Raw genomic sequence first — 112329 nt, 5'->3', positions numbered from 1 at the left:
TCGCATCATATCGTAACTCGCCGGTTCATTCTACAAAAGGCACGCTCTCACCCATTAACGGGCTCGAACTTGTTGTAGGCACACGGTTTCAGGTTCTATTTCACTCCCCTCCCGGGGTGCTTTTCACCTTTCCCTCACGGTACTGGTTCACTATCGGTCACTAGAGAGTATTTAGGGTTGGGAGATGGTCCTCCCAGATTCCGACGAGATTTCGCGTGTCTCGCCGTACTCAGGATACTGCTAAGGTTAATCTATCATTTTAAATACGAGGCTGTTACTCTCTTTGGCTTACCTTCCCAGGTAATTCTTCTATAATGATTAATCCTATATCGCAGTCCTACAACCCCGAAGTGTAAACACTTCGGTTTGCCCTCCTGCCGTTTCGCTCGCCGCTACTAAGGCAATCGCTTTTGCTTTCTCTTCCTGCAGCTACTTAGATGTTTCAGTTCACTGCGTCTTCCTTCTCATATCCTTAACAGATATGGATACTAGTCATTAACTAGTGGGTTCCCCATTCGGACATCTCTGGATCAGCGCTTACTTACAGCTCCCCAAAGCATTTCGTCGTTAGTCACGTCCTTCTTCGGCTTCTAGTGCCAAGGCATCCACCGTGCGCCCTTATTAACTTAACCTTATTAACCTAGTTTCTTTAAAACTAGAAAACTCATTAAATATTCACAGCGTTTTCGGTTTATTTTCTTGTTACTTTCTACAATCTATTTCTAGATCGTGGAATTTGATATAGATATTCAATTTTCAATGAACAATTTGAACCTTTCGATTCAATGGAGCCTAGCGGGATCGAACCGCTGACCTCCTGCGTGCAAAGCAGGCGCTCTCCCAGCTGAGCTAAGGCCCCACAAGACCTCTCAAAACTAAACAAGACGCAAATGGCAGGTTTCCTTATCCTTAGAAAGGAGGTGATCCAGCCGCACCTTCCGATACGGCTACCTTGTTACGACTTCACCCCAATCATCTATCCCACCTTAGGCGGCTGGCTCCTAAAAGGTTACCTCACCGACTTCGGGTGTTACAAACTCTCGTGGTGTGACGGGCGGTGTGTACAAGGCCCGGGAACGTATTCACCGCGGCGTGCTGATCCGCGATTACTAGCGATTCCGACTTCATGTAGGCGAGTTGCAGCCTACAATCCGAACTGAGATTGGCTTTAAGAGATTAGCTTGCCGTCACCGGCTTGCGACTCGTTGTACCAACCATTGTAGCACGTGTGTAGCCCAGGTCATAAGGGGCATGATGATTTGACGTCATCCCCACCTTCCTCCGGTTTATTACCGGCAGTCTCGCTAGAGTGCCCAACTTAATGATGGCAACTAACAATAGGGGTTGCGCTCGTTGCGGGACTTAACCCAACATCTCACGACACGAGCTGACGACAACCATGCACCACCTGTCACTTCTGCTCCGAAGAGAAAGCCTATCTCTAGGCCGGTCAGAAGGATGTCAAGACCTGGTAAGGTTCTTCGCGTTGCTTCGAATTAAACCACATGCTCCACCGCTTGTGCGGGCCCCCGTCAATTCCTTTGAGTTTCAACCTTGCGGTCGTACTCCCCAGGCGGAGTGCTTAATGCGTTAGCTGCGGCACTAAGCCCCGGAAAGGGCCTAACACCTAGCACTCATCGTTTACGGCGTGGACTACCAGGGTATCTAATCCTGTTTGCTCCCCACGCTTTCGAGCCTCAGCGTCAGTTACAGACCAGAGAGCCGCTTTCGCCACCGGTGTTCCTCCATATATCTACGCATTTCACCGCTACACATGGAATTCCACTCTCCCCTTCTGCACTCAAGTCCTCCAGTTTCCAAAGCGTACAATGGTTAAGCCACTGCCTTTAACTTCAGACTTAAAGAACCGCCTGCGCTCGCTTTACGCCCAATAAATCCGGACAACGCTCGGGACCTACGTATTACCGCGGCTGCTGGCACGTAGTTAGCCGTCCCTTTCTGGTTAGTTACCGTCACTTGGTAGATTTTCCACTCCTACCAACGTTCTTCTCTAACAACAGAGCTTTACGATCCGAAAACCTTCTTCACTCACGCGGCGTTGCTCGGTCAGACTTCCGTCCATTGCCGAAGATTCCCTACTGCTGCCTCCCGTAGGAGTCTGGGCCGTGTCTCAGTCCCAGTGTGGCCGATCACCCTCTCAGGTCGGCTATGTATCGTCGCCTTGGTGAGCCTTTACCTCACCAACTAGCTAATACAACGCAGGTCCATCTCACAGTGAAGCAATTGCTCCTTTTAAATAACTAACATGTGTTAATTACTCTTATGCGGTATTAGCTATCGTTTCCAATAGTTATCCCCCGCTATGAGGCAGGTTACCTACGCGTTACTCACCCGTTCGCAACTCATCAGTCTAGTGTAAACACCAAACCTCAGCGTTCTACTTGCATGTATTAGGCACGCCGCCAGCGTTCGTCCTGAGCCAGGATCAAACTCTCATTAAAAGTTTGAGCTTTGCTCTTTTCTGTCTCGCTGACAGATTTATTGTTTTTTTGTCATTGACGGATTTACAATGTAAATCCACCCTGCACATTCGTTCGTCTTGTTCAGTTTTCAAAGGTCTTTGCCTCTCTTGAGACAACTTCTATATTCTAGCAAACTTATTCTGCTTTGTCAACTACTTTTTTTTAAGTTGTTAACTACGCGTTACTAGAAGCTGCTCTCTCGAGACAACTTATTTAGTTTACTACATCATCTCTTACTTTGTCAACTCTTTTTTCATACTTTTTCTACATTTTCTGAAAATGTAGATCAGACTCAAGCTTAACGATTCTTTTTAAAATCATTAAATTTTAAAACAAATTTCAGACATGTTGCCAAAGTTTTGATATTATTACTATAATATAGTTTGTAGAGGAGAATAATATGGGCCAAGAACCTATCATCGAATATCAAAATATCAATAAAGTGTATGGGGAAAATGTTGCGGTTGAAGACATTAACCTTAAAATTTACCCTGGTGATTTTGTTTGTTTCATCGGTACGAGTGGATCAGGTAAAACAACATTAATGCGTATGGTTAACCATATGTTAAAACCAACAAATGGTACTCTATTATTTAAGGGAAAAGATATTTCTACTATTAACCCCATTGAATTAAGACGCAGAATTGGATATGTTATCCAAAACATTGGTTTAATGCCTCATATGACCATTTACGAAAATATAGTTCTTGTACCAAAATTATTGAAATGGTCAGAAGAAGCTAAAAGAGCTAAAGCAAGGGAACTTATTAAATTAGTTGAATTACCCGAAGAATATTTGGATCGCTACCCTAGTGAGTTGTCTGGCGGTCAGCAACAACGTATCGGTGTCATTCGCGCTCTTGCAGCAGACCAAGATATTATTTTAATGGATGAGCCTTTTGGAGCTCTGGATCCTATTACTAGAGAAGGTATTCAAGACTTAGTCAAGTCTCTTCAGGAAGAAATGGGGAAAACTATCATCTTAGTTACTCATGATATGGATGAAGCCCTCAAGTTAGCAACAAAAATTATTGTTATGGACAATGGTAAAATGGTCCAAGAAGGGACACCCAATGATCTCTTACATCATCCTGCTACTAGTTTCGTTGAACAAATGATTGGAGAAGAGCGTCTCCTTCATGCGCAGGCTGATATTACTCCTGTTAAACAGATAATGTTAAATAATCCTGTTTCAATAACTGCTGAAAAAACACTAACTGAAGCTATTACACTAATGCGCCAAAAACGCGTTGACTCACTTCTAGTAACCGATAACGGTAAATTAATTGGTTTTATTGACTTAGAATCTCTAAGCAGTAAATATAAGAAAGATCGACTTGTTTCTGATATCTTAAAACATACTGATTTTTATGTTATGGAAGACGACTTACTTAGAAATACTGCTGAGCGTATTTTAAAACTTGGTTTAAAATACGCTCCAGTTGTTGACCATGAGAATAACTTAAAGGGCATTGTTACTCGTGCATCCCTAGTTGATATGTTATACGATATTATTTGGGGCGATACTGAAACGGAGGATCAATAATGGTCAATTTCTTATCACAGTATGGCATGCAAATATTAGTAAAAACATGGGAACAAGTCTATATCTCATTCTTTGCTATAGCACTTGGGATTGCAATTGCTGTTCCATTGGGTGTGGTCTTAACACGTTTTCCCAAAGTAGCCAAAATTATCATTGCTATAGCTAGCATGTTACAAACTATACCAAGTTTAGCCTTATTAGCTTTAATGATTCCATTGTTTGGAATTGGAAAAATCCCAGCTATCGTTGCTTTATTTATTTATTCCTTGCTTCCTATACTAAGGAATACTTATATAGGTATGAATAATGTCAATCCAACACTTAAAGATTGTGCTAAAGGGATGGGAATGAAACCTATTCAATCTATATTTCAAGTTGAGTTACCTTTAGCTACTCCAATTATTATGGCTGGTATTCGCTTGTCTACTATTTATGTTATTGCTTGGGCTACATTGGCTTCTTATATAGGTGCAGGTGGACTTGGTGATCTCATTTTTAGCGGGTTAAATCTTTTTCAGTCCAAATTAATTCTAGGGGGCACAATTCCTGTTATTATCCTGTCACTTATTATAGATTATCTTTTAGGATTACTGGAAACAGCTCTAACGCCCAGAACAACAAGAAGGGAGGCTTAGATATGCTTAAAAAATCGCACTTTTTACAGATATTTACACTTTGCTTAGCCCTCTTAACGATTTCTGGTTGTCAATTAACCGATACTAAAAAGTCTGGTCATACCACAATTAAGGTTGCTGCCCAAAGTTCTACAGAGTCTAGTATTATGGCAAATATTATCACCGAATTAATTCATCACGAATTAGGATACAACACAACTTTAATAAGCAATCTTGGTTCCTCTACGGTTACTCACCAAGCTTTGCTCCGTGGTGATGCTGACATTGCTGCCACACGTTATACAGGAACAGACATCACAGGGACTCTTGGTTTAAAAGCTGTTAAAGACCCTAAAGAAGCTTCTAAGATTGTAAAAACTGAATTCCAAAAACGCTACAATCAAACTTGGTATCCTACTTATGGTTTTTCTGATACTTATGCATTCATGGTTACTAAAGAGTTTGCCAGACAGAATAAAATCACTAAGATCTCTGATCTTAAAAAATTATCAACAACTATGAAGGCAGGGGTTGATAGTTCATGGATGAATCGCGAGGGAGATGGATACACTGATTTCGCTAAAACATACGGTTTTGAATTTTCACATATTTACCCTATGCAAATTGGCTTAGTCTATGATGCGGTTGAAAGTAACAAAATGCAATCTGTATTAGGCTACTCCACTGACGGTCGTATTTCGAGCTATGATTTAGAAATTTTAAGGGATGATAAAAAATTCTTTCCTCCTTATGAAGCCTCTATGGTTGTCAACAATTCTATCATCAAAAAAGATCCTAAACTAAAAAAATTACTCCATCGACTCGATGGTAAAATCAATTTAAAAACGATGCAAAACCTTAATTATATGGTAGATGATAAACTTTTAGAACCTTCAGTTGTTGCCAAACAATTTTTAGAAAAAAACCATTATTTTAGAGGAGATAAATAAATGAAACAAATGAATACTTTCCAACAATTTATCTACTACTTCCAACATAATGGTAGTTATATCTTAGAACAATTTATCCACCACTTTTTAATTTCAGTTTACGGCGTTATTTTAGCTGCAATTGTTGGTATCCCTCTAGGTATCTTCATCGCTAGACGTGGTAAAATTAAAACCTTTGTTATGGGAATCGCAAATGTCATCCAAACCATTCCTTCTTTAGCTATGATCTCTATCATTATGTTAGGTCTAGGGCTAGGTATTAAAACAGTAGTTGCAACTGTCTTTCTTTATTCTCTTCTGCCAATCATCACAAATACTTACACTGGTATTAGAAATGTTGACTCCGACTTACTAGATGCTGCTAAAGGAATGGGCATGACTAAGCGTCAACGTTTATTTATGGTTGAGTTACCACTATCTATTTCCGTTATCATGGCTGGACTTAGAAATGCCCTTGTTGTAGCAATTGGTATTACAGCCATTGGTGCTTTCGTCGGGGGAGGCGGACTTGGAGATATCATCATAAGAGGAACTAATGCAACAAATGGTGGTGCTATTATCTTAGCAGGATCTCTTCCAACAGCCCTTATGGCAATTTTCTCTGATTTAATCCTAGGCGGTATCCAACGCATGCTTGAACCAAGAAAATAACTATTAAAAACTTGTCAGTAGAGACAAGTTTTTTTGATGTTTCAGAATAATTTCTTAAGTTCTAAAATTGTTTTTTACTATAGCTAAATCCTAATCCTCCCAATATAGCAATGGCACATCCTATAACAATAAAGCTAACATTTGATAAGGCAAATGAAAAGATAGTCATAAATAGTGTTCCTATAGGCATAAACATAATAGCAATAGTAAATATAGTCGACATCACACGCCCCATATACGCTTCATCGACCCTGATTTGTACCTGACTGAAAAAATGAATATTAAACATTGTCAGAAGACTATTAAAAAGAAAACTACCACTGTAAGGTATCCATATCGGTAATTCAAATAGAGATGGGAATCCCATAACTATGACTCCCAAACTACTGAATACTAGCATAGATAGCATAGAATTAATACTAGATTTAATTTTTCTAGCAATAAGCGCTCCAATAATTGATCCGATAGCTGATATACTAAGTATTGTTGCATAAGCACCTGAAGTTTTTAATAGGGAGTTAGTAAAAGGTAAAAGATAATTGAACATTGCTAGGAAAGTGTTTAATAAAGCAGCAATAATTAGAAAAAACATAATTTCTTTTTCTTTTTTGATGTAAGTAAATCCATCTGCAATATCAGCTAAAATATTTTTTATCGCTACCTTTTCTTGTTTTGAAAGCTGTACCCTTTCCACTTTAATAGCATAAAGAAACAGGAAAGAGATCAAAAAAGTAATCGCATCAACAATTAAAGTAATCCTAATACCAAAATTATTAAAAATAAGGAAACCTAAAACAGGGGAACTTACACTAATAATTTGCACAATGGTTTCCAGATTAGCATTATAGGTAATGATATCAGCTTTATCTACTATTTCAGGAATATAAGATTTATAAGCCGGAGAAGAAAAAGCATTGGAAACCGCTAAGATAGCATTAGCAACTATTAGACCATACACCATTACTTTATCATCTCCAATAAAAGAAAGTAAGAAACACATGATAGCACAGATAGCATCTGTTATTAGTAAAATTTTTCTTCGTTGAAAGCGATCAGCTAAGGCGCCTCCAAAAGGGTTGAGGACAATAGAAACCAACAACTCTACTATCTGATAAATACCTAAAATCTTTTGTCCTAGACCACCCATCGAAGCAATCCAAGTACTATTTCCATAATCATAAAACACATCACCAAGTTTACTGACTGCTCGACTAGATAGTAATTTTATACCATTAATATTCATAATTCCCTCCTTAGTTCGACATTATAGCAAACCAAAAGGAGAAATATTAAAAAATCCCATAAATGGGATTTTTTATAATCTTGTTACCCTATTAAAGTGTTCCTGAAAATTTTCAACATGATGTTTAGAACCAATTGCTTGGAAGCAAAAAATAGCTTGCTTCATGCTTTGTATTCCTCGACTATCCCCTTTAGCATAGGCAAGAAATCCTTTTTCATAGAGTAAAATAATACGGTGATAAGCATTCCGCTCATTATTTAAAAGTGCTTCAACTTTCTCTAGAAAAAACGTTGCTTCTTCTAGAGCGCGCCGTTCTATTAGTGTCTCTACCACATTTAGGAGGGTTGCTTCGACAACATTGCGGTTTGTATAAATATCTCGATAATATTCCTTTTGATTGATAACCTCTTTAACAAGTTGGCAAATATGCCTTGTGTTGTAATACCGGTAAAGATTTCCAATCAAAATATAGTCACTAATTTCCCAACTATCCTTTTGAAAGAGGTAATCCGACAAAAAGCAAAGGTCTTCTTCCGACATTTTTCTTGAGGAGTCACATTCACATATCATTCCTCTAAAAAGAACTATGTTTAAACGACAACGTATATCTGAACTATCCTTTTTTAGTTTACCTTCTTCCACAGAAATCATCTTTTCTAACCCAGCTACGTCTCTTTGATAATGATATTGAGCCATCTGAGACATTAAAGATATCTGATCAGATTTTTGATATTTATTTACTCTATCCATAAATTCGCTAATTGATAAATCAATTGCCTCTAAAGCCCCTAAAAATTTTGTTAATGATAAATCTGATTCACCCCTCTCAAATCGTGATAACTGAGAAACAGAAAGTTCATTTGAAGCAACCTGTTTAAGAGAAAACTGTCGATTAAGTCGAAATTCCCTAAAAATAGGGACATATTTAAACATTAGTATTCCTTTCTAACCGTAATCTCATTGGTAAACTTATGAGGTAATTTCAATAATTTATATTTACCAACTTTAACCAATATATGAGCTGATATATAGTCATTTTCTTTTATTTGTAATATCATATCACAAGTTCTTCTAAATCAACATATGTTAATTTATCTGGGAATTTTTCTCGTAAGGTTACTTTCATATATTGAGTACTTACCATACAAAATTCCTCCATCATATACTCTTTTTTTCAATTATAAATTAAAATAGAATCATCTCATCTAACTTTGTCATTGCCTTTGTGCTATTTAAAGTAGTTATTTAAATTTACAATGGTTTCTCAAGTATTTAGAAGTTTTAAAAATGACTTTAGGACAATTTTTGAATATTACACAAAAAACACCCCATGGTGTGAACCATGAAGTGCTTCCAATCGCTGATATATAGGTATATATTAACGTTTTGAGGATTGTGATGCTTTACGGGCTTTTTTTAAACCTGGTTTTCTCTGACAACTGTAATATATGGTGTTATATGGTATAAACTAGCTAAAAATCAACAATTTATATCCCAAAAGTGCACTATGTATTACAATATGTTCGCGGAGGGGTTATCAAAAAATTTGTTTTCGGGGCTTATAAAATAAAGAAATTAATTATTTATAATTTGATTGAGATACTTATCATTTTTAGCTTCATTTTTATCTATTGCTTTACCAAAATGTAAATAATAAACTTTGTTATCCTTCATGTAAAATGTTATGTCTTCTAATCCAACTTGATTATTTTCATATCTATAATAACTATCAGGATAGTAAGCTTCCTCAACATTTTCACTCGATTATAAATCATCATAACTACCTTTATTTAAATCTACCTGTGCCTTTACTTTTTCCCCAAATTGTCCTACAAGTCCTGAATCTATTTGATTTGCTATCGTTTTAATTGATGATTTGGCCGTCTCAGAAACATTATCAATCTTGTCACTATAAGTCATCTTAATAGAATCAGCTTCTTCTACTATTTCAGGGGCATAGACAATCCTTACTAAAGCTCTTTGAATTTGCTTTTTGAATTCTTTGTCTTCTTTGGTTCCTTTCAATACAGCGCCTATTAAACTCATTTATTGCCTCTTTCACTTTATAGTCCATCTGAATTAGTAGTATTTTCTTCCTTCTAAACTAGAAATGTCATTTTCTAATTTTACTCGGTCTTTTAGAAACTGTGTCCGACTATTTTCCTCTTGGACAATGATAGTCTGTTTATAGTTTTCATATTCATCAATTAATTCCATTTGATAACTTTCAATTATTCGATTTAAACTCATAAAAGTCGAACCATCTGAATCATTTTGTCTCAAAAGGTGACTTGTCTCTTCATAGACTTCTTGTAAATAAGTCTCTAACTCGTTCTTTTTATCCTCAAGGCTATATAATTTATCTTCTATCTCCATATTTTCGCGATGATAATTATCTTCCAATTTCCCTAGGTTTATTTTTAGACTATTAATTTTGTTTTCATTTTGATCTAGTACTGTGACCATTCCTTAAATTCTCCTGCTAATTTGGAGTCCTCTTCTAGCAATTTTTGGACACCAGATTCAATTTGTTTTTGAAGATTAATATATGAAGTTGTAATCTCTTGTGCATTAGTAACTTTTTCATCAAAGAAAGTTTCAATTGGTGTTACTATGGTGTCCTCTCTAACTCCGCCCTCACTATATGTATCAGCTAATTCTTCCGGACTTAAATCTGTTATACCAGGAGGCATCACTTTAGTTTTTGCAAATAGTTCTGATGCTTTTTCTTTAACTAATTCAGCATTCTTCTTGATATCATCAGAAGCTGTTTGAGATGCCGTGGTTAAACCGTTAGCAATAAATATAGCCTGTTCAGAATCTAAATATACTTTTTCACTATGACTAAGTTTGCCTCCAGATTTTTTTAATTTAGCTTTAGCTTTTTGAAAATGAACTTCTTCATAAAGAACAGACTGAACAGCTGGTGACTTAGGATTTACGATGTTACCTTTTTCATCTTTTAACTTACCATCATCAGTAAATTTCCAACTCTCTATTTTATGACTTTTACCATTTACCCATTTCACGGTACCATAATCTTTATCATCTAGTTTATTAAAATCGTTCCACCAAGTTACATTATCCTCTTTATGTCGAAAATTCACAAAATATTCAGGATGCTTAGCCATGAATTTTTTTCATCTTCATTTAAAGTGCTATACCTAAACCATCCATTAAATACTGTAGTCGGGATATGATATTGAGCACCTAATTTTAACATATATGCAGATTGAGAATAGCCTGAAAGCTGAGTCACAGTCCATTTGTCATGTGACTGTACGTCTTTTAAAAATTTATCAGCTGATTTTAACTGAGTCGAACTTTGATGTGGTTGAGCAGATGAAACTGCGCCAATTAAATCTTTATAATTACTTGAATCCGTTGCGGCGGATATAACTGCAACACTGTTATAATCTACTTTACCCTTGATAATTGGTGCAACTGCCATACCCTGATAGCCAGACATATCGTCAGGAGAAGTTTTTAATACCTTAAATTTTTTTCTATCTTCTGTTGTAATAATATTTGTTTCGTTATCTTTCTGGGGTAAATCCGTTATGACAGTTGAATGATTTTTTTCTGCATAATCGGGGTTAACTGAATATACATTATCTCCAATATTGAATTCACGAAGTTCTTTCTCGGTATATGTAAATACCATTATTGTATCTTCTCCTGACCATCTGAAAAAATAATTTTTATAGTTTTTTTGTTTTACCAATTCTTGAATCAAAAAAATTCATATTTTTTTCATTAAATTTTCCGCTATAATTTTTTTTCGATTCCAAATTATGTGTAATATTATAAACAATAGATTTTTTATCATTAAATGAAATCTTTACAGTACAATGCCAATCTCCAGGAATTTCAGTTGAAACAGGATGTGTGATTTTTATTTCTTCTATATTCTCATAGGAATTTTTCAATGCTTTGACTAGACTAACTTCATATTCTCGATTCCGTTTTAGTTCTTCTTTTCTTTGTTGTTCTTTCATATAAAATCCTCCGCTAAAAACAAGTATGAATAATGCAACTATTAGTAGTATTATTTGGGTACTCTTTTTCATTTTTACTCCTTTATGAAACAATTACATCATCTAGCTATAATATATCAACTTAGGAGAGCTTATGCCTTCCTAAGTTAAACTTATGAATTTGAATAAGCCAATTATTTATTAATTTGTGAGGCAATATCTGAGTCTGTTTGTTCGACAACATCCGCAACTTTCAATAATTGTTGATTTATATCTTCTAATAATTGTGCAAATTGTGTGATTTTTGGAGATAATTCATTGAATTGGGCTTCAAAGCTATCAAATGCTGTACCATCCCAATTTTCATCAATAACAGCTTGTTCTTGAGTCAAAACTGTTAACACATCTGTAATTGATTGTGATCCTGTTGTATATTTTTGTGCTGAAATACGGAGTTCTTCAGGTGTTAGTTTAATTTGTGACATCATTTGCTCCCTATTTTTTTAACTGCAGTATAGCATATTTAGATGTTCCTTACACAGATAAAACTCATAATAGGTTAATCTATTAAAAATACAAACAGCGATTTATATTACATTTACCTTACTTTCAAAACAGAAAGGGTTATCAAAAGGTTTTAAAAAACACCTTGCAAGACTTGCAAAGTGCTTTGAAACGTTGATATAATCGTACTGATTAACATTTTGAGAATTGTGAAGCTTTACGAGCTTTCTTAAGACCTGGTTGGTGGCACCTACATCTCTTTAAATACTAAAAGTCTTTATTACCGCACTTTTGTCACTATGTACTTTTCACTTTATGTTATATAATTTCAAATAATTTCTTTTAAATAAGGTAAATTTCTCAACACTTCCAAAAAAATAGAATACTGAGCTAGAGGTTATCTTATTAGACAAGGAGCCTTTTTTATCTCAATTAAATGAAAAAATATAAAATTGCTCAAAACAAGGAAAAAGGTCTTCAAATCAATGTTTGAAGGCCTTGAACTATACCGGTACCGGCGGCCGAGATTTTAATACTTTAGTTAAAATTACTTTATTGATTTTAAAGCATTTGGGCAATCTAGACTACTTAAAAAGTAGCTTATTTTTTAATTTTTTGGGAGAAAAATTGAGAAACTTTTATAAGCTCTGATTTAATCAATCTAAATATGTACCAAAGATTTACAATAAATCTTTGATACAAGATATTCTATAAAATTTCAACTAATTTGATTTAAATAAAGTAATTCTTTTATTATTATGACTTTATAATTTCTTTAGAAAGTCTGTCATAGTATTCACTTTTCAACAGTGGACTTTCTATATTTACTTGACTAACTCTTGAATCAATATACTTCAAATTATCTTTGATAACTGAAAAGAATGTTTGACTTTTTAAATTTAAAAATTTTGTATTTATCGCAGAAAACATCTTTTCCAAAACCTTTTCATCAGTCTCATTTTTTACAAATGAATCAATAGCAAAAGGCAGACTGATGTTAGATTTACTATCTATTAAGTTCATATAAACAAGGAAAAATGTCAATAAATCCTTATTTAAATTTGTTCCACTTCCCTTTAATTTATCAAAATTACGAAATTTTTTATCAGTAATTCCTGCAGAACCGATTTGAACAGAGAGCTCATTTTTAAGTTCTTCATACTCTCCTTCAATTTCTTTAGCCCTCTGGTTAAGTTCTTTTTTTAGTTTGATGACTTCTTTTTTGAGTTCACTAATATTTGAATCAAGTTTTGTTTTTTCTAGATTTTCTTGAATTTCTAACTTTTTCAGTTCCGATAAAACATTTTGATTTACATATTCTTCAATATTAGATAGTTGTTTTAACTCTGCTAAACGTTCATGATACTGATAAAATTGTTCTTCCAGTCGTTCGATTGCCCCTTCTTTTTCCTGAACTTTTCTTTCAGATTTGTCAATTTGTTGGGAAATTTCATCCATTCTAACGTTGGTAGCAAGTTCATTATCTGCTAACTCCAATCGCGTTAAGGATTGTTCCCTTGTTAAAATCGAATGACAATAAACGCATTCGTGTTTAATATTAGAAAATCTTTTCTTAGTCTTACTTGATAATTTCTTGAGTTCCTCTAAATCTTGTTGTAAGATATCAAGTTTTATTCTTTCTTTGGATAGTTCACCTATTTTTTCAGTAATCTCTTTTGAAAACTTATCTGTTTCCCGAATATAAAAGTTCAATTCTTTTTTCAGTTCTTCAAAATTTTTAGGGACTGTTTCTGTAACATTCTTTTGAGAACGATATGTTTCATATACAGATTGAATTTGAGTAATTTTTCCATTGACTAAATCCAACTGTTTTGAATACTCATTCTTTTCACTTTCTTTGTCAAGAATCTTACTATCAGAAATGTTTAAATAATAATCAATAACATTTTTTGGAAAGTCACTTGGTTTATATCGTCCTAAACCTTCAAATGAGTCTTTAAATAATTTCCCGTCCCATGATTTATCTTGGTCAATATACATTGGGCTCAGAAGAGCCTCAACAGATGCTAAACTAGGGGTGTCGCTATTTTTACTAACCAACTCCAGATTCATGCCCAACTTTTTTTGAAACCATGAAGAATATTCTTTGAAATTTTCAAACACCTGAACTCTTCCATTGTCTGAAATTGAAATAACTTTATTGTGTCTTTTTATCAAAAAATCCTTATCATCAATAGAGACTTCCAGCTGAAAGATATAATCGCTATTGTTCCAACCTTTTGGGAAAGACTTAAGATTGGCTCCCAAAGCATAATAAATTGATTTAACTAGACTAGACTTTCCCTCGCCGTTTGTACTACTGACTATTAGATTTGCTGAATCAGAAAATCTAAATTTATTAGCTTTTTTGTTTTCATAGTCTACTATCAAAAGACTTTTTATTACTAGTTTATTCATTAGCAATCCCCTCCAAAATATCGCAGTACGCTGATATCCCAATAGCATACTTACTATTCTCCGATAATGTATGCATTTCAGATAAATCAAACGATTTGGGTATCAAAATAGTCATTTCTTCGTTTTCTAATCTGTCTTCATCGCTTTTAAAAAAACTAATAACAGCTTTTTTAGCAGTCATATATTCTAAGATAATCTTTTTTTCTTCTCGTTTAATCTTTTCGTTTTTTATAGATGTAAATCCAAATTTTTTTAACTCTTTATCAAACCTTGCTTTTGCAGTTATTTTTTGTAAAATTAGATTTAATTCTTCTGATGTAATCTTTTTAAGTTCTTTATCAGCATCTGAGTGTATTTCTTTTTCTGATTTTTGGATAATTTGCTGTAATAATTCATCAAGGATTACATCATCTCTATTATCAATAGAAATTTTCTGATTCGCTAGTTCCCCTTTTAAAAATGTCCTAGCAGCGCTGATATTGTTATCAAAATCAGTTTTCACTAACGAAAAGTTTTTTGTTTTAGGATTGCTAACTTTATTTTTCTGACTATCAGATAATAGCCATGAGCTATAGAAAAGTTCCTCTGTATCTATTTGCTCCTGCATTTCCTTCAAGTCTTTTTCATTAAAATTATACACCACAATCTTATACTTAGAGTCATCTGTACCAGACGATAGATTTTTTTCAAAGATTGACGGTTTATTATTAGTGGTACTCAATAATTTTTTAATACTCATGCCTTTTTGTCCTTTAACCTGAATATAGGCATGATAATCATCATCGTACATAACTTCAAAATCTTCGTCTGCCTCTACATATATTGAAAAATTAGGTTTTTTGTAATTTCTAATTGCAACTAAGGACACAACACAATTTTGATAATTGAATCCCTTTTGTGCAATTGCCCCACCATTATCTTTTGCCATAAAATTTCTCCAAATACTAAAAACTTAAATCAATTACTTCTGTACTACCAAATAACAAACCTCTTTGCTTATTTTTTATCCGCCAAGCGTTACCGTGATTCTTACCTACATACTTTCCTGCTGGTGTAGTATAGCCTCGCCAATCATAAGTAATTGCTCCTGATTTTATCAGAGAAAGAAAAGTCATAAATTGTGGTGAACGAGTTAATTCTGCTTCAACGTACTTGAATTGACCTACTTCGCCGTCCATTTTAGATTCAACTTTCACCCATAAGGTGGCTGGGTGTTTTTTATGTAATTCTTCCTCTAGAGCTTCAAATGTCCAAAAGGCAGTTAAAATACTCTTTTTGTTTTCCTGTTTCCGTAGCTCAACAATATTATCGCTATCATTAACTTCCAGATAGAAACCTTGATTGTTTTGAGGATTTTCTTCTGAACCTATTGTAATGTATAAGCTCTTATATCCCAAATGCTTATCTGAGTCATAGCCATACAGACGAGCAAACGCCGACACTCTACTCCTATCATTCGGTTCAAATTCTGCTACGGGCGTTCCTTCGAAATTTGGACGTAAAGTAAATAGGGTATCTAGGGTTTTAGAGGATTTTGATTTTAGCTCAATGATTCCTTCAAAATCAGCTTCTTGGCTATTATTGGTTTGAATTCCCAAAAGTGATTCTAGGGTATCTCCAGCGTCTTTCGGTGCAATCTTACCTGCCCCCTTAGAATTATTATGAAAGCCTTGTCTTGCTATGGCTTTAATCTGTGGAATTAATCTATTTAGTGAATCTTCAACTTTATCTTGTCCAAATAGTTCTATAATAGTACTATTTTGTGGAATGCTATGTGTAACATTAAATAATGTAAGTTCTTTTTGATTATTTACGGTTATATAAATCAAGTCGTTTACATTGATTTGAGATGACTTAATGAACTTCCCTAATCCATATATCCAAAATCTTTCATCTCCTCTTTTGTTAGCTTTATAGAAACTTATTTTTACCCTATGCTTTTGGTTGTCCAGTACAAGATTAGCTGTCAAATAAACTTTATCAGTCAAGTTCCTAAAATCTAACAAGTCATTATCTAATAGCAAAGTTCTTAGAAATCCATTTGCATCAATAATACTTTTATTTAGCATAGTTTGTGTCAATCTGATAACAGTGTAGTCATTAGAATTATACTTATGTAGATTATTGATAACCTCTAACTCATCATCATATGGAATAAATTGCATTAGCTTTCTCCCCTCTTAAATAAATCAGCAAGCGGAACTTCCATTTCCTTAGCAAGGCTTTCTATTGTTGAAAAATATACGTCTGAGTATTTACCATTTACAAGATTACTTATCGTAGATTCTCTTACTCCACTGGAATTACTTAGTGAAAATTGTTTCCAACTTCTCAAATATAATTTCACATTCTGTATAAGTGTATTTTGATATTCTTCTACAGAATTTAGAGTAAAGTTTATAGAAGCACTTAATTTATTGCTTCTAATAAGGAGCTCTGGAAAATTTATTAATAAGACATTAGAAATTGCTATTAAAGTTGAAAGTTTAGGACTATACTTTTCATTAGAAGATAATAGTTTATTAACAGTTTGCCTGCTAAGATTCGCCTTATCAGCTAACTCATTTTGCGTTAATCCGCTTGTGTAAAGTAACCGTTCAATATTTTCTTTAACATAGCGTTCCATATCTATTTTCTCCAACTATTGTTTTTATTTATATTAAAGCTTTTAATTATAATAAAATTCATTTTACTTTACATTTTGACTGGTTTTAGAAAAAATTTACTCATGTATAAAGTAGAAAAGTAGTAACACCTGGACTTTTCAATGAAATTCTGATATACTACTAAAGTAATAAATACATAATTCGAGGTAAATTATGCCCTATGCAATAGACTTATTCTGTGGTGCTGGCGGATTCAGTGAAGGAATTCTACAAGCTGGATTTGATATTATCTTCTCTAGCGATAAAAGCCCAATGGTAGAAGAAACTTATACAAACCGACATAAACAACTAGGTTTAGTAGAAGGTGTTGATACACACTTTGAACTCGCAGATATAAAAGAATTAACTTCTGATAAAATTTTTCAATCTATTAACTCATTAAAATACGGAAATATTTTTGAAAGAGGGACTATTGATGTCATTTTTGGTGGTCCTCCTTGTCAAGGATTCAGTCGTTTAGGAAAAAGAGATTCCAAAGACCCTAGAAATATGCTCTTTCATGAATATTTGCGTATTATAAAAGATGTTATGCCACGTTATGTTGTTATGGAAAATGTAACTGGTATTTTAGATATGCAGATGTTAGACTTCCCTAGCGTACTCAATGATAGAATCTACGGGGGACAACATTTGGTTCAGTCCATTCTTAGAAATGAGCTGGAAGAATTAGGATATACTTTACTTGATGTGCAGGTTCTTAATGCTGCAAACTTTGGTGTCCCACAACAAAGAAATCGTGTTGTATTTCTAGCATACCGTAATGACGTAGCACCCATTCAATATCCAGAAAGTGATAATGATATTCCAAACGCTACTGTCTATGACGCTTTAGGAGACCTTTATGGTGGGGAATTTAGCTATGAAACAAATTATTCCCTACAAAGTCGACTGGGTAGGACTCCTAATACTGATGGTCACCCCATTACAAATGATAATCCGTTGAATATGGAAATCTCAAGACACGATGATATTGTCACACAGCGATTCTCACTATATCAACAAGGAGAAAATAGAGCTAAAGCCGTTAATAGAATCCAATTAGAAGGACTAGAATTAAAAAGGGACTATCCAAACCTATTTATTGAAAGTCTATTTCAAATCAATGGTAAAGCTAACCAGCTTCACATTATCAAGCAACTAAAAAAACAGGATTTGCTTCAAGAAAGTTTTAAATCCGAGAGATGGTTACAATTTACCAATCGTCAGCTTGGGTTATTATCAATGAACGATACGGATAACTCTGCTAAACAACATATTTTAAAATCATTAGCGCTTAGATTAAAAACTTCATTTGAGGAGGCTGAACTATTTTGGAATGAAATCAAGAACCAGTTGAATTCAGATATTACGGAAGATAAGTTTTCAAAAATGCTAAGAGATGGAGATTTAACTCCTGAAGCAATCGAAGCCATCTTTACTAAAAAGAGTATTCGAGTTCGTCTTGACCAAAATAGTGTCTCACCAACTATGGTAACATTACCAGATGACTATATCCACCCATTCTTTAACCGTGTTTTAACTGTTAGGGAAATGGCTCGGCTGCAATCTTTTGATGATAGTTTTGAATTTCTTGGGAAGCGTACCACTGGTGGAGATAAACGGGCAAAAGAGACACCACAATTTACTCAAGTAGGTAATGCTGTCCCACCATTACTGGCTAAGGCAATTGCTGAACAGGTGATGATTGCTCTAAACAATGATTAAAAAGCTTTTTATATACTCCAAATATTTCATTTTGAATTATGTCTGTAACATTTTTCTAGTATAATACTATAAAAGGAGGTTTGGAAAATGAAAAAAATACTTAGTCTATTACTTTTAGGAATTACTGCTATATTTCTAATATCTTGTTCCAAACAAAATAGCCTTTATGGAAAATATTATGATATCTATGACGGTAAAGCTAAACTTATTTTAGAGTTTAATGAAAATGGTGGGAGATTTTACGAGAATGAAACCCGTGCTATAACGAATATTGATACTAAAAATAAGACTTTTACATTTTCTGTTAACGGTCGTGACGTTGTTGTTACCTACGATTTAAAAGAAAATGGCACTTTAAAGTATGATACAGGTAGTTATTTTACTTCAGGTAATGAAAATATTGCATACAAAAAGGATAGTGAAGCCTATAAAAAGGCACTGAAAAAATGACTTAGAGATTTTCTCTAGGTCATTTTCTTGTTATTAAAAGAAGTTTTGCATGTCGTTTAGCTTCTACTTCTGTCACTTGTTTGGGATTCCAAGCATAGCTAATAGATTGCCCCTTATCATACAATCCCCAGATTTTGAACTTTGGATAACATTGTTTTATCAAAGAGGTGAATTGAGTATCTGCTAACTCTGGTAAGTCAATATCTGAAATGAAGTTTGATTGATTTATTAAATAGTTGAACTTATCTAATGCGCTAGGTTCAAATTCATTGTAATCAGAGATGATATAGTCTTTCACTTGGTCAAAGTAGCCGACAATGTGTTTGTTTTTTCTAGTTAGGTAATCCTCTACAATCTGTTTTGCGGATAGTCTATTGATGTCTAATTCAAAATTTAAGAAGTCTGTCAAACGAGTTTTGAGAGCTTGACCAGAAACTTGTAGTGTTGCTTCTACCTCTTGAAAAGCCATTTGCTGGTAAAAAATCTTAGTTAGAAGCACAATATCAGGCATTAAGAGAAAAGCTGAGTAAAAATTAGCCTCTCTTTCTTGTAGAGAATCATCATGAAAATCAGTGAATACTCGCCCACTGTGATGTAATAAGATGTGCCCTAATTCATGACATTTTGTAAAATTTTGACGAGTAATAGAATCACTATCTTGATAGGAAATCGTTAAAACATCATCATTGATATTAAAACCTGCTATATCTATCCGGATATGGTGAGGAATAACAAGTATATTTTTCTTGTCAACTTCATAATTAAAGTAATCCTGAAAAGTATAATAAAGAGGATGTACTTTATTTAATTTCATGAATGGATAAAGTGTTTGTTTGACACGATTCCAAACATTAAAGTAAATTCTTTGCACGAAACATCAGTCTTTCTTTTCTTTATTCATAGCCCTAATGGCTTTTTCTCTCTCTAACAGAAATTCTCTCAAATCTTCTTCTAGTATTTTTTTCTCTTCATCAGATAAATTTTTAGAAGTTTTCCGATATAGAACTTCAAATGTTGATAAATCAATCTCATCTGAATTTTTGTAGTCAGATTTACCCATTAAATAATCAATGGATACATTGTAAAAATTCGCTAATTTAGTAATAACTGATTGTGTTGGGTTAGCTTTAGCATTTTCCCATTTAGCATAGGCTTGCTGAGAAATCCCAAATTCTTTTGCTACATCGCTTTGTGTTAGATTGGCTTCTAAACGCAGAGCTTTTAAGCGTTCAGGAAACATTTTTGTACCTCTTTAAAAAAAATTAATTTTTTTACAAAAAACCCTTGACAATACAACCTATAAGTTGTATTATATATTTACAACCTGAAGGTTGTGTAAGTCTTGTTAATACTAAACCTAAAATTATGAAATAGATAAATTTAATAAAGTATGAAAAAGGTCGATATTAACAAAAAGATTTAAATTTGTCCTTTGAAAATTGAATAAAAAAGTGCGTCAGACAACCTCACTCAAGCTTAGCTGACCAACACACAATAATCATTTAGCAATTATTATTGTACAGGTTTTATCGCAAAAAGTCAAGGAGGTTGGAGTAGATGAACAAAAAAATCCTTTGGAGTTATCTCACGCACTCGGCTTTTTGCCCCTCTTGACCGGATAACAAAGGGGAACTGCTGGCGCTGGTGGCGTCGGAAATGCTGACAGGTAAGATACGTTCTGCTGGGGTAAGCATAGGCGGTTAATCGTGGCTATAGTGAAGTGAGATGACTATAATAACAGAGATTAGTCAAGTACAGCTATATAGAGCGGTGATAACAACACTGAGTGTGCGACGATACGAGCACGCCCTAAACAGAGGATTCATCTGTTTAGACGAGTAGAAAACACTTAAAAAAATACAAATGATTGACAATGTAAACTATATGGATTACAATAAATAATGAAAGGTGGTGGCATTTATGGCAACTGTACCAACTCAAATTCGGATTGATGAAACTGTAAAAGCCCAAGCAACTTCATTATTTAATGACTTGGGAATGGATATGTCTAGTGCGGTCAATATTTTTCTTCGTCAATGTCTATTGCGTGGTGGACTTCCTTTCACAGTTGAAGTTCCTAATTATAGTCAAAAAACCTTAGAAGCTCTGGCAGAAGCTAAACGAATCTCTCGTGATAAAACGATCGCTTCTTATGACAATCTAGCAGATTTAAAGAAGGCTCTGGACGCTTAGATGTATCAAGTCAAGTTCACCTCTACTTTTAAAAAGAGCTATAAAAGGATTAAAAAGCGAGGCTTAGAGATGACACTCTTAGATGAAGTGATTGAAAAACTCCGTCTAGGTCAGACACTCGAAGAAAAATACCGTGACCATGAACTCAAAGGAAACTTTGTTGGCTTTAGGGAATGTCATATTAAACCAGATTGGCTCTTGATTTATCTGATTGAAGACGATATTTTGACTTTAACCTTAGCCGACACAGGCAGTCATGCGGATTTGTTTAAGATGTGAAGACAGTTCTTTGTGAGCTGTCTTTTTTGTTTTCTACTCCTTTAAGCTGATGAATCATTAGCCTATCCATGTCCTTTCAAACGGACAGTTCAAAAAATTGCCATTCTAAAGGAAAGCGAGGAAAAAAGATGAATGATTATGAACAAAGTTTTCGCCGTATTTATGAGAACTTTGTTTTTTCTTTGAAAATCTATCCGGATAAGCATTATCAAAAGGTCTTATGTTATCAAGTGCTAGAAAAAATGGATAAGTTGTTTCACGACTACCAAAAACTAGGCTTGCCAACAGTTCAATTAGTCCAATGGAAAAATCACTACAAATTTAAAGTTCAACATGATTACATTATGAAAGGAGGTACAACATGAATTATTTTGAACAACGATTCCAACAAATCTATGAGAAGTTTCTTTTCTCCCTTAAAATTTATCATGCTAATCCTACACATTGTGAAACATGCTACCGAGACTGTCTGAATGAAATGGATAGTCTTTTTTTACGCCATGATACTCATGACCAGTTTGCTAAACAGCTTTTGAATTGTAAAAAGACTTTTCAATTTAAAGTTAAAAAAGCCTATTTTGGAATGTAAGGAGGACGGTATGACCAGAGTAAGAGCACCTGCCGATTAAAAAGATGAGTTGATTTTTTGACCTAGACAAGTCATAAAACGGTCTAAACAAAATAGAAATTGAGGTAAACATAATGGAAATTACAAAAGTATTCGTTGACCAAAACCAAGTATTAGGAAATGAAGTCTTTGTATCAGGTATGGAAGAAGTCCGTGCCAATGATTACAACCCTGTCTCTTATCGTATCTTTGAAATTTCAAGTCGAAAAGAGCCCTCTGCCTTCCTCATTGTAGAAGGTTTTAAAATGTCTGATGTCCCAGAAGGTCGTCAAAAAGTCGTCTTCCCTCGTGGAATTGCCATTGAACGCCGTAACTTCCGCTTTGGAGGCAAACGTAAACATGAAAATGTCATTGTTGCTGAAGAAATGCGTACAGTAAAGTCTAAATAAGAAATAGAATAGGAGAAACACTATGACTGTAAAATTTGCTGCTGATGTGATTGAAACTTTTGATACTGTAAAAACTCTTGGAACTCTAAATTTCCTTGAAGCTATTCCCTTTATGCACTGGGAAGACTATGTGGAAGAAGGAACTGGTGAAGAAAAGCGTCGTGAAACAGATAAGGTTGATTATGTAGATGTGAAACTCTACTCCTCTGCGGTCAATGGGGATATTACCGTAACCGTTCCACCTGAAGCAAAAGTGGCTCAAATGACCGCTGAAAAGAACTACAATGATGAAGTAACGCTTGTAGCTCCTACTGCTCGTTTTTGGTCAAATGCAGAAACCATTAACAATCGCCGTATCACCACAAGCGGGGTTAAACTACGGGCTAAAGACGTTGTATTAGTGGGGAAACCTGAACCTAAAAAGGAAGGATAGTAGCCTATGAAACTGTTCACCTATCGGGGAATCCGTGTTCGGAAGTTTCATGAGAAAATCAAACAACTAACTTTTGCTCTTTTTCTTCTGCCCTTTCTCCTTGGAGGGGGTATTTTAGCTTACCTGCACCAAAACCAGCTTCAAAACCAGTTTCAACGTGACCCGCTAACCTACGGGATTCTTTTTGGTGGAAGTGTATTAGGATTATTGCTACTAGACGGCTTAGTACAGGTGATTTGTTACCGAAATTTTCTTTTCTTTAGCCGTCTAGATAGTTTACGGATTCTTTCCCACTTTTTACTTGATAATAACTTGTATAAGGTCAATAAAATCAAATCGAATCATCACACGAGAGAACGGATTCTATTACCCAAAGTGTATTTGAAGCGTGACCATTTTAGTATTACCGTTTCACTCCACCTTCAAGGCAGCCGATTCCAAGACCGCTTTATTGCCCTTGAAAAGCCTCTTGAAATTATGTTTGACGGAGACTTCATGAACAAGCAATTTACCAAAGGCTACGTTTCTTATACCATTGCCATTGACCAATTTTCTGGTCGCTTATCTATCTTTGATGTTAAGATGACAGATAAGGGAATCCGCCTAATGAAAGATGTCTATTGGGATTTCAATAAACACCCACACTTGCTGATTGGTGGTGGAACGGGTGGCGGTAAAACGGTTCTCTTGATGATTTTGATTTGGGTCTTAGCTCAAATTGGTTATGTGGAAATTCTTGACCCTAAACGCTCTGACTTTGTCGGATTGAAAAATATTCCTGTCTTTAAAGGTCGGGTTTACTGGGATAAAAAAGAAATGCTAGCCTGTTTAAAACGTGCTGAGCAAGAAATGGATAAACGCTATGATTACATGACCAGCCACCCTGATTATCAAGCAGGGAAAAAGTATTATGCTTACGGGTTAAAACCTCGTTTTATCGTCATTGATGAGTTGGCAGCCTTAGCGGCTAAACTAGAGCGAGATTACCAATCATCTGGAGACTTTATCGAATACCTAACAGAATTGATTTTAAAAGGGCGCCAATCCGGAGTCATCATGATTGTTGCTATGCAACGTCCTGACGGGGAATACCTCAAAACGTCTTTACGTGACCAATTTATGAAACGGATTTCTGTTGGTCACTTAGAAGATACTGGTAATAAAATGATGTTTGGGGACGCTAACGCAAATAAAGTTTTCAAAAAGATTGATGAAATTGACGGAGAGGAGATTTTCGGTCGTGGTTATATTGCAAACGGTGGGGAGGTGGCTAGAGAATTTTATTCACCTACAGTTCCCTTTGAGGAAGGCTTTTCTTTCTTTGAGGAATACAAGAAACTACCCGTCTTAGATGACCCACTATTAGAAACAACAGAAACTACTCAAACGTCATCATCTGACTTGTCCGTTGAACAAGCAGAATCTCCCCTCCTTCCTCTGAATGACTTTGCCAAAGAATTTGATGTGCCCATTTCAACCTTACGAAACCTTGTGAAATACATAGAAGAACAGGACTATACATTCAGAAGAGAGGATAACCGTATTCTGCTAGATGAAGCAGATAGGGCTTTGTTGGAGGAAATTGTAACAGAGAAAGAACAGGCTGACTTGCCCTATAAGCAAGTTGTCCTTCAACACTTTGAAACACCTCCTGAGCCAGCGTAGGCACGAAGGTCAAGGTCAGGGCTACGCCCGTCCGACCTGCCCGACCGAGCTGACAAGCGGGCGTTTTGGGGTGTGCCCTAGGCACGCCCCAAAAGGGCTTAACCTCCCGATACTAATAGGGGGGTTAAAACTAACACAAGTCCTTAAAAGGCTGTTAGATTCCCTATTCTTCCCGTCACTAGAACAAACACAAAAAGGAGGTGGAAAAAGAGTGATAAGCAATACCGATTTAAAGCGTATCAGGCTTGAGTTAGGATTTACTCAACGCAAAATGGCAACTATGATTGGTTATAGTTACTACAACTACCGAAACATTGAACAAGGTCAACGAAAAATGACCAAAGAGTTTGAAGAAGCACTCTTTCACTTTCTGAATCGCAAATCAGAAACCAAGCTAGAAAGCACGGTGGATTGGTTAAAAATTCGCTTCAAAACACTTGATTTTAAAGCTGTCATCACACACGTTCTAAAATTAAAACTAGCTGACTTTTTTTATGAAGAAAAAAGTCTATACAGCTATTCAGATATGATAACCTATGGTTCAATTCGGGTACTTTACTCCCATTCTGAAAAGAAGGCAGAAGCTGGAACGCTGATTGACTTAACAGGAGGGGGTTGTCGTGAGCTTGAATTGTTATTAAAACAACAAGGTCGGAATTGGTTTTCTTTTCTTCACGATGTCTTTCTCTTTGCGGAACAAGAACGAAAAGATAGACCTTTGGAAGTTTTTTTAGCCTTTCCACGCTTTGATATTGCCCTTGATGAATTATACAAAAAATCAGGGAATCTTGACTTATTTGATATTAAAAATCGGATTTTTGACAATAAAATCATCATGCGCAAACTCCGCACCTTTACCGCTATTGAAGGCTTGAAAAAAGTTGAAAATCGCTTTGTCAATCAAGGTTTGACCTTAAACTTTGGCAGTCGTCAATCCAATCTCATGATTCGCTTTTATCAAAAGGATTATGAACAAGCCCTCTTAAAAGACGTTTCTGTTGACTATATCCATGAAGCTTATAATTATAAAAACCGTTATGAGATTGAACTACATGATACCAAGGCGTTTGATATTTTAAAAGAATGGTATACGTTGGAAACTGACTTGACTAAAATAGGCGCTCGGATTTTAAATAACTATTTTGAAGTGAAAGATTGGAATGGCAACTATGATAGTGAATGGGATAACCTGCTTGGCACACAAGCGGGTTTTAAATTTGTCACACGTCCTCGTCAAATTAACTATGCAAGGACAAAACATTGGGTTACAAAACAAGTCTCTAGTGCTTTGAAATTGCTGAAAATCGTTGATATGGTTTATCAGACAGATGAGCTTTCAGAAATCATTTCTGAAGCCTATTTGAGTAACAATCATACGAAATTAGCAGAAGAAATTTGTGAACGAAATGGAGTTGATTTTAATGTCATTGTCGGACAGATATAAACCATTCAATGTTCCCGATAAATTCAATCGCCCTCTTCAAACAAAGACCTTCCCAGTCGGTTATGAAGAACTCTACCTATCGTTTTACGATTTTGAATTGGTCAAAGATTTGATTGATTATTGGGGACTCTTATATTATCAACCTAAAAAAGATTCTGAATTGAAATATGCAGAACAATTTAGAAAGCAAGCCTTTAAAGATGAAAACCACCAACAAAATGCGATTAAAAAGGCGACTAGGCAAGAAGCTAGACAACCTTTTTTTGAAGAGTTAAAAACAAAACCACTAAAAAAGATGAGTCAAAACGCTCGTTGGGTGGCAGAAATGCTCGTACAGACGGGCTATGCTCAATTGGTACTATAAAAATGAAAGGAAAAATGAAATGGAATATAAAGTTGAATTGAATAGTCTGGACAATTTCAGGGCTTGGTCAGGTGCACGCAATACACTAGCAACTGTCCGTGAACGGGGAGATATGGACAGACTAACCTCACTTGGTGAAGATATTTTTTCAGGAAGTATCCCTACAGAAACAGAAATCAATGATTGGCTTTGGTTTGATTCTGATGACATCTATCGATTCCTTGGCTATCATGATTTGGTAGAAGATGACGTATGAAGCTTGTAAAAAAAATTTACGAGGGAATCTCCTGTTTCCTTGATAAAAACGAATTCTGGAATCTCTACATTGTCCTAATGAAAGAAAAAGAGTTTTTCTTAGACGCTTTTGCACGGAAAACCATTGACCTTGAATACCCCGCCCACTACCAACATGCTTATTTCACACTGGATGGTCAAGTGTTAGACTTCAATCAACACATGACGACACAACTTGTCACTCTTTTTAGACAGGTTATCTTAGAAAATCAAATAACATTTATGGAGGAACTGATAATGGCAACACAAAACACACTTGAAAAGAAAGTCAGAGCGGTCTCATTGGAGCTAGGAGAATTGATGAAAGCCCATGATGATAAAGAAGCTTGGAAAAAAGCAGGTGAATTGCACGGACTTCTCAAAAAAGAAGAGGTGAAACAACTCCCTGAAGCACTGGTTGAAAGTCTTCACGCTGAATTGCGAGGTTACTATTATGTCAATAGTGAACTTAATAAACTTCATAAACAACTTTATGCGAAAGGAAATAAATTGATTGAACTAGCCAATCAGTAAGGGGTACCTATGAATACAGTAAAACTTATCTATCATCAATTAAAAACTTATCTTGGAAATTTTACCAAACGTCCTAAAAAGAAAGGAAAACCAACATTAACCCTTGCCAACAAAAAAACAGTCAATCTTGCCGTTCTATCAGGATTGGCTTTTATTTTGCTTGTAGGGCTACTAGGAGGCATTCGTGCGATGACAATGTCTAGTAAAGTCACCAATCTTGAAAAACTGATAGTTGCTAAAAAAGCTACTTCTTCTCCCTCTTCTGCTTACCAAACAATAGATAATCGCCTGCAATATTATCTGAATGATTTTGTAGAGTGCTATTTCACGATTCCTGCAGATTCAGACGGTCAAACCAAACAAGCTAAGCAATTAACGAGCTTTTACGGTTCAGAGCCTGATATTCAAGCACAAGGTCAAGTCAAAAATCCTAGTCAATTGAGTTGGTCACGCCTGCTAACCGTTACAGATAATGTGGCAACGTATGAGGTGCATTACAATCAAACGGTAAAAAATGGGGATAAGACAGAAGAAAAAGAATTGGTAACGGGTTTTAATATCCCTTATGCCAAAACAAAAACGGGTTACTATGTTACGGGCTTACCTTGGTTTTCTAGTTTATCGACCAATCAGGCAGATAAGAAAAGTACCGATACAGAAGTCAAGCTCAATCAGTCAGATAGGGTTTCAGAGAAAACAAAAAAGAAATTGGATAAGTTTCTCAACGTTTTCTTCACTAACTATACGACTGACCAAGATAATTTGGACTTAGTGGCTCACAATGTAACAGTTGTAAAAAATGCCACTTTTAAAACCTTAGATTTTAGTTACTACAAAGCAACCGATAAAGCAGTTATGGCTTATGTTCAAGTAACATTTGAAGTCGCAGGCTCGACACATGCTGAAAACTTCACCTTGACCTTATCAGAAAAAGGGAAGTCCTATTATGTGGAGAAAGTCAGCCATACAATCCCTGCTAATTACGCAGATACAAAAGAATAAAAGGAGAGTTTAATCAATGAGTTCATCTAATTTACAAACATGGTTACAAGGAGACGGTTTCTGGTTCATTACCTTTGGAGCGATTATCCTGATTATTTTAGCTTGGAGAAACAGCTCTTGGGGGCGACTATTTACCACGCTTGTTTTCTACGCAGTGATTGCCTCTTTAACAGGAGGCGGACGACAATTACTTCACGTTATCGGTTGGTTCCTCCGTCTCTTTGGAATTGAAACGGGGTTGTGACATGGAAAAAGAACGATTGTATGATTACGCTAGAGGGATAAACGCTCCCTACTGGATTCAAGAAGTAAAAACACAAAAAGGAAAACGTATTTGGTATTTTGCAACACCCATGCAACTTTCCTTTTTTGTGGTTTTTGCACTGGTCTTGATTTTAATGTTGACAGTGTTTAGCTCACTTCTTCTTCCGTTGAACAAATTAACGCATTCCATTTCATGTTATCTTTATTGGTATATCCCTTATAAACTCGCTAAATTTTATACAGAGTATGAACCACAAGGAAAGAAAATGCACGTTTTCTTATGGGATTATATCTGCTATCTTATGGATTTTCGCCTCAATCGTAAAGCGATTTATCATGAAGATAGAATGAAAATGGTGGATGAAGAAGAAATTGTTTTTGAAAAAACAGATTTATAAAGGAGGTCTAATGGTTCTAAAACTTGTCTATCCGATTCTTAAAACACAGGATAATATAGCTTTAACAACAGATAAAATGGTGATGAGTTTTTATCGTATTCCCAATACTCCCATCACCATTACAGATAAAGCAAAGAAACAAAAACACAAGCTGACAACTGCTCAGCTGATAAAAAAACTGGTTAAAAACAAGTCCTTTGAAGTCTCCTTGATTCCAAAGGACTATTTGTTAGAAGAAAAGATGAAAGACTTTTCTCATGCCTTGTCTCCCGATAGTCAAGCATTGGGGGAAGAACTGTTGCAGTATTCGACAGACAAATTGACACAAGAAATGGAAATTCCCTATCAATTTGACTGGTTGATTGGTGTCAATCTTTTAAAAGATGACCAAAACACCACCGTTCAGGATATGGCGGTTGAGCGCTTCTCTGAAGTCTCTGAAATGATTGCCAATAGCGTGGGCTTTCAATATGAGATTCCTGAAGATTGGGCGCAAGAGTATCTGGTTAGTGAAGCGACCGTCTATCAAATCCTTTCCGCTCTTCGGGCACAACGTTTGACCAATGAAGAGCTCTTTTACTATCAACGCATGCAGTACTTGCGCTATATTCCTCATCTAAAGCAAGAAGTCACAGCCAATCGGGCACTCTTTAATGTGACTGATACGGTCTTAAGACCAATGGCTGGGGGCTTTATGAAGTTAGACAGCCCCTATGGTTCTTCTTTTCTCACCATTCTTCCGATTGCTAAAACACCCATTATTTTTAATGGCTTTCATCTAGGGGAATTTACCCAACGCTTTAATTTCCCTGTAGAACTACGGATAAAGGCAGAATTTATCGAAAAGAACTCTTTAAAAGGGCGAATGGCACGTTCTAACATTCGTTATCGAAATATTATGAATGAAGCTGAAAGTACAGATACTGTCCAACAAGATGAAATTATTCTGGGGGCAATGTCTCTCAAAGACTTGATGAAAAAGGTTGGTGGGAAAGAAGAAGTCATTGAATATGGAGCTTATCTCATTGTTTCTGCTTCTAGCCTATCCCAATTACGACGTCGCCGTCAGGTAGTCTTAAGTTACTTTGAGGATATGCACGTAGAAGTGAGTGAAGCTAGTCATGATACGCCTTATCTCTTCCAGTCTCTCCTCTATGGTCAACCACTTGAAAATAAGACCAGAACGTGGACACACTATGTCACTCCAAGAGGTTTTGCAGAACTAATGCCATTTACCAACACAGCTTCAGGAAACCATATTGGCTGGCATATCGGACGGGTGGATAATTGGACAGGACGGTGGGAAAGTATTGAAAAGGCACAAGAAGCGTCTAAAAATATGGTGCTCTTTAATGCGACCGTTGGAAATAAAGAAGGGATTGCAGGAAAACTTACAAAGAATCCGCATATCCTAATTACTGGCGCAACGGGTGAAGGAAAATCTTTTTTGGCAGAACTTATCTTTCTCCTAACCTCTCTTCAAGATGTGAAATCTTTGTATGTTGACCCGAAACGCTCTATCCGAAAACACTTTGAAGCAATTGCTCACCACCCAGACTTTGAAAAACGGTTCCCGCTTCTGGCTGAACATATCAAACAGATAAACTTTGTCACTTTGGATAGTAGGGTGAAATCCAATCATGGGGCTCTTGACCCAATTGTCATGTTGGATAAAGATGACGCTGTTTCAGTTTCAAAAAACATGCTCAATTATCTTATTTTCTCCAACAAGCGAATGAAGGTCACAATGAAGCAAATGACCGCTATTTCGAGAGCAATTAACAAAGTGGTGGCTCAAAGACAAACGGGAGAAATCGTGGGGTTAAAACATGTTCTCAAAGAGCTCACCAATAATCCAGATAGCACTATCTTTGAAGTAGGAGATTATTTGACGTCCATTGTCGAAAATTCCATTTTGGAATTGGCTTTTTCAGACGGTAATGTAGAAGGATTGTCTTATGATAAACGGGTGACTGTTTTAGAGGTAGCGGACTTATCCTTACCAGATAGTAAAGATAATCAACAAGATGTCACCCCAGACGATAAAGAAATCAATTCTACGGCGCTGATGTTTGCTTTGGGAGCTTTCTGTACACGCTTTGGAGAACTCAATCGTTATGAAGATACCATTGAATTTTTCGACGAAGCGTGGGTACTGATGAAGTCGGCAGAAGGACGAGCCGTTATCCAATCCATGCGTCGTGTTGGACGTTTCTTTAATAATGTCCTCTGCCTCATTACTCAATCCGTTCATGACGCTGAAGGAGATGATGATACCACAGGCTTTGGGACACTCTTTGCCTTTAGAGAAGACAATGAACTTCCCGATATTTTAGAACACGTTGGACTAACGGATAATGAAGAAAATCTGGAATGGATTAAAAATATGATTTCAGGGCAATGCCTCTATAAAGATGTTTACGGCAATCTCAATATGATTTCCATTTATAACATTTTTGATAGTATCGACCCGCTTCTAAAACCAATGAAAGCTACTGTTTCTTCTAATCTTGAAAATAAATACGCATCTTAAGGAGGTGAGCTTGTGCAAGAAGCATTTGAAAAATTAAAAGGCATGGATATTTTTTCTTTAAAATCCTACATGATAAAAACTGGCTTTGGAGATTTCAGCGGTGTTTGGGTGATGTTCAACGAAATCTTTGTCAACTTCCCTTTTTTCCTCCTCAACCTCATTGTTGGTTTCTTCTCTTTGATGATTCGGATTTTAGAAAACGTCCGACTTTATGACACTTACAAGCAATATGTCTTCAGTGGAGCTCAATCCATTTGGCGAGGCTTTACAGGAGCTACTTCTGGTGTGGCTCAATCATCATTAGTCTTTCTGATTCTCCTTTGCTTGGCTTTTTATCTCTTTTATCAGCTCCTCATGTCTAAAGGCAATTTCTCTCAAAGATTGCTTCATGTCCTTCTGGTTCTCTTTTTAGGCTTTGGTTGGTTTGGGACAGTTGCTGGAACTTCTGGTGGATTGTATCTGCTCAATACAGTAGACAATGTCGCTAGTACTACGATTCATCACATTTCTAATGTCTCCGTCTCCTACGGAAAAAATCAGTCTTTAAAAATAGGGTCTTCCGTAGCTGATTCTTATATCGCAGAAACCTCTTATAAAGCCTATCTCTTTGTCAATACAGGACAAGAAAACGGAAAATACAAAGACCGTCAAACAGGAAAAGAAGAACCGTTTGAGGATTCAAAAGTTCTAGGAAGCTTGGATAAATCAGGCAAGTTTAAAGCCGTTTCTACCGCTGATAGGAATAAATATTTAGAAATAGGAAATGGAGCAAGTGATGATAATGAACATAACCGTTGGGTATCGGCTATTCCTGATTATATCCCTGTTAAGTTCTTCTATATCCTTTTTAAAATGGTTGAAGCGATTGTCATTGCCATTCCTATTGTCTTAATTCAGTTGCTCAATGTCCTTGCACAAGCCCTTGTCCTTATCATGATTCTTCTTTTTCCTATTGCCCTTTTGGTTTCCTTTATTCCCAAAATGCAAGATATTCTTTTTGGAGTTTTTAAGGTCATGTTTGGTGGTCTTGCTTTCCCAGCCATTACAAGCCTGTTAACTTTGGCTTTACTTTACCTTGAAAAAATCAGTGAAAACTTAGTAAGTAGTGGCTTTGATAAGGTTATTGGAGATTTTTCTTCCTTGTCTACTTTTAGCGCTCTCTTTGAACTAATCGTCTCTGTTTGTGCTAAAGGAGTGATTTATTGGTTGCTTTGGAAATACAAAGGAGAATTGATTGAATTGTTACTCGGTTCACGAGCAAAGATTACGTTTGATGAGATAGATACCAAAGTCAAAGAAACCGTTACAAATGGGCAGGAACCCCTGAAGCAGCTGCCTACAAAAGCTACTAACGCCTTTGAAATGGCTCAAACATCCGGAAACTTTTTCCTTGCTGGAGCGGGATTGGGAGCGGGGCTCTTCATGAATGCTGGTAAACAGATGAAAACTCTTTTTTCAAATCCCCATCCGACTTCAGAAGGAACGGAAGATTCAACGCCTCCAGAAAATGACGAGGAGGAAACACCCACTACTTCTTCCTTTGAAGAAACAGGCGCTCCCGACGAGGTAACAACACCGTTTCAAGAGCCAGATATGCCAATGGAGATTTTTGAATCTGCTATTCAGGAAGAAGACACAAGCGTTCAACCTTTTGACACAGAACCTTCCCCGCTAATGGATACAAAGCAGAACAGAGAGCAGAAAGAGTTTGAAGAGCGCCGTCAAAATCGCCTTTCTTGGAGACAAAAACATCACATCAATAAACTTGAAAAGGAATTAGAACCATACAAAGATGATGAAGCACTATACCAAGCGCAAGGTTCAAATGCCTTTATCAAGAACTATCGTAAAACCTTGCCGAAAGACGATAAATTGAAAGCCAATATTAACCGTAAACATCAGATAATAGAGGAATTAGCACGATTGAGAGGAGGAAAGGAATAATGAATATACGCATTTATTCTAAAAGAGGTTTTAACAGACGGTGAACAATGCGGTTGCCCTTGCCTATAAAAAGAGAAAGCCTTCTATTGACTTTCTCCTTTTATTTTCAGTAAAAGAGATTGAGAAAGAGCAACTGTTAGCAACTATCAAAGAAAATCCTCTTATTTTGACGGCTCAATGGCGATTTGAAACGGTAATGATGACTGTCTATGTGAAAACTTAGGAGGGAAGATGAAGAAAAAACTAGTAATTGTTAGTGCTTTAGGTGCTCTGGTCTTACCTTTATTCTTGGTTGTTATTATCATGGGAGCTTTTGCGGGTAGTACGTCTTCTAATGGACAAGCCAAAGGACTACAAACCAAACTAACGGCTAAAGAAGTAGCTCAAAAAGCCAATATTTCAGAAGAACGGGCAAGTGATGTCATCAAAATTCTCAACTATGAACTCTCACAAGAACAATTTACTCTCGCAGGAGCTTCTGGAAGTTTAGCGGTTGCAGAACGTGAAAGTGGCTTTGACCCTAAAGCCGTCAATACAGGTGGCGGTGTGGCTGGTTATTTCCAGTGGTCAGGCTGGTCTTCTACTGTCAATGGCAATCGCTGGTCAAAGGCAAAACAAAAGAAATTAGATTCTGATATTGAACTAGACCTCTTATCTACAGAGCTAAATGGCTCTTATAGCAAAGTCAAAACAGAAATGCAAAAAGCGACTGACCCTGAAGAAGCAGCTCTTTATTGGTCAGAATATTATGAAGGGGTCGCTTTATCAGACGGTCAAACCAAAACTAGTGACCTGAAGAAGAATGCGAGAAAATGGTATAACCTCTTCAAAGACACTTTAACAGGGGATACAACTAATGCCAAAACACGAGACGGTGGAGGCGTAACTTCTGATGGAGTGCCTGCTGGATATAGCCTTACAAAGGCAATCAACACTTCTAACTATACTTCTGCGACCTATCCTTGGGGACAATGCACGTGGTTTGTCTATAACCGAGCCAAAGAAGTAGGCGTTAACTTTGACCCTTACATGGGCAATGGTGGGGATTGGAAGCAGAAAGCAGGCTACCAAACCACACATACACCAACTGAACATAGTGCTCTCAGCTTTTCTCCTGAACAAGCTGGCGCAGACCCAACTTACGGACACATTGCGTTTGTGGAGCAGGTCAAATCAGACGGGTCTATTCTCATTTCAGAAACCAACACCAAAGGACTTGGAGTTGTTTCTTACCGCACATTTGATAAAGCAACAGCTAACCAATTTACATACGTAATTGGAAAGTAAAAATTTGACAAAAAACTACATTTGTCGTACAATTGAAGTACAAAAGAGGTGATTGTATGACTAAAAAAATGTTTCAAAAGCGAGTAGATTCAGAATTATTAGATGAAGTATCGGTACTATACAAATCCTTAGGAACTTCTGTAGGTGACGCTTTCGTGATGTTCTTACAAAAATCAAAGGAGGTGAATGGATTGCCATTTGATTTAAGGAAACAAGTCCATGCTATTTCTGATAATCCTTTAGAAAGACTAGCTTTGGCAAACTCAAATGTTATCAAAGTGACTGCTTCTAATCCAGAAGCAATCGCAGATTTCTTTGATGAAGACTATCCAGAATACGAGGAAAGACATGGACAACTATAACCCATATGATATTCTGGTAGCAACTATCGCTTTTAGTGATGGGACAGGAGCTAAAAGACGTCCTGTTCTAGTCATTGCAAATAATGAAGAAGTTATCAGAACCTACCGTATCACTAGTCAGTATTCCCGTAAATCATCTTATATCCGTTCAAAATACTTTGAAATAAAAGAATGGGAAGAGGCAGGATTAGTGAAACCATCTTGGATTGATACCGTTCAACTTTATGATTTAGACGTAGAACTTGTTCAAGTTCGCTTAATCGGAAAGTTAACAGAAAATGACCAACAGAGATTTGAAAAATTTTTAAGAGAAAATTAAGATTATACGATTATATTATAAATAATCCTAAAACTTTTCTTTTTCATAATCTCCTTAAGGTAAGGGCTTTATAGCTCTTGCTTTTTTATTGCCTAAAAGGGAGGAAAATTATGCAAGTTATTTTACCAGAAGAACAAACAAAAGAAATTCAACTTTTTGTTGCAAATCTTATTAAAAATGAGATTGAAACCGTTAAAGAAGATTCAGGACAAATTAGTCCTTTTTTAAATAAAAAGCAGGCCTGTCAGTATCTGGGAATTTCAAATAACACGCTGGATATCTGGATAAGAAAGGGAATGCCACATATTCGGATTGGAAAAACAATTCGATTTGATAAAGACAGTATCCGTAGATGGATGATACAACTGGAAAATCACTTTTGATTTCATTATAATAAAGTCAGGGTAATTTTCTAGCTCAGTAAAAAGGAGATTACTATGACAATTACAAAAACCTCAAATGGTTCTTATCGTTTAAAACTCTATGTTCCAACAGAAGCTAGACCTTCTTTGGGAATTTCAGGAAACTACTACGATAAGCGTTTCAAAACAAAGAAGGAGGCTAAAGAAGCTGAACTACAAATTTTAATAGATATTAACACTATCCAAAAAGGGGGTGCATTACCACATCAAGCAATCAATGGTGATATTCTCTTCAAAGATTTTTATCATAATGTCTGGTGGGAAGCCTATAAAGCAGGTCAAACGACTTCAACAAATAAACCACCCACTCTTCCAACAGTTAACAATACAGAAACTGTTTTTAGATTACATATTTTACCAATGTTTGGAAATTATTCCATTAAATTTTTAAATCAGAATAAAACGGTTGTTTTAAATTTGATGACTGTTAAAGCAAATGAATATGCCAATTTCAAGGTCATACGTAGTTATGTTAATTCTATTTTTGACTGGGCAGAGGAATTAGAATATATTGAAATGAATCGCCTATCTAAAACAATCAGTCGTATTAAAGCGACTAAAAAAATCAAATTACAAGAAGCTAAGCGTGATGAAGATTTATACCTTACTTTAAGTGAGTTACGGGAATGGTTTGAAATGTTCCAAGAAGACCTAGAAAACAAAAAATTGTCGCTTAAAGACTATGTTTTATTTTTTACAACTTTTATCTTAAACGACCGTAAATCGGAAAGCTATGCTTTACAGTGGAAACATATCTCCTTAGATACATCTGAAATTGGTTTAATTCAAGCCTTGGATAAATATAAGAAGCCTAAGTCTACTAAAGGAGAAAAGAAAACAATTTTTGCTATTCCTCAAGAACTAACTGTTCTCTTATATCAATGGAAAATTCAACAAAAATCAGAATTAGCAAAATTTGGTATCATTCAAACTCCAGAACAATATGTATTTACTTATATTGACACTAAAGGCAATGTGAATAGCCCTCTGCATGCAGATTACCTTAATAACAAGATGAAATCTGTAGAACGTCGCCATAAAAATCTTAGGCATGCCACTCCTCACATGTTAAGGCATACTGGTGCTACTTTAGCTAAGAAGGCAGGAATGTCTCTGGAATCCATTTCAGAAGCTTTAACACATAGTGATTTGAGTACAACAAAGATTTATGTTAATACTTCAAATGTTGTTCCACTTAGTGCTGGCGAAACTGCTTACAGAGAGCTCAAAAATAAATAAGGTAAAAATAAGGTGAATTTTGAGGTGAGTTTTTCAAAAAGTGCACGAAAAAACACCCAATGAGGTAAACATTGAGTGTCTGTAATCGTTGCTGTAAAGCTGTTCTTAACGTTTTGAGAACTGGCTAGCTTTACGTGCTTTCTTAAGACCTGGTTTTTTACGTTCAACCATACGTGCGTCACGTGTAAGAAGTCCAGCACGTTTCAATGAATCGCGGAAATCTGGGTCAACTTCTAAAAGTGCACGTGAGATACCATGACGGATCGCACCTGATTGACCTGCATATCCACCACCTACAACGTTAACAAAAACATCGTATGAACCTTGAGTTGAAGTAACTGCGAAAGGTTGGTTGATAACAAGACGAAGGTCTGCGTGTGGGATGTACTCTTCTACATCTTTTTTATTGATTGTAATTTTACCAGTACCTGGGACCAAACGAACGCGTGCAACAGCGTTTTTACGGCGACCAGTACCTGCATATTGTGCTTGTGCCATTATATAATGCTCCTTTCCTCTTAGATAAGTCCTGAGATATCAAGTACTTCTGGTTGTTGTGCAGCATGTGTATGCTCACCGCCAACAAATACTTTCAATTTCATACCTTGTGCACGTCCAAGAGTGTTATGTGGAAGCATGCCTTTAACTGATTTTTCAATCAAACGAACAGCATTTTTAGAACGAAGTTCACCTGCTGAGATTTGTTTCAAACCACCTGGATACATTGAGTGAGTGTAGTAGATTTTATCTGACGCTTTTTTACCAGTTAATTTAACTTTTTCAGCATTGATAACAATCACAAAGTCACCTGTATCAGTGTGTGGTGTGAAAGTTGGTTTGTTTTTTCCGCGAAGTACGCTAGCAACTACTGCAGAAAGACGTCCAAGAGGTACATCTGCTGCGTCAACAACGTACCATTTGCGTTCAACTTGGCCTGGTTTAGCCATGAAAGTTGTTTTGTTCATGATTTCTCCTATACGAATTCGTTTTTGTTTACAGGTGTGGATGTTCCGGTCCACGAGAGTATTTGAAAGGTTCCGGGGCCTTACAAATGGGGTAAACAATACCGCTTATAATCATATCAAAATAAGGTAGCATTCGTCAAGTTATTTCTTTTATTTTATCAATTTTCATCCCAAAATAAATCATCTACAGTTTTATTCAAAGCTTGACACAATTTAATCGCTTAATTATAGTCTCCTTTTTCAATGGCGGCTATTGTCTGACATGATACACCGACCTTTTCAGCTAGAGACTGTTATAATAAATCCATACTAGCTCTAGCCGTCTTTAAGCGTAAATTTTTCATATTACTATCTGTCCTTATACTTATGGTAGTACACTGAAATTCCCATAGCTATCAATGATATTCCTATAACTGCTAAAATTGCATCATCTCCCCTTGAAAAATAAGTAGCAATATCAACCTTCCTAGTAAAAGCATCAATAAAATAGTTATTCCTATGAGGGCAAATGCGCCAGCAACAAAAACATTTTCCAAAAACTTTCATCAACAAACGGAGAGACGCTTTTTAGATTAGAAGTCGTAACAAAATAGAAATACCACTAAATAAAGTTAATATTATTATAAAATCAGGTAACACACTCCCCTTATTAGCTTTCCAAAAACACTTTCAAGCCATAAGATAAAAACCATCGTCTAAAAACATTTTTGATAACTTTGTAAAACCAATTGTTGTTGTCGTTTATCATATTGAGGATAGTTCTTATTTTATTTTTTATAATAGGTCTCCTACTATTTTATAGTTTCATAGCATCATATAAAATACATTTTATAAAATGTATACTAAAAGAACATAACGTACTGTTATGCCCTTTGATTTGTTATCGGTTTTCTTCCCCTAAAGAGAATAGAGCTAAAGCACCTGAGCCCACATGAGCTGAAATAACTGGCCCTAATGGACGAATAATAACTTCTTCAATACGCTCATCTGCTAATAACTGTTCTTTCATAACTTGAGCTGAATCTTTCTCTCCACTATAAGCAATAATTAAAGTGCTATAAGATAGTGTTTTTGTTGCCTGAGTCACAATCTCTTTAATACCTTTTTTACGGCCCCTTGTCTTGGCAAATGGTACTAATTTACCCTCACTATCTAACTTAAGTAATGGTTTAATCTTAGCAACACTTCCAATGATAGCTGCACCTTTTGATAAGCGACCACTACGCATTAAATGGTTGAGATCGTCAACTAAAAAGTATGTGTTTAATTTAGGGAGAAGTGATTCAATTTTTTGTTTCACTTCTTCTAAAGATTTACCTTCTTGTCGCTCTTTAGTTGCTAACATCGCTAAGACACCCTCACCACATGAAGCTGCCATCGTATCCACAATCTCAATTTGAGCATCAGGATATTTGTCTAAGACCATCTCACGCGCAATAGTTGCACTCTGGTAAGTGCCTGATAAATGTGAAGATAGCGCTAAATATAACAAGGCATGGTCATTTTCTGCATAGGTTGAAAAAACTTCTTCAAACTGACCAACGTTAATTTGGCTTGTTGTAGGCTTTGCTCCCTCTTGCATACGCTCCAACAAGAAGTCACTAGTAATTTTTTCGTCTCCGACTGTCTCATAAGTCTTTCCATCAAGTTCAATGGTTAAACCTATAATATCGACATTGTGCTCTTGAGCCCACTTTTCATCTAAATCCGATGTCGAATCCGTTAGTATTTTAAAAGTCATTGTTACCTCAATCTATTATTTTTATTTGATAATCAAAGTAGTTCCAATATTATATCAAAAAAATTGTTGGCTGGCTAATAAAGTGTTAGGTTTTACATACCATCTAAAAAATCCTTGAGTTTTCCTAGTTGTTCATCATTCCACGGCCTTAACTTTGGCGTACTCAAATCGATTTGACTGGACATCTTATCCAAATCTGATTTTACTGTCGCTACACGCTGTTCCAATTCTCTAGCCGAGACACGTAAAGCACCCTGAGAAAATATAGTCCATTGTTCATTTAAATCACTGGTAGCAACGGAGACTAAATTTAACACAGATTGATTAAGTTCTGCCGCTGCTCGTTCAATATAGCTATCCGCAGTTTCGTCCTCCTCAGTAAAGATAACGGATATTTTGTATTGGTCATAACGTTGACGTACACCAGGAACATACTGTGCATCAAATACACAAATAATATCAATGTGTTCGAAATGTGCGTAATGATTTAGCTTTCTAAGTAATACTTCCCTTGCCTCTTCTAAACGATTGCTTTTAAAAAGCTGTCGAGTATCTTTCCAAAAAGCAATCATATTGTAGCCATCAACGAGTAAGATAGAATGTTTTTTCATAGGCGGTTTCTAAATACTTCATACATCAAAATAGCGGCTGCGACACTGGCATTTAAACTCTGAACATGACCATTCATGGGAATTGTAATCATTTCATCTACTTGCTTTTTGATATTATGAGAAATACCTTTTCCTTCATTACCAATAACTAGGGCTAATTTACCTTTGGTATTCCACTTATGCGATGGTGTCCCATTCATATCAGTGCCAAATATCCAGAACTCCTTATCTTTTAAAGTATCCAAAGTTTGACTGAGATTAGTTACCCTTGCAATAGGAACATGTTCAACAGCTCCTGTAGATGTCTTTGAAACCACTGGGGTCACTCCAACAGAACGATGTTTGGGGATGATAATACCTGTTACATTGGTTGCATCAGCTGTGCGTAGAATAGAACCTAGGTTGTGAGGGTCGGTCAGACCATCAAGGATTAAAATGAGAGGATTTTCTTCATTCTCTGCCTTTGTCATTATCTCTGATAAATCCGCATAGGCAAATTCCGAAACTTTTAGAACGAATCCTTGGTGAACTCCACCATTTGTCATGTCTGATAAGGTTTTTTTAGGAGTCCAGGAAATGGATACTTTTTTTTCAGTCGCTAGTGCTTTGACTTTATCAACGTTCTTTCCTCTTAAGTCATCTTGCAAGTATAATTTATTACCAGTATTAGCTCTTAAACTCTCTGTCACAGCATGTAAGCCATAGACAAGGTCACTTGATTCTTCTTTAAATTGTTTATCTTTCATAGTCATATTATATCATGAATGCTATAGCATAAAGCTTTTTATAGCAATATTTTACCAACAAATCCTAATGTCTCTATAAAAAAGAGAGGATATAGCCTCTCTTTTTGTTTATTTTTCAATGGTTTCAATACACCACTGTATTAGAGTTTCCAAGCGCTTTATCTGACCAGTCATATCCAAGTACCCCATAAGAGCCTCAAAACCTGTAGACATACGATAGGTAATAATATCAGCATTTTTAGCTTTTGTATGACTATTCGCATTACGTCCTCGTTTATAAATTAACTGCTCTTCATCAGTTAAAATATTTTCTTCTAACATGGCATTAATTAACAATGCTTGGGCATTAGCAGAAACATATTGGGTTGCTTTCCGATGTAACTGATTAGGTTTGGTAAAACCCTGCATAATTAAATGGCGTCGGATATACAAAGAATAAACTGCATCTCCTTCAAAAGCTAAAGCAATACCATTAATCAAACGAACATCAATCACGAGTCCACCTCACGCCATCCTTAGTATCTAACAATTTAATTCCTTGTTTTGCTAATTCATCTCTAATACGATCAGCAGTTGCAAAATCACGATTAGCTCGTGCTTCTTGACGTTGTTCTATTAAAGATTCAATATCAGCATCAAGAACTTCCTCTTGGAATACAATACCAAAAATTTCTAATAATTCAGCAAAGGTTTCCTTAACTCTTGAAGTATAGTGTCCTGAATTAATCCATTTTGCCATTTCAAAGATAACAGTAATACCGTTTGCTGTATTAAAATCATCATCCATCGCTCCTTGAAATGCTTTCACAAATTGCTCTAATTCTTCATCATTAGCATTCTCTTGGATTGGTAAGTTGAAAGTATTTTTTAAATATTTAAGGTTAACTTCCGCATCATGAACGGCCTTTTCAGTGAAATTCACGGGTTTACGATACTGTTGTGTCGCTAAGAAAAAACGTATTACTTGTCCGTCAACGCTCTTCAACATATCGTGAACAGTAATAAAGTTACCAAGAGATTTAGACATTTTCTCGTTATCAACGTTAACAAAACCATTATGCATCCAGTAATTTGCAAAGGTCTTACCTGTTTTAGCTTCAGATTGTGCAATCTCATTCGTGTGATGTGGAAATTCTAAATCAGCTCCTCCACCATGGATATCAATAGTATCACCAAGGATCTCAGTTGCCATAACAGAACATTCAATATGCCACCCTGGGCGCCCTTTCCCCCAAGGACTTTCCCATGAGACTTCCCCAGATTTAGCTGATTTCCAAAGTGCAAAATCTAAAGGATTCTCTTTAATCTCTCCTTCACCATCAACACGACCACTTGCACCAATCTCTAAATCTTCCAAAGTTTTATTGGCTAATTTTGCATAATGATGTGATTTACTTACTCTAAAATAAACATCTCCATTAGCTTCATAGGCAAATTCCTTATCAACTAAAACTTTAACAAAATCAATAATCTCATCCATATAGTCAATAACTCGAGGATTTTTTGTAGCAGGTTTGACACCTAATGCAGCAACATCTTCCATAAATGCTGAAATAAACTTATCTGAAAAGGATTTTGTATCCATACCTGCTTCAGCTGCACCTTTTATAATTTTATCATCAACATCAGTAAAGTTAGAAATATAATTGACTTGGTAACCACAATACTCAAAATAACGACGAATAGTATCAAAAGCTACTACACTGCGGGCATTCCCGATGTGTATATAGTTATAAACTGTTGGCCCACAGACGTACATGTTGACTTTACCTTCATTGAGAGGTATAAAATCTTGTAAACTGCGAGTCATAGTGTCGTAAATTTTTATCATGGTTTTTCCTTTTTCTGTTTTTGATAAGCTTTATACAAACGAACAACATACATTAAAACAAAAGCAGCCCAAATAATTCCTAAGAGAGGGTTACCTTGTGCAAACTTTAAATAGCTTAAACAAGCTGCTGCTAGTATACCTAAGATTGATAATATTTGAGTTGTTACATAATCCTTCACAAATACCTCCTAAAGTTTGGACGAATAATAACTTTCTTCTCGATCATGTTCAATACTTCGGATTTGAAGATCATCCTTTTGACCATGGACACGGACAACTTTAGCTGGAACACCAACTACTGTTACGTCTGCTGGCACATCTGCAAGGACAACTGCTGCAGCACCGACTTTAGCATTTTCTCCAACCTCAATTGGACCAATGATTTGAGAATGTGCTGAAATTAGCGCTCCTTTACGTATGGTTGGGTGTCGTTTGCCTTTGTCTTTACCTGTGCCACCCAATGTAACCCCATGGTATAGCATAGCACCTTTCTCTACAATGGCAGTTTCTCCAATGACCAATCCTGAACCGTGGTCAATAAAAACCCCTTCCGAAATCGTCGCTCCGGGATGAATTTCAATTTGTGTCCAGAAACGCCAAAATTGACTGTGCATACGTGCTAACAATTTAAAATTATGATTCCATAAAAAATGAGATAGCCTATGAGCTGCAAGAGCTTTTATTCCTGGATAAGTTAAAATAACTTCTAGAGAACTACGAGCAGCTGGATCTTGTTCTTTGACAATAGCTATACTTTCTTTCCACCACCCCATAGTTATCCTCAATCGTTTTCTACATCAGACCAATCAACTAAAACTTGTTGTTCATCAAATGGATTGATGGCTACTCCAAAGGTATCATCAATCTCATTTTCTCCATTACGCGGTTTATAAATATCGTCAATCGTCCAGGCTAAAATTACTCCTTGTGCTTTCCTAAAAGCACCACCAAAATCATTATGGTTATACCATTTTTCAAAACTTAAAAGGTTTGAGAATACTGGAACATAACTTTTTCCTTCGGGGGTAGACATTGTAGGGAAAAGACGGTCAAAACTACCTTCTTCACGTGGATGGACAAAGGCAGGTACCAAGTAGGTTTTATCCATGATATCGGCAACAATGTTATCTTCATTTAACAACTGATTTAAGATTGTGGTGTAATTATTCATAAATTGCACCATATCTTCACAGTAGAAAATAGTCGAGTTCCCAAAATCGCCTTCTTTTTTTAAATTATAGACCAATCCTGCTAAGCCATGTGAAATAGCTTCATCAAGAACGTCTAAACTACGACGACTCTCCCAAAACATATCTCGAGCACTTTCTTGCTCCTCTTTGAAATGATTAAGGTCAGTAATATCCGTAAAAACAGGAACAACTTCTTGACCATCTACTTGAATAGCATAGGGTTCCTTGCTTGCCCAAACCGTAGAGTGGTGCAAGGCATTCACAAGACCTATACTATCTAAAAAATTATCCGGTGCATTGATAAAAGCACGCAATCTAATGTCTAACTCGTTTGTACTTGTCATATTAAGATTCCTTTTTAGGATTGTCAGCTTTTGGAGGACGTGGTAACAATGCTTTCATAGAAGCATCAACTCGCCCTTTATCATCAATTTTGATGACTTTCACATCAACTTCTTCACCAATTTCAAGAACATCAGCTACATTTGCTGTACGTGTCCATGCAATTTCTGAAATATGTACCAATGCATCTGTTTTATCAAAGAGGTTGACAAAGGCACCGAATTTCTCGATACGAACTACTTTAGCATGGTAAACTTCTCCCACTTTTGCTTCACGTACTAAACTTGCAATAATGTCTTTCGTACGATCAATAGCAGCCTGATCACTAGAGAAGATAGATACATTTCCTTCTTCATCAATATCAATCTTAACACCTGTTTCAGCGATGATTTTATCGATAGTTTCGCCACCTTTACCGATGACAACTTTAATCTTATCAACATCGATTTTTATCATATCAATCTTAGGTGCCGTTGGTGCTAATTGTGGACGTGGCTCTGCGATAGCTCCATGAAGGACATCAAGAATTTCAAAGCGTGCTTTTTTAGCTTGCGCAAGAGCTTCTTCCAAAATTTGAGGGGTAATACCTTCAATTTTAATATCCATTTGAAGTGCTGTAATCCCTTCACGTGTACCCGCAACTTTAAAGTCCATATCGCCAAAATGGTCTTCTAATCCTTGAATATCAGTGAGGACTGTATAGTTTGTTCCATCTGATATGAGCCCCATGGCAATACCAGCAACTGGAGCTTTTATAGGCACACCACCTGCCATAAGAGCAAGCGTTCCAGCACATATAGAAGCCTGAGATGATGAACCGTTTGATTCTAAAACTTCTGCAACTAGTCGGATAGCATACGGAAACTCCTCCAAGCTTGGAAGGACTTGTTCTAATGCACGCTCTCCTAAAGCACCGTGACCAATTTCACGACGCCCTGCAGCTCCATAACGTCCCGTCTCACCAACTGAATATTGTGGGAAGTTATAGTGGTGCATAAAGCGTTTCTTATACTCTGGTGTTAGCCCATCAATGATTTGTGCTTCACCCATAGGTGCTAACGTTAATACTGATAATGCTTGGGTTTGTCCTCGTGTAAAGAGACCTGATCCATGAACTTGTGGTAAAAAATCAATCTCTGCGTCTAATGGACGAATCTCATCCACACGACGTCCATCAGGACGAATCTTATCTTCTGTAATGAGGCGACGAACTTCTGCATGTTCCATTTGTTCTAAAATTTCAGCAACATCACGCATAATGCGATCATATTCTTCATGTTCAGCGTAACGTGCCTCATATTCACCTATAACTACTTCTTTAACTGCTTCTGTAGCTGCTTCTCTAGCCTTTTTCTCTTCAACTTGTACTGCAGCCTGTAAAGCTATGTTATGAGTAGCAATAATTTCTGCTTGAAGTTCTGGATCAACTTGAAGAAGTTCTACCTCGGCTTTTTCTTTACCAATAGCAGTAACAATCTCTTCTTGAAAGGCGATTAATTCACAGACAGCCTCATGTCCTTTAAGAAGAGCCTCTAGCATGATTTCTTCTGAAAGTTCTTTCGCTCCAGATTCAACCATGTTAATCGCTTCTTTAGTACCTGCAACCGTTAATTCTAACGCAGAAGCCTCTTGTTCTTGTGCTGTCGGATTAATAATAAAATTACCATCAACATAAGCAACTTGAACTCCAGCAATTGGCCCATTGAAAGGAATATCGGAAATCGATAATGCTAATGATGAACCAAACATAGCAGCCATTGGTGCGCTAGCATTTTCATCAAATGAAAGAACAGTATTGATGACCTGTACTTCGTTACGAAATCCCTCAGCAAACATCGGACGGATTGGTCTATCAATAAGACGTGCTGTTAAGGTAGCATCCGTACTTGGACGCCCTTCACGTTTGTTAAAGCCACCCGGAAATTTCCCAGCAGCATACATTTTTTCTTCGTAATTGACTTGAAGTGGGAAAAAATCACCTGTTGACATTTTCTTAGACATAACTGCTGCTGTGAGTACAGTAGAATCTCCATAACGAACGACAACTGATCCATTTGCTTGTTTAGCCACTTGGCCAGTTTCAACAACTAATTTTTTTCCAGCAAAAATCATTTCAAAGACTTGTTTTGACATATTATTCTCCATATTTTTTTGTTTACGCGTTTCCTACAAAGTTCAATCTAGCTGTTCTAAACTCAACTTTGCATAAAACCACGTATAAGCTTTATTCTAACATAATTCTATAAAATTGAGTAGCGAAAATCCGTGGAGGAAGCTGTATTATCATTCATTAATGTAAACGTAAAAAGTCTGATTATTAATACTAGCAATCAGACCTTGTTACAATGATTAAAATAAATTTCTAGGGTTAATCTTAGCTTGCTTAATAACCCTCTTCATAGGTTAAAACACTTTCTTACTGCTGGCCTCCTCAAAGTACTTACGTTCATAGTGCGTTTAAAACAAAAAACACTAGAAAATTTTCTAGTGTTTTTACTTGACTCTGTTGTCTATTAACGACGAAGTCCAAGTGATTGAATCAATTCACGGTAACGGTTAACATCTGTACGACGTAGGTATGCTAATAAGTTACGACGGTGACCAATTTTTTTCATCAATCCACGGTAAGTAGCGTGGTCTTTTTTGTGTTGTTTGATGTGGTCGTTAAGGTGGTTGATTTCCCAAGTAAGAACTGCTACTTGAACTTCAACTGATCCTGTATCACCTTCGTGACGTGCATATTGAGCAATGATTTCATTTTTTTTCTCTTTTGAGATTGCCATAATATATTCTCCTTTTATTGCTTCATCCGAGTCTTAGGATTGGCACTCCTAAAACCAAGAAAAAGTTGGTTTGTCTTATAGACCCTCTTATTTTATCAAATTAGAATAAACTTTGTCAAAAGTTTTTAATAGAAATATGGATAACCAACTGTCTCTAAAGGAAAATCCTTCATAGACTAAACGAGACTTTGCATCTTTTTGCCGAAAGACCTTAGCATAAGTAGATGTCATACTAGTTGGCCCACACATAAATATTGTTGGTTGTCCTTCAAAAACAGACTGACTAAAATCAAGTCTTCCTTTGAGGCTACTATTATTTAAGTGAAGTTTAAAATTAGGATTGGCTTTAGCATAGGATTCTAACATATCTTGATAAATCAAATTGTCTTGATTTGAAAAGGTATAAAAGAAGTCAACTCTCTTAGTCAAAATACTATTTTCTCTAATAAATGAAATGAAGGGAGTGATGCCGATACCTCCTGCAATCCAAACCTGTTCTTTCTTGTCTTTATCAAATAACATATGACCATAAGCTCTATCTAAGGCTATTTTTGTCCCAACTTTTAGCTGTTTGTAAATGGATTTCGTATAATCTCCTGAAGCTTTAACAGTTAAAAATATCACTCTATCATGACCACCTGATATCGAGAAAGGATGAGCTGCTGATTCAAAGCCAGCTTGATAAATTTTAAAAAAAGTAAATTGTCCATAGTCATATCGATAAGGACGCTTCATTGCTATTTCAATCTCAGTTGTATCATGGTTAAGATGAGTAACCTTTTGAACGTACCCTACACGACGAAAACGCATTCTAGAATATAGGAAAATAATATAAAATCCAGATATAACCCCAATGACAGCATAACCTAATACGATTAAACTGAGTAAAGTATTTCCTAGTATCCTATCTCCTAAAATCATAAAAGTATGTACCAATCCCAAAATATAAGCTAAATAAACAAAGCGATGAATAAAACGCCAAATTTCATACTTTAAAAAATTTCCGAAATAAGCTACAAAAACAATACTTAGAAAAAGATATAATCCCGCACTGCCAATAGTCTTTGCAAACTCACTTCCATGTCCGCCTTGTCCAAGACCAATTTTGTGCAATAGAAGCAAAATCATTGAAAATACAGCCATTACCTTGTGGTAAAAATACATATTTTCAATACCTTGAAAGTAACTTTCAAGTATCCTAAATTTGGTTGATAAGAGGAATGTTAGCGATAAACTTGTCAAAGCTAATCCTGGTACAACAAATTCACTTAATCCTGCATTTTGCCATGCTACTAGTGTCACCACTATGCTAGATAAAATTAAAACAATACCTTTCCAAGCTCGCATAACGACCACCCCTTTATTTTTAGTAAGGATAAAATACCACAAGATACTTATACAAAACTTAAAAATTTCAGAAAATAACAAAAAGGCAACTCCAATGTTGCCTTTTTGTTATGATTTATAAATTGATTTGCAATGCTGTACTATATCTTTAACAGCGAGTCCATACTCCTCTAATAAATATTCCATCTGACCTACCTGACCAAATCGCTCATCAATACCCATACGACTAACAGTAGTGTCTTTCTCCATACTAAGCCATTCGCATAATGCACTTCCGATACCGCCAATACGGTTATGATTCTCAATAGTTACAATGGATTGATCTATCAGTAATGGTTTCAGTTCTTCTGGAAGGGGCTTAATTTTAAAAAGGTCGATAACTGAGGCCTCAATCCCTAGTTCTTTGAGGTAGTCGGCTGCTTCTATCGCTCTAGAAACCATAATACCACTTGCTACAAGAGTAATATCTTTTCCCTGGCGTAATTGTATAAAACCCTTTGAAAAATCTTCGCGTCCCTCATAAACTGCAGTGGGGGCCTTACGAATAGTTCTAATGTATTTTAGGCCATCAATACTTAATGTTTGTTTTAAAATTGCTTCAAACTGAATATCATCACTAACCTCAAAAATAGTCGCTTTGGGAATTAACCTTAGTAGACCTAACTCTTCAAAAGGCATATGAGTTCCGCCATTCATTTCTGCGCTAATTCCTGCATCTGAGCCAATAATCGTAGCTGATAATTGTGAGTAACCTAACGATAAGAATACTTGATCAAAGACACGCCTTGACGCGAAAGGACCAAAAGTATGAAGGTATGGCTTGTAACCTTTAATGGCGAGCCCTGCTGCAAGGCCTACCATCTCAGCCTCCATAATACCTAGATTAATATAACGTTTTCCAAATTCTGATGCCAGTGCATTTGTTGACATTGAACTCGACAAATCGGCTTCTAAAACGGTAATTTGTTTATTTTCTTGATTAGCTTGAAGGAGGAAATCACGATAGACAAGCCTCATTTCTTTGGTTGAACATCTCATTCTACCACCTCCAAACTTTCTCTCAAGCTTATCAACGCTCGCTCTAACATTGTTTTTTGTTGTAAATCTGGTCGTAAATGATGATTAGAAGCTAACTCCTCCAACTCTTTCACACCTTGTCCCTTGATGCTATCTAAAACAATACATTTTGGTCTGACACTATTTGAATCTTGAAAAGTTTTAATAGCTTTGTCAATTGCCTCAATGTCATCTCCTTTTACACGTACTGCATCAAATCCAAAAGCTTCAAATTTAGCAACAAAGTCTCCAGGATTACAAATATCAGCTGTCAAACCATCTAATTGTTTTTTATTATCATCTACAAAAACAATTAAATGGTGCAGTTGATGATGCGCAGCAAATTGTATAGCCTCCCAACATTGTCCTTCATTTAATTCACCATCACCTACAATAGTATAAGTATAATAGCTTGAATTCTCAATCTTTTGAGCATAAGCAATTCCCGTTGCAATACTAATGCCTTGACCTAACGAGCCTGTCGTTACATCTATACCAGGAGTTAAATTGCGGTCAGGATGCGAAGGTAGTTTGGTACCGTTTGTATTGAGCGAATGAAGGAATGTTTTATCAAAAAAACCTTTTAAATAGAGTGTACTATACAAGGCTGGACCAGCATGTCCTTTTGATAAGACCATATAATCCCGATCACTTTCTTTGAATTTTTCAGGATTTATATCCATAATATCACCATACAGAACAGCCAAAGCCTCAACAATTGATAAACTACCCCCATAGTGACCGAATCCTAAATGGTTTAGCGTTTCTAGAGTATTTAAACGAATCTCCGTTGCAAATCGTCTTAGAGATGAATATCTTTCTTCTGGTGATGTCATTATTAACCTTCCTTATGGGTTGATTTTCCAACAAATGAAATGCCAAAAAGTCCAATTAAGATAACTACAATACCAATAACAATAGCTATCGCACCGCCGACATGATTAAGAGCGCCAAGAATGATACCGGTCAAACCAAAATCAGCATCTGAGAATGTTGACCCTTTGAAACCAAGTCCACCTAGTACAGGCATCAAGAAAATCGGCAAGAAACTGATGAGGATACCTTGAACAAATGCACCAATAGTCGCTCCTCTCACACCACCAGAAGCATTACCGATAACACCTGCCGTTGCCCCACAGAAGAAATGAGGAACGACCCCTGGTAAAATGACAGTAGTGCCAGTCACAATCATGACTATCATACTAACCAATCCACCAACAAAACTTGAGATAAAACCAATCAATACTGCATTAGGTGCATAAGGGTAAACAATTGGACAATCCAAGGCTGGTTTTGAATTTGGAACCAATTTTTCTGAGATTCCCTTAAAGGCTGGTACAATTTCACCTAGGATAAGGCGTACACCTGCTAAAATAACGAATACACCTGCCGCAAATTGCCCAGCTAGTTGGAGGGCATAAACAAGACCATTGACACCGTTACTTATTTCTTTTGCAATATAAGCCTCACCAGCAAACACTGCAACGATAAGGTAAATAATTGCCATTGAGATAGTAATACTTACGGTACTGTCACGTAAAAATGATAAACTCTTTGGAAATTTAATATCTTCTGTTGATTTTGATTTATCTCCAACAATTCCACCAATAAATCCACTCAACCAATAGCCTAAAGAACCAAAGTGCCCAAGTGCCACCTTATCATTACCTGTCAGTTGAATCATGTATTTTTGCACAAATGCAGGAGATACGCTCATAATAATCCCTAACGCTAGACCTCCAAAAAGGATGAGCGAGAACGAAGTAAAGCCTGCTACGGCAAAAATAACAGCAATCATACAAGCCATATACAATGTATGATGTCCTGTCAGAAAAATATATTTAAATTTTGTAAAACGAGCAATTAAAATATTAAAAATCATTCCCGCTAACATAATCAAAGCAGTTGCTGAGCCATACTTCGTAAGAGCTACTGCTACAATGGCTTCATTATTAGGAACTACCCCCACCAAATGAAAAGCATGTTCAAACATTTTTCCAAATGGATTCAAGGAATTTTGGACTATCCCTGTACCTCCAGAAACCACTAAGAAGCCAACAAATGTTTTTATTCCACCTTTTACAATATCAGGAACGCCTTTTTTCTGCAGTACTGAACCGATAATGGCTATCAAGGCGACTAAAATAGCTGGCGTGCTGGCAATATTAACTAAAAAATCCAATAGACCTTTCATGGCATCAACCTCCTAGATTAAGCCTTTTTCTTGGCAAATACCTGTCACTAATTCTCTCAATTCATCCATATCAATGATACTGTTTAAAATACGAACATCCCCCAGGTGACCAGCTGAATCCTCCAAATCACGACCAACAATCCAAACATCTGCTGCACTTGGATCTGCTCCACCTAAATCATAATGTTCAACTTCAACATCAGAAACCCCCAAATCCTTCAAAATAGACTCAATATTCATTTGTACCATAAAACTTGAACCTAAACCTGATCCACATGCTGTTCCAATTCTTAACATCTTTAATCCTCCTGTTTTATAATCATTTCAATATCTTGATACCTACGTGAAGCTAACAAAGCTTTAACATTATTATTATCACGAAGTATTGTTGTCAAATGCGATAGAGCTTTCAAATGCGTTTCATTATCAATAGCTGCTATGCATAATAAGAGATAAATTTCCTGTTTGGGGTCATCCAATAAATAAATAGGCTGTTCCAAAACAAGCATTGACATACCGACAGAGTTTACCCCATCTTCTGGTCTGGCATGTGGAATAGCAATACCTTTACCAAGATTGATAAAAGGACCAAACTCTTCGACTTTTTCAATCATAGCTTCTGGGTAACTTTCCGTAATTTTTCCAGAAGCTAACAAGGGTTTTGCCGCTAAACGAATTGCCTCTTTCCAATTCATTTGTTCAGAACTTGTCTGATAAGTTTCCTCTGTTATAAGTTGGTGCAACAAGGGCCTCACATCCTTTCTAAGTATATCTTGTTTTACCATTGTCCTCAAAGCCAATTTTAATTCCTCTTCACAATGAACATGAGCGTATTTTTTTATAGTTGCTATTAATTGATCAAGTTGGAAATCGTCAAGGCAAGCCTTGGGAAAATCTGAAATAACCAGTTCTTTGAGCTGTTGTACTTGCTCTGCTGTCATCATCAGCGAAACTAGATAATTAGGTTTTTTTGTTTCTACAAATATAGTAGAAAAGACCATATCGTAAGTTTGATTGTCAATCAGTTTCAGCTGCTCAATTTTAGAGACACGATGAAAATGAATTTGAGGAAATAATCCACGCAATTTTTCCTTAATCACTAAGGATGAACTAACGCCGTTTGGACAGAGTATCAAAGCTTTATAAGACATTGATTGTGTACCACCTGATTGTCTAAGATAGCCTCCAAAGTGAATCACGAAGTAAGAAATTTCACTATCGGGTATTAATCCTACTTGCTCTTCCAAAGGACGTAGTGCCTTTTTAACCAATAGAAATAAATCACTGTAATGCTCTTTAATATTTTGTGTATAACCACTATCGCCAGTTAAACCATATTTCAATCGGAAATAAGCTGGAATAATATGACGCTTCAGACCTTGTAATAACTCTTCTTTATTGGAAAAATTAAGAAGTGAAACAGTTTCCATCTCATCAACGATTGCTTTTGCCAATGCTTCAAAGAAATCATCATCTTTAGTTCCCTCACCTTCAAAACAGCCAGATAAGATCAAGGTAATATAATCTTTTTCTTTCTGATCTAATGGTTTAGATAAGGAAATATCCTGACTTAAATTAGTCACAATAATAGTCGTTAACTCTTTTAATTGTTCAGAAACAATAGGAGAACCCTGCAAAACACGATCTACTGACCTTTGATAACGACACAGTATTAAAATGATAAAATATAAAGATTTCTCAAGCCTATCTTGTATTGGAGAAAGTTGAAAAGATTCATAGAAATATTCTACCGTCTTTTCTAACTTCTCATATGAGAGAGCGAATTTCCAAGAAGACAAGATATAATTCAAAGACCAAAAACCAATGGGAGATTCTAGTAGTTGAGTTATCATCTGAAAAGCAACTTGATGCTTATCCATCTCATCTCCTACTAGACTATATCCCTTTGCTCTTGTATAAGTGAGTGAGATACCTCTTTTTGCTAATTTAGAACGTAGCATCTTGATATCTGATAAAGTAGTATTCTTACTTACTTTCAAAAAATCTTGATAATGCACATTGGAGACAAACTCTCTTCGGCAAAAGCTATAAAGGTAAATCAGACATACCCTTTCTTCCTGGGTTAGGTAAAATTGCTCAGCTTCTAATAAGGAGACAATTTTATCATGCTCTTTTTCATCTCCTAATAACTGATAACGTCCAGCAGAGTGAGCAATAGCTGGTAGGTGATTTTTTGCTAAAAAACTATTGAGATAGTTAATTTGCTCTATGATAACTTTTATTGAAAACTTTGTTTGCACTGTTAACTCATACAAGGAAAGATTTTTCCGAGCTAAAAATACCAACATTATCACAACAGTCTTATTATCAACCATTTGTTTTCCTTTCTATTTTTATTTTATAGTAACCGTTTACATTTTTCTAGGTCATTTGAGCCCAATCTGGCACTACTATCAATTGAATGAATTTGGGCTATTGTTATAGAGTAAAGAAAAAAGAAAGAAATTGCAAAATCTAGAGCAAGATTCCTTTCCACAAGCAGCACTTTAAAAACCTTTACTTAATTGAATAAGTAAAGGTTTTTAAAATGTTATGACACTAAGATAGCTAAAGTTTGATAAGGTTGCAAAGTAACCGTTTCATCAAGAGTAACATCCTTATAATTTGATAGAAGAACTTGTCCTTGGAGATAATTCTCCGGTAATTTTATCTTAACTTTCTCAGCAAAGAAATTATTTAAAACAAGAAGTTTTTCCTTATCAAGATGGCGTTCAAAAGCATATACTTTTTCATTATCTTTGAAAGCTGCTTTATAATTCCCGTCAGCTATTATTGGCAGTTGTTTACGTAGCCTTATCAACTCTTGATAGAAAGTAAATATCAGCCCTGTTTTCTCCTTTGCGACATTGATTTCTTTATATGATTTTCCTACTTTCAACCATGGAGCGCCTTCAGAAAAACCTGCATTCGTACTATCATCCCATTGCATTGGTACTCGAGAATTGTCTCGAGATTTCGCTCGAATAATGCTAAATGCCTCTTCTTGTGACTTGCCTTCATCAAGCATTATTTGGTAGGCATTCAAACTCTCAATATCCACATAATCATCCATAGAACTGTAATCGGGATCAAGCATTCCGATTTCTTCACCCATATATATATAAGGAGTACCACGCGATAAGTGGATAGATGCTGCTAACATGGTTGCTCCTTCATTTCGAAAACGTTTCACGTCTACAAAACGATTTAATGCTCGCGGTTGGTCATGATTATTATAGAATAAAGCATTCCAACCATTTCCTTCGCTCATCCCTTCGCCCCAACTATGGAAAAGGTCACGTAATGCAGGAAAATCAAAAGCCATAATGGTCCACTTTTGCCCATCTTTATAATCTACTTTGAGGTGGTGAAAATTAAAAGCCATGGATAACTCTTCACGTTCTGGTGCAGTGTAAAGAATGCAATTTGCAATTGTCGTTGAAGACATTTCACCAACTGTCATGAAGGAATCATCTTGTCCAAAACTAGCATTATTCAACATCTTGAGATAATCATGTGTTATTGGACGATCAGTATAAGCTGGTTTTCCATCATTAATTGGGCAGTTCTCAAGTATCTCATCTTTCCCAATTAAATTAATCACATCAAATCGAAAACCTTTAACCCCTTTATCACGCCAAAAATTGACAACTTTAAAAAGTTCCTTGCGAACATCGGCATTGCGCCAATTAAGGTCAGCTTGAGTGATATCAAAAAGATGAAGATAATACTTCCCTGTATCACCAAATGGTGCCCAAGCATTTCCACCAAATTTAGATACCCAATCTGTTGGATTATCACGTAAGATAAAGAAATCTTGATAGTAGCGATCTCCTGCAAGTGCTTTTTTAAACCACTCATGTTCTATTGAACAATGATTAAGCACCATATCAAGCATAAAATCTATACGGTATTGACGTCCCACCTCAATCATTTCTTCAAAATCGTCCATCGTTCCAAAATCAGGGTTAATAGCTGTATAATCAGAGATATCATATCCATTATCTCGTTGTGGACTTGGATAAAATGGGTTGAGCCAAACCATATCAATACTAAGTTCTGCTAAATAGGGTAATTTTTCGATAATACCACGAAGATCACCAACCCCATTACCAGTTGTGTCTTTGTATGATTTTGGATAAATTTGATAGACAACTTTACGTTTATCAATCGTCATATTCTACTCCTTTCCCAAAATGCTGCTGTATTTAGCAGTCTAACTATAACATCAACTATCATCAAAAATATAACATTTTTACAGTGATATTTGTTCCTATGAGTTTTTTCTTATGTTCAAAATAATTCAAGGAGCTAATGTATTAAGCCCCTCAAACAATTCCTCAAATTACCTCTCATTTTATAAGAGTGCTCTTTTTTAAAAAGAATACCTAATTACTTTTAAATTTTCTTGGCAACCATTAATGCTTGTCCACGTTTTATCTGTTTGGGTAAATCTATCAATTCTTCTGGTCGGAATTCTTGTTGATTAGTAATCAGAATAGGAGTTTCCACAATGTATCCTTCTTCTTTTATCATTGGAATATCGAAAGTAATGAGTTTATCTCCTACTTTTACAGTGTCACCTTGAGCAACATGAGAGGTAAACCCTTTTCCTTCTAAATTAACAGTATCCATACCAATATGAATAAGAAACTCAACCCCCTCTGATGTTAACAATCCAATAGCATGTTTCGTAGGGAAAAGAACTGAAACTGTCGCATCGACCGGTGAAACTAGTTCTCCATCACTTGGATCGATAACCACTCCCTTCCCCATAATTCCTTGTGAAAAGACAGGATCACTAGCTTGATCCAGTGGTTTAGCTAAACCTGATAAAGGGCTTACTACACTAAGCTTTGTACCTGATACGACAGCTTTTTCTTTTGCTGATTTTGTTTCTGTTGTTGAAGCAATGACAGCATCAGGTACTAATTTTTCCTCTTCAGTTTTTGTCAAAATACCTGATTTTTTAAAGAATAGTGTCAAAAATAAAGGAATAAAGATAGCCACTGCCATACAGATAAAGAAATATCCCATATATTTAACGTTAATTGACAGGAAGCCTGGAAGACCGCCTACACCAATAGAGTTAGCTTGGACATTAAAAGTTGTCGCCAAAAGACCTGCCACACTTGAACCAATCATACCAGCAACAAATGGATAAATGTATTTAACGTTTACACCAAAAAGCGCCGGCTCTGTAACACCAAGGTAGGCTGAGATAGCAGCTGGAAGTGATATTTGAGCCTCTTTTTCATCATGACGATGCATAAAATAATAAGCTAGTACAGCTGAACCCTGAGCAATATTTGAAAGAGCAATCATCGGCCAAAGGCCAGTTGTATGTGTTTTTGTATCTGCTATGAGTTGAGTATCGATAGCATTTGTCATGTGGTGCAAACCAGTAATAACAAATGGGGCATACAGGGCACCAAAAATAGCACCAAAGAGCCATTTTACAGGACCAGTCAATCCAATAAGAACGATAGCAGAAATCCATTTACCTAGTGTCCAACCAATAGGTCCAAGGACAGTATGAGCCAAGATAATAGCTGGAACTAAGGATAGAAATGGCACAAAAATCATTGAAACAACTTCAGGAATATGTTTTCTCCAGAAGATTTCTAAGTAAGACAGGCTCAAACCAGCTAACAGAGCTGGAATAACTTGAGCTTGATAACCAATTTTTTGTACTGTAAAGTAACCAAAATTCCAAGACCAATTTTTAGCAATGTCTGCTGCTGAAGTACTAGCTACAGAATAAGCATTAAGTAATTGTGGCGACACTAGACAGATACCTAGAACAATACCGAGGATTTGAGTAGTCCCCATCTTACGAGTCACAGACCATACAATACCAACTGGTAAGAAATGAAATATAGCTTCACCTGGTAACCATAAAAAAGAGTCTACTCCGCTCCAAAACGTTGAAACATCTACTAGAGTATTCCAAATTGGATGCCCAGAAGAGTCTACTTGCCTGACACCATCAACAACTTTTTGACCTAAAAATTCAAATGGAACGGCATCTAAAATATTACGAAAACCAAGGATCAGACCACCAACAATAATGGCTGGAATAATCGGTGTAAATATTTCAGCCAGCATTGTCAACACACGCTGTAAAGGGTTTTGATTTTTTTGGGCAGCCGATTTTGCCGCCTCTTTAGACACACCCTCAATACCAGAAACGGCTACAAAAGCATTATAAAAAATAGGGACATCATTACCAATAATGACTTGAAATTGCCCAGCATTGGTAAAGGTACCCTTGACTGATGGTAACTCCTCAATTACCTTTACCTTAGCTTTACTACTGTCATTCAAAACAAATCGCATGCGTGTAGCACAATGTGTCACTGCACTAATATTTTCTTTACCCCCAATTGCCTCTAACAAGGCTTTGGCATCATGTTTAAATTGTTCCATCTGTTTATCCTTATCTATTTAACGGAGAGTCTGTGACTCCAAGGCAGAAACTTAAATAAGACTAGCTTACAACATAATTGTAAACGATTACATATCCCTATGCAAATCCTTAGCTTATCTTTTTAAAAAATCTATAAATTATAAAATAAATTAGTCAATAATACCCAAAACATTAGAATTTCTCACCAACGTTACCAAAATGTTAGAGTCATGAGTAGATCAGTCACCCTCAATACTCTCTTAATAAAAAACACCTACTAATTGATATAGTAGGTGAGTTTTTTAATCTCCATTGAAAGATACGATACGATTCTCTTCAATCATATAGCATTGGTTACAAAGTTTCTCTAACATAGCGAAATCATGACTAATAACGATGAGACCTAAATTTCTATCCTTTACAATCTCCAACAGGCTTTTCCATACACTAGCTTGTGTAATGCTATCCAACATAGTAGTCATTTCATCTGCAATAAGGTATTTAGTCTCTGGATGTAATGAACGCACAATCGAAAAGCGTTGTAATTCTCCTCCCGAGAGTTCACTAGGTCGACGATTTAGCCATTTTTCTTGAATTCCAAAAGCATCTAGTAAATCTCGACTTGGGTAATAGGCTTCTTCCAAACTTTTTTTCATAGGCCATAAAGGATTCATCGTTTTTTCAGGATGTTGTTGAATAAGTTGTACAGGTCTAAATGCTTTGCTAGGCAAATTACTGCCATCAACTAATACTTCACCAGATTTAGGATGTAAAAAACCTGCAAGCACCCTGGATAAACTAGTTTTTCCACAACCACTTTGTCCAAATATACCTAAAACTTGACCAGGTGCTACCTCTAAATTAATCTCCTTAAAAAGCCATTGATCTTTTTTATGATAAAAGCCAAGCTTTTTAGCCTCTAAGGTCATGAGTAACTCCTTTCAAAAATTCTTGCTGTGGGAGAGAGCGCCATAAACTTCTAGCAAATTCTGTTTGTAACTGCTCTCCATTTCCGCTAAAGAAACTAGCTGGAGCTGTTTCAATAGCTTTTCCCTCTTTAAAAATAGTAATACGATCAGCAATTTGACTAGCTGCTACAATATCATGAGTGATAAATATAACGCTTATTCCTTTATCTGCAAAGGAGCGTAGTTGGTCTAAAACCATTTGCAGAGCATCTGGATGTAATCCAGGGGTGGGCTCATCCGCAATAATCAAAGAAACCTTATCACTAATACACGTTGTAAACAAAACACGTCGGAGCATTCCGCCAGAAAGTTGGAAAGGATACAAGTCACCATCACTTTCTTTTAAACCAAACTGTTGAAACAATCCTTCTTGAGTAGCCTTTGAATTTTCTGAGATACCTAAGCGCACCTGATGTTTGACTTTCGTAGATGGATCTAAATAATTAACTGATTGTGGAATCAACGTAATATCTTTTCCTCGCAACTGTTTAATGCGTTTAGAATTTAGTGATTGACCACGATAAATCATATCTCCTGTTACAGATGCATTTTTAGGAAGAATATCCATAATAGCATGTGCTAATAAACTCTTCCCTGAACCACTAGCACCTATAATAGCTAATAACTCACCTTTTTTAATTTCTAAATTCAGCGCTTGTATCGGTGTTGATTGAAATGGTTTTAAAAATCTTCCGTATTGAGTGAAGGTGATGGAGAGGTCTTTAATGCTTAATAATGTTTCTGTCATATCTCTACCTCCTAAAAATGATCAGTTTGAGGGTAAAAGAGTTTCTTTAAAGATTCTCCGATAGTATCAAATGCATTGACAACCAAAATAAGATAAAGTCCTGGAAAGATAACCAACCACCAATTTCCAAGAGAGATATGCTTAGCTGCCTCTGACAGAATGATACCAACCGAAGGTTGTTCGGCAGAGAGCCCAAATCCTAAGAAAGTCATTGATGCTTCATGTAGGATGACATGTGGAAATAAGAGGATAAAACCAATGAAAATTTGAGAAGCAATCAAAGGCAGGATATGATGCCTCACAATATAATAAGGCGTTTTTCCCATACTTTTAGAAAGTTGGACAAATTCTTTATTCTTTAGATGATAGACTTCATTGCGGATAAGCCTTGCTAAAGAAGGCCAATGTGTAACAGCCGTTGCAATGATGACCCCTTGAGCACCTTTCCCAACAACAAAAGAAATGAGAATCATAAAAATCAAATGAGGCATACCAATAAACAAATCAACTAACCATGCTATTATTTTATCAATAATGCTATTTCCTAAACCTGCAAGCACTCCAAAAACTGTCGCCAGAATGACCCCCATAAGGGCACCTAATAAGCCGACTTGTAGAGAGAAATAAAGTCCTTTAATCGTTCTGACAAACATATCCCTACCTAAACCATCTGTCCCAAAAAGATGGTTTAATGAAGGAGCAAGGTTCCGTAAAGCTGCATTGGTTTGCAAGGGAGTACTATGGAAATAAAGATTTAAGGCTAGAATACTAAGAATGAGAGAAATGGCGATACCCAGTTGCCATAAAACAATAGTTCGACGTCTCAATATCATACTTTTCTCCTTAACTGTGGATTGATTATGCTGTTTAAAATATCCGCAATAAGATTGCCCGCAAAAACAAATAATGTCCCTATCATCACAATAGCTAGAAGTAGCGGTGTATCACTTTTAAGTCCTGCTTCAGTTAGGGTAGACCCTAGTCCTGGATATGAGAAAACTTGCTCAGCAAGAACGGATCCTCCAAACAATTCTCCAAAATAGGAAAAATGCAGTGTAATAGCTGGTACGATAGCATTTCTAAGACAATGATTTTTAAAAATTTGCCATTCCGTTTCCCCACGCGCTCTGGCAAATAAGACATATTCACTAGAAAGTACCGACATCATTTTAGTTCTAGTATGAAGAGTTACATTGGCAATGCCTAGAATACTTAGCGTGAAAACAGGTAAAATAAGGTGCTTAATACGATCAGCTAACGTAATATCTTGACTCAAAGTACCTATCGGGGAAGAAATACCAATCGGGAACCACCCCAGCTGGACAGAAAAGATTAATAAAAAAATGAGCCCAATCCAAAAAGTTGGTACTGATATCTGAAGGTAAGAAAACCACCTTACAATTCGATCAAGCAATTTCCCTTGATGGAAAGCTGATAAAGTTCCTAAGATAAATCCAATAAGACCCGATAAGACCCAGGAGAGTCCCATAAGTATGAAAGAGGCACCTGCCCGTGATCTAATAATATCAATAACAGGTTGCCGATAAACTAGTGAAGTCCCTAAATGTCCCTGTATAAAATTTTTTAACCAAATAAAATACTGGACCGGAGCTGGCTTATCCAAACCATAGTGGTGAGCAATCGCTTTGTACTGAACAGGGGTTAGTGACGTGTCATAATTGACACTTGCCATGACTGGATCAACCGGTGATTGTTTTAGTAAAATAAAGGTCAAAATTGATACTCCAAAAACGAGTGACAAACACCTAAGTATCTTCCAGATAACTACAGTGGTAATATGTTTCACAGATAAATCTCCTTAATTGTTAAAAAAGGAGTCGAGGAAACCATTCACACCATAAGGTGTACATTGTTTTCTCTGACTCCAAACTTAAAGTAGCCTACATTAACTAAATTAGTTACTTAGCAGATTCATCCCAAGTCCATTCAGCAATGTTAGTCAATAATGACCAATCATGACCATGACTATGGACACCTTGTTTACCTACATTGATACGTTTATCACCAATATAAGTATGGTTAAGACTCACCAACCATACATTTGGTAAATCTCCAAGAGTGGAAGCACCTGTTTTGCCATCCCACTGAGCTAACTTCCAATATTTGTTAGCTTTATCAAGGTCAGGAGATGTCATTGCTTTGTCAAGGTACTTAGTCACAGTAGGATTGTTATAAAAAGTAATATTGGTCCAACCTTTACCAGCTAAACTTGGGTAATGTGATTCATAAAATTGCTGCGCATGATGACGTCCTCCCGCATAAAGTAAGGCTGAATCATGTGACTTAGTTGCCATTTCATCCCAGTTACTAGCCTTGAGTTTAATAGTAATACCTAAGGCTTTAGCTTGCTCCGCTACTTCAACGGCTAAGTTTGCTCGTAATTGATCATTAGTAGGGTAGTAAAGGTCAAATTCCGCTTTAAGATTTCCTTTTTTACGGCTACCGTCTGCTTGTTCTTTCCATCCAGCTTTTGTCAAAAGTTGCTTAGCTTTAGCTACTTTATTATCTTTAATTGCTGTTTTTGGATTCCAGAATGGTGTTCTATCAATAATTGAATAAGCTGGTTTACCATAACCATTTAAAACAGTATCCAGAACTTTTTGTCTATTTAAACCAATAGTCAAGGCTTTTCTGATTGCTGGATCACTAGTGACATCATTTCCTACTGGATAACCGTCTGGTGAATTTTTCACAACACCTTTCTTCACATAAGGCAATGACAGTCCGCGAACGTCGTTTGAAGCAATATCTAGAAGACGTGTTCCTTTGACTTTCTTGCTAGCAAGCTCTGGCGTTGCGTAAATCATGTCAACATCACCAGATTCTAAAGCAGCTAGTGCTGTATTTTCATCAAGTAATACCCAAGTCCACTTTTTAAAATAAGGCTTTTTACCGTGCCAATAGGGATTTCGAACGAAGATTGCTTGTTCTCCAGCCTTATATTCTTTCACCATGTAAGGTCCTGAACCGATAGGATTGCTCTTATACTTATCATTGTAATGTTTTTTAGGGACGATTGGGATTTCTGTCAACTGTGCTGTAAATGTCGAATGCGCCTCAGTCAAATGAATATTTACCTGGTTTTTCCCAACTACTTCAACATTCTTAATAAAGGTCAAATCCCAAGCTTTTCCATCTGCTTTCAACATATCATAAGTAAACTTAACATCGTCAGCAGTAACAGGCTCACCATTGGAGAATTTAAAATCATCATTTAAGTCGAACGACCACGTTAAGCCATCCTTAGAGATTTTATATTTTTTAGCAAGCTCTCCTTTTATATCTAGTTCAGGAGAACGTTTCAATAGGGTGCTATGAGTAATATTACCTTCATTATGGATTCCATAACGGTCCTTTGGATCGAATTCATGAGGAAGCTTTGCCCCCATAGAAACAACCAATTCATCTTTGGGTCGTTGTTTTCGCGTTCGCTCCTTGGTTTGTGAATTTTGATTTTGACAAGCTACTAAAAAGATACTCGCCAGAAACAAAGCAACAAAAGAGATGTACTTCAAATATTTAGTCACTATTAAACCTCCTTTTTTAATTGATAAATAATATTTTTGACAACTTTTTTCATTATAACAAGAAAAAAGTAGGAGAACAATTACTTAACTGGTTAATTAGAAAATTTGTTATTTTATCATTAATAACTTAAAGTTAGGTAAAACACAATTCTAGACACTAGCTCATAAACCATGTTAATCCAATGTATTTTAATAGACATCATAAAAAGGCTGAATAAATTCAGCCTTAACCACGCTATTAGTTATAGCAAACCAATCAAATGACTAAAGATAGGAATAACCAAATCAACTACCAAACCGATAACCACCACAGCTATAGCTGCCATCGCACCTTGCAGTTCTCCCAATTCCAATGCAAAGGCTGCTCCGACTGTATGACCAGAGGTCCCTAGACCTAATCCTGCACCAATCTTACTATCATTCAAATGGAAAAATGACACTAATTTTTTACCTAATGCATAAATAATAACTGCATTTAAGATACACGCCATTGCTGTCACAGCTGTGTTCCCTCCAATTGCTGCTGTTATTGGAAGAGCAATTGCTGTTGTTGCTGCTTGTGGCAACATTGAAGCAATTCCGACTTGACTAAGCCCAACCATTTTAGAAATAGCGACGATAAGTATAAGGGAAACAATCATACCGATTACTAAACTGCTGAGAATTTCTACCCAATATTTTTTAACAACGTCATTTTTCTTATAGAGAGGAACTGCAAAAGCAATTGTCGCTGGATTTAAAAACCAAAATATTAAATCACCACCTGGTTTATAAGCTTGTGTATAAAATGTCTTAACATCGGTTCCTAAACCTTTTGACATAAGCCAAAGAATGACAATACCACTAACCATTGCAAAGAAAAGAGGCTGCAAAAGGAAGAAACCTTTACTCTTCTTAAATAAATGTTCTCCTATCGTATAGAGTATTAAAGAAAAGCAAATACCAAAGATGGGTGTTTTTAAGAGTTCCATATTATTTTTCCTCTACTTTCTTACTATAGTGGTTAGGTAATATCTTTTTAAATAAATCTGTGACACTGAGTTCTCTGATAGCAAGTATTAATCGTGCAACATATGCTACCACTACCAACATAACAACAGTTGAGATTGTAATAACAGCAACTAGTTGCAAGCCTTCAGCTTTTAGGATATCAAGATTCGCTGCTACTGATATTCCTGAGGGGACAAACATAAAACCAATCATGCTTATCATCAAAGCCCCAAAAGAGTCAACCCACTCTACCTTGATAATTTTAGCAGTTAGCAATACATACATTAGCACCAAACCAATAACCGTCGTTGGGATTGGTAGTGATTTCGGTAATAACATTGAAATCATTTGTGAAACTAATAGAATAGCTGCATATATTGACATTTGAATAAACATTGGAGCTTCTTTTGTTTTGGTTTCTTTACTGGTGTGTTTCATAGTCACTACCCCTTCCTTTTATTACAATGTTTTAACTTGTTTTATTGATAGCTATATTGTACTTCAAAACAAATAAAACGTTTTCATTTTTAGTCTCAGTTACCAAAAAAAGAAGCCGAATTGCAAATTCAAGCTTCTAAACAACAAAGGGAAGTTCGCAAAAGCACTTTTACATGGTTAAATGCTCATTTAGGTCTTTTAAATACGATCGACCTACTGGAAATTTCTCTCCATTAGACATAATTAGTAACAAAGTATGATTAAACCAAGGTTGAATTTCCTCAATCATCTCTAGATTAATCACTGTGTTTCGATGAATCTGGAGAAAATATGGTGCTACAGCGCGTGACTTAAACCAATTGAGTGTCTTCCGAATAGTGTAAGTTTTCTGAACTGTACTAACAGTTAATTCGCCATCTTCAACACTAGCTGCAACAATATCTTGCATTTTAACAACAACACTGCGATCTGATAATGTCAAGGTTAACAATTCAACACTGGCTTTTTTAGGTATTGCTTGCTCTACATCTGAAGCAGTGGTGAGTTGGCTCAATTTCTTCACTTTTGATAGAGCCATATCAACGCGCTGTTGTTCAAACGGTTTCATGATATAATCAACAGCGTTACTTTCAAAAGCTTTCACAGCGTAGTTATCATAAGCTGTCGCAAAAACAACAAGTGGGGGATGTGCAAGTTGGCTCAACTGATTAGCCAAAGTAAAGCCATTTTCTTCACTAAGCGAAATATCTAAAAAAATTAAATCAATTTGCTGTCTAAATAAGATTTTTTCGGCTTCACTGATATCCTCAGCCTGAAAAATCTCAGGGTTGTCAACCTCCTGGCTATGTTCAACTAAAAACGATAATTCTTGTCTGGCAAACATTTCATCATCAAGAATTAAAATTTTCATGCTCATCCTCCCTTATTCTATTAGGTATTCGATACCAAACTTTTGTACCATTCTTGTCGCTCGAAAAATGAAGGCAACTTACACTACCATATAATAAATTCAGCCTGTTATTTAGATTAACTAGAGCAGTACCTGTACCCTTACTCTCTGCAACTGTTTCTTGACCTAATTTATCAATGATAGTATCTGAGATTCCTTGTCCATTGTCACTAACAGAAACACAATAATAATGACCATCTGGCTTTATTTGAACCAATATATGGTTGTCCGTCTTACGTTCTTTGAAAGCATGTCGAACTGCATTCTCTACCAGTACCTGTAAACCAAAAGGTGGTAACTTCATTTTTTCTGGTGCACTAATATCATAAGATAACTGATATTTATCAGGGAAACGTAATTTTTCAACATTCATATAAGCATCCACATGTGATTTTTCTTGCTCAAGCGTTACCTCACGATCCTGACCACCCTGCAAACTTGTTCTAAAAAAAGTACTTAACTGCATCAGTGCATAACGTGCTTTATCAGAATCAATACGGATTAATGCACTAATTGTGTTAATGGCATTAAAGAAGAAATGAGGGTTGATTTGTGCTTGTAAAGCCTTTATCTCTGCCATACTGGCTAACTTATTTTGTTCCTCTGTTATCCCCATTGCCAGTTGTCCTGAAAATATTTGCGCTAAACCAAGGACTAGGTTTTCCTCCACCTCAGACATTGTCTTATCTCCTGCAAAGTACATTTTTAAGGCACCCACAGTTTTATCATTTATTTTTAGAGGAACTACAATAGCAGAATTTAACTGACAGTTGTGATCTGGACAAGAAATCGCCGCTTTATCTTGCGCAATTCTTGGTTCGCCATCAAAAATAACACTTTTAGATAAGTCTGTTTTGACCGGTTGTCCTGCAATATGGTGATCATGGCCAACACCAATATGAGCTAATACGTTTGACCGATCTGTTAATCCCACAGCATCAAAGTTAGTATGCCTCTTTATAATTTCGCAAACGCTCCTAGCAGATTGCGGTGTCAAACCTTGTCTAAGGTAGGGCAGAGTCTGTCGAGTCAATTCAAGAACATCTCTCGTTTGAACTGCGCGTAACTGACTTTCATTTGACAAATAAGTTTTCAAAATCGCAAGGAAAAGTGTGGAACCTAAACTATTTAAAATCATCATTGGAATGACAATCATTTTGACAAGTTCCCATCCTGTAAAAATGCCAACAAATAGCATCTGGATACTTTCGGCAATAATACTAATTAAAATAACTTGGCTTGTTGAAGGGTAGAGATGGTTTTCCTTAAGCTTATCACCAATCTTTCCGCTAACAATGCCGACTAGAACTGAACTGACAATATAGAAAGAACCTGAAAAGCTTCCTTGAAAAAAGCGATGAACTCCTCCAATAAAACCAACAATTGATCCAACCAGAGGTCCACCAACCAAACTTGCCGTTGTAATAACTAAAGTCCTTGTATTAGCAAGTGAGTCAGAATGAGAAATCGTTGTTAGAAAAGGGCGCTCGACCAAACTTCGATCCCCTTTTATTTCAATTCCTGTTATATTAGATATAATAACAAACAAGCCGAAAATGATGACAAGGACTACCGTTTCACGTTTAGACCGCTCTTCAATTAACTGTCTAAAATAACTATTATTTACCAATAAAAAGGCTAAAATCATAATAATTCCTAGCCTTTGGAATAACAACACCATCAACATATGCTTATCCTCCTCAAGATACCATTTTACTCCGGAAGATAAATATAGATATCTTGATAATCTGAAATAACCTTGTCTGCCATTGATAAATCTTGCGGTGGATAATCAGGATTAGCAAAGCCAAAGCAATACATTCCTGCTGCCTTAGCAGCTAAACTCCCATTTCTTGTATCTTCTATAACTATACAAACTTTAGGGTCTACATCTAAAAGCTCTGCAGCTCTAAGAAAAACATCTGGTGCTGGTTTAGAAGACGATACATCTTCTCCTGTAACCATGTATTCAAAGCATTCTGTCACACCCAACTCTTTTAGATTACGCTTAATATCTACCATTGGAGATGAGGACGCAACTGCTAAGCGATAGCCATGTTGGTGTAACCAATGAATCAGTCGCTGAGCTCCTTTGATGGGCCTAACACCATCACGCGCCACAATCGCTTGTCGACGTCTGTTCATCTCAGCAATATACTCTTTTACTGTTTTCGGTAAGCCAAACTCCTCTTTCATAGCTTGCCACATGAATTCAAAAGTAGTCCCCATGTACTGGTATTGATACGAGACGTCCGTATCAATACCCTCCTCACGTAACATTTCTGTCTTATTATCTAAAAACGTGTACTCGGAATCAACAATAACGCCGTCCATATCAAAAATAATGACTTTTTCCATCTTAAACCTGCTTTCTATCCCCTTTATTGTAATCGTTTGCCTTTCTATTTTCAATAAAAAAAGGTTGCTTTCTGTGAAAAGCAACCAGTATATTTAGAAATGATATTTTGAGAGTGATTTTATTTAAAAGGGGAGCTCCTCTTCTTCCAATACTAAATCTGACAAATCACCAGAAACGTTATTTTCACGCATAGCACGTTGGGCACGGCTTTCTAGCAACTGAAATGATGATGCTAATACTTCAGTGATATAGTGCGTTTGACCATCCTTTTCGTACTTGCGCGTACGCAATTCACCATCTATTGAAATTAAAGAGCCCTTTGTCCCATAGCTCGCAAGGGTTTCCGCTAGACGACCCCACATAACCACATTAATAAAATCTGCTTCACGCTCACCATTACTTCCTTTAAAGCGTCTATTAACAGCAACAGTTGCACGCGTCACTGACTTGTCAGTTGGTGTTTTTACCATCTCAGGCTTTGCTGTTAGACGCCCAATCATAATAACTTTATTATACATTGATTACCTCCTCACTATTATTATTCGAAAATAAGGAAGAAAAATGCTAAAATATATGAAATTGTTCTGGGAGAATTAAGATGACAAATGTAACTAGTTATAAAGAAATGCTGGCTAAACCTTGGGGAAAAATACAATATGAAATAACTTTTGCTCAATTAAGCCATATCAAAAATCAGAACGTTTTAGATTTTGGAGCTGGTTTTTGTCTCACCGAACAACATCTAGCAAAAGAAAACAATGTAACTGCTATTGAACCCAATCCTAAACTGCTTTACGATAATCAAAGTGACAATATTTATAAAATCCTAGGTTCCTACGAAGCATTAAGAGATTTGCCTGATCAAAGCTTTGATACTATTATTTGTCATAATGTTCTTGAATATATAGACAAACATAATCATCCTGCTTATTTTGACGAATTTTCTCGACTTCTAAAACCCAATGGAGAACTATCTCTCATCAAACATAATATAACCGGTAAAATATTACAATCAGTTATTTTTAGCAATGATACCTCCACTGCGATGGAACTCTTAACAGGAGAAGCAAACTTTAAAAGTGCCAGTTTTGACCAGGGAAATATTTATACCTTAGAAGAACTAAAACAAAATACAAATTTATTAGTTGAACGTTATCAGGGTATTCGTACCTTCTATTCATTACAACCAAACCATTTTAAAACTGAAACTGGTTGGCTAAACAAAATGCTTGCTATCGAGCTAAGTGTTGCTGACAAAGCTCCTTATAAAGATATTGCTTTTTTGCAACACATCACACTTAAAAAGTCATTGTAACTTCTTAAGTTTACAACTAAAAATCAACTTAGCTGAAGCTAAGTTGATTTTTACTAATTTTTCCAATGTTTATTGGCGTCGAAAGACTCTCCAACAATTACCTGATCAGATAATTCAATGATACCTCTGACTTGAGGAGCATTTGGAAGAGCTAACTCGCGAGCACTACATAACATTCCAAAGCTATCTTCTCCACGAAGTTTTCCTGGGAAAATAAGGCTACCATTTGGCATCATAGCTCCTGGAAGAGCTGCAACTGTTTTAAGACCTACTGAAGCATTAGGTGCCCCACAAACGATTTGGACCGTCTTCCCATCGTTGATTTCTGCTTGACAGATATGTAAATGGTCACTATCTGGATGATCAATCATTTCTTTAATTTGCGCCACAACAAATGTAGGTTCAATATTATTAACAAGAGAGTCTTCGAATCCTTCTTTCAGTAGTTCTGCATTAAGGATTTTAATATCTTGATCAGATAAAGTTATTTGACCTGCTCCCTCAATAACAATTAAACTTGACACTTCAAAGATATTCCAAGCAACTGTTTCTTTACTATCTTGCAGATAGACGCGTGCTACTTGTCCGCGACGATCAACATCTAGCTTAGCTCCTTGACTATCCTTAACAATAACCATTAAGGTATCACCAACATGCTCTCTATTATAAGTAAAAATCATTTATTCTCCTTTAAATTTTGCTATTTTCTGTCTTATTTATAGTTAATTTCAGCGAGAAATTTAGTAATTTCAGCCTTTGTTTTGCGATTCTTATTAACCAAACGACCCAGTTCCTGACCATTTTCCACAACAACGAAACTCGGAATCCCAAAAATATTCCACTGCTGAGCTAATTCTATATAGTCATCACGATTAACACGTACAAAGACAAAATCTGAGAAATCTTTTTCAATTGATGGCATTACTGGATATATAAATTGACAATCTGGACACCAATCTGCTGTAAAAAAGAAAACAACTTTCTTAGTGCTATCAATATAGGCTGCTATTTCTTCATAAGATTCTGGTAAAATCATTTGCTCACCTCCACATAATCAAGAACACCTTGACGATAAATGAATTCGAAAATTCTGCCATCTTCCAAGACAAGACCACCACTGGTCATTTTAATATCAGATTCAAATTCATTAAAATAAAATACCTGAATATCACCCATCTGACTAAAAAATTCTCTTAAGGTCTGAGTGATTTGCTGACGTTTATAATCTGTTACTTTTTTAGTTAGGGTATAACCAGCAGCTGCCAGTAAACCCACACCAGCAAGGCCAGTCCCAAATAAGATTTTTTAATTTTTCATAACTGTTATTATACCATACCCCCCGGAATTAGACACAGGAATTGATGGAAGAAATCCACATAACAGTTATGAAAAAAAACAACTTATTCCTTGTGGTATAATAGGATGACATTGTCTTAAGATACCATTATGGTTAATCATTCAAACAGAAAGAAAAAACATGAAAGAAAAATTATTAGTACCTGCTTTAAATTGTTTGCTAGGTCTACTCTTCCTAGGTGATCACTGGTTTTTATTTCGTCTTCAAAATGGAGAACTTTTTGCTATTGTGACGCTAATACTGCTTTGCACAACTTCATTTTTAATCAATAAGAATCACCCCAAAAATTTGACTTTAATTGCTATGGTTATCACTTTTTTAGCCGTATTATCTTTTCTATCTACCTTTTTATTAGCTTAAGCCGATAAACATTATCTCCGTTGTATTCAACCCAGTTTTCACTATAATAGGCTTTGTCAGTCATAACAGTCTTCCGGTAGTACTTGATATTCTTTTTGAAAGTCTTTATATTGACTGAAACCTGTTCTGTTCTTTATTTTTAATTAAAAGGTGCTAAAATAGTATTTGTAGAATTGAGGTAATTATGTCAGATTTATTTAACAAAATTAAAACCGTAACTGAGCTTGATGGGATTGCTGGCTATGAACACAATATCCGCAACTTCCTTCGTCAAGAAATAACTCCTTTAGTTGATCAAGTTGAGACAGACGGACTTGGTGGAATTTTTGGAGTTAAAAATACTCATGAGACTAATGCTCCTAAAGTCATGGTTGCTGCCCATATGGATGAAGTCGGCTTTATGGTTAGTCATATTCAGCCAGATGGAACATTTCGTGTACTTGAGGTTGGAGGATGGAATCCCCTAGTAGTCAGCTCACAACGCTTTACCCTCTACACACGTTCTGGTGATGCTATTCCTGTTATATCAGGCTCAGTTCCTCCTCACTTTCTTCGTGGACAAAGCGGTGGAACAACATTACCCAAAATTAGTGACATTGTTTTTGATGGAGGATTCACAGATAAAAATGAAGCTGAAAGCTTTGGCATTGCTCCTGGCGATATCATTGTTCCTAAATCTGAAACCATTTTAACTGCAAATCAAAAACATATTATGTCAAAAGCTTGGGATAATCGCTATGGTGTGCTTATGGTGACCGAATTGCTAAAAAGCTTAAAAGATCAAAGTCTTAGCAACACACTTATTGCTGGGGCAAATGTTCAAGAAGAAGTCGGACTTCGTGGCGCACATGTTTCAACAACTAAATTCAACCCAGATATCTTCTTAGCTGTCGATTGTTCCCCAGCTGGAGATATTTATGGGGAACAAGGCAAAATAGGAGAGGGAACCTTAATCCGTTTTTATGATCCCGGACATATCATGCTTAAAGATATGAGAGATTTCTTACTTACAACAGCTGAAGAAGCAGGTATAAAATACCAATATTATGCTGCAAATGGTGGTACCGATGCTGGGGCTGCTCACCTAAAAAATAGTGGTATTCCTTCTACAACTATCGGTGTCTGTGCACGCTACATTCATTCTCATCAAACACTCTACGCTATGGATGATTTTCTACAAGCACAAGCTTACCTTCAGGCCATCGTTAACAAATTAGACCGCTCGACGGTGGATATTATTAAAGGTTATTAAGATAGAAAGGATGGGAGTTTCATAAGGTAGACACATTTTAGTATCTCCTTTCATCCCCATATCAACATTATGAAAATTGGAATTATCGGCGTCGGAAAAATGGCCAGTGCAATTATTCAAGGCCTCAAACAAACCCAACATGACATTATCATATCCGGATCTTGCTTAGAGCGTTCAAAAGAAATTGCAGAAAGACTTGATGTTACTTACGCCGAATCTCATCAGTCATTAATCAATCAAGCTGATATTATCATGTTAGGTATTAAACCTCAACTATTTGAAAAGGTTCTTCTTCCACTTGATATCACAAAACCAATCATCTCAATGGCAGCAGGAATCTCCTTAGCGCGTTTAAGCCAATTAACTCGTTCTGATTTACCATTGATTCGTATTATGCCAAATATTAACGCACAAATACTTCAAAGTTGCACAGCTATTTGTTACAACAATCATGTATCAGATGAGTTACGACAATTAGCCAAAGAAATTACGGATAGTTTTGGAAGTAGCTTTGATATAGCAGAAACCAATTTTGATACCTTCACTGCTCTAGCAGGTTCTAGCCCTGCCTATATCTATCTATTTATAGAAGCCTTAGCTAAAGCAGGTGTAAAATATGGATTTCCAAAAGAACAAGCACTCTCTATTGTAGGACAGACTGTCTTAGCTTCTAGTCAAAACCTATTACAAGGACAAAATAGCACCTCTGACTTAATCGACAACATTTGTAGCCCAGGCGGAACTACTATTGCTGGCCTTTTAGACTTAGAAAAAAATGGTCTGACGCATAGTGTTATTTCTGCCATTGATGCTACTATTGAGAAAGCAAAAAAACTTTGAGCAAATTGCTCAAAGTTTTTTTAGTTATTCATCATTGTACTGATTAACACGCTATAAGCAAGAGCATTGTTAATAAAATGAATCATTATACTATATTCTAAGTGCTCAGTTTTATAATAAACAAAAGATAAAATAGCACCCATCCCAGCATAAATAATAAAACTACCTATATCAGAAGGGGAATGAATAAGAGCAAAAGCTAAAGTACCGATGACAAAACCCCATTTTTGATGTTTCGCAAAAAGTTCTTTAGGGATAATATAGCGAAATATAATTTCTTCCATAATAGGGGCACCAATTATGGCAAAAATTAACATCAAAGCTAGTGGAAGTTGCTTTGTTAATTCCATAATTACTGTTTGATTTGCTGTATCTTTAACCCCTTGCATAGTCATAATGAGGTAACCAATAATTTGTGGAACCCTCAATGATAACCAACCTAAGAGAATAGTAACTAATGCTTTCCTTGTCAATAATGCTTTCCATCTGATTATTTGTTTAACCTTGGCATAATAAAGGAAAAGAGCAATAATAAGTAATTCTAAGCCAATCAACAATATACTAGTAAAAGGCGTTTGATAGTGATTCTTTAGGAGCCACACAGCCAATATAGGAACAAGTTGATTAATAACTAAAAATGCTATTAGCAAAGCTAAAATTTTGCCTTTTCTAATAATAAATGACACAAAAACCTCCAAAATAAATTATTAACTTTTTTCTATCATAACATATTTTCAAATCTTATAGACTTATCTCACAATAACTTCTGTAAAATAAAGTAAATTAATAAATAACCATATAAAATAAAAGAGAGTATCAATAGCAAGAACTTTGCATAGGAAAAAGTTATACCAAACCAGACATTAATCAGACACAATACCACTAAAACAAGGACAGATAAAAGGAAAAGAAGTCGACAAGACATATTAGCAATAAATTGATTACGCTCATCAAAAACTTTGGTATAGTAATGTTGAAATCGCTTTTCACTAAATGTTATCACCAAAAAATAAAAACTTCCTGCAAATAAGGCAATACCTGAACCAAAGGAAAAACCTTTAGTAAAATTAGATTCAAAGGTATGTAGAAATGATGATACTATCATAATCAAACTACATACACTAAAAACAAAAGACAAAACTCTCATATATACTTTGTAATCCTTCGGAGATACTTTACTATTGGGTGACAATAATCCTTTTATTAACATAGAATACTACTTTCTAAAACTTCAATTTAATCATCAGCTATTATATCGTTTTCTTCAATGAAGCATAGCGATAAATAGCAAAAATAGACATCGCAATGCTAATACTAATAGTAATGATAAAAACATATTGCTGGTAAACGATTGGTGGACAAAAATCAATAGTCCACATCCTTGACATATTACAGATTAACTTTTAACCTTTTGTCTTTTGTGGACTGTATTTTTCCATTAAAATTCTATCCTCCTTCACTTTCTGTATAAATAAAAACTTCCTCAATTTGTTTATCAAAATAACGCGCTATCTTAAATGCTAGCTCCAAAGATGCCGTGTATTTCTCTTTTTCTAGAGAAATAATAGTTTGCCTAGTAACTCCAAGTGCAACTGCAAGTTCTGCTTGACTTAATTTCCTAGATTTTCGTAACTTTTGTAGAGAATTTTTCATATCTTACACCTTTTTTGTATAGTTAGCTTTACATTCATAGTATAGTTAACTATACATTTTTTGTCAAGTACATTTTACATATCTGTTCAAAAGACAAAAAAGTTGATAGTTAAACTATCAACTTTTCTGGTCTTATCAATTTTTTGATAACTTATTTAGCTTTAAGGCGCTCAACGTCACGCGCAATCATTAATTCTTCATCAGTAGGAATAACTAAAACCTTCACTTTTGAATCTGGTTTTGTGATATCTCCAAAATAACCAAAAACATTTTTTTCTGGATCAAGTTCAATGCCAAACCATGATAATCCTGCGATAACATCTTGACGCATTAATGGCGCATTTTCTCCCATACCTGCAGTAAAAATAATAGCATCCGCGCCATTTAATACTGCCAAGTATTGTCCAATAAATTTCTTAATACGGTCAATAAAGACATTATAGGCTAACACTGCATTTGGATCTTTACTTTGAAGACCTGCTTCAATATCTCGCATATCACTTGAAGTTCCTGATACTCCAAGCAATCCTGATTGTTTGTTAAGCATATTAACAACAGCTGCTGCATCTTCCAATTCTGGATCATTAGCTACAAGATAAGGGATAATCGCAGGATCAATGTCTCCTGAACGTGTTCCCATCATTGGTCCTGCAAGTGGTGTGAATCCCATTGATGTATCAATAGACTGTCCATGATAATTTGCTGTAATAGAAACACCATTACCCACATGTGCTGTGATTAATTTTAATTCTTCTAAAGGACGTCCTAATTGCTTAGCTGCTTCTTGTGCAACGTATTGGTGGCTTGTCCCGTGTGCACCGTATTTACGTACTTTATAATCAGTATAGTACTTTTGTGGGATTGGATATAAGTAGGTATGAGGTTGCATTGTTGTATGGAAGGCTGTATCAAATACACATACACTCGTGATATCTGGTAAGATTTCTCTAAACGCACGAATCCCTGCTGCAGCTGCTGGGTTGTGGAGTGGAGCTAAAGCTGATAATTCTTCAACCTGTTCTACAACTTTATCATCTACTAAAGCAGACTCTTTAAAATATTCACCACCAGCAACGACACGATGACCAACACCTGTAATTTCATTAAAGTCTTTGATAATACCATGTTTTGTTAGATCTTCTAAAAGAATTTTAACAGCTTGGGTATGATCTACGATATCTAAAATTTGTTCATCTTTTTTATCGTCAAATTTTACAGTCGAAATAGAATCTTTCAAACCAATACGTTCGATAATCCCTTTGGCAACTACTTTCTCCTCTGGCATTTCATATAATTGCCATTTCAAACTTGAACTTCCAGCATTAATTGCTATTGTTTTTGACATAATTTACCTCTCTAAAGCGTTTTCACAATCTCTATTTTATCATATTTTTTGAGTAATGACTATTTTCTCTGCTCCATTTTTGAAAATTTTCAATGAAGTTTGCCATATTCTCACGATTTTGCAAATCTGTCAGCGGATATACAAAGGTTTCTGGTTTTTGTTCTGCTTGCTTCTTGAGAACAAATATAGATTTCGCATTTTGACGACTTCCAAAAATAGTTTCTGGTAGAGTTAAAACGGCAATGACATCTGCATATCCTTTTAACCACTCCTTCAGCAAATCACTTTGTGGACTTGTTAAAAGGTTTTCGGGTGCTAAAAATATAGCGATTCCATCTTTTTTCAAATATTTAAGAGATTGCTCCATCAATAGATGGTGAGCATAGGTGTGCTCTTTAGAACTTGATACAGCATATCGTTTAGCAATACCATCATTAGGATAATAGCCAACTGGTAAATCACTAATGATTACATCGCTTTCTTTCAAAATTTGTGGTCTAACAGCATCCTCTTGGATAAATTGGGCACTAGAACCTATAATTTCAGCAATGCTTGCTGATAGATCAATCAAAAGATCATCAACTTCAATGCCCATATAATTTAACTCTTTCGAGCTGTTATTGAGGAGAGTCTGAGCTAAATTCCCAGTTCCACTTCCAATTTCCAAGACATCCACTGTCTCTTGACTCGTTAATTCTTCCAAAAGAAATAACAAGATAAAACCAATACTATCTGGCGTAAACTGATGATTAGCTTGTAATTGCTCTGTTTGCGCAGATTTGATAAAAATGAACTGGAAAGTGCGACGCCATTCTTCTTGACTTAAGTCAAGTTGACGTAATTTTTGGTTATTCACCACAACCATATCTAAATCACAACTTGAACCAAGGTAATAAGAGTTCTGTTCAATTAAGGCATCATAAATATGAGTTTTTAATTGGTTCTCAATCGTTTGGATATTTTCTAAAATCAGCTCATAGGCTGTCTCAATTTTTTCAAAATTCATGATTTCCTCCAGAATTTATCATAACAAAAAACACAGCATCTGAAAAGAGAAGCAAACAAAAATCCTGTTTTTAAGCAAAACCTTGTCTTACTAATATTTCATCACTGTATATTTTTAATGTTTATGGCTTGCTTTATTATCATTAGACTTGAGAGGTACTTGGAGAGTGTCTGTTTTACGATAAAACTTATGGTTATAGTTTCCTCCCTTATCCAATGTAACCTTAACTTGTAAATAGTTCCCTTCTTGGAGGTATGAAGCATATCCTCCTGTAAAATAACATTTTCCTGATATGGAGTCACCTTCTATTGTTTTATAAGCTAACTGCGCTGTTAAATAAGCTTTACTTGCTTCAATTTGGCTATGATACTGTCTTTCTGTTGCCAATATTCTTGCTAGATAAAACTGTAAGACGAGTGTAAATACAGCAGCCAATACAATAGCTTGCAAAAGGATGCCAGCTTTAAGTTTCTTCTTTAAAATCATAGTAAAATGTCCTTTTTAACCCGTCCTTAAAATAAAAAACAAGTTTTACCATACTTTTGGTCTGACTCATTTGACAATTGTCTAACCCATAAACCATTGGTTGATAACCTCGACCATCATAACCTGTCTTACGGAAATCATCTTTATTAGATTTGCCAAAGGTTACAATCTTATCTTGCTTACGTAAATAAAGTTTGTTCTGTCTTAAATATTCCAGATGAGCGCCTTCAAATTCTGCATTTAGTTGCTGAGTTAATAACACCCATTCAGACTGACTGGAAGAAGACATCACTACTATCTGTTGAGCCAACAATTTTGTCAGTCCTTGATAAACTAGTAAAGCTCCTGTGATTGTAACCAATGCTACCAAACATTCTAAAAGTGTAAATGCTTTAACCTTCTTATCCTTACATTTTAACAATAAATTTTTCATGATAATATCTCCATATTTTGATACATTGGTAACAGCATTGCTGCATAAATCATAACAATGATAAGAGCTACAAAAATAAAAATAACGGGTTGGATTAACTGGGTCGCTCTAGCTAATTTTGTAAAAAAATCCTCCCACTTCTCATCAGCATATATATCTAACTCTGTTCCTAATTTCGCCTTAACTTGGCCATATTCAATCATTAAACTAAGCTCAGTTAAGAAAAACGGATAGTCTAATACTTTTTGGTGAAATGCTTTACCTGATAGAAAACCTTCTTCCATGTCATATCCTATTTCCCTAAAAAGTTTGGATTTCTGATTTTGCATTACTTTAACAATTTGGTCCAATTCAATACCTTGACTTAATAAATTTCCCCACTCACGGGCATAGTAAGCAGTTAAATAAAGCTTAACATATGATCCAACTAAGGGAATTGTTGTTAAAAAACAAGCTACTTTAATGCGCGACAATCGCTTTTGAATAATATAAAATATTAAACTAAAAATAAGTACAACTGCTAAAAGTAATAAGAAAATATTCGGCACATTTGTAATCAGTCTAGTTGCAAAATTATTTTCTCCTAATTGGGGCATTAAATAATTCCTAAGGCCAATCATAATTAGCACCAGAAAAGACAATAATATCAATGGGTAAGTAGCTACTTCTATTACTTTTTTTCTAACTAACAAAAGATTAGCTAAATAAGACTCAATCTTTAGTAGGCTCCTTGAAATGTTACCATGCAAATCAGCTAATGCAACCTGTGTGATAACAGTGTCAGAAAAACCTAACTCTCCTAACATTTTTGATAAATCTTTTCCCTCTAATAATGCCTTATTCATACTATCTGTATAACAATCAGACAATAACTTACTCCTCTTTAAGAAGGTGACCATATCAGTTAAAGAAAAACCACTAGCAAAAAGATTATTAAAAAGTTGGACTACTTTCCGTTGTTTCTTGAGGGATAATTTTTTCGACTTGTGCCTGTTTCTTACTGATATGTCCTTCTTCAGCCAAGATATCCACTTGTCTATTCCACTTGTCTGATGAGTGTTTTTTAAAATTACCTGTCTCAAAGTCAATTAGGCTTCCTCCTCCAATTAAACGTTGATATGCTATTAATTTTAGACTATTTTCTAACTCTTGATAGTTAACCCCTAATTCTATAAGCCTATCATAGACTCCGGGAATACTTTTAGCATGAATAGTAGAAAAAACCATCACTCCCGTTAAACTTGCACGAATAACAGCACGGGCCGTCGCTTGATCTCTAATCTCTCCGATAATTAAAATATCTGGACGATGCCGTAAAGACAGTTTGATTAAAGCATCATAAGTCATTCCAATATCCTCATTCAATTGGAGTTGTAACATCTTGTCATTCTTGATTTCTACCGGATCTTCAATCGTGATAATTTGCTTATTTTTAAATACTTCTGAAGCTAATTGATACATGAGAGTTGTTTTACCACTCCCCACAGGGCCGGAAAAAAGATATAGCCCTCTTATACCCAGTACTTCCTTCATTTGCTTTATATTATCAAACCAATATTTTAAGTCCTGATGACCTGAATACAAAATACGAATAACTAAAGATTCTTGACCACGATAATCTCCCACACTCGATAGTCGTAATGAAACCAGTCTTCCCTCTGACAGTTCATAGTCACAAGAACCTAATTGACTTCGTCTTTTTTCTCCAACGTTCATGCCTGCCACAAATTTAAAGTGACTAATAAGACTAGCCATCCTATTAAACTCAAAAACATCAATAAACCGCCTTTCATCATCAATACGCATATAGAGTTCATAACAATCACCTTTGGGAATGATATAAATATCTTGAGCATTTACTTCTACTGCCTGATGAATGACTTGCTTTGCTAATGATTGAACCATCCCGTAACCTCCTTAACCATATATTCGAAAATAAAATAAAAAAATCTCACCAATTGGTGAGATCTTTTCAATGATTTCTTGAGAGGTAGTAACATAAATATTATGAAGCAGAGGCTGAACAAACCTATTATATCTCCATAAAAACTATCTAACTTTTTTAAACTACTTTTAATTACAAATTTAAAGAACATGCCGATGGCAACTCAGCTATCTTATTAAATACTTCAAATCGCTCAATAGATTCTTCCTTAGGAATTTCTTGCCATTCTTTCAATAACATTAAGGAATGATACTGTTGGAGGTACTCATCACATTCTTCACACCAACGTTTTTCTTTTATACTCCAAAACGTTGCCAACAAACTAGACTTACTTTGAAAATAAGGCCACTTTTCCTGTCCCCTATCCCACTCCTCTTGAAAATAGAGCAAAGCTTCTGATAAGGTATCATACTCAGCAATTTCAGTAATATCTTCCTCCCAACCTTCAATAAACCACCATGGTTCCCAATCACCAAACATTTTTACAACTTGATACATAATACACTTCCTTTAGAGAGTATTATATAAAAAATAAGAATAAAATAAAAAATATCTGCTCATTCCAAATTCTTGTAAAAAAAGAACCTGAGTTAAACTCAAGTTCTTTTTGATTAATCTTCTGTTGTAGGTGTTGATACTTCCGTAACTTCTGCATCAACAGGAGTTCCTTCAATAATCTCAACTTCATTAACAGCAAGTGGTTCAATATTACGGTAACGAGCCATACCAGTACCCGCTGGAATGATTTTACCGATAATAACATTTTCTTTAAGACCAAGTAAGTGATCTTTCTTACCACGGATAGCAGCATCTGTAAGGACACGTGTTGTTTCTTGGAAGGATGCAGCTGATAAGAATGAATTAGTTTCAAGGGAAGCCTTAGTAATACCCATAAGGACAGGACGGCTTGTCGCAGGGATTCCACCAGAAATAACAATATCTTTGTTAGCATCTGTAAAGTCTGAAATATCCATAAGTGTACCTGGAAGAAGATCTGTATCTCCTGGATCCATGACACGAACTTTACGGAGCATTTGACGAACCATTACCTCAACGTGTTTATCTCCGATTTCTACCCCTTGGCTACGGTAAACTTTTTGTACTTCAGCAAGTAGGTACGTTTCAACAGATAAAGTATCACGAACTTCAAGGAGACGTTTTGGTTGGATAGATCCTTCAGTTAAGGCCGCACCACGAGCTACTTCATCACCAACTTCAACTTTCATACGTGCTGTAAATGGAACAACGTATTCTCCCTCACCTGTCTGACCTTTAACGAATACTTTCTTAGTACGTGTTGAAGAGTCTTCTTCAATTGCAACGACTTCACCCTTAACTTCAGTAATAACTGCCTCACCTTTAGGGTTACGTGCTTCAAAGATTTCTTGGATACGTGGGAGACCTTGTGTAATATCAGTATTTGAAGCAACACCACCGGTATGGAAGGTACGCATTGTAAGCTGTGTCCCTGGTTCACCGATAGATTGAGCTGCAATAGTACCAACTGCTTCACCAACCTCAACAGCATCACCTGTTGCCAAGTTAATACCGTAACAGTGACGACAAACACCATGGCGAGTGTTACATGTAAATACTGATCGGATAGTTACTTCCTCAACGCCCGCTTTAACAACTTTAGCAGCCATATCTTCAGTAATTAAGGTATCTGCACCAACGAGAATTTCACCTGTCTCAGGATGTTTGATTGACTTCTTAGTATAACGTCCTATCAAACGCTCTTCAAGTGTCTCAGTAACCTCTTTACCATCTGTAATTGCTGTGATTGTCAAACCGCGGTCTGTTCCACAGTCATCTTCACGAATAATAACATCTTGGGCAACGTCAACCAAACGACGAGTAAGGTAACCTGAGTCGGCTGTCTTAAGGGCCGTATCAGTCATACCTTTACGCGCACCGTGAGTTGAGAAGAACATTTCCAAAACACTAAGACCTTCACGGAAGTTTGATAAGATTGGCAATTCCATGATACGTCCGTTAGGAGCAGCCATCAAACCACGCATACCGGCAAGTTGTGAGAAGTTTGAGATGTTACCACGAGCTCCTGAGTCCATCATCATAACGATAGGGTTCTTTGGATCTTGTGTCTCAATAAGACGTTTTTCAAGTGCTTCTTTAGCTTCACGCCATGTTGTTGTAACAGCAACATAACGATCTTCTTCAGTCATCAAACCTCGACGGAAGGCTTTATTGATATCTTCAACTCTGTGGTGAGCTGCATCAATAATCTCAGCTTTATTGTCAATAACTGGGATATCAGCAATACCCACAGTCAAACCAGCAAGTGTTGAATGATAATATCCAAGGTCCTTCAAACGGTCAAGGAAAGCAGAAGTTTCTGTTGTACGGAAACGTTTAAAAGTTTCTGCGATAATATTACCAAGATTTTTCTTCTTAAAGGGAATATTAATCTCTAAGTTATCAATAACTGCTTGAATATCCTGACCTGGCTCTAAGAAGTATTTATCTGGAGTTTTTTCTGTCAAGTTTGCATTATTAGGTTCAATTAAGTACGGTAAATCTTCAGGCATGATATCGTTGAAGAGAATCTTACCAACTGTTGTAACCATGATTTTATGTTTTTGCTCTTCTGTCCAAGGCTTATTCGGCATTGAATCAACAGCGATACCAACACGTGTATGTAAATGAACATAACCATTTTGATATGCCATAACTGCTTCGTCATGATCTTTGAAAATCATGCCTTCACCTTCACGACCAGCATCTTCCATAGTCAGGTAGTAATTTCCTAAAACCATGTCCTGAGATGGTGTTACGACTGGCTTACCATCTTTAGGGTTAAGGATGTGCTCTGCAGCAAGCATCAAAAGACGAGCTTCTGCTTGGGCTTCTTCAGACAATGGAACGTGGATGGCCATTTGGTCTCCATCAAAGTCAGCATTGTAGGCCTCACATACAAGTGGGTGAAGACGAAGCGCCTTACCATCAATAAGGACAGGTTCAAACGCTTGGATACCTAATCTGTGAAGAGTAGGTGCACGGTTTAGAAGTACTGGGTGCTCTTTAATAACTTCTTCTAAGATGTCCCAAATACGCTCGTCCCCACGTTCAACCATACGTTTAGCTGCTTTAACGTTCCCTGCGAGGTCACGAGCAACGATTTCACGCATTACAAAAGGTTTGAAGAGCTCAATAGCCATTTCACGTGGTACACCACATTGGTACATTTTGAGTGTTGGACCAACAGCAATAACGGAACGTCCAGAGAAGTCAACACGTTTACCAAGCAAGTTTTGGCGGAAACGACCTTGTTTACCTTTAAGCATATGGCTTAATGATTTCAAAGGACGACTACCTGGTCCGGTAATTGGACGACCACGACGACCATTGTCGATAAGCGCATCAACAGCTTCTTGTAACATACGTTTTTCATTTTGAACGATGATGCCAGGAGCATTTAATTCCAACAAACGTGCCAAACGATTGTTACGGTTAATAACACGGCGGTAAAGGTCATTCAAGTCTGATGCCGCAAAACGACCACCATCTAATTGAACCATCGGACGAAGATCCGGTGGGATAACCGGTAAAATGTTAAGAACCATCCATTCTGGTTTATTTCCAGATTTTTTAAAGGCATCTAACACATCCAGACGACGAACTGCTTTCACACGTTTTTGACCTGTCGCTGATTTCAACTCCTCTTTAAGAACTGCGATTTCTGCATCTAAATCAACGCGTTTAAGAAGATCTTGAATGGCTTCAGCACCCATTTTAGCAACAAACGAACCGTAACCGTACTCTTGAAGTTTTTCACGGTATTCACGCTCAGTAAGGAGTGACTTCGGTTCTAATGGTGTGTCCATTGGATCGATAACAACATAAGCCGCAAAATAAATAACTTCTTCAAGTGCACGAGGACTCATATCCAATGTGAGCCCCATACGCGATGGGATACCTTTGAAATACCAGATATGAGATACTGGTGCTTTTAACTCGATATGTCCCATACGTTCGCGACGAACTTTTGCACGGGTTACTTCAACGCCACAACGGTCACAAATGATTCCTTTGTAACGAATACGTTTGTATTTTCCACACGCACATTCCCAATCTTTTGTTGGACCAAAAATAACTTCATCAAAAAGTCCTTCACGTTCTGGTTTCAATGTGCGGTAGTTGATTGTTTCAGGTTTTTTAACTTCACCATAAGACCATGAACGGACCTTACTTGGTGATGCTAATGTGATTTGCATACTTTTAAAACGATTTACGTCAACCACTAGTTTTACCTTTCTTCGATTTATCATCATACTAGCCCAGCTAGGATTTCAATAAATCCTAGGACTAGCATTGCATATCAATTCTATATTCGCTTCTAGTTATAAACTAGATAAATTTAATCTTCTTGAACGACTTCAGATACTTGTTCAGCTTGTTTTTCTTCAGCTTCTTGTTTCACACGTGCTTTTTCAAGGTCATCAACGTGCATCACATCATCATCTTCACCTTCATCAAGATCACGGAGTTCAACTTCGTTGTCATCTTCATCAAGGACACGCATATCAAGACCAAGTGATTGCAATTCTTTTACAAGAACACGGAATGATTCTGGAACACCTGGTTTTGGAATTGGCTTACCTTTTGTGATAGCTTCATAAGCTTTAAGACGTCCTGTAACATCATCAGATTTGTATGTTAAAATTTCTTGAAGAACATTTGAAGCACCATAAGCTTCAAGCGCCCAAACCTCCATCTCACCAAAACGTTGTCCACCAAATTGAGCTTTACCTCCAAGTGGTTGTTGAGTAACAAGTGAGTATGGTCCTACTGAACGGGCATGAAGTTTATCATCAACCATGTGGTGAAGTTTGATCATGTACATGACACCAACTGACACACGGTTATCGAATGGTTCACCAGTACGACCATCATAAAGAACAGTCTTAGCATCTGAATCCATACCTGCTTCTTGAACAGTTTCCCAAAGGTCTTCTGAAGAAGCCCCATCAAAGACTGGCGTTGCAATATGAATACCTAAATTACGAGCAGCCATACCTAAATGAAGCTCCATAACTTGTCCGATATTCATACGTGATGGCACCCCAAGTGGGTTCAACATGATATCAACTGGCGTTCCATCTGGTAAGTAAGGCATATCTTCAACAGGAACAATACGTGAGACGACACCTTTGTTTCCGTGACGACCGGCCATCTTATCACCGACTTTGATTTTACGTTTTTGAGCGATATAAACGCGGACAAGCATATTAACACCTGATTGCAATTCATCACCATTTGCACGAGTAAAGATTTTAACGTCACGAACTACTCCATCGCCACCGTGAGGTACACGTAGTGAAGTATCACGAACTTCACGTGATTTATCACCAAAAATGGCATGCAAGAGACGTTCTTCAGCAGATAAGTCCTTTTCACCCTTAGGTGTTACCTTACCAACAAGAATGTCACCTTCTTTTACCTCAGCACCAATGCGGATAATTCCCATTTCATCGAGATCACGTAGTGAATCTTCACCAACATTTGGAATTTCACGAGTAATTTCTTCAGGCCCAAGCTTTGTATCACGCGTTTCAGATTCGAATTCTTCCAAGTGAACAGATGTATAGACATCTTCTTTCACAAGGCGCTCACTCATGATAACGGCATCCTCGAAGTTATAACCTTCCCAAGTCATATAAGCAACAACTGGGTTTTGTCCAAGAGCCATTTCACCATTTTCCATAGATGGTCCGTCGGCGATAAAATCACCTTTTTCAACGAGATCACCAACTTTAACTAAGGTACGTTGGTTATAAGCAGTACCTGAGTTTGAACGGCGGAATTTTTGAACATGATAAACATCAAGAGAACCATCTTCGCGACGCACTTCAACTTTTTCAGCATCTGAAAAAATAACACGACCATCATGTTTAGCAATCACAGCTGCACCTGAATCGTGGGCTGCTTGATACTCCATACCAGTACCAACATATGGTGCTTTTGGATCAATCAATGGCACAGCCTGACGTTGCATGTTGGCACCCATCAAGGCACGGTTAGAGTCATCATTTTCCAAGAAAGGAATACATGCTGTTGCGACAGCAACTACTTGCTTAGGTGACACGTCAACAAAGTCAACAATGCTTGAAGGAAACTCTTGGTTATTACCTTGATGACGACCCATAACGATTTCTTCTGCAAATGTACCGTCTTCGTTAAGCTTAGAGTTGGCTTGTGCAACTGTAAATTCATCTTCTTCATCAGCAGTCAACCAAACAATTTCGTTCGTTACCGCACCAGTAGAACGATCTACTTTACGATATGGTGTTTGAATAAATCCATATTTATTGAGGTGTCCAAATGAAGATAAGTTATTAATCAAACCAATGTTTGGACCTTCAGGTGTTTCAATCGGACACATGCGCCCATAGTGGGTATAGTGCACGTCACGAACTTCATATCCAGCACGGTCACGTGTCAAACCACCAGGTCCTAAGGCAGAGAGACGGCGTTTGTGCGACAATTCTGATAGAGGGTTGTGTTGGTCCATGAATTGTGACAGCTGTGATGAACCAAAGAATTCTTTAACGGCGGCAGTCACTGGACGAATGTTAATGATTTGTTGAGGTGTCAAGACTTCATTGTCTTGTACAGACATACGTTCGCGGACATTGCGTTCCATACGAGCAAGTCCGATACGGAATTGGTTCGCAAGTAATTCACCAACTGCACGAATACGACGGTTACCTAAATGGTCAATGTCATCTACCTTACCGATACCCTCTGCAAGGTTTAAGAAGTATGACATCTCTGCTAAAATATCTGCAGGAGTTAAGGCACGAACTTTATCTTCAGGATTTGAGTTTCCAACAATAGTAACAACACGGTCTGGATCAGTTGGAGCAACAACTTTGAATTTTTGAAGAATAACTGGTTCAGTAACTACAGCATAATCATTTGGTGTGTAGACAAACTTGTTTAAGTCTCCATCGATATGCTCTGCAATTGAATCAATGACATCTCGTGTCATAACGGTTCCAGCTTCAACAAGAATCTCTCCTGTTTCACCATCAACTAAATTTTCAGCGATTGTTTGGTTCAATAGGCGTGTTTTAAGATTCAGTTTTTTATTAATCTTATAACGACCAACAGCCGCTAAGTCATAACGACGTGGATCAAAGAAACGTGCAACTAAAAGACTACGTGAGCTGTCTGCAGTTTTTGGTTCACCTGGACGAAGACGTTCATAGATTTCTTTAAGTGCTTCATCTGTACGAGAATCACTTGGATTTTTATGAATGTCTTTTTCAATAGTATTGCGAACAAGTTCACTGTCACCAAAGATGTCAACAATTTCATCGTCTCCAGAGAAACCAAGTGCACGGACTAGTGTTGTAAATGGAATTTTACGTGTGCGGTCGATACGTGTATAAGCAATATCTTTTGCGTCTGTCTCAAGTTCCAACCAAGCTCCACGGTTAGGGATAACAGTTGACCCATAACCAACTTTTCCATTTTTATCTACCTTATCATTAAAGTAAACACCAGGAGAACGGACTAATTGTGAAACAATGATACGTTCACCACCATTGATGATGAAAGTACCCATTTCAGTCATAATTGGAAAATCACCAAAGAAAACTTCTTGAGTTTTAATTTCACCAGTTTCTTTATTAACTAAACGGAAAGTAACAAAAATAGGTGCTGAGTAGCTAGCATCATGGATACGAGCTTCTTCCAAAGTATATTTAGGTTCTTTTAATTCATAACCAACAAATTCAAGATCCATAGTATCTGTAAAGTTTGAAATTGGAAGTACATCCTCAAATACTTCTTTCAAGCCAGCATCAAGAAAATCTTGGAATGAATCAGTTTGAATTTCAATTAAGTTTGGTAAATCAAGAACTTCCTTAATTCTTGAAAAGCTACGACGTGTACGGTGTTTTCCGTACTGAACTTCATGTCCTGCCAAGTTTTTAGCTCCTTTTTAAAGATAGAGTGACTAAGTTTTTATCTCATAAAACTTAGTGAGTTTATTTCATTTGCTCGCCTAACAAGAACAAGCTTATAGATGTCGTTTGTGGTAATTTTCAGAAAGTTTAAATATATATTACAATAACCTTTTTTCTTAAAATTAGGCACAAAAAGAGCAGCTAAATCTCACTTTATCAAGTTGATTTAACTGCTGTATATCTAGGTCGGACAATATTTCAACCTAGACAGACGACAAATAGTTACGTACATTATAACTTATTTTCACCAATAAATCAAGTTTTATTCTCTTGACTTCAAGGAAGCTTCTAGAATTTCAATTTGTTCATCAACACCCTTGAGTTTTAGCATAACACGATGATTTTTAAACATAGCATACTGGTGTTTTTCTAATTCTTTGAAAGAAGACTATACAAGAATTAAATCATATTATCTTGGAAAAAATAAAAGGAGAACAGATCACTCTATTCTCCTCAAATAAAACTATCAGTATCGTAAACCTGTTATCGTTTTCCACCCAAAGTAGACCAAGCTTTTTGATAATCACTATCAGTTCCCCCAATAGCAAAACGATAGGTCATCGTTCCAGGTCCATTTTTTGCCCAATAACTTGTTGTGCTTTCACCTCCAACAGTGATTCGACGACCGTTTACTGTTACTACACCTGGCTGTAAACCTGTAGACTTAAGAACTTTAGCTTTTATAACGCTATCATCAAGTCTAAACCTTTCTGACTTACCAAAAGTATTGCCATCTGCATTATTAATAGCATTAACCAAGTGAGCCATATAATTAGCATTATTATTGTAACCTGTCAATTTCGCTAAAGAGGCATTATTATCATGTCCTGCCCATCCACCTAAAGTCACTTTAGGTGTAGAAAGCATCAACCAAACATCAGAAGTTGAGTTAGTAGTACCCGTTTTTCCAATCCAATCTACCCCAGCTAAACCACTATTTAAACCTTGTAAGCGATTTTTAAAGGTTGTAGTCTTTCCGGAGTTAATTGGTCCATGTAATAGCTGCTGTAAGATAGTAGCTGTTGCTTTCGAAAAGACACGGACAGGTTTACTTTCGTGATTATAAATCACTTTCCCATTACTATCCTCTATACTTTCTATCATATACTGCTTATGATAAACACCACCATTTGCAATCATTTGATAAAGGTTTGTTTGCTGAGCAACTGACGTATCAATACCACCACCAAGTGGTAAACTTTCTATACCAAAGTTTTCAATTGGATAGTCTAATTTCTCCATATAGTTTTTTACATCAACGCCTCGATCTCGTAGCATCTTGTAAGTCCAGAAAGCTGGAATGTTCCAAGAAATGTCCAATGACTCTTGAAGGTTAACCATAGCAGTACCTTCTTCATCCGCATGCATAATCTTTTCGCCACTTGAATATGTCGTTGGATAATTTGAAAGAACACTACCACTTCCTAACATCCCTTGATCAATAGCAATTCCGTAAGGTAATATCGGTTTAATACTTGACCCTGGAGAGCGTGCCGTATCAAAAGCATGGTTATTTTGATTCTCACTATAGTTACGACCACCAATAAATCCTATAATAGCACCACTAGAATTGTCCGTTAGTACATTTCCCATTTGAACCTTGCCAGTACCATCATCTAACAACCCTCCGTATTGAGCTGCAGCATCCTGCATGGCTTGATAAACAGATTTATTGATAGTAGTTTTAATAGTATACCCTCCCTGTTGAATCTCTTCAATAGCGCGGTGTCTGTACGTCGCTCTAGTCTCATCATTTTTTAAATCATGCTCTGAAACATTATCCTTTTTAATGAGGTAATTGTACATCACTTTTTGAGCTTCAGATAATGCCGAGTAGTAAAGATAATCATGATGATTTGTTGTCGCCACTGCAGGTTTGATAAAATCTTTTTTGATGTCATAATCTTTGTAGGATTTGTACTCATCTTTGGTTAAAGCTCTCGTTCTATACATATTGTATAACACATTTTTTTGGCGCTTTATACCAAAACTAAGATCTTTATCTGATTTCAACTGGGCATCTGCAGTATAAGGAGAATATACAATAGGACTTTGCGGTAAACCTGCAAGGAAAGCTGCCTGAGGAATTGTTAAATCTTTTGCGGAAACTCCAAAAATCCCTTGTGCTGCTTCTTCAATACCTGCAATATTCTGTCCTTTGTTATTGCGACCAAACGGTGATACATTTAAATAATCTGATAAAATCGAATCCTTATCCATGTAACGCTCTAATGCTAGAGCATAAATAATTTCTTTTGATTTGCGTTTAAATGACGGATCATCTCCCAAAATTTGCTGCTTTAATAATTGTTGTGTCAGCGTTGAACCACCGCTACTCTCTCCAAACCCCAGAACAGATCCCGCTGCAGCACGTAGTACGGCTTTGGGAACTACACCTTTATGGTCATTGAAATTTTCGTCCTCTGTTGCAATGATAGCCTTTTTAATATTATCAGATATAGCATCCTTTGCCACTGGTGTACGTTGTAAATCAGTGGCAATCTCTGAAATTTGTGATTTATCAGAATAAGTTAACCTAGACACCCTAGTAAGTGTATTAACTTGTGTCACTAAACTATTTTTACTTGGTACTTTAACAGAGTCAACTTGACTAGCAAGATACCCTACTGCAAGTCCTACTCCGAGCATAACAAATAGTAAAATAATAACATAGATGAAATCTGATAAAAGCTTTACAATTCTTAAAAAAATAGAACCAAATTCAAGTGGTGTGTAATCACCTAATTTAGAACTATTCAACTTCTTATTACCTTTAAACATGAATAATACCTCATCCTACATTATATCAGATTTAATATAACTTGCATATCCTAAAGAGTTTTGATATAGTTGACATTAATACACAACAAGTTAATAATTAGGAGAAAAAGATGAATATTTTTGATGAACTCAAAGAACGTGGACTCGTTTTTCAGACAACTGACGAAGATGCTTTACGCAAAGCTCTTGAAGAAGGTTCTGTCTCTTACTATACTGGCTACGATCCTACGGCTGACAGCCTTCATCTTGGACATTTAGTTGCTATTTTAACCTCTCGTCGCTTACAACTTGCTGGTCACAAGCCTTATGCACTTGTGGGAGGCGCAACTGGACTTATTGGGGACCCTTCATTTAAAGATGTTGAGCGCAGTTTACAAACAAAGAAAACTGTAGTTAGTTGGGGTAATAAAATCCGCGGTCAATTATCTAATTTTCTAGAGTTTGAAACAGGTGATAACAAAGCTGTATTGGTAAATAATTATGATTGGTTCAGCAATATTAGTTTCATTGATTTCTTACGAGATGTTGGTAAATATTTTACTGTCAATTATATGATGAGTAAAGAATCTGTTAAAAAACGTATCGAAACAGGGATTTCCTATACTGAATTTGCTTATCAAATTATGCAAGGATATGACTTTTACGAATTAAATAAGAACTATAATGTCACTTTGCAAATTGGTGGTTCTGACCAATGGGGCAACATGACTGCTGGAACCGAACTTATTAGACGAAAATCAAATGGTGTATCTCATGTTATGACTGTTCCATTGATAACAGATTCTACAGGAAAAAAATTCGGAAAATCTGAAGGAAATGCTGTTTGGCTTGATGCTGACAAAACCTCTCCTTATGAAATGTACCAATTTTGGCTCAATGTTATGGATGCTGATGCCGTTCGCTTCCTTAAGATTTTTACATTCCTAAGCCTTAAAGAAATAGAAGATATACGTATTCAATTCGAGGAAGCACCTCACCAACGCTTAGCACAAAAAACACTAGCACGTGAAGTTGTAACTCTTGTTCATGGTGAAAAAGCTTATAAGGAGGCCGTTAATATCACGGAACAGCTATTTGCTGGCAATATAAAAGGATTGTCTGTTAAAGAGCTCAAACAAGGTTTACGTGGAGTACCAAATTATCACGTTCAGACGGAAGATAACCTCAATATCATAGACCTTCTAGTCACTTCAGGAGTTGTCAATTCTAAACGTCAAGCTCGAGAAGATGTCTCCAATGGAGCTATTTATATTAATGGAGATCGTATTCAAGATTTAGAATATACTATCTCAGAAAATGATAAGCTTGAAAATGAAATTACAGTCATTCGTCGTGGAAAGAAAAAATACTTTGTATTAAACTTTAAATAGACTTGAAGTGTAATCGATACTCTGATAATAATATTTCAAGACAATAAAAAGTGTAGTCAATTGACTACACTTTTTATTAATGAACAACATTCCTGAAGAGACAACTTTTAAATTATAGTTATTATACATGACTACCTTATTTTTATTAAGAAATAACACCAAACAAACAGCTTAGAATTTTTACCATAGAGTAAATAGTTATCGAAAAAATATACATATCTAATACCCACAATTTTTTCATAAAAACAACAAATATCGTCTGTCTAACACCAACGAATTTATTCTAACCTTTACATGTTATAAATCAAGAAAATATGATTAGAATACCTTAACTTTGTAATCAAAATCAGCTAAAGAAATAATCCATTAAAAAATCTAATAAAATAACAAATCATATAAAAATTATTATGTAATAACAGTATATCTATAACATTTAACTTTAATAACTATCTAGTTAAATAACATAATCTCCAAAAAAATTAACTAGTTATGTTTTTTTATTACTTTTTCCCAATAAAATGATAAAATTATACTTGTGAAAGGCCTTCACAAATATCATTTAGAAGAGTTTAGGTTTATGAAATTATCTAAACAATTATACAAATCACTCCCACTATTAACTGTCGTACTATGCGTTGGGGCATTACAACAGAATGTTGAAGCTAAGGCTAAACATTATAAGACGACATCCCATGTTGAGACACAGTATGTAAGTACTTCTTCAAAAAAATCTTACCGTTTACTCATAATAAGCAAATCAAGGTAGGTTCATTAGATAACTTAGAAAGAGCAACATATTCTCACATACAATTAAGGGATGCAGATGAGCCTAAGATAAAAAGAGAAAGACTGACGTATAATCCAACCGGTTGGCACAACTACAAATTTACTACTGAAAAGGGTAAAACAACTTGGCTTATAGACCGAGGTCACCTCGTTGGTTATCAATTTTCAGGAATGAACAATGTTCCTGAGAACCTAGTTACTATGACCAAATATCTAAATACAGGATTTAGCGAAAATAATCCTGATGGTATGTTATACTACGAAAATAGATTAGATAGTTGGTTGGCAAATCATAAAAATTTCTAGCTTGATTACAAAGTGACTCCAATATACGAAGGAAATAATTTAGTACCTAGCCGAGTTGAACTTCAGTATGTTGGAATTGATAAACAAGGAAAACTTCTAGAAATCAAATTAGGCGGCGGCAAAGAACAAGTTGATGAATACGGCGTCACAACTGTTACATTAGAAAATACGTCTCCACTCGCAAAAATTGATTACAAAACTGGTATGCTAATCAAAGAAGATGGGAAACAGGCAGAAGAAGGTGAAGATCCAAATAGCGATGCTGATGAAAACGAAGCAGCTATTGAAAGTGCATCTGATATAGAAGAAAATACTAACACTAATACTTCTGAATCAGATACAAATAATGTAGCTCCCCAAAATAGAATCGTCTACGTTGCAAATAAGGGTCGTTCAAATACTTATTGGTATAGTTTAGAAAACATAAAAAATGCAAATACCGCTAATATCGTTCAAATGACTGAACAAGAAGCGTTAAATCAACACAAACATCACAGCACTACTGAAGCACAATAATTACAATTTACTGCCGGCAAAATTGCCGGTAGTATTTTTTATCCTAAAACGCAAAAATAGATTCACATTGCCCCTTCTATCAACTTAAGCCAGAAAACTTAGTAGATACCTCATCGAGATAATTTCTCAACTGATCCCTCATAAAATATATTCGAAAAAAACAGGGAGATAAATAAAAAATCTATCCTAGAATAAGATAGATTTTTTTATTTAACGTTTGCGAAGCAAGCCTACTAAGCTAACTAATAGGAAAATGCCAATAAAAATCATCGTTATTGTTGCACTAGCAGGTGTCTCCCAATAATACGAAAGGAAAATACCAGCTACCATTCCCACAAATCCAATTAACATACCCAGAAAAATAACAGTTTTAAAATTTCGACCTAACCGCATAGCAATACTAGCTGGTAAAACCATAATAGTTGACACCAATAGAGCACCTGCGGCAGGAATTGTTAATGCAATAGCAATACCTGTAACAACATTGAACAAAATAGACATTGTACGCACAGGCAATCCATCTACAAAAGCTGTATCCTCATCAAACGTTAATATATACATTGGTCTAATAAATAGGATGGTTAAAATAAAAGTGATTAATGCAATAACAAACAAAGCAATCACTTGTTCCTTCCCAATAGTAATAATAGAACCAAATAAATACTGTTCAAGACTGACATTACCAACATTATGAGCTTTACTCATAACGATTAAAGATATAGCCAACCCCATCGACATCAGGATAGCAGTTGATATTTCCATATAATGTTTGTATACAGTACGCAAATACTCTAATACAACTGCCGCCAAAGTAACAACGAAAATAGTTGACCATGTAGGCGAGATACCTAAAACAACGCCTAATGCAACACCGGCTAAGGAAACGTGACTCAAAGTATCACTCATCAAACTCTGACGACGTAAAATTAGGAAGATGCCTAAAATTGGAGCAAAAATACTAATAGCCACAACTGCTAAGAGCGCTCGTTGCATAAAATCATAGGAAAGCATATCAAGTAGCATCTGATTCAACCTCCATTTCGTTTGTATGGACATTGAAACAACGCCATGGTAAAGATTGGTTCCTAACAAGATGAATATTTCGGTCAGCATACCCCTTTACTTCATCAGGATCGTGAGTAATCATCAAAACAGACTTACCATGCTTATGAGCATTATGATGCATTAACTCATAAAATTTCTCAGTAGTCCCTGCGTCCATACCAGTTGTTGGCTCATCCAATACAAAAATATCTGGATCAGAAGCAAACATCCTAGCAATGACAGCCCTCTGCTTTTGACCGCCAGATAAACTTCCTATCTTTTTATGGCGATTATCCCACATACCAACAGCTTCTAAACTAACCCTAATATGTTCTTCATCATGTTTAGTCAGTCTTCTAAACCAACCATTTCTAGGGTATCGTCCAGATTTCACAAATTCATAAACTGACGATGGAAAGCCAGCGTTAAAACTTGCAATCTGTTGAGGTAAATAGGCAATACGTAATTTTTTTCCTTCTTTGTTTTCTTTAGAGATATTAACTGTACCCACTTTGGGCGTTAAAATACCTAAAGTAGCCTTTATTAAAGTTGATTTAGCAGCCCCATTTTCACCTGTTAAGGTAACAAACTCCCCACTGTCTAAATGGTAATTAACCCCTTCCAGCACAGGATCGCTATCGTACTGAAAAGTAAGACCACTAACTGTAATATATCGCATGATTACCCTTCTAATTCTCTAGAGAAAAGATCAAGAAAACGTTCTAAAACGACCTTTTCGTCCTTTGAAAAATGATTTACTAATCTTCCGTAAACCCCTAACGTATTGTCATGATGATGTGTGTGTTCATCTGCAATGGGTTTAGCAAGTTCAGATAACTCAAAATAAGTAATACGAGCATCTTTAGAATCTTTATTCGCTTTCAACATATCCTGAGAAATTAAACTTTTTACTGCTTTAGTTACAGCTGCCTGACTAATATTTAACTTCTTAGCTAAATCAGAATTTGTCAACTGCTCTTGTGATAAAAGCATCAGAATGTGTTCTTGCGTATTAGTCAATTTAACATCACTTTGACAAGTACCAAACAATAATTCATGTTGATTTTCTGCTTTAAGCAAGATTTGACTCACTAAATGGTCTAATTTTTGTTCTAAAACTGTCATATATACCTCTTTTTTGTTAACCAGTAAATTATATCACGAAGATATAGAAGAATCAATCATAGATAGGTGAAGAAGATAAAACCTTTTATCTCAACAACCTAACTTTATAAACTTCTTTGCAAAAACCTTTCATACTATTAAAAACACGATCAGCTTTTTTCTCTGTAGAACACATTGAAAAAACAGTTGGTCCACTTCCTGTCATTAATGCAACATCGGCTCCAGAATTTAACATACGTTCTTTTATTGTACTTATAACTGGATTTTTAGTAATTGTAATATCCTCGAGTGAATTTCCCATAGATTTGACCATTAACTGATAATCTGATGACAAAATAGCAGACTTTAATAAATCAATATCAACTCTACTTATAGACTTACAATCAATATCTCTAAAAATGGATTTAGTTGAAATACCAAAATCCGGCTTAACCAGAACTATCCAACATGGTCTCAATGTCGGTAAGGGTTTAACAATTTCACCTTTACCTAATACTAACGAACATCCCCCACCAAGACAATAAGGAACATCACTACCAATTTTAAAACCAATAGCAACCATTTCGTCATAGTCCATTTGAAGATTCCATAATCGATTAAGAGCTCTTATTGTAGCAGCAGCATCAGTAGAACCACCCCCCAGTCCTGCACAGACAGGAATGGATTTTTCTAATCTAATATGAACACCTTTATTAATACCATATTGATTTTTGATTATATCTGCAGCTTTAAACACATCATTATCATTATTTAAAGGCATTTTGCTACTATCAGAATCGATAACAATACAATCTTCCTTTAGCTCAGAAATGGTAACGTAGTCATTAAGATCAATACTAACCATAATCATAGCTAATTCATGATAACCATCGTCACATCGTCCTTTAATATCTAATCCTAAATTAAGTTTGGCAGGAGCTTTCTCAAAAATTTTCATAAAACCTCCCTAATAAAATATAGAATATCCATATTATAACATAACAAATGACAAATTCGGACAATTAAGATGTTAGCCAATCTTAAGGATAATAATTCCAATAAAAAAAGGCTAACCAAAGTTAGTCTCCCTTTATCTACTCCGCCAGTAGGACTCGAACCTACGACATCATGATTAACAGTCATGCGCTACTACCAACTGAGCTATGGCGGATTATAGCTAAGCGACTACCTTATCTCACAGGGGGCAACCCCCAACTACTTCCGGCGTTCTAGGGCTTAACTTCTGTGTTCGGCATGAGAACAGGTGTATCTCCTAGGCAATTATCACTTAACTATTGAGCCTTATTCACTCAAAATTGAATATCTATAGTCTAACAAGAAACCGTAACGTTGTCAATATCTCTTTTTGGATAAGTCCTCGAGCTATTAGTATTAGTCCGCTAAATGTGTCACCACAATTACACTCCTAACCTATCTACCTGATCATCTCTCAGGGCTCTTACTGATATAAAATCATGGGAAATCTCATCTTGAGGTGGGCTTCGCACTTAGATGCTTTCAGCGCTTATCCCTTCCCTACATAGCTACCCAGCGATGCCTTTGGCAAGACAACTGGTACACCAGCGGTAAGTCCACTCTGGTCCTCTCGTACTAGGAGCAGATCCTCTCAAATTTCCTACGCCCGCGACGGATAGGGACCGAACTGTCTCACGACGTTCTGAACCCAGCTCGCGTGCCGCTTTAATGGGCGAACAGCCCAACCCTTGGGACCGACTACAGCCCCAGGATGCGACGAGCCGACATCGAGGTGCCAAACCTCCCCGTCGATGTGAACTCTTGGGGAGATAAGCCTGTTATCCCCAGGGTAGCTTTTATCCGTTGAGCGATGGCCCTTCCATACGGAACCACCGGATCACTAAGCCCGACTTTCGTCCCTGCTCGAGTTGTAGCTCTCGCAGTCAAGCTCCCTTATACCTTTACACTCTACGACTGATTTCCAACCAGTCTGAGGGAACCTTTGGGCGCCTCCGTTACCTTTTAGGAGGCGACCGCCCCAGTCAAACTGCCCGTCAGACACTGTCTCCGATAGGGATTGCCTATCTGGGTTAGAGTAGCCATAACACAAGGGTAGTATCCCAACAACGCCTCAAACGAAACTGGCGTCCCGTTATCATAGGCTCCTACCTATCCTGTACATGTGGTACAGATACTCAATATCAAACTGCAGTAAAGCTCCATGGGGTCTTTCCGTCCTGTCGCGGGTAACCTGCATCTTCACAGGTACTAAAATTTCACCGAGTCTCTCGTTGAGACAGTGCCCAAATCATTACGCCTTTCGTGCGGGTCGGAACTTACCCGACAAGGAATTTCGCTACCTTAGGACCGTTATAGTTACGGCCGCCGTTTACTGGGGCTTCAATTCATACCTTCGCTTACGCTAAGCACTCCTCTTAACCTTCCAGCACCGGGCAGGCGTCACCCCCTATACATCATCTTACGATTTAGCAGAGAGCTGTGTTTTGATAAACAGTTGCTTGGGCCTATTCACTGCGGCTGATCTAAAATCAGCGCCCCTTCTCCCGAAGTTACGGGGCCATTTTGCCGAGTTCCTTAACGAGAGTTCTCTCGCTCACCTGAGGCTACTCGCCTCGACTACCTGTGTCGGTTTGCGGTACGGGTAGAGTATATGTATCGCTAGAAGCTTTTCTTGGCAGTGTGACATCACTAACTTCGCTACTAAACTTCGCTCCTCGTCACAGCTCAATGTTAAAGATATAAGCATTTGACTCATATCACACCTCACTGTTTGACCAGACACTTCCAATCGTCTGGTTTAGTTAGCCTACTGCGTCCCTCCATCACTATATACTCTAGTACAGGAATATCAACCTGTTGTCCATCGGATACACCTTTCGGTCTCTCCTTAGGTCCCGACTAACCCAGGGCGGACGAGCCTTCCCCTGGAAACCTTAGTCTTACGGTGGACAGGATTCTCACCTGTCTTGCGCTACTCATACCGGCATTCTCACTTCTATGCGTTCCAGCGCTCCTCACGGTACACCTTCTTCACACATAGAACGCTCTCCTACCATGACACTTTTGTGTCATCCACAGCTTCGGTAATATGTTTTAGCCCCGGTACATTTTCGGCGCAGGGTCACTCGACTAGTGAGCTATTACGCACTCTTTGAATGAATAGCTGCTTCTAAGCTAACATCCTAGTTGTCTGTGCAACCCCACATCCTTTTCCACTTAACATATATTTTGGGACCTTAGCTGGTGGTCTGGGCTGTTTCCCTTTCGACTACGGATCTTAGCACTCGCAGTCTGACTGCCGATTATATCTCGTTGGCATTCGGAGTTTATCTGAGATTGGTAATCCGGGATGGACCCCTCACCCAAACAGTGCTCTACCTCCAAGAGACTTAACATCGACGCTAGCCCTAAAGCTATTTCGGAGAGAACCAGCTATCTCCAAGTTCGTTTGGAATTTCTCCGCTACCCACAAGTCATCCAAGCACTTTTCAACGTGCCCTGGTTCGGTCCTCCAGTGAGTTTTACCTCACCTTCAACCTGCTCATGGGTAGGTCACATGGTTTCGGGTCTACAACATGATACTATGACGCCCTATTAAGACTCGGTTTCCCTACGGCTCCGTCTCTTCAACTTAACCTCGCATCATATCGTAACTCGCCGGTTCATTCTACAAAAGGCACGCTCTCACCCATTAACGGGCTCGAACTTGTTGTAGGCACACGGTTTCAGGTTCTATTTCACTCCCCTCCCGGGGTGCTTTTCACCTTTCCCTCACGGTACTGGTTCACTATCGGTCACTAGAGAGTATTTAGGGTTGGGAGATGGTCCTCCCAGATTCCGACGAAATTTCGCGTGTCTCGCCGTACTCAGGATACTGCTAAGGTTAATCTATCATTTTAAATACGAGGCTGTTACTCTCTTTGGCTTACCTTCCCAGGTAATTCTTCTATAATGATTAATCCTATATCGCAGTCCTACAACCCCGAAGTGTAAACACTTCGGTTTGCCCTCCTGCCGTTTCGCTCGCCGCTACTAAGGCAATCGCTTTTGCTTTCTCTTCCTGCAGCTACTTAGATGTTTCAGTTCACTGCGTCTTCCTTCTCATATCCTTAACAGATATGGATACTAGTCATTAACTAGTGGGTTCCCCCATTCGGACATCTCTGGATCAGCGCTTACTTACAGCTCCCCAAAGCATTTCGTCGTTAGTCACGTCCTTCTTCGGCTTCTAGTGCCAAGGCATCCACCGTGCGCCCTTATTAACTTAACCTTATTAACCTAGTTTCTTTAAACTAGAAAACTCATTAAATATTCACAGCGTTTTCGGTTTATTTTCTTGTTACTTTCTACAATCTATTTCTAGATCGTGGAATTTGATATAGATATTCAATTTTCAATGAACAATTTGAACCTTTCGATTCAATGGAGCCTAGCGGGATCGAACCGCTGACCTCCTGCGTGCAAAGCAGGCGCTCTCCCAGCTGAGCTAAGGCCCCACAAGACCTCTCAAAACTAAACAAGACGCAAATGGCAGGTTTCCTTATCCTTAGAAAGGAGGTGATCCAGCCGCACCTTCCGATACGGCTACCTTGTTACGACTTCACCCCAATCATCTATCCCACCTTAGGCGGCTGGCTCCTAAAGGTTACCTCACCGACTTCGGGTGTTACAAACTCTCGTGGTGTGACGGGCGGTGTGTACAAGGCCCGGGAACGTATTCACCGCGGCGTGCTGATCCGCGATTACTAGCGATTCCGACTTCATGTAGGCGAGTTGCAGCCTACAATCCGAACTGAGATTGGCTTTAAGAGATTAGCTTGCCGTCACCGGCTTGCGACTCGTTGTACCAACCATTGTAGCACGTGTGTAGCCCAGGTCATAAGGGGCATGATGATTTGACGTCATCCCCACCTTCCTCCGGTTTATTACCGGCAGTCTCGCTAGAGTGCCCAACTTAATGATGGCAACTAACAATAGGGGTTGCGCTCGTTGCGGGACTTAACCCAACATCTCACGACACGAGCTGACGACAACCATGCACCACCTGTCACTTCTGCTCCGAAGAGAAAGCCTATCTCTAGGCCGGTCAGAAGGATGTCAAGACCTGGTAAGGTTCTTCGCGTTGCTTCGAATTAAACCACATGCTCCACCGCTTGTGCGGGCCCCCGTCAATTCCTTTGAGTTTCAACCTTGCGGTCGTACTCCCCAGGCGGAGTGCTTAATGCGTTAGCTGCGGCACTAAGCCCCGGAAAGGGCCTAACACCTAGCACTCATCGTTTACGGCGTGGACTACCAGGGTATCTAATCCTGTTTGCTCCCCACGCTTTCGAGCCTCAGCGTCAGTTACAGACCAGAGAGCCGCTTTCGCCACCGGTGTTCCTCCATATATCTACGCATTTCACCGCTACACATGGAATTCCACTCTCCCCTTCTGCACTCAAGTCCTCCAGTTTCCAAAGCGTACAATGGTTAAGCCACTGCCTTTAACTTCAGACTTAAAGAACCGCCTGCGCTCGCTTTACGCCCAATAAATCCGGACAACGCTCGGGACCTACGTATTACCGCGGCTGCTGGCACGTAGTTAGCCGTCCCTTTCTGGTTAGTTACCGTCACTTGGTAGATTTCCACTCCTACCAACGTTCTTCTCTAACAACAGAGCTTTACGATCCGAAAACCTTCTTCACTCACGCGGCGTTGCTCGGTCAGACTTCCGTCCATTGCCGAAGATTCCCTACTGCTGCCTCCCGTAGGAGTCTGGGCCGTGTCTCAGTCCCAGTGTGGCCGATCACCCTCTCAGGTCGGCTATGTATCGTCGCCTTGGTGAGCCTTTACCTCACCAACTAGCTAATACAACGCAGGTCCATCTCACAGTGAAGCAATTGCTCCTTTTAAATAACTAACATGTGTTAATTACTCTTATGCGGTATTAGCTATCGTTTCCAATAGTTATCCCCCGCTATGAGGCAGGTTACCTACGCGTTACTCACCCGTTCGCAACTCATCAGTCTAGTGTAAACACCAAACCTCAGCGTTCTACTTGCATGTATTAGGCACGCCGCCAGCGTTCGTCCTGAGCCAGGATCAAACTCTCATTAAAAGTTTGAGCTTTGCTCTTTTCTGTCTCGCTGACAGATTTATTGTTTTTTGTCATTGACGGATTTACAATGTAAATCCACCCTGCACATTCGTTCGTCTTGTTCAGTTTTCAAAGGTCTTTGCCTCTCTTGAGACAACTTCTATATTCTAGCAAACTTATTCTGCTTTGTCAACTACTTTTTTTAAGTTGTTAACTACGCGCTAATAGAAACTGCTCTCTCGAGACAACTTATTTAGTTTACTACATCATCTCTTACTTTGTCAACTCTTTTTTCATACTTTTTCTACATTTTCTGAAAAAAGTTTCCTGTTGGCTAACACCAATAACATAGAGTTTAAAATTCCATACCTAAATTTATTTTATTAGTAAAAAAATAAAAGATGGGCTAGCCATCTTTTATAATATTTGTTTTTTATATTCTTCAGCTTCTTGGGGTGTAGATAAAACAAAATGACCAGGGGTAATCTCGTGCATTTGACGTTCTTGTCCGTCTTGCTCAATAGCTGGATTATACGGCTGGTGAACACGTTGACGTTCACTCTCCGGATCTGGTTCTGGAATAGCTGATAATAGACTCTTCGTATAAGGGTGGATTGGATTGTTATAAACATCATCAGATGTTCCAACTTCTAACAGTTTCCCCCAATGCATAACACCGATACGATCTGAAATGTATTTTACCATAGACAAATCATGTGCGATAAACAAATAAGTCAATCCTTGTTCTCTTTGCAATTTTTGCATTAAATTAACAACTTGTGCTTGGATTGAAACATCTAAGGCAGATATTGGTTCATCAGCAATGATAAATTTAGGCTCTACTGCTAAAGCACGTGCAATCCCGATACGTTGTCGTTGTCCACCTGAAAATTCATGCGGATAACGTGTTAAATGATCTTTATTTAACCCTACAAGATCTAATAGGGCCTGAACTTTACTATCACGATCTGATTTTGATTTAGCTAATTTATGTATATCTAAACCTTCTGCTACGATATCACGAATCTTCATACGGCCGTTTAAGCTAGCCTGAGGATCCTGAAAAATCATCTGAGCGTCTTTACGAAAACTATGTAATGCTTTACCTTTCAGATGTGAGATCACTTCTCCATTAAAGGTAATTTCTCCATCAGAAATATCATAAAGTTTTAAAATTGAACGTCCAACGGTTGTCTTTCCTGATCCAGATTCCCCAACTAATCCAAACACTTCACCTTCATAAATGTCAAAACTAACATTATCAATTGCTCTCACTTCATTAGCTTTTCCTTTATTGAAGGTCAAAGAAACATTTTTGACTTCAACTAATTTTTTTCGATTTTCAGTCATTAGGCTTTCCTCCCTTCAATCTCGTTCCATTTTTCCCAACGTTTTTGGATCGGTAATGGAGGAAGCACCTTAGGTGATCTTTCATCTAAAAGCCATGTAGCAGCGAAATGTGTTTCTGAAACTTTGAAGTACGGTGGTTCTTCTTCATGATCAATATCTAATGCAAATTCATTACGAGCTGCAAATGCATCTCCTTTAGGTGGGTTCAACAAATCTGGTGGTGTTCCCGGAATTGACTCTAAACTACCTGATTCTGTGTCGGTTGTCGGCATTGAATTCAATAATCCCCAAGTATATGGATGTTGTGGATTATAAAAGACTTCATCAACAGTTCCAAATTCAACAATTTTCCCTGCATACATAACTGCTACACGGTCTGCCATCCCTGCAACGACCCCTAAGTCATGAGTTATGAAAACAATGGAGGAGTCTCGTTCTGCTTGAATTTTTTTCATTAAGTTCAAAATTTGTGCTTGAATTGTTACATCTAAAGCAGTCGTTGGTTCATCAGCAATAAGAATTTCAGGATCAGCAGCTAAAGCAATCGCTATAACCGCACGTTGGCGCATTCCTCCAGACCACTGATGTGGGTAATCATTAATATGCTCTTCAGCATTTGGGATACCTACATCTTTCATTAGCTCAAGAGCTAATTTTAAAGCATCCTTTTTTGAAATTTTTTGATGAATCATCATTGGTTCTGCTATTTGCATGCCAATTTTCATCGTTGGATCCAAACTAGTCATAGGGTCTTGGAAAATCATAGAAATCTCATTCCCGCGTACCTTAGTCCACTCTTCTTCTGATAGTTCAACAAGGTTACGCCCCTTAAATTGAACATTCCCTGATATCTCTGAATTTTTAGCATTTAAACCAATTAAAGTTCTGGTAGTTACAGATTTTCCTGAACCAGATTCACCAACGATTGCAAGAGTCTCACCTTTTTTTAATTCAAAGTTGACATCACGAATTGCTTTTACTTCTCCAGCATATGTGTGGAAGTCAACATGAAGATTATTAACACTTAAAATAGTTTCTTTTTCCATGATTATACCTCCTTATTCATCGCTAGATTTTGGATCAAAAGCATCTCGCAACCCATCACCAAGCAAAATAAATGCCAATGAAATCATTACCAATGCTAAAGCTGGCAAGATAACTTGATATGGATAATATTGTAAATTTTCTTGTGCATCTGAAATCAATGATCCTAATGAAGCTGTCGGTGGTTTAACACCTAAATTGATTGCTGAAAGTACCGCTTCATACATAATAGCACTTGGGATTGTCATCATAATTTGTACAATGATAATACCAGAAATGTTAGGTAAAATATGTTTGAAGGCTATTTTAATTGGACTTTCCCCAAGTGAACGTGCAGCAAGCACAAACTCTCTTTCTCGATATGATAGGGTTAAATTCCTTACCTGACGAGACATAGAAGTCCATCCGGTAAAAGCAATAGAGATAATAATAGCCGTAATACCGTTACCAAGGACCAAACCTAACATTGTAACGATAACTAAGTTTGGAATTGATGAAATTACCTCTACGATACGTTGCATTAATGTATCAAGGCGTCCTCCAGCAAAACCTGAAACAAGACCGTATGTAACACCGATAATTAAATCAATGAATGTAGCTGCAATAGCTACAAGTAAGGAAATCCGAATACCTACGATGATGCGCTTAGCAACACTTCTCCCTAGAGAATCTGTACCTAAAGCATACTTAACTTTTTCAGGGACATTTTGAGACTTATAAGCGTCTGTAGATTCTGTATTTCCAGCGTACTTAATGCTACCATTCCAAAAAGGAAGGTTTGAACTCAATTTAGGTGGTAAGTTGCGATATGTAGTTACTTTTTTCGAATCAAACCCATTAGCATCCTTCTGAGTTACAAATAAATTTGAGGCTAACGAAAAAGTAAGTAAAAGAGCTAATAAATAGAGTGAAACTACTGCTAATTTGTTTTTTTTCAAGCGACGCCACGCATCTTGCATAAACGAAAGAGCAGGCTTTTCAATTTTTTCTTGTGTGCTAGAAGATCCTGCACCTACAAGTTTAAATGTTCTGTTTTTATCTGCCATAACATCTCCTTACTGCAAGCGAACACGTGGGTCTACGATACTAATAACAACGTCTGTTATCAAGATAGCAACCATCAACATTACTGCATAAACAATGGTTGTCCCCATAATAACAGGATAGTCTTTTGTTGGAATCGAAGTAACAAACTGCTGCCCAATTCCTGGAATCGAGAAAATCTGCTCAATTAGTGCAGAACCAGTTAACAGACCCGCCGCCAAAGGGCCAATTAGAGTTAAAATTGGAATCATAGAATTACGGTAAGCATGTTTTCGAGTTACTTGACGAATTGTCATACCTTTTGAACGAGCTAGTTGCACATAATCAGAATTTAAAGTTTCAATCATTTCACTACGGAAGAAGCGTGAAACAGATGCTAATGTAGGGAGTCCTAGAGCTAAAGAAGGTAAAATGGTTTGAGAGAAAGTCCCCCAACCTGATAAAGGCAACAAGTTCCACTTAAATCCAAAATAGTCTAATAATAAGATACCAATGATAAATGAAGGCATAGAAATCCCTAGCGTTGCAATAACACTTAAGATACCATCGACTTTATCATTCTTATGACGTGCCGAAATAGCTCCTACCAAAATACCGCCTAAAACACCAAATACGAGAGCCTGAACACCTAGATGTACTGAAACTCCTAATCTCAAGCTAATCATACGTGATACTGGCTGATTCACTGATTGATAACTCGTTCCAAAGTCACCATGAAGTACATTCCAAAGGTAAGTCAAATATTGTTGCCATACAGGCTTGTCTAAACCATACTGTTTATTAAGCAATGCGATCATTTCTTCAGTGAGTTTTGGATTATTGTAGGGTGTTCCTGGAAGGATCTGCATCAGAAAGAACGATAGGGTTATGACAACCCATAGCGTTACTAACAAAATAGCAACACGCTTTAAAATATATTTAATCATATCATTTCCTTTTCTTAGAATTGCTAAAAATAGCAAACTCTTTCACTTTCTTTACTTAACCAAAAGCAAGAACTGGCAATTACCAATTCTTGCAAAGGTTTAGTGTAAAGTAATTTAATTATTTTTTATAAGCATGTGTAAAGTCTATTGACAAACCTGTAGTATTACGAATAACACCTTTTAATTTTGGATTTTGTAAACCTTTACCACTACGGAAGTAGAGTGGGTTATAAGCACCTTGCTCAAATAAAATTTTCTCTGCTTCTTTATAGTCCTTCGCTGATTCTGCTGGTTTCATCGCATCTTCAGAAATTGCCTTGTTATAAGCAGCATCATAGTCCTTGTTAGCAAATTTTCCATCGTTATTTTGTGAATCTGACTTAAAGAGGCCGTAGAAAGTTGATCCTTCTGGATAATCCCCACCCCAAAGAGAAACTACGATGTCAAAGTTTTGTTTTCTACTGTCTTCTAAGCGTTGTTTAAAGGTTACAAATTTTTCTTCAACAGTAAGTCCTGGAAGAGCAGCTTCCCAAGTAGACTTGATATAGTCAACAGAGTTTTTGGCAGCAGGAGCATCAGCATCTGCTGTAATTGTTAATTTTAGCTTAGTCAAGCCTGATTCAGCCAAACCTTCTTTAAAGAGTTTTGCTGCTTCAGTTTTATTATATTCATAACCTGGGGCAACATATTTTGCCAAATCAGTTCCATCTGGTGTTTTGGCTAAACCAGTAGGTGCAAAAGCAATTGCCGGTTTTGAGCCTGTATCAACGGCTGCTTGAACAACTCCTTTACGGTTAGTTGCTAAGTTTAAGGCGCGACGAATCTTAACATTATCAAGCCCTTTCACAGAACCAGTAGTATTATATTCCATATAGGCAGTGGTCGCTTCTAGAACATCTGTGACATCTTTATTATTCTTATTAGCTTGATAAATAGCAGAAGTATTTGAGATATTAGCTGCATCTAACTCACCACGTTTATACATTTGAACGGCGGTATCTGGTTTTTTAACAGTCTGGATGCGAACTTCTTTTGTTTTTACATTTTTAGCGTCCCAATAATTTTTGTTTTTCTTCAGCGTGAAAGTACCATTCGAACCATTCCAACCTTCAACAGTATATGGTCCTGAGTAAACTGTATTTTTTGAAGTAGTTGCGTAATCTTTTCCATATTTTTCAACAACTTCTTGTTTTTGTGGCATGAAGTTAGTGAATGCAAGGTAGTAGATAAATTGTGGAGACGGACTAGATAAAGTAATAACAACTTTGTCATCGCCTTCCGCCTTAACACCTAGCTTATTCAAGTCTTTCTCTTGTCCTTCGTTGATTTTATCGGCATTAAGCACATGCCCTTCAACAGCAAGGTAAGCATATTGTGAAGCTGTTTTAGGATCAACTAAACGTTGCCATGAATAAACAAAATCCTTTGCAGTAAGTTTACTGCCATCTGACCACTTCAAGCCTTTACGTAATGTAGCTGTATAAGTTAAGCCATCTTTTGAAACATCTACTTTAGTAGCCAAATCTGGTCTTGTCTTTCCATCTTTATCTAAGCGAAGGAAATTACTACTAGAGTTACCAATAGCTAGATTTGAGTAAGTGTCTGTGACTTTAGATAAATCTAGTGTATTGATTTCTGTTGGAATAGCCCAATTAATCGCTCCATTAGAATCCTGGGAAGCTGATTTACTTCCACATGCAGCAAGAGTCGCAACTGAAGCAAGTGTAAGGACACCAACTCCAACACGGCGCCAGTTATTTTTCTGTTTTGCCATAGCTTTGTTCTCCTAATTCATTTATCTAGTGACTAACATTATACCACAAAAAATTCTTAAGAAAAGACAAAAACGCAAAATTTTCAGATAATTTTTTAACTTTCATTTTTTTACATTTTTTTACATTTTTATAACAAACGTTTTCTTTATTTAATTATCAAAAATAATAATTCCTAGTATGATATAGTGATATGATATAATAGGAGGGACAAAGTTTAAAAAATTTCTAAAGGTGTTATTTTGAAAAAAATTATTACTTCTATTCTATTACTTAGTTGCATTTTTTTTATGCCAACCATCTCTGCTGAATCTTTTAATGCTTCCGCTAAACATGCCTTGGCAGTTGATTTAGATTCAGGAAAAATCTTGTATGAAAAAGATGCTAACAAACCCGCTGCTATTGCTTCCTTGACTAAAATAATGACCGTTTATATGGTCTATAAAGAAATTGATAACGGTAACCTCAAGTGGAATACCAAAGTAAATATATCTGACTACCCTTATCAACTAACACGCGAATCTGATGCTAGTAATGTTCCTTTAGAAAAAAGGCGCTATACTGTTAAACAGCTCGTGGACGCTGCCATGATTTCTAGTGCTAACAGTGCAGCCATTGCTTTGGCTGAACATATTTCAGGAACCGAAAGTAAATTTGTTGATAAAATGACTGCTCAATTGGAAAAGTGGGGAATTCATGATAGCCACCTAGTCAATGCTTCTGGCTTAAATAATAGTATGTTAGGCAATCACATTTATCCAAAATCGTCACAAAACGACGAAAATAAAATGAGTGCACGTGATATTGCTATTGTTGCCTACCATTTGGTCAACGAATATCCTTCCATTCTTAAGATTACTAGTAAGTCCGTTGCTAAATTTGATAAAGATATTATGCATTCTTATAACTACATGCTACCAGATATGCCTGTCTTTAGACCAGGTATTACAGGTTTGAAAACTGGGACAACGGAATTAGCTGGCCAATCTTTTATTGCTACATCTACTGAAAGTGGAATGAGACTACTCACTGTTATTATGCATGCTGATAAGGCCGATAAAGACAAATATGCTCGCTTTACAGCAACTAACTCTCTCTTGAACTATATCACAAACACCTACGAACCTAACCTTGTATTAGCTAAAGGAGCTGCATATAAAGGTAAAGAAGCAAGTGTGAGAGACGGAAAAGAACAATCGGTCATCGCTGTTGCTAAAAACGATTTGAAAGTAGTACAGAAGAAAAATATCACTAAACAAAATCAGTTAAAAATTAACTTTAAAAAAGAGCTTACTGCTCCTATTACAAAAAAAGAGAACCTAGGGAAAGCTTATTACGTTGACCTTAATAAGGTTGGAAAAGGCTATCTCATAAAGGAACCTAGCGTTCATTTAGTGGCAAAAGATAGTATTGAGCGCAGTTTCTTCCTCAAAGTGTGGTGGAATCATTTTGTGCGCTACGTTAACGAAAAACTTTAATAGTAATCTCCCTTTGACACAAGGAGTTGCTGCACAGCAGTTTCTTTAGCTAGGTTTAGGAGAATATATAAAATTAAAAATCACTAATGAAATGTCTTTTTTATTAGTGATTTTTTGTTATAATATTAATAAAAAGTTTTCAGGAGTTACCTATGCCTAAATTAATCGTATCTTTCCTCTGCATTTTATTATCCCTGACTTGTGTAAACTCTGTGCAAGCTGAAGAACATAAAGATATTATGCAAATTACCCGAGAAGCCGGATATGATGTTAAAGATATTAATAAACCTAAAGCGTCTATCGTTATTGACAATAAAGGTCATATTTTGTGGGAAGATAACGCTGATTTAGAACGTGATCCCGCTAGCATGTCTAAAATGTTTACTTTATATTTACTATTTGAAGACTTAGCTAAAGGAAAAACAAGCCTCAACACCACAGTGACTGCAACAGAAACAGACCAAGCCATAAGTAAGATTTATGAAATTAGTAATAATAATATTCATGCTGGGGTTGCTTATCCTATTCGTGAACTGATTACTATGACAGCTGTCCCGTCATCTAATGTAGCAACTATTATGATTGCTAACCACTTATCACAAAACAATCCTGACACCTTCATTAAACGAATCAATGAAACCGCCAAGAAACTCGGTATGACAAAAACTCACTTTTATAACCCCAGTGGGGCGGTAGCGAGTGCTTTTAATGGACTTTACTCCCCAAAAGAATACGATAACAATGCTACTAACGTTACGACTGCACGTGATCTATCAATTTTAACCTATCATTTCCTTAAAAAATACCCTGATATACTGAACTATACAAAATATCCTGAAGTCAAGGCCATGGTCGGAACTCCTTATGAAGAAACATTTACAACTTATAACTACTCTACCCCCGGCGCTAAATTTGGATTAGAAGGAGTAGATGGCTTAAAAACTGGTTCTAGCCCTAGCGCTGCTTTTAATGCCTTAGTTACAGCTAAACGCCAGAATACTCGCTTGATAACTGTGGTTTTAGGAGTTGGTGATTGGTCAGACCAAGACGGAGAGTACTATCGTCATCCGTTTGTCAACGCTCTTGTAGAAAAAGGTTTTAAAGACGCTAAAAATATTTCTTCTAAAACTCCTGTATTAAAAGCCGTTAAACCTAAAAAAGAAGTTACTAAAACCAAAACCAAATCTATTCAAGAACAGCCTCAAACAAAAGAACAGTGGTGGACAAAAACAGATCAATTTATTCAATCACATTTTGTATCTATTTTAATTGTTCTGGGCACCATCGCTATCCTTTGTCTTTTAGCTGGGATAGTATTACTTATAAAGCGCTCTAGATAATAACTGTGCTAATATAAAAGCCCCCTTCATCAATAACATAGGGGCTTTTTATTATCTCTTGAAATCTTCAATTAACCAACTGAACCTTCCATTTCATAGGAAATTAAGCGGTTTAACTCTACCGCATATTCCATTGGTAATTCTTTCGTAAAGGGCTCAACAAACCCCATAACAATCATTTCTGTTGCCTCAGCTTCAGATAAACCTCGACTCATCAAGTAGTACAGTTGCTCTTCAGAAATCTTAGACACCTTTGCTTCATGCTCTAAAGCAACCTGTGAATTATGAATCTCATTAAACGGTATGGTATCTGATTTTGAAATATCATCCATCAATATGGTGTCACATTCTATATGTGACACTGATTTTTTGGAATCTTTATTAAATGTCACTTGACCTCGATAATCAACTTTTCCTCCACCCTTAGCAATTGATTTAGAGACAATGGATGAACTAGTATGGGGAGCATTATGAATCATCTTTGCACCCGTATCTTGGTGTTGTCCTTTGTTTGCAAAAGCAATAGACAACATCGTGCCACGTGCTCCTTCACCATCAAGGTAAACCGATGGGTATTTCATTGTTGTTTTAGCACCTAGATTTCCATCTATCCACTCAACTGTTGCATCTTTTTTAGCGGTAGCACGTTTTGTCACTAAATTATAGACATTATCGGACCAATTTTGAATAGTCGTATAGCGCATATAAGCTCCATCAAGTGCAAAAATTTCAACTATAGCTGCATGTAAACTATTTGAAGAATAAGTTGGGGCGGTACAACCTTCAACATAGTGAACACTTGCTCCCTCATCGACAATAATGAGAGTACGTTCAAATTGTCCAGTATTTTCATTATTAATACGGAAGTAAGTTTGAAGTGGAATATCCACCTTAACACCTTTAGGGACATAAATAAATGTTCCACCTGACCATACAGCAGAGTTCAGAGCAGCTAATTTATTATCTGTTGGAGGGACAAGTTTAGCAAAATATTTTTTGAATAGCTCTGGGTACTC

At 36.6% G+C, this 112329-nt stretch carries 106 protein-coding genes, 3 tRNA genes, 5 rRNA genes and 3 pseudogenes (2 of these 117 running past the window's edge); 36 read left to right on the top strand and 81 right to left on the bottom strand.

The features are described 5' to 3' along the window. The 3 genes from EGX96_RS06565 to EGX96_RS06555 all read right to left on the bottom strand — a co-directional run. Positions 1–632, bottom strand: a 23S ribosomal RNA gene (locus EGX96_RS06565); it reaches 2268 nt to the left of the window's first position. A 154-nt stretch (positions 633–786) separates the two neighbouring features. Next, positions 787–859, bottom strand: a tRNA-Ala gene (locus EGX96_RS06560). A 54-nt stretch (positions 860–913) separates the two neighbouring features. After that, a 16S ribosomal RNA gene (locus EGX96_RS06555) occupies positions 914–2462 on the bottom strand. Together the 16S and 23S rRNA genes with 1 tRNA gene alongside form the textbook arrangement of a ribosomal RNA operon. A 421-nt stretch (positions 2463–2883) precedes the next feature. Here EGX96_RS06555 and EGX96_RS06550 point away from each other — a divergent pair. From EGX96_RS06550 to EGX96_RS06535, 4 genes are read left to right on the top strand one after another with little or no spacing between them, the layout of a single operon-like run. Beyond that, entirely contained in the window at positions 2884–4029 is a 1146-nt protein-coding gene (locus EGX96_RS06550; RefSeq protein ID WP_000529592.1) for a betaine/proline/choline family ABC transporter ATP-binding protein, read from the top strand. Next, a complete protein-coding gene (locus EGX96_RS06545) occupies positions 4029–4664 on the top strand; it encodes an ABC transporter permease (protein ID WP_000247051.1) in 636 nt (211 codons plus the stop codon). The genes EGX96_RS06550 and EGX96_RS06545 overlap by 1 nt, the downstream gene beginning before the upstream one ends. 2 nt (positions 4665–4666) lie before the next feature. Beyond that, a complete protein-coding gene (locus EGX96_RS06540) occupies positions 4667–5593 on the top strand; it encodes an osmoprotectant ABC transporter substrate-binding protein (protein WP_000914798.1) in 927 nt (308 codons plus the stop codon). Further along, positions 5594–6244, top strand: a complete 651-nt coding sequence (locus EGX96_RS06535) for an ABC transporter permease (RefSeq protein ID WP_000812157.1) — start codon at positions 5594–5596, stop codon at positions 6242–6244. A 61-nt stretch (positions 6245–6305) separates the two neighbouring features. Here the strand turns inward: EGX96_RS06535 and EGX96_RS06530 are convergent, their stop codons facing one another. The 12 genes and pseudogenes from EGX96_RS06530 to EGX96_RS06460 form a co-directional block, all read right to left on the bottom strand. After that, a complete protein-coding gene (locus tag EGX96_RS06530) occupies positions 6306–7487 on the bottom strand; it encodes an MFS transporter (protein WP_001024508.1) in 1182 nt (393 codons plus the stop codon). A gap of 72 nt (positions 7488–7559) precedes the next feature. Further along, positions 7560–8420, bottom strand: coding sequence for a helix-turn-helix domain-containing protein (locus tag EGX96_RS06525; protein ID WP_000477654.1), 861 nt, complete (start codon positions 8418–8420; stop codon positions 7560–7562). Positions 8421–9251: 831 nt separating this feature from the next. Beyond that, positions 9252–9533 (bottom strand): hypothetical protein, encoded by a 282-nt coding sequence (locus EGX96_RS06505; protein WP_000052406.1) that lies wholly within the window; start codon positions 9531–9533, stop codon positions 9252–9254. Between the two features lie 33 nt (positions 9534–9566). Next, positions 9567–9953 (bottom strand): hypothetical protein, encoded by a 387-nt coding sequence (locus EGX96_RS06500; protein ID WP_000259069.1) that lies wholly within the window; start codon positions 9951–9953, stop codon positions 9567–9569. Then, the gene (locus EGX96_RS06495) at positions 9938–10618 is read right to left on the bottom strand and encodes a hypothetical protein (protein ID WP_001865565.1); all 681 of its coding nucleotides are present in this window, start codon (positions 10616–10618) and stop codon (positions 9938–9940) included. Before EGX96_RS06495 ends, EGX96_RS06500 begins: the two co-directional genes overlap by 16 nt. Then, complete coding sequence (locus EGX96_RS06490) at positions 10591–11151, bottom strand: hypothetical protein (protein WP_001865562.1); 561 nt, start codon at positions 11149–11151, stop codon at positions 10591–10593. The genes EGX96_RS06495 and EGX96_RS06490 overlap by 28 nt, the downstream gene beginning before the upstream one ends. Continuing rightward, positions 11151–11557 (bottom strand): annotated as a pseudogene (locus EGX96_RS06485) (hypothetical protein). Before EGX96_RS06485 ends, EGX96_RS06490 begins: the two are co-directional and overlap by 1 nt. Positions 11558–11658: 101 nt before the next feature. After that, a complete protein-coding gene (locus EGX96_RS06480) occupies positions 11659–11949 on the bottom strand; it encodes a WXG100 family type VII secretion target (protein ID WP_000078283.1) in 291 nt (96 codons plus the stop codon). A gap of 775 nt (positions 11950–12724) precedes the next feature. Then, entirely contained in the window at positions 12725–14386 is a 1662-nt protein-coding gene (locus EGX96_RS06475) for an endonuclease (RefSeq protein ID WP_123957827.1), read from the bottom strand. Then, complete coding sequence (locus tag EGX96_RS06470) at positions 14379–15314, bottom strand: dsDNA nuclease domain-containing protein (RefSeq protein WP_001030085.1); 936 nt, start codon at positions 15312–15314, stop codon at positions 14379–14381. Before EGX96_RS06470 ends, EGX96_RS06475 begins: the two co-directional genes overlap by 8 nt. A gap of 16 nt (positions 15315–15330) precedes the next feature. Further along, positions 15331–16551, bottom strand: coding sequence for an MvaI/BcnI family restriction endonuclease (locus EGX96_RS06465; RefSeq protein WP_001159665.1), 1221 nt, complete (start codon positions 16549–16551; stop codon positions 15331–15333). Continuing rightward, positions 16551–17012 (bottom strand): helix-turn-helix transcriptional regulator, encoded by a 462-nt coding sequence (locus EGX96_RS06460; protein ID WP_000443123.1) that lies wholly within the window; start codon positions 17010–17012, stop codon positions 16551–16553. The genes EGX96_RS06465 and EGX96_RS06460 overlap by 1 nt, the downstream gene beginning before the upstream one ends. A gap of 193 nt (positions 17013–17205) precedes the next feature. Here EGX96_RS06460 and EGX96_RS06455 point away from each other — a divergent pair, with 193 nt between their 5' ends. Together EGX96_RS06455 and EGX96_RS06450 are read left to right on the top strand one after the other, a co-directional pair. Then, entirely contained in the window at positions 17206–18756 is a 1551-nt protein-coding gene (locus EGX96_RS06455) for a DNA cytosine methyltransferase (RefSeq protein WP_001145976.1), read from the top strand. Positions 18757–18843: 87 nt separating this feature from the next. Continuing rightward, positions 18844–19206 (top strand): hypothetical protein, encoded by a 363-nt coding sequence (locus EGX96_RS06450; RefSeq protein WP_000722890.1) that lies wholly within the window; start codon positions 18844–18846, stop codon positions 19204–19206. A gap of 19 nt (positions 19207–19225) precedes the next feature. On the opposite strand, the gene EGX96_RS06445 is transcribed toward EGX96_RS06450, so the two are convergent. Both EGX96_RS06445 and EGX96_RS06440 read right to left on the bottom strand, forming a co-directional pair. Next, a complete protein-coding gene (locus EGX96_RS06445) occupies positions 19226–20077 on the bottom strand; it encodes an ImmA/IrrE family metallo-endopeptidase (protein ID WP_172581992.1) in 852 nt (283 codons plus the stop codon). Positions 20078–20083: 6 nt separating this feature from the next. Next, positions 20084–20446: a helix-turn-helix domain-containing protein gene (locus EGX96_RS06440; protein WP_000483806.1), complete on the bottom strand. Its 363-nt coding sequence runs from the start codon at positions 20444–20446 to the stop codon at positions 20084–20086. A gap of 680 nt (positions 20447–21126) precedes the next feature. On the opposite strand from EGX96_RS06440, the gene EGX96_RS06435 reads away from it, so the two are divergent. The 22 genes from EGX96_RS06435 (at position 21127) to EGX96_RS06330 (ending at position 37178) form a co-directional block, all read left to right on the top strand. After that, complete coding sequence (locus tag EGX96_RS06435) at positions 21127–21399, top strand: type II toxin-antitoxin system RelB/DinJ family antitoxin (RefSeq protein WP_000246822.1); 273 nt, start codon at positions 21127–21129, stop codon at positions 21397–21399. Further along, the gene (locus EGX96_RS06430; RefSeq protein ID WP_000285204.1) at positions 21400–21678 is read left to right on the top strand and encodes a type II toxin-antitoxin system YafQ family toxin; all 279 of its coding nucleotides are present in this window, start codon (positions 21400–21402) and stop codon (positions 21676–21678) included. It abuts the gene before it with no gap. A 128-nt stretch (positions 21679–21806) separates the two neighbouring features. Beyond that, positions 21807–22043, top strand: coding sequence for a hypothetical protein (locus EGX96_RS06425; protein WP_001000876.1), 237 nt, complete (start codon positions 21807–21809; stop codon positions 22041–22043). After that, positions 22040–22267 (top strand): hypothetical protein, encoded by a 228-nt coding sequence (locus EGX96_RS06420; RefSeq protein WP_001105756.1) that lies wholly within the window; start codon positions 22040–22042, stop codon positions 22265–22267. The genes EGX96_RS06425 and EGX96_RS06420 overlap by 4 nt, the downstream gene beginning before the upstream one ends. Positions 22268–22380: 113 nt before the next feature. Continuing rightward, positions 22381–22695: a hypothetical protein gene (locus EGX96_RS06415; RefSeq protein WP_000406626.1), complete on the top strand. Its 315-nt coding sequence runs from the start codon at positions 22381–22383 to the stop codon at positions 22693–22695. A gap of 22 nt (positions 22696–22717) precedes the next feature. After that, positions 22718–23128 carry a DUF961 family protein gene (locus tag EGX96_RS06410; RefSeq protein WP_000216328.1) on the top strand — a complete coding sequence of 137 codons (411 nt, stop codon included), beginning with the start codon at positions 22718–22720 and terminating at the stop codon, positions 23126–23128. Positions 23129–23134: 6 nt separating this feature from the next. Next, positions 23135–24793 carry an FtsK/SpoIIIE domain-containing protein gene (locus EGX96_RS06405; RefSeq protein WP_001882899.1) on the top strand — a complete coding sequence of 553 codons (1659 nt, stop codon included), beginning with the start codon at positions 23135–23137 and terminating at the stop codon, positions 24791–24793. 211 nt (positions 24794–25004) lie between these two features. Further along, positions 25005–26237, top strand: coding sequence for a replication initiation factor domain-containing protein (locus tag EGX96_RS06400; protein WP_000625216.1), 1233 nt, complete (start codon positions 25005–25007; stop codon positions 26235–26237). Then, positions 26215–26601 (top strand): hypothetical protein, encoded by a 387-nt coding sequence (locus EGX96_RS06395; protein ID WP_000058816.1) that lies wholly within the window; start codon positions 26215–26217, stop codon positions 26599–26601. Before EGX96_RS06400 ends, EGX96_RS06395 begins: the two co-directional genes overlap by 23 nt. Before the next feature lie 19 nt (positions 26602–26620). Continuing rightward, on the top strand, positions 26621–26857 hold the full coding sequence (locus tag EGX96_RS06390; RefSeq protein WP_000456039.1) for a hypothetical protein: 237 nt from the start codon (positions 26621–26623) through the stop codon (positions 26855–26857). Continuing rightward, entirely contained in the window at positions 26854–27408 is a 555-nt protein-coding gene (locus EGX96_RS06385) for a hypothetical protein (protein ID WP_000780011.1), read from the top strand. The genes EGX96_RS06390 and EGX96_RS06385 overlap by 4 nt, the downstream gene beginning before the upstream one ends. A 9-nt stretch (positions 27409–27417) precedes the next feature. Then, positions 27418–28410 (top strand): conjugal transfer protein, encoded by a 993-nt coding sequence (locus EGX96_RS06380; RefSeq protein WP_001098866.1) that lies wholly within the window; start codon positions 27418–27420, stop codon positions 28408–28410. Positions 28411–28426: 16 nt separating this feature from the next. Then, a complete protein-coding gene (locus EGX96_RS06375; protein WP_000099227.1) occupies positions 28427–28654 on the top strand; it encodes a hypothetical protein in 228 nt (75 codons plus the stop codon). Between the two features lies 1 nt (position 28655). Next, positions 28656–29072: a conjugal transfer protein gene (locus EGX96_RS06370; protein WP_000410250.1), complete on the top strand. Its 417-nt coding sequence runs from the start codon at positions 28656–28658 to the stop codon at positions 29070–29072. A 10-nt stretch (positions 29073–29082) separates the two neighbouring features. Next, the gene (locus tag EGX96_RS06365; protein ID WP_000243267.1) at positions 29083–31605 is read left to right on the top strand and encodes an ATP-binding protein; all 2523 of its coding nucleotides are present in this window, start codon (positions 29083–29085) and stop codon (positions 31603–31605) included. Positions 31606–31617: 12 nt separating this feature from the next. Continuing rightward, on the top strand, positions 31618–33549 hold the full coding sequence (locus EGX96_RS06360; protein WP_001154548.1) for a hypothetical protein: 1932 nt from the start codon (positions 31618–31620) through the stop codon (positions 33547–33549). A gap of 40 nt (positions 33550–33589) precedes the next feature. Beyond that, positions 33590–33772, top strand: coding sequence for a hypothetical protein (locus EGX96_RS06355; protein ID WP_001882897.1), 183 nt, complete (start codon positions 33590–33592; stop codon positions 33770–33772). A gap of 8 nt (positions 33773–33780) precedes the next feature. Next, the gene (locus EGX96_RS06350) at positions 33781–34836 is read left to right on the top strand and encodes a phage tail tip lysozyme (RefSeq protein WP_000728345.1); all 1056 of its coding nucleotides are present in this window, start codon (positions 33781–33783) and stop codon (positions 34834–34836) included. A 56-nt stretch (positions 34837–34892) separates the two neighbouring features. Beyond that, on the top strand, positions 34893–35198 hold the full coding sequence (locus EGX96_RS06345) for a hypothetical protein (protein ID WP_000162871.1): 306 nt from the start codon (positions 34893–34895) through the stop codon (positions 35196–35198). Next, a complete protein-coding gene (locus EGX96_RS06340) occupies positions 35185–35517 on the top strand; it encodes a type II toxin-antitoxin system PemK/MazF family toxin (protein WP_000371058.1) in 333 nt (110 codons plus the stop codon). Before EGX96_RS06345 ends, EGX96_RS06340 begins: the two co-directional genes overlap by 14 nt. Before the next feature lie 110 nt (positions 35518–35627). Beyond that, entirely contained in the window at positions 35628–35900 is a 273-nt protein-coding gene (locus tag EGX96_RS06335) for a helix-turn-helix domain-containing protein (RefSeq protein ID WP_001196075.1), read from the top strand. A gap of 54 nt (positions 35901–35954) precedes the next feature. Beyond that, a complete protein-coding gene (locus EGX96_RS06330; RefSeq protein WP_000156560.1) occupies positions 35955–37178 on the top strand; it encodes a site-specific integrase in 1224 nt (407 codons plus the stop codon). A 105-nt stretch (positions 37179–37283) separates the two neighbouring features. Here the strand turns inward: EGX96_RS06330 and rpsI are convergent, their stop codons facing one another. The 32 genes and pseudogenes from rpsI to EGX96_RS06160 all read right to left on the bottom strand — a co-directional run bounded on the left by rpsI (position 37284) and on the right by EGX96_RS06160 (position 68911). After that, a complete protein-coding gene (gene rpsI, locus EGX96_RS06325; protein ID WP_000035940.1) occupies positions 37284–37676 on the bottom strand; it encodes a 30S ribosomal protein S9 in 393 nt (130 codons plus the stop codon). 20 nt (positions 37677–37696) lie between these two features. Then, positions 37697–38143 (bottom strand): 50S ribosomal protein L13, encoded by a 447-nt coding sequence (rplM, locus tag EGX96_RS06320; protein ID WP_001865567.1) that lies wholly within the window; start codon positions 38141–38143, stop codon positions 37697–37699. Positions 38144–38367: 224 nt separating this feature from the next. Next, a pseudogene (locus EGX96_RS11155) lies at positions 38368–38487 on the bottom strand (helix-turn-helix transcriptional regulator); the annotation flags it as partial. Between the two features lie 536 nt (positions 38488–39023). Then, positions 39024–39884, bottom strand: a complete 861-nt coding sequence (locus EGX96_RS06305) for a DegV family protein (RefSeq protein WP_000143135.1) — start codon at positions 39882–39884, stop codon at positions 39024–39026. 92 nt (positions 39885–39976) lie between these two features. Further along, positions 39977–40495, bottom strand: a complete 519-nt coding sequence (locus tag EGX96_RS06300; RefSeq protein ID WP_000716636.1) for an NYN domain-containing protein — start codon at positions 40493–40495, stop codon at positions 39977–39979. Beyond that, positions 40492–41247 (bottom strand): 23S rRNA (guanosine(2251)-2'-O)-methyltransferase RlmB, encoded by a 756-nt coding sequence (rlmB, locus tag EGX96_RS06295; protein WP_000178026.1) that lies wholly within the window; start codon positions 41245–41247, stop codon positions 40492–40494. Before rlmB ends, EGX96_RS06300 begins: the two co-directional genes overlap by 4 nt. A 102-nt stretch (positions 41248–41349) precedes the next feature. Then, on the bottom strand, positions 41350–41736 hold the full coding sequence (locus EGX96_RS06290) for a Mini-ribonuclease 3 (RefSeq protein WP_000568029.1): 387 nt from the start codon (positions 41734–41736) through the stop codon (positions 41350–41352). Further along, positions 41729–43072, bottom strand: a complete 1344-nt coding sequence (cysS, locus tag EGX96_RS06285) for a cysteine--tRNA ligase (protein WP_000591131.1) — start codon at positions 43070–43072, stop codon at positions 41729–41731. The genes EGX96_RS06290 and cysS overlap by 8 nt, the downstream gene beginning before the upstream one ends. Then, on the bottom strand, positions 43069–43251 hold the full coding sequence (locus EGX96_RS06280; protein WP_000656476.1) for a lipoprotein: 183 nt from the start codon (positions 43249–43251) through the stop codon (positions 43069–43071). Before EGX96_RS06280 ends, cysS begins: the two co-directional genes overlap by 4 nt. Before the next feature lie 9 nt (positions 43252–43260). Beyond that, the gene (gene cysE, locus EGX96_RS06275; protein ID WP_000539954.1) at positions 43261–43845 is read right to left on the bottom strand and encodes a serine O-acetyltransferase; all 585 of its coding nucleotides are present in this window, start codon (positions 43843–43845) and stop codon (positions 43261–43263) included. 8 nt (positions 43846–43853) lie between these two features. Then, positions 43854–44606 carry an SseB family protein gene (locus EGX96_RS06270; RefSeq protein ID WP_000204782.1) on the bottom strand — a complete coding sequence of 251 codons (753 nt, stop codon included), beginning with the start codon at positions 44604–44606 and terminating at the stop codon, positions 43854–43856. A 1-nt stretch (position 44607) separates the two neighbouring features. Further along, entirely contained in the window at positions 44608–46737 is a 2130-nt protein-coding gene (gene pnp / locus EGX96_RS06265; protein WP_000043850.1) for a polyribonucleotide nucleotidyltransferase, read from the bottom strand. Positions 46738–47117: 380 nt separating this feature from the next. Then, positions 47118–47387, bottom strand: coding sequence for a 30S ribosomal protein S15 (rpsO, locus tag EGX96_RS06260; protein WP_001018249.1), 270 nt, complete (start codon positions 47385–47387; stop codon positions 47118–47120). A gap of 87 nt (positions 47388–47474) precedes the next feature. Continuing rightward, on the bottom strand, positions 47475–48734 hold the full coding sequence (locus tag EGX96_RS06255) for a ferredoxin reductase family protein (RefSeq protein ID WP_001203068.1): 1260 nt from the start codon (positions 48732–48734) through the stop codon (positions 47475–47477). Positions 48735–48842: 108 nt separating this feature from the next. After that, positions 48843–49772 (bottom strand): transketolase family protein, encoded by a 930-nt coding sequence (locus tag EGX96_RS06250; RefSeq protein ID WP_001203821.1) that lies wholly within the window; start codon positions 49770–49772, stop codon positions 48843–48845. Beyond that, positions 49769–50626 carry a transketolase gene (locus EGX96_RS06245; protein ID WP_000203489.1) on the bottom strand — a complete coding sequence of 286 codons (858 nt, stop codon included), beginning with the start codon at positions 50624–50626 and terminating at the stop codon, positions 49769–49771. Before EGX96_RS06245 ends, EGX96_RS06250 begins: the two co-directional genes overlap by 4 nt. Before the next feature lie 2 nt (positions 50627–50628). Then, on the bottom strand, positions 50629–51984 hold the full coding sequence (locus tag EGX96_RS06240; protein WP_000677361.1) for a PTS ascorbate transporter subunit IIC: 1356 nt from the start codon (positions 51982–51984) through the stop codon (positions 50629–50631). A 12-nt stretch (positions 51985–51996) separates the two neighbouring features. Further along, entirely contained in the window at positions 51997–52281 is a 285-nt protein-coding gene (locus EGX96_RS06235; protein WP_000944235.1) for a PTS sugar transporter subunit IIB, read from the bottom strand. Between the two features lie 2 nt (positions 52282–52283). Beyond that, the gene (locus EGX96_RS06230; protein WP_000228183.1) at positions 52284–54320 is read right to left on the bottom strand and encodes a BglG family transcription antiterminator; all 2037 of its coding nucleotides are present in this window, start codon (positions 54318–54320) and stop codon (positions 52284–52286) included. A gap of 215 nt (positions 54321–54535) precedes the next feature. Beyond that, entirely contained in the window at positions 54536–56161 is a 1626-nt protein-coding gene (gene treC / locus EGX96_RS06225) for an alpha,alpha-phosphotrehalase (RefSeq protein ID WP_123957826.1), read from the bottom strand. Positions 56162–56382: 221 nt separating this feature from the next. Beyond that, positions 56383–58413 carry a PTS system trehalose-specific EIIBC component gene (gene treP, locus EGX96_RS06220; RefSeq protein ID WP_000434616.1) on the bottom strand — a complete coding sequence of 677 codons (2031 nt, stop codon included), beginning with the start codon at positions 58411–58413 and terminating at the stop codon, positions 56383–56385. Positions 58414–58695: 282 nt separating this feature from the next. Continuing rightward, positions 58696–59322: an ABC transporter ATP-binding protein gene (locus EGX96_RS06215; RefSeq protein WP_000171309.1), complete on the bottom strand. Its 627-nt coding sequence runs from the start codon at positions 59320–59322 to the stop codon at positions 58696–58698. Next, positions 59306–60109: an ATP-binding cassette domain-containing protein gene (locus EGX96_RS06210; RefSeq protein WP_000140984.1), complete on the bottom strand. Its 804-nt coding sequence runs from the start codon at positions 60107–60109 to the stop codon at positions 59306–59308. Before EGX96_RS06210 ends, EGX96_RS06215 begins: the two co-directional genes overlap by 17 nt. A gap of 11 nt (positions 60110–60120) precedes the next feature. Next, the gene (locus EGX96_RS06205) at positions 60121–60942 is read right to left on the bottom strand and encodes an ABC transporter permease (RefSeq protein ID WP_000603397.1); all 822 of its coding nucleotides are present in this window, start codon (positions 60940–60942) and stop codon (positions 60121–60123) included. After that, on the bottom strand, positions 60939–61916 hold the full coding sequence (locus tag EGX96_RS06200) for an ABC transporter permease (RefSeq protein ID WP_000680645.1): 978 nt from the start codon (positions 61914–61916) through the stop codon (positions 60939–60941). The genes EGX96_RS06205 and EGX96_RS06200 overlap by 4 nt, the downstream gene beginning before the upstream one ends. Positions 61917–62028: 112 nt before the next feature. Next, positions 62029–63657, bottom strand: a complete 1629-nt coding sequence (locus EGX96_RS06195; RefSeq protein WP_000170504.1) for an ABC transporter substrate-binding protein — start codon at positions 63655–63657, stop codon at positions 62029–62031. A gap of 242 nt (positions 63658–63899) precedes the next feature. Further along, a complete protein-coding gene (gene lrgB / locus EGX96_RS06185) occupies positions 63900–64628 on the bottom strand; it encodes an antiholin-like protein LrgB (protein WP_000421724.1) in 729 nt (242 codons plus the stop codon). Between the two features lies 1 nt (position 64629). Further along, entirely contained in the window at positions 64630–65085 is a 456-nt protein-coding gene (locus EGX96_RS06180) for a CidA/LrgA family protein (protein WP_000683316.1), read from the bottom strand. Between the two features lie 169 nt (positions 65086–65254). After that, positions 65255–65995 (bottom strand): LytR/AlgR family response regulator transcription factor, encoded by a 741-nt coding sequence (locus tag EGX96_RS06175; protein ID WP_000697630.1) that lies wholly within the window; start codon positions 65993–65995, stop codon positions 65255–65257. Beyond that, complete coding sequence (locus EGX96_RS06170) at positions 65976–67721, bottom strand: LytS/YhcK type 5TM receptor domain-containing protein (RefSeq protein ID WP_000930334.1); 1746 nt, start codon at positions 67719–67721, stop codon at positions 65976–65978. Before EGX96_RS06170 ends, EGX96_RS06175 begins: the two co-directional genes overlap by 20 nt. A 26-nt stretch (positions 67722–67747) precedes the next feature. Then, a complete protein-coding gene (locus EGX96_RS06165) occupies positions 67748–68392 on the bottom strand; it encodes an HAD family hydrolase (RefSeq protein WP_000416612.1) in 645 nt (214 codons plus the stop codon). 123 nt (positions 68393–68515) lie between these two features. Next, positions 68516–68911, bottom strand: coding sequence for a single-stranded DNA-binding protein (locus EGX96_RS06160; protein ID WP_000282447.1), 396 nt, complete (start codon positions 68909–68911; stop codon positions 68516–68518). An 80-nt stretch (positions 68912–68991) separates the two neighbouring features. Here EGX96_RS06160 and EGX96_RS06155 point away from each other — a divergent pair, with 80 nt between their 5' ends. Beyond that, on the top strand, positions 68992–69708 hold the full coding sequence (locus tag EGX96_RS06155) for a class I SAM-dependent methyltransferase (RefSeq protein WP_000186185.1): 717 nt from the start codon (positions 68992–68994) through the stop codon (positions 69706–69708). A 53-nt stretch (positions 69709–69761) separates the two neighbouring features. Here the strand turns inward: EGX96_RS06155 and ytpR are convergent, their stop codons facing one another. From ytpR to EGX96_RS06140, 3 genes are read right to left on the bottom strand one after another with little or no spacing between them, the layout of a single operon-like run. Further along, a complete protein-coding gene (ytpR, locus tag EGX96_RS06150) occupies positions 69762–70388 on the bottom strand; it encodes a YtpR family tRNA-binding protein (protein WP_000578328.1) in 627 nt (208 codons plus the stop codon). 32 nt (positions 70389–70420) lie between these two features. Next, on the bottom strand, positions 70421–70744 hold the full coding sequence (locus EGX96_RS06145; RefSeq protein ID WP_000602781.1) for a thioredoxin family protein: 324 nt from the start codon (positions 70742–70744) through the stop codon (positions 70421–70423). After that, positions 70741–71010: a DUF4651 domain-containing protein gene (locus tag EGX96_RS06140; RefSeq protein ID WP_253257585.1), complete on the bottom strand. Its 270-nt coding sequence runs from the start codon at positions 71008–71010 to the stop codon at positions 70741–70743. Before EGX96_RS06140 ends, EGX96_RS06145 begins: the two co-directional genes overlap by 4 nt. 175 nt (positions 71011–71185) lie before the next feature. Between EGX96_RS06140 and EGX96_RS06135 the strand changes: the two genes are divergently transcribed. The 3 genes from EGX96_RS06135 to proC all read left to right on the top strand — a co-directional run bounded on the left by EGX96_RS06135 (position 71186) and on the right by proC (position 73517). Continuing rightward, on the top strand, positions 71186–71425 hold the full coding sequence (locus EGX96_RS06135; RefSeq protein WP_000660180.1) for a hypothetical protein: 240 nt from the start codon (positions 71186–71188) through the stop codon (positions 71423–71425). A 184-nt stretch (positions 71426–71609) separates the two neighbouring features. Then, a complete protein-coding gene (gene pepA / locus EGX96_RS06130; protein WP_001281323.1) occupies positions 71610–72677 on the top strand; it encodes a glutamyl aminopeptidase in 1068 nt (355 codons plus the stop codon). 69 nt (positions 72678–72746) lie between these two features. Beyond that, on the top strand, positions 72747–73517 hold the full coding sequence (proC, locus tag EGX96_RS06125) for a pyrroline-5-carboxylate reductase (protein WP_001865901.1): 771 nt from the start codon (positions 72747–72749) through the stop codon (positions 73515–73517). A gap of 20 nt (positions 73518–73537) precedes the next feature. Here the strand turns inward: proC and EGX96_RS06120 are convergent, their stop codons facing one another. The 14 genes from EGX96_RS06120 to pbp1b form a co-directional block, all read right to left on the bottom strand. Next, positions 73538–74203: a CPBP family intramembrane glutamic endopeptidase gene (locus EGX96_RS06120; RefSeq protein ID WP_000008113.1), complete on the bottom strand. Its 666-nt coding sequence runs from the start codon at positions 74201–74203 to the stop codon at positions 73538–73540. A 68-nt stretch (positions 74204–74271) separates the two neighbouring features. Continuing rightward, on the bottom strand, positions 74272–74727 hold the full coding sequence (locus tag EGX96_RS06115; RefSeq protein ID WP_000905673.1) for a hypothetical protein: 456 nt from the start codon (positions 74725–74727) through the stop codon (positions 74272–74274). Between the two features lie 40 nt (positions 74728–74767). Next, positions 74768–74905, bottom strand: a complete 138-nt coding sequence (locus EGX96_RS06110; RefSeq protein WP_001865900.1) for a hypothetical protein — start codon at positions 74903–74905, stop codon at positions 74768–74770. A 58-nt stretch (positions 74906–74963) separates the two neighbouring features. Further along, complete coding sequence (locus EGX96_RS06105) at positions 74964–75170, bottom strand: helix-turn-helix transcriptional regulator (RefSeq protein ID WP_000798241.1); 207 nt, start codon at positions 75168–75170, stop codon at positions 74964–74966. Positions 75171–75321: 151 nt separating this feature from the next. Next, entirely contained in the window at positions 75322–76515 is a 1194-nt protein-coding gene (locus tag EGX96_RS06100; protein WP_000047534.1) for an acetate kinase, read from the bottom strand. Between the two features lie 31 nt (positions 76516–76546). Beyond that, positions 76547–77521, bottom strand: a complete 975-nt coding sequence (locus tag EGX96_RS06095) for a class I SAM-dependent methyltransferase (RefSeq protein WP_001008574.1) — start codon at positions 77519–77521, stop codon at positions 76547–76549. A 114-nt stretch (positions 77522–77635) separates the two neighbouring features. After that, the gene (gene comGG, locus EGX96_RS06090) at positions 77636–78007 is read right to left on the bottom strand and encodes a competence type IV pilus minor pilin ComGG (RefSeq protein ID WP_000601104.1); all 372 of its coding nucleotides are present in this window, start codon (positions 78005–78007) and stop codon (positions 77636–77638) included. Further along, positions 77985–78440: a competence type IV pilus minor pilin ComGF gene (gene comGF, locus EGX96_RS06085; RefSeq protein ID WP_000793378.1), complete on the bottom strand. Its 456-nt coding sequence runs from the start codon at positions 78438–78440 to the stop codon at positions 77985–77987. Before comGF ends, comGG begins: the two co-directional genes overlap by 23 nt. Further along, positions 78437–79480: a competence type IV pilus assembly protein ComGB gene (comGB, locus tag EGX96_RS06080; RefSeq protein WP_223295889.1), complete on the bottom strand. Its 1044-nt coding sequence runs from the start codon at positions 79478–79480 to the stop codon at positions 78437–78439. Before comGB ends, comGF begins: the two co-directional genes overlap by 4 nt. Further along, positions 79374–80345, bottom strand: coding sequence for a competence type IV pilus ATPase ComGA (gene comGA / locus EGX96_RS06075; protein WP_000250805.1), 972 nt, complete (start codon positions 80343–80345; stop codon positions 79374–79376). Before comGA ends, comGB begins: the two co-directional genes overlap by 107 nt. Before the next feature lie 172 nt (positions 80346–80517). Continuing rightward, positions 80518–80883 carry a DUF1033 family protein gene (locus tag EGX96_RS06065; protein ID WP_000285373.1) on the bottom strand — a complete coding sequence of 122 codons (366 nt, stop codon included), beginning with the start codon at positions 80881–80883 and terminating at the stop codon, positions 80518–80520. Positions 80884–80996: 113 nt separating this feature from the next. Further along, on the bottom strand, positions 80997–84647 hold the full coding sequence (rpoC, locus tag EGX96_RS06060; RefSeq protein WP_000228729.1) for a DNA-directed RNA polymerase subunit beta': 3651 nt from the start codon (positions 84645–84647) through the stop codon (positions 80997–80999). A 116-nt stretch (positions 84648–84763) separates the two neighbouring features. After that, a complete protein-coding gene (rpoB, locus tag EGX96_RS06055) occupies positions 84764–88339 on the bottom strand; it encodes a DNA-directed RNA polymerase subunit beta (protein ID WP_000907191.1) in 3576 nt (1191 codons plus the stop codon). A 523-nt stretch (positions 88340–88862) separates the two neighbouring features. Continuing rightward, entirely contained in the window at positions 88863–91160 is a 2298-nt protein-coding gene (gene pbp1b, locus EGX96_RS06050; RefSeq protein ID WP_000472388.1) for a penicillin-binding protein PBP1B, read from the bottom strand. 110 nt (positions 91161–91270) lie between these two features. On the opposite strand from pbp1b, the gene tyrS reads away from it, so the two are divergent. Both tyrS and EGX96_RS06040 read left to right on the top strand, forming a co-directional pair. After that, entirely contained in the window at positions 91271–92530 is a 1260-nt protein-coding gene (gene tyrS, locus EGX96_RS06045) for a tyrosine--tRNA ligase (RefSeq protein ID WP_001019853.1), read from the top strand. Between the two features lie 577 nt (positions 92531–93107). Further along, positions 93108–94138: pseudogene (locus EGX96_RS06040) on the top strand (DNA/RNA non-specific endonuclease). Between the two features lie 210 nt (positions 94139–94348). Here the strand turns inward: EGX96_RS06040 and EGX96_RS06035 are convergent. From EGX96_RS06035 to EGX96_RS05970, 14 genes are all read right to left on the bottom strand, one after another. Then, entirely contained in the window at positions 94349–95161 is an 813-nt protein-coding gene (locus EGX96_RS06035; protein ID WP_000923270.1) for a metal ABC transporter permease, read from the bottom strand. Further along, entirely contained in the window at positions 95151–95861 is a 711-nt protein-coding gene (locus EGX96_RS06030; protein WP_001269501.1) for a metal ABC transporter ATP-binding protein, read from the bottom strand. Before EGX96_RS06030 ends, EGX96_RS06035 begins: the two co-directional genes overlap by 11 nt. A 2-nt stretch (positions 95862–95863) precedes the next feature. After that, the gene (locus tag EGX96_RS06025) at positions 95864–96307 is read right to left on the bottom strand and encodes a zinc-dependent MarR family transcriptional regulator (RefSeq protein ID WP_000217076.1); all 444 of its coding nucleotides are present in this window, start codon (positions 96305–96307) and stop codon (positions 95864–95866) included. Positions 96308–96392: 85 nt separating this feature from the next. Then, positions 96393–97244, bottom strand: coding sequence for a 4-(cytidine 5'-diphospho)-2-C-methyl-D-erythritol kinase (gene ispE, locus EGX96_RS06020; protein WP_000688172.1), 852 nt, complete (start codon positions 97242–97244; stop codon positions 96393–96395). Between the two features lie 139 nt (positions 97245–97383). After that, positions 97384–97457, bottom strand: a tRNA-Asn gene (locus tag EGX96_RS06015). A 5-nt stretch (positions 97458–97462) separates the two neighbouring features. After that, positions 97463–97578: ribosomal RNA gene (gene rrf / locus EGX96_RS06010) — 5S ribosomal RNA — on the bottom strand. A 74-nt stretch (positions 97579–97652) separates the two neighbouring features. Beyond that, positions 97653–100553: ribosomal RNA gene (locus tag EGX96_RS06005) — 23S ribosomal RNA — on the bottom strand. A 153-nt stretch (positions 100554–100706) separates the two neighbouring features. Further along, positions 100707–100779 (bottom strand) — tRNA-Ala (locus EGX96_RS06000). 54 nt (positions 100780–100833) lie between these two features. Then, positions 100834–102380 (bottom strand): 16S ribosomal RNA (locus tag EGX96_RS05995). A gap of 396 nt (positions 102381–102776) precedes the next feature. After that, positions 102777–103709, bottom strand: a complete 933-nt coding sequence (locus EGX96_RS05990) for an ABC transporter ATP-binding protein (protein ID WP_000138506.1) — start codon at positions 103707–103709, stop codon at positions 102777–102779. After that, positions 103709–104755 (bottom strand): ABC transporter ATP-binding protein, encoded by a 1047-nt coding sequence (locus EGX96_RS05985; protein ID WP_000410286.1) that lies wholly within the window; start codon positions 104753–104755, stop codon positions 103709–103711. Before EGX96_RS05985 ends, EGX96_RS05990 begins: the two co-directional genes overlap by 1 nt. 12 nt (positions 104756–104767) lie before the next feature. Next, the gene (locus tag EGX96_RS05980; protein ID WP_000764052.1) at positions 104768–105799 is read right to left on the bottom strand and encodes an ABC transporter permease; all 1032 of its coding nucleotides are present in this window, start codon (positions 105797–105799) and stop codon (positions 104768–104770) included. A gap of 9 nt (positions 105800–105808) precedes the next feature. Next, the gene (locus EGX96_RS05975; protein WP_000598965.1) at positions 105809–106723 is read right to left on the bottom strand and encodes an ABC transporter permease; all 915 of its coding nucleotides are present in this window, start codon (positions 106721–106723) and stop codon (positions 105809–105811) included. Positions 106724–106841: 118 nt separating this feature from the next. After that, positions 106842–108497 carry a peptide ABC transporter substrate-binding protein gene (locus EGX96_RS05970; protein WP_001118749.1) on the bottom strand — a complete coding sequence of 552 codons (1656 nt, stop codon included), beginning with the start codon at positions 108495–108497 and terminating at the stop codon, positions 106842–106844. 240 nt (positions 108498–108737) lie between these two features. Between EGX96_RS05970 and pbp3 the strand changes: the two genes are divergently transcribed. Both pbp3 and EGX96_RS05960 read left to right on the top strand, forming a co-directional pair. Next, complete coding sequence (gene pbp3 / locus EGX96_RS05965; protein ID WP_000720940.1) at positions 108738–109973, top strand: D-alanyl-D-alanine carboxypeptidase PBP3; 1236 nt, start codon at positions 108738–108740, stop codon at positions 109971–109973. Positions 109974–110125: 152 nt separating this feature from the next. Next, on the top strand, positions 110126–111313 hold the full coding sequence (locus EGX96_RS05960) for a D-alanyl-D-alanine carboxypeptidase family protein (protein ID WP_001125240.1): 1188 nt from the start codon (positions 110126–110128) through the stop codon (positions 111311–111313). Between the two features lie 71 nt (positions 111314–111384). Here EGX96_RS05960 and sufB read toward each other — a convergent pair whose 3' ends face one another. Next, positions 111385–112329: the 3' portion of a Fe-S cluster assembly protein SufB gene (gene sufB, locus EGX96_RS05955; RefSeq protein ID WP_001289834.1), read on the bottom strand. It continues 474 nt past the right edge of the window; only the last 945 of its 1419 coding nucleotides appear in the window; its start codon lies off the right edge, out of view — the gene reads right to left on this strand; it ends in the stop codon at positions 111385–111387.

It is taken from the genome of Streptococcus sp. FDAARGOS_520, from assembly GCF_003812685.1.
GTDB lineage: Bacteria > Bacillota > Bacilli > Lactobacillales > Streptococcaceae > Streptococcus > Streptococcus agalactiae.
Note: the sequence above shows the minus strand (reverse complement) of the source record. Positions and strands in the feature narration are given on the sequence as shown.

Excerpts from the sequence above, each read along its gene's own strand:
- EGX96_RS06410 (WP_000216328.1), top strand. The coding sequence starts at position 22,718 with ATGACTGTAAAATTTGCTGCTGATGTGATTGAAACTTTTGATACTGTA.
- EGX96_RS06455 (WP_001145976.1), top strand. The coding sequence starts at position 17,206 with ATGCCCTATGCAATAGACTTATTCTGTGGTGCTGGCGGATTCAGTGAA.
- EGX96_RS06370 (WP_000410250.1), top strand. The coding sequence starts at position 28,656 with ATGGAAAAAGAACGATTGTATGATTACGCTAGAGGGATAAACGCTCCC.
- EGX96_RS06170 (WP_000930334.1), bottom strand. The coding sequence starts at position 67,721 with ATGTTGATGGTGTTGTTATTCCAAAGGCTAGGAATTATTATGATTTTA.
- pnp (WP_000043850.1), bottom strand. The coding sequence starts at position 46,737 with ATGTCAAAACAAGTCTTTGAAATGATTTTTGCTGGAAAAAAATTAGTT.
- EGX96_RS06175 (WP_000697630.1), bottom strand. The coding sequence starts at position 65,995 with ATGAAAATTTTAATTCTTGATGATGAAATGTTTGCCAGACAAGAATTA.
- EGX96_RS06480 (WP_000078283.1), bottom strand. The coding sequence starts at position 11,949 with ATGTCACAAATTAAACTAACACCTGAAGAACTCCGTATTTCAGCACAA.
- EGX96_RS06110 (WP_001865900.1), bottom strand. The coding sequence starts at position 74,905 with ATGTCAAGGATGTGGACTATTGATTTTTGTCCACCAATCGTTTACCAG.
- EGX96_RS05980 (WP_000764052.1), bottom strand. The coding sequence starts at position 105,799 with ATGGCAGATAAAAACAGAACATTTAAACTTGTAGGTGCAGGATCTTCT.
- lrgB (WP_000421724.1), bottom strand. The coding sequence starts at position 64,628 with ATGGAACTCTTAAAAACACCCATCTTTGGTATTTGCTTTTCTTTAATA.
- EGX96_RS06165 (WP_000416612.1), bottom strand. The coding sequence starts at position 68,392 with ATGGAAAAAGTCATTATTTTTGATATGGACGGCGTTATTGTTGATTCC.
- EGX96_RS06160 (WP_000282447.1), bottom strand. The coding sequence starts at position 68,911 with ATGTATAATAAAGTTATTATGATTGGGCGTCTAACAGCAAAGCCTGAG.
- EGX96_RS06395 (WP_000058816.1), top strand. The coding sequence starts at position 26,215 with ATGTCATTGTCGGACAGATATAAACCATTCAATGTTCCCGATAAATTC.
- EGX96_RS06210 (WP_000140984.1), bottom strand. The coding sequence starts at position 60,109 with ATGACAGAAACATTATTAAGCATTAAAGACCTCTCCATCACCTTCACT.
- EGX96_RS06230 (WP_000228183.1), bottom strand. The coding sequence starts at position 54,320 with ATGGTTGATAATAAGACTGTTGTGATAATGTTGGTATTTTTAGCTCGG.
- EGX96_RS06215 (WP_000171309.1), bottom strand. The coding sequence starts at position 59,322 with ATGACCTTAGAGGCTAAAAAGCTTGGCTTTTATCATAAAAAAGATCAA.
- EGX96_RS06385 (WP_000780011.1), top strand. The coding sequence starts at position 26,854 with ATGAAGCTTGTAAAAAAAATTTACGAGGGAATCTCCTGTTTCCTTGAT.
- cysE (WP_000539954.1), bottom strand. The coding sequence starts at position 43,845 with ATGGGGTGGTGGAAAGAAAGTATAGCTATTGTCAAAGAACAAGATCCA.
- EGX96_RS06095 (WP_001008574.1), bottom strand. The coding sequence starts at position 77,521 with ATGAATTTTGAAAAAATTGAGACAGCCTATGAGCTGATTTTAGAAAAT.
- EGX96_RS06405 (WP_001882899.1), top strand. The coding sequence starts at position 23,135 with ATGAAACTGTTCACCTATCGGGGAATCCGTGTTCGGAAGTTTCATGAG.
- EGX96_RS06430 (WP_000285204.1), top strand. The coding sequence starts at position 21,400 with ATGTATCAAGTCAAGTTCACCTCTACTTTTAAAAAGAGCTATAAAAGG.
- tyrS (WP_001019853.1), top strand. The coding sequence starts at position 91,271 with ATGAATATTTTTGATGAACTCAAAGAACGTGGACTCGTTTTTCAGACA.
- ytpR (WP_000578328.1), bottom strand. The coding sequence starts at position 70,388 with ATGATTTTTACTTATAATAGAGAGCATGTTGGTGATACCTTAATGGTT.
- EGX96_RS06025 (WP_000217076.1), bottom strand. The coding sequence starts at position 96,307 with ATGACAGTTTTAGAACAAAAATTAGACCATTTAGTGAGTCAAATCTTG.
- EGX96_RS05990 (WP_000138506.1), bottom strand. The coding sequence starts at position 103,709 with ATGACTGAAAATCGAAAAAAATTAGTTGAAGTCAAAAATGTTTCTTTG.
- EGX96_RS06335 (WP_001196075.1), top strand. The coding sequence starts at position 35,628 with ATGCAAGTTATTTTACCAGAAGAACAAACAAAAGAAATTCAACTTTTT.
- pepA (WP_001281323.1), top strand. The coding sequence starts at position 71,610 with ATGTCAGATTTATTTAACAAAATTAAAACCGTAACTGAGCTTGATGGG.
- EGX96_RS06300 (WP_000716636.1), bottom strand. The coding sequence starts at position 40,495 with ATGAAAAAACATTCTATCTTACTCGTTGATGGCTACAATATGATTGCT.
- EGX96_RS06380 (WP_001098866.1), top strand. The coding sequence starts at position 27,418 with ATGAATACAGTAAAACTTATCTATCATCAATTAAAAACTTATCTTGGA.
- EGX96_RS06030 (WP_001269501.1), bottom strand. The coding sequence starts at position 95,861 with ATGCGATATATTACAGTTAGTGGTCTTACTTTTCAGTACGATAGCGAT.
- comGF (WP_000793378.1), bottom strand. The coding sequence starts at position 78,440 with ATGAAAAATTTATTGTTAAAATGTAAGGATAAGAAGGTTAAAGCATTT.
- EGX96_RS06425 (WP_001000876.1), top strand. The coding sequence starts at position 21,807 with ATGAATGATTATGAACAAAGTTTTCGCCGTATTTATGAGAACTTTGTT.
- EGX96_RS06105 (WP_000798241.1), bottom strand. The coding sequence starts at position 75,170 with ATGAAAAATTCTCTACAAAAGTTACGAAAATCTAGGAAATTAAGTCAA.
- EGX96_RS06435 (WP_000246822.1), top strand. The coding sequence starts at position 21,127 with ATGGCAACTGTACCAACTCAAATTCGGATTGATGAAACTGTAAAAGCC.
- EGX96_RS06495 (WP_001865565.1), bottom strand. The coding sequence starts at position 10,618 with ATGGCTAAGCATCCTGAATATTTTGTGAATTTTCGACATAAAGAGGAT.
- EGX96_RS06365 (WP_000243267.1), top strand. The coding sequence starts at position 29,083 with ATGGTTCTAAAACTTGTCTATCCGATTCTTAAAACACAGGATAATATA.
- EGX96_RS05960 (WP_001125240.1), top strand. The coding sequence starts at position 110,126 with ATGCCTAAATTAATCGTATCTTTCCTCTGCATTTTATTATCCCTGACT.
- EGX96_RS06065 (WP_000285373.1), bottom strand. The coding sequence starts at position 80,883 with ATGTATCAAGTTGTAAAAATGTTTGGTGATTGGGAACCATGGTGGTTT.
- EGX96_RS06450 (WP_000722890.1), top strand. The coding sequence starts at position 18,844 with ATGAAAAAAATACTTAGTCTATTACTTTTAGGAATTACTGCTATATTT.
- EGX96_RS06345 (WP_000162871.1), top strand. The coding sequence starts at position 34,893 with ATGACTAAAAAAATGTTTCAAAAGCGAGTAGATTCAGAATTATTAGAT.
- EGX96_RS06180 (WP_000683316.1), bottom strand. The coding sequence starts at position 65,085 with ATGAAACACACCAGTAAAGAAACCAAAACAAAAGAAGCTCCAATGTTT.
- EGX96_RS06550 (WP_000529592.1), top strand. The coding sequence starts at position 2,884 with ATGGGCCAAGAACCTATCATCGAATATCAAAATATCAATAAAGTGTAT.
- EGX96_RS06540 (WP_000914798.1), top strand. The coding sequence starts at position 4,667 with ATGCTTAAAAAATCGCACTTTTTACAGATATTTACACTTTGCTTAGCC.
- EGX96_RS06145 (WP_000602781.1), bottom strand. The coding sequence starts at position 70,744 with ATGATTTTACCAGAATCTTATGAAGAAATAGCAGCCTATATTGATAGC.
- rpsI (WP_000035940.1), bottom strand. The coding sequence starts at position 37,676 with ATGGCACAAGCACAATATGCAGGTACTGGTCGCCGTAAAAACGCTGTT.
- treC (WP_123957826.1), bottom strand. The coding sequence starts at position 56,161 with ATGACGATTGATAAACGTAAAGTTGTCTATCAAATTTATCCAAAATCA.
- EGX96_RS06470 (WP_001030085.1), bottom strand. The coding sequence starts at position 15,314 with ATGGCAAAAGATAATGGTGGGGCAATTGCACAAAAGGGATTCAATTAT.
- EGX96_RS06250 (WP_001203821.1), bottom strand. The coding sequence starts at position 49,772 with ATGAGATGTTCAACCAAAGAAATGAGGCTTGTCTATCGTGATTTCCTC.
- EGX96_RS06350 (WP_000728345.1), top strand. The coding sequence starts at position 33,781 with ATGAAGAAAAAACTAGTAATTGTTAGTGCTTTAGGTGCTCTGGTCTTA.
- EGX96_RS06115 (WP_000905673.1), bottom strand. The coding sequence starts at position 74,727 with ATGTTAATAAAAGGATTATTGTCACCCAATAGTAAAGTATCTCCGAAG.
- proC (WP_001865901.1), top strand. The coding sequence starts at position 72,747 with ATGAAAATTGGAATTATCGGCGTCGGAAAAATGGCCAGTGCAATTATT.
- EGX96_RS06535 (WP_000812157.1), top strand. The coding sequence starts at position 5,594 with ATGAAACAAATGAATACTTTCCAACAATTTATCTACTACTTCCAACAT.
- EGX96_RS06340 (WP_000371058.1), top strand. The coding sequence starts at position 35,185 with ATGGACAACTATAACCCATATGATATTCTGGTAGCAACTATCGCTTTT.
- EGX96_RS06530 (WP_001024508.1), bottom strand. The coding sequence starts at position 7,487 with ATGAATATTAATGGTATAAAATTACTATCTAGTCGAGCAGTCAGTAAA.
- comGA (WP_000250805.1), bottom strand. The coding sequence starts at position 80,345 with ATGGTTCAATCATTAGCAAAGCAAGTCATTCATCAGGCAGTAGAAGTA.
- comGG (WP_000601104.1), bottom strand. The coding sequence starts at position 78,007 with ATGATTTTAAAGAAGAAACTTAAAGCTGGCATCCTTTTGCAAGCTATT.
- cysS (WP_000591131.1), bottom strand. The coding sequence starts at position 43,072 with ATGATAAAAATTTACGACACTATGACTCGCAGTTTACAAGATTTTATA.
- EGX96_RS06440 (WP_000483806.1), bottom strand. The coding sequence starts at position 20,446 with ATGTTTCCTGAACGCTTAAAAGCTCTGCGTTTAGAAGCCAATCTAACA.
- EGX96_RS06460 (WP_000443123.1), bottom strand. The coding sequence starts at position 17,012 with ATGGAACGCTATGTTAAAGAAAATATTGAACGGTTACTTTACACAAGC.
- EGX96_RS06525 (WP_000477654.1), bottom strand. The coding sequence starts at position 8,420 with ATGTTTAAATATGTCCCTATTTTTAGGGAATTTCGACTTAATCGACAG.
- EGX96_RS06465 (WP_001159665.1), bottom strand. The coding sequence starts at position 16,551 with ATGCAATTTATTCCATATGATGATGAGTTAGAGGTTATCAATAATCTA.
- EGX96_RS05970 (WP_001118749.1), bottom strand. The coding sequence starts at position 108,497 with ATGGCAAAACAGAAAAATAACTGGCGCCGTGTTGGAGTTGGTGTCCTT.
- EGX96_RS06330 (WP_000156560.1), top strand. The coding sequence starts at position 35,955 with ATGACAATTACAAAAACCTCAAATGGTTCTTATCGTTTAAAACTCTAT.
- EGX96_RS06375 (WP_000099227.1), top strand. The coding sequence starts at position 28,427 with ATGAGTTCATCTAATTTACAAACATGGTTACAAGGAGACGGTTTCTGG.
- EGX96_RS06205 (WP_000603397.1), bottom strand. The coding sequence starts at position 60,942 with ATGATATTGAGACGTCGAACTATTGTTTTATGGCAACTGGGTATCGCC.
- EGX96_RS06390 (WP_000456039.1), top strand. The coding sequence starts at position 26,621 with ATGGAATATAAAGTTGAATTGAATAGTCTGGACAATTTCAGGGCTTGG.
- EGX96_RS06420 (WP_001105756.1), top strand. The coding sequence starts at position 22,040 with ATGAATTATTTTGAACAACGATTCCAACAAATCTATGAGAAGTTTCTT.
- EGX96_RS06245 (WP_000203489.1), bottom strand. The coding sequence starts at position 50,626 with ATGACATCACCAGAAGAAAGATATTCATCTCTAAGACGATTTGCAACG.
- rlmB (WP_000178026.1), bottom strand. The coding sequence starts at position 41,247 with ATGACTATGAAAGATAAACAATTTAAAGAAGAATCAAGTGACCTTGTC.
- EGX96_RS06500 (WP_000259069.1), bottom strand. The coding sequence starts at position 9,953 with ATGGTCACAGTACTAGATCAAAATGAAAACAAAATTAATAGTCTAAAA.
- EGX96_RS06035 (WP_000923270.1), bottom strand. The coding sequence starts at position 95,161 with ATGCTACTTGATATGCTTTCCTATGATTTTATGCAACGAGCGCTCTTA.
- EGX96_RS05975 (WP_000598965.1), bottom strand. The coding sequence starts at position 106,723 with ATGATTAAATATATTTTAAAGCGTGTTGCTATTTTGTTAGTAACGCTA.
- EGX96_RS06100 (WP_000047534.1), bottom strand. The coding sequence starts at position 76,515 with ATGTCAAAAACAATAGCAATTAATGCTGGAAGTTCAAGTTTGAAATGG.
- EGX96_RS06490 (WP_001865562.1), bottom strand. The coding sequence starts at position 11,151 with ATGGTATTTACATATACCGAGAAAGAACTTCGTGAATTCAATATTGGA.
- EGX96_RS06415 (WP_000406626.1), top strand. The coding sequence starts at position 22,381 with ATGGAAATTACAAAAGTATTCGTTGACCAAAACCAAGTATTAGGAAAT.
- EGX96_RS06135 (WP_000660180.1), top strand. The coding sequence starts at position 71,186 with ATGAAAGAAAAATTATTAGTACCTGCTTTAAATTGTTTGCTAGGTCTA.
- EGX96_RS06475 (WP_123957827.1), bottom strand. The coding sequence starts at position 14,386 with ATGAATAAACTAGTAATAAAAAGTCTTTTGATAGTAGACTATGAAAAC.
- rpsO (WP_001018249.1), bottom strand. The coding sequence starts at position 47,387 with ATGGCAATCTCAAAAGAGAAAAAAAATGAAATCATTGCTCAATATGCA.
- EGX96_RS06305 (WP_000143135.1), bottom strand. The coding sequence starts at position 39,884 with ATGACTTTTAAAATACTAACGGATTCGACATCGGATTTAGATGAAAAG.
- treP (WP_000434616.1), bottom strand. The coding sequence starts at position 58,413 with ATGGAACAATTTAAACATGATGCCAAAGCCTTGTTAGAGGCAATTGGG.
- pbp1b (WP_000472388.1), bottom strand. The coding sequence starts at position 91,160 with ATGTTTAAAGGTAATAAGAAGTTGAATAGTTCTAAATTAGGTGATTAC.
- EGX96_RS06255 (WP_001203068.1), bottom strand. The coding sequence starts at position 48,734 with ATGCGAGCTTGGAAAGGTATTGTTTTAATTTTATCTAGCATAGTGGTG.
- EGX96_RS06270 (WP_000204782.1), bottom strand. The coding sequence starts at position 44,606 with ATGACAAGTACAAACGAGTTAGACATTAGATTGCGTGCTTTTATCAAT.
- EGX96_RS06505 (WP_000052406.1), bottom strand. The coding sequence starts at position 9,533 with ATGAGTTTAATAGGCGCTGTATTGAAAGGAACCAAAGAAGACAAAGAA.
- EGX96_RS06240 (WP_000677361.1), bottom strand. The coding sequence starts at position 51,984 with ATGAAAGGTCTATTGGATTTTTTAGTTAATATTGCCAGCACGCCAGCT.
- EGX96_RS06155 (WP_000186185.1), top strand. The coding sequence starts at position 68,992 with ATGACAAATGTAACTAGTTATAAAGAAATGCTGGCTAAACCTTGGGGA.
- EGX96_RS05985 (WP_000410286.1), bottom strand. The coding sequence starts at position 104,755 with ATGGAAAAAGAAACTATTTTAAGTGTTAATAATCTTCATGTTGACTTC.
- rplM (WP_001865567.1), bottom strand. The coding sequence starts at position 38,143 with ATGAACAAAACAACTTTCATGGCTAAACCAGGCCAAGTTGAACGCAAA.
- ispE (WP_000688172.1), bottom strand. The coding sequence starts at position 97,244 with ATGAAAATTTTTGAGAAAGCTCCTGCCAAACTTAATTTAGGATTAGAT.
- EGX96_RS06235 (WP_000944235.1), bottom strand. The coding sequence starts at position 52,281 with ATGTTAAGAATTGGAACAGCATGTGGATCAGGTTTAGGTTCAAGTTTT.
- EGX96_RS06545 (WP_000247051.1), top strand. The coding sequence starts at position 4,029 with ATGGTCAATTTCTTATCACAGTATGGCATGCAAATATTAGTAAAAACA.